The 112936-nt window shown below is 55.4% G+C and carries 111 protein-coding genes, 1 tRNA gene and 3 pseudogenes (1 of these 115 cut by a window edge); 54 read left to right on the top strand and 61 right to left on the bottom strand.

Translation table 11 applies throughout. The features are described from left to right. Positions 1–211, top strand: the end of a protein-coding gene (locus ACOTXC_RS16750; RefSeq protein WP_022646540.1) for a putative transporter. It extends 1451 nt beyond the left edge of the window; only the last 211 of its 1662 coding nucleotides appear in the window; its start codon lies off the left edge, out of view; it ends in the stop codon at positions 209–211. Here the strand turns inward: ACOTXC_RS16750 and ACOTXC_RS16745 are convergent. Beyond that, the gene (locus ACOTXC_RS16745) at positions 179–925 is read right to left on the bottom strand and encodes a GntR family transcriptional regulator (protein ID WP_022646541.1); all 747 of its coding nucleotides are present in this window, start codon (positions 923–925) and stop codon (positions 179–181) included. The genes ACOTXC_RS16750 and ACOTXC_RS16745 overlap by 33 nt on opposite strands. A 221-nt stretch (positions 926–1146) precedes the next feature. Between ACOTXC_RS16745 and ACOTXC_RS16740 the strand changes: the two genes are divergently transcribed. The 4 genes from ACOTXC_RS16740 to ACOTXC_RS16725 all read left to right on the top strand — a co-directional run bounded on the left by ACOTXC_RS16740 (position 1147) and on the right by ACOTXC_RS16725 (position 4865). After that, positions 1147–2769 (top strand): alpha-glucoside-specific PTS transporter subunit IIBC, encoded by a 1623-nt coding sequence (locus ACOTXC_RS16740; RefSeq protein ID WP_022646542.1) that lies wholly within the window; start codon positions 1147–1149, stop codon positions 2767–2769. Continuing rightward, positions 2766–4088 (top strand): 6-phospho-alpha-glucosidase, encoded by a 1323-nt coding sequence (locus tag ACOTXC_RS16735; RefSeq protein ID WP_023305140.1) that lies wholly within the window; start codon positions 2766–2768, stop codon positions 4086–4088. Before ACOTXC_RS16740 ends, ACOTXC_RS16735 begins: the two co-directional genes overlap by 4 nt. A 92-nt stretch (positions 4089–4180) precedes the next feature. Then, entirely contained in the window at positions 4181–4528 is a 348-nt protein-coding gene (locus tag ACOTXC_RS16730; RefSeq protein WP_022646544.1) for a YidH family protein, read from the top strand. Further along, entirely contained in the window at positions 4518–4865 is a 348-nt protein-coding gene (locus tag ACOTXC_RS16725; protein ID WP_022646545.1) for a DUF202 domain-containing protein, read from the top strand. Before ACOTXC_RS16730 ends, ACOTXC_RS16725 begins: the two co-directional genes overlap by 11 nt. 32 nt (positions 4866–4897) lie before the next feature. Here ACOTXC_RS16725 and dsdA read toward each other — a convergent pair whose 3' ends face one another. Beyond that, positions 4898–6184 (bottom strand): D-serine ammonia-lyase, encoded by a 1287-nt coding sequence (gene dsdA / locus ACOTXC_RS16720; RefSeq protein WP_421767850.1) that lies wholly within the window; start codon positions 6182–6184, stop codon positions 4898–4900. A 97-nt stretch (positions 6185–6281) separates the two neighbouring features. On the opposite strand from dsdA, the pseudogene ACOTXC_RS16715 reads away from it, so the two are divergent. Continuing rightward, a pseudogene (locus ACOTXC_RS16715) lies at positions 6282–7367 on the top strand (cellulase family glycosylhydrolase); the annotation flags it as partial. Here the strand turns inward: ACOTXC_RS16715 and emrD are convergent. The 4 genes and pseudogenes from emrD to tisB form a co-directional block, all read right to left on the bottom strand. Further along, complete coding sequence (gene emrD, locus ACOTXC_RS16710; RefSeq protein ID WP_023298963.1) at positions 7273–8457, bottom strand: multidrug efflux MFS transporter EmrD; 1185 nt, start codon at positions 8455–8457, stop codon at positions 7273–7275. The pseudogene ACOTXC_RS16715 and the gene emrD overlap by 95 nt on opposite strands. Positions 8458–8632: 175 nt before the next feature. After that, positions 8633–9051, bottom strand: a pseudogene (locus ACOTXC_RS16705) (EamA family transporter). Between the two features lie 62 nt (positions 9052–9113). After that, positions 9114–9560 carry a GNAT family N-acetyltransferase gene (locus ACOTXC_RS16700; RefSeq protein WP_023298965.1) on the bottom strand — a complete coding sequence of 149 codons (447 nt, stop codon included), beginning with the start codon at positions 9558–9560 and terminating at the stop codon, positions 9114–9116. 64 nt (positions 9561–9624) lie between these two features. Then, the gene (tisB, locus tag ACOTXC_RS16695; protein ID WP_022646551.1) at positions 9625–9714 is read right to left on the bottom strand and encodes a type I toxin-antitoxin system toxin TisB; all 90 of its coding nucleotides are present in this window, start codon (positions 9712–9714) and stop codon (positions 9625–9627) included. A gap of 486 nt (positions 9715–10200) precedes the next feature. Between tisB and ACOTXC_RS16690 the strand changes: the two genes are divergently transcribed. From ACOTXC_RS16690 to nepI, 12 genes are all read left to right on the top strand, one after another. After that, complete coding sequence (locus ACOTXC_RS16690; protein WP_022646552.1) at positions 10201–10515, top strand: type II toxin-antitoxin system HigB family toxin; 315 nt, start codon at positions 10201–10203, stop codon at positions 10513–10515. After that, positions 10512–10931 carry a helix-turn-helix domain-containing protein gene (locus tag ACOTXC_RS16685; RefSeq protein ID WP_023305145.1) on the top strand — a complete coding sequence of 140 codons (420 nt, stop codon included), beginning with the start codon at positions 10512–10514 and terminating at the stop codon, positions 10929–10931. Before ACOTXC_RS16690 ends, ACOTXC_RS16685 begins: the two co-directional genes overlap by 4 nt. Before the next feature lie 146 nt (positions 10932–11077). After that, positions 11078–11176 carry an ilvB operon leader peptide IvbL gene (gene ivbL, locus ACOTXC_RS16680; RefSeq protein ID WP_057979964.1) on the top strand — a complete coding sequence of 33 codons (99 nt, stop codon included), beginning with the start codon at positions 11078–11080 and terminating at the stop codon, positions 11174–11176. Positions 11177–11405: 229 nt separating this feature from the next. Then, positions 11406–13094: an acetolactate synthase large subunit gene (ilvB, locus tag ACOTXC_RS16675; protein ID WP_421767849.1), complete on the top strand. Its 1689-nt coding sequence runs from the start codon at positions 11406–11408 to the stop codon at positions 13092–13094. Between the two features lie 3 nt (positions 13095–13097). Next, positions 13098–13385 (top strand): acetolactate synthase small subunit, encoded by a 288-nt coding sequence (gene ilvN, locus ACOTXC_RS16670; protein WP_015570113.1) that lies wholly within the window; start codon positions 13098–13100, stop codon positions 13383–13385. A 125-nt stretch (positions 13386–13510) separates the two neighbouring features. Then, entirely contained in the window at positions 13511–14104 is a 594-nt protein-coding gene (gene uhpA, locus ACOTXC_RS16665; RefSeq protein WP_022646555.1) for a transcriptional regulator UhpA, read from the top strand. Continuing rightward, positions 14101–15606, top strand: a complete 1506-nt coding sequence (gene uhpB / locus ACOTXC_RS16660) for a signal transduction histidine-protein kinase/phosphatase UhpB (protein WP_417647928.1) — start codon at positions 14101–14103, stop codon at positions 15604–15606. Before uhpA ends, uhpB begins: the two co-directional genes overlap by 4 nt. After that, positions 15599–16909 carry an MFS transporter gene (locus tag ACOTXC_RS16655; protein WP_022646557.1) on the top strand — a complete coding sequence of 437 codons (1311 nt, stop codon included), beginning with the start codon at positions 15599–15601 and terminating at the stop codon, positions 16907–16909. Before uhpB ends, ACOTXC_RS16655 begins: the two co-directional genes overlap by 8 nt. Before the next feature lie 132 nt (positions 16910–17041). Continuing rightward, on the top strand, positions 17042–18433 hold the full coding sequence (uhpT, locus tag ACOTXC_RS16650; protein ID WP_023298970.1) for a hexose-6-phosphate:phosphate antiporter: 1392 nt from the start codon (positions 17042–17044) through the stop codon (positions 18431–18433). Between the two features lie 161 nt (positions 18434–18594). Then, positions 18595–19599 (top strand): alpha/beta fold hydrolase, encoded by a 1005-nt coding sequence (locus ACOTXC_RS16645; protein WP_023298971.1) that lies wholly within the window; start codon positions 18595–18597, stop codon positions 19597–19599. Positions 19600–19750: 151 nt separating this feature from the next. After that, a complete protein-coding gene (locus ACOTXC_RS16640; RefSeq protein ID WP_421767848.1) occupies positions 19751–20203 on the top strand; it encodes a DUF1198 domain-containing protein in 453 nt (150 codons plus the stop codon). Positions 20204–20303: 100 nt separating this feature from the next. After that, positions 20304–21494 (top strand): purine ribonucleoside efflux pump NepI, encoded by a 1191-nt coding sequence (nepI, locus tag ACOTXC_RS16635; protein ID WP_336196606.1) that lies wholly within the window; start codon positions 20304–20306, stop codon positions 21492–21494. A 112-nt stretch (positions 21495–21606) separates the two neighbouring features. Here the strand turns inward: nepI and ACOTXC_RS16630 are convergent, their stop codons facing one another. From ACOTXC_RS16630 to ACOTXC_RS16605, 6 genes are all read right to left on the bottom strand, one after another. After that, complete coding sequence (locus ACOTXC_RS16630; RefSeq protein WP_023298973.1) at positions 21607–22512, bottom strand: EamA family transporter; 906 nt, start codon at positions 22510–22512, stop codon at positions 21607–21609. A 147-nt stretch (positions 22513–22659) separates the two neighbouring features. Continuing rightward, positions 22660–24039, bottom strand: coding sequence for a carbohydrate porin (locus tag ACOTXC_RS16625; RefSeq protein ID WP_126314396.1), 1380 nt, complete (start codon positions 24037–24039; stop codon positions 22660–22662). Positions 24040–24177: 138 nt separating this feature from the next. Beyond that, on the bottom strand, positions 24178–24480 hold the full coding sequence (locus ACOTXC_RS16620) for a PTS lactose/cellobiose transporter subunit IIA (RefSeq protein WP_014168006.1): 303 nt from the start codon (positions 24478–24480) through the stop codon (positions 24178–24180). A gap of 5 nt (positions 24481–24485) precedes the next feature. Then, on the bottom strand, positions 24486–25862 hold the full coding sequence (locus ACOTXC_RS16615; RefSeq protein WP_063148195.1) for a glycoside hydrolase family 1 protein: 1377 nt from the start codon (positions 25860–25862) through the stop codon (positions 24486–24488). Between the two features lie 17 nt (positions 25863–25879). Further along, positions 25880–27205 carry a PTS sugar transporter subunit IIC gene (locus ACOTXC_RS16610; RefSeq protein ID WP_063841687.1) on the bottom strand — a complete coding sequence of 442 codons (1326 nt, stop codon included), beginning with the start codon at positions 27203–27205 and terminating at the stop codon, positions 25880–25882. An 11-nt stretch (positions 27206–27216) separates the two neighbouring features. Continuing rightward, positions 27217–27531 (bottom strand): PTS sugar transporter subunit IIB, encoded by a 315-nt coding sequence (locus ACOTXC_RS16605; protein WP_003861034.1) that lies wholly within the window; start codon positions 27529–27531, stop codon positions 27217–27219. Positions 27532–27824: 293 nt separating this feature from the next. On the opposite strand from ACOTXC_RS16605, the gene ACOTXC_RS16600 reads away from it, so the two are divergent. Beyond that, a complete protein-coding gene (locus tag ACOTXC_RS16600) occupies positions 27825–28775 on the top strand; it encodes a LacI family DNA-binding transcriptional regulator (RefSeq protein WP_022646566.1) in 951 nt (316 codons plus the stop codon). Between the two features lie 50 nt (positions 28776–28825). On the opposite strand, the gene ACOTXC_RS16595 is transcribed toward ACOTXC_RS16600, so the two are convergent. From ACOTXC_RS16595 to ACOTXC_RS16575, 5 genes are all read right to left on the bottom strand, one after another. Then, positions 28826–29122, bottom strand: a complete 297-nt coding sequence (locus ACOTXC_RS16595; RefSeq protein WP_126314398.1) for a YicS family protein — start codon at positions 29120–29122, stop codon at positions 28826–28828. Positions 29123–29242: 120 nt separating this feature from the next. Beyond that, entirely contained in the window at positions 29243–30607 is a 1365-nt protein-coding gene (locus ACOTXC_RS16590; RefSeq protein ID WP_046621855.1) for an efflux transporter outer membrane subunit, read from the bottom strand. Then, the gene (locus tag ACOTXC_RS16585; protein ID WP_032626664.1) at positions 30607–33717 is read right to left on the bottom strand and encodes an efflux RND transporter permease subunit; all 3111 of its coding nucleotides are present in this window, start codon (positions 33715–33717) and stop codon (positions 30607–30609) included. Before ACOTXC_RS16585 ends, ACOTXC_RS16590 begins: the two co-directional genes overlap by 1 nt. After that, a complete protein-coding gene (locus tag ACOTXC_RS16580) occupies positions 33717–34838 on the bottom strand; it encodes an efflux RND transporter periplasmic adaptor subunit (protein ID WP_421767847.1) in 1122 nt (373 codons plus the stop codon). Before ACOTXC_RS16580 ends, ACOTXC_RS16585 begins: the two co-directional genes overlap by 1 nt. Before the next feature lie 147 nt (positions 34839–34985). Further along, positions 34986–35555, bottom strand: a complete 570-nt coding sequence (locus tag ACOTXC_RS16575; RefSeq protein WP_022646570.1) for a TetR/AcrR family transcriptional regulator — start codon at positions 35553–35555, stop codon at positions 34986–34988. Between the two features lie 185 nt (positions 35556–35740). Between ACOTXC_RS16575 and ACOTXC_RS16570 the strand changes: the two genes are divergently transcribed. Beyond that, positions 35741–36160: a GNAT family N-acetyltransferase gene (locus ACOTXC_RS16570; protein WP_022646571.1), complete on the top strand. Its 420-nt coding sequence runs from the start codon at positions 35741–35743 to the stop codon at positions 36158–36160. Here ACOTXC_RS16570 and ACOTXC_RS16565 read toward each other — a convergent pair. Next, a complete protein-coding gene (locus ACOTXC_RS16565) occupies positions 36157–36804 on the bottom strand; it encodes a TetR/AcrR family transcriptional regulator (protein WP_032622106.1) in 648 nt (215 codons plus the stop codon). The two genes, ACOTXC_RS16570 and ACOTXC_RS16565, sit on opposite strands and share 4 nt — an antisense overlap. Before the next feature lie 78 nt (positions 36805–36882). On the opposite strand from ACOTXC_RS16565, the gene ACOTXC_RS16560 reads away from it, so the two are divergent. Further along, the gene (locus ACOTXC_RS16560; RefSeq protein ID WP_032626657.1) at positions 36883–38382 is read left to right on the top strand and encodes an MDR family MFS transporter; all 1500 of its coding nucleotides are present in this window, start codon (positions 36883–36885) and stop codon (positions 38380–38382) included. Positions 38383–38611: 229 nt separating this feature from the next. After that, entirely contained in the window at positions 38612–39412 is an 801-nt protein-coding gene (gene nlpA, locus ACOTXC_RS16555; RefSeq protein WP_192970317.1) for a lipoprotein NlpA, read from the top strand. An 18-nt stretch (positions 39413–39430) separates the two neighbouring features. Here the strand turns inward: nlpA and ACOTXC_RS16550 are convergent, their stop codons facing one another. Both ACOTXC_RS16550 and ACOTXC_RS16545 read right to left on the bottom strand, forming a co-directional pair. Beyond that, positions 39431–40111: an EAL domain-containing protein gene (locus ACOTXC_RS16550; protein ID WP_023298982.1), complete on the bottom strand. Its 681-nt coding sequence runs from the start codon at positions 40109–40111 to the stop codon at positions 39431–39433. Between the two features lie 75 nt (positions 40112–40186). Next, positions 40187–40807, bottom strand: a complete 621-nt coding sequence (locus tag ACOTXC_RS16545) for a LuxR C-terminal-related transcriptional regulator (RefSeq protein ID WP_015570093.1) — start codon at positions 40805–40807, stop codon at positions 40187–40189. A gap of 569 nt (positions 40808–41376) precedes the next feature. Here ACOTXC_RS16545 and ACOTXC_RS16540 point away from each other — a divergent pair. Beyond that, positions 41377–42012 (top strand): LuxR C-terminal-related transcriptional regulator, encoded by a 636-nt coding sequence (locus ACOTXC_RS16540; protein WP_032622107.1) that lies wholly within the window; start codon positions 41377–41379, stop codon positions 42010–42012. A 6-nt stretch (positions 42013–42018) separates the two neighbouring features. Here ACOTXC_RS16540 and ACOTXC_RS16535 read toward each other — a convergent pair whose 3' ends face one another. Genes ACOTXC_RS16535 through ACOTXC_RS16520 form a run of 4 tightly spaced genes read right to left on the bottom strand, consistent with a single transcriptional unit; the run spans position 42019 to position 46936 of the window. Continuing rightward, positions 42019–43083 carry a fimbrial protein gene (locus ACOTXC_RS16535; protein ID WP_045308241.1) on the bottom strand — a complete coding sequence of 355 codons (1065 nt, stop codon included), beginning with the start codon at positions 43081–43083 and terminating at the stop codon, positions 42019–42021. A gap of 15 nt (positions 43084–43098) precedes the next feature. Further along, positions 43099–45591, bottom strand: a complete 2493-nt coding sequence (locus ACOTXC_RS16530) for a fimbria/pilus outer membrane usher protein (RefSeq protein ID WP_421767846.1) — start codon at positions 45589–45591, stop codon at positions 43099–43101. Positions 45592–45606: 15 nt separating this feature from the next. Then, on the bottom strand, positions 45607–46299 hold the full coding sequence (locus ACOTXC_RS16525) for a molecular chaperone (RefSeq protein WP_421767845.1): 693 nt from the start codon (positions 46297–46299) through the stop codon (positions 45607–45609). 52 nt (positions 46300–46351) lie between these two features. Beyond that, positions 46352–46936 (bottom strand): fimbrial protein, encoded by a 585-nt coding sequence (locus ACOTXC_RS16520; RefSeq protein WP_022646579.1) that lies wholly within the window; start codon positions 46934–46936, stop codon positions 46352–46354. Between the two features lie 374 nt (positions 46937–47310). On the opposite strand from ACOTXC_RS16520, the gene ACOTXC_RS16515 reads away from it, so the two are divergent. From ACOTXC_RS16515 to ACOTXC_RS16450, 14 genes are all read left to right on the top strand, one after another. After that, positions 47311–48123 carry a winged helix-turn-helix domain-containing protein gene (locus ACOTXC_RS16515; protein WP_022646580.1) on the top strand — a complete coding sequence of 271 codons (813 nt, stop codon included), beginning with the start codon at positions 47311–47313 and terminating at the stop codon, positions 48121–48123. A gap of 18 nt (positions 48124–48141) precedes the next feature. Continuing rightward, on the top strand, positions 48142–48612 hold the full coding sequence (locus ACOTXC_RS16510; protein WP_022646581.1) for a hypothetical protein: 471 nt from the start codon (positions 48142–48144) through the stop codon (positions 48610–48612). A 227-nt stretch (positions 48613–48839) separates the two neighbouring features. Beyond that, the gene (locus tag ACOTXC_RS16505; RefSeq protein WP_003860995.1) at positions 48840–49463 is read left to right on the top strand and encodes a common pilus major fimbrillin subunit EcpA; all 624 of its coding nucleotides are present in this window, start codon (positions 48840–48842) and stop codon (positions 49461–49463) included. A 45-nt stretch (positions 49464–49508) separates the two neighbouring features. Next, the gene (locus ACOTXC_RS16500; protein WP_022646582.1) at positions 49509–50186 is read left to right on the top strand and encodes a fimbria/pilus periplasmic chaperone; all 678 of its coding nucleotides are present in this window, start codon (positions 49509–49511) and stop codon (positions 50184–50186) included. A 6-nt stretch (positions 50187–50192) separates the two neighbouring features. Then, a complete protein-coding gene (locus ACOTXC_RS16495; protein WP_032622041.1) occupies positions 50193–52787 on the top strand; it encodes a CS1-pili formation C-terminal domain-containing protein in 2595 nt (864 codons plus the stop codon). Further along, positions 52765–54363, top strand: coding sequence for a hypothetical protein (locus ACOTXC_RS16490; protein ID WP_058646783.1), 1599 nt, complete (start codon positions 52765–52767; stop codon positions 54361–54363). The genes ACOTXC_RS16495 and ACOTXC_RS16490 overlap by 23 nt, the downstream gene beginning before the upstream one ends. Before the next feature lie 6 nt (positions 54364–54369). Then, positions 54370–55023, top strand: coding sequence for a hypothetical protein (locus ACOTXC_RS16485; RefSeq protein ID WP_006812468.1), 654 nt, complete (start codon positions 54370–54372; stop codon positions 55021–55023). Positions 55024–55096: 73 nt separating this feature from the next. Further along, entirely contained in the window at positions 55097–55291 is a 195-nt protein-coding gene (locus tag ACOTXC_RS16480) for a hypothetical protein (RefSeq protein WP_022646586.1), read from the top strand. A gap of 23 nt (positions 55292–55314) precedes the next feature. After that, positions 55315–55500 carry a hypothetical protein gene (locus tag ACOTXC_RS16475; protein WP_001196016.1) on the top strand — a complete coding sequence of 62 codons (186 nt, stop codon included), beginning with the start codon at positions 55315–55317 and terminating at the stop codon, positions 55498–55500. A 67-nt stretch (positions 55501–55567) separates the two neighbouring features. Beyond that, positions 55568–57664: a peptidase domain-containing ABC transporter gene (locus tag ACOTXC_RS16470; RefSeq protein ID WP_421767844.1), complete on the top strand. Its 2097-nt coding sequence runs from the start codon at positions 55568–55570 to the stop codon at positions 57662–57664. Further along, positions 57661–58410, top strand: coding sequence for a hypothetical protein (locus ACOTXC_RS16465; RefSeq protein ID WP_421767843.1), 750 nt, complete (start codon positions 57661–57663; stop codon positions 58408–58410). Before ACOTXC_RS16470 ends, ACOTXC_RS16465 begins: the two co-directional genes overlap by 4 nt. Positions 58411–58416: 6 nt before the next feature. Further along, positions 58417–59667: an HlyD family secretion protein gene (locus ACOTXC_RS16460; protein WP_023298992.1), complete on the top strand. Its 1251-nt coding sequence runs from the start codon at positions 58417–58419 to the stop codon at positions 59665–59667. A 123-nt stretch (positions 59668–59790) separates the two neighbouring features. Next, positions 59791–60243 carry an STM2901 family protein gene (locus tag ACOTXC_RS16455; RefSeq protein WP_032646726.1) on the top strand — a complete coding sequence of 151 codons (453 nt, stop codon included), beginning with the start codon at positions 59791–59793 and terminating at the stop codon, positions 60241–60243. Beyond that, positions 60243–60560 carry a DUF1493 family protein gene (locus ACOTXC_RS16450; RefSeq protein ID WP_023298994.1) on the top strand — a complete coding sequence of 106 codons (318 nt, stop codon included), beginning with the start codon at positions 60243–60245 and terminating at the stop codon, positions 60558–60560. The genes ACOTXC_RS16455 and ACOTXC_RS16450 overlap by 1 nt, the downstream gene beginning before the upstream one ends. A 24-nt stretch (positions 60561–60584) precedes the next feature. On the opposite strand, the gene ACOTXC_RS16445 is transcribed toward ACOTXC_RS16450, so the two are convergent. From ACOTXC_RS16445 to ACOTXC_RS16425, 5 genes are all read right to left on the bottom strand, one after another. Continuing rightward, complete coding sequence (locus tag ACOTXC_RS16445; RefSeq protein WP_023298995.1) at positions 60585–61067, bottom strand: Hcp family type VI secretion system effector; 483 nt, start codon at positions 61065–61067, stop codon at positions 60585–60587. Between the two features lie 262 nt (positions 61068–61329). Then, complete coding sequence (locus ACOTXC_RS16440) at positions 61330–62418, bottom strand: AAA family ATPase (RefSeq protein WP_032626628.1); 1089 nt, start codon at positions 62416–62418, stop codon at positions 61330–61332. A gap of 145 nt (positions 62419–62563) precedes the next feature. Continuing rightward, positions 62564–63523: a YbgA family protein gene (locus ACOTXC_RS16435; protein ID WP_032626626.1), complete on the bottom strand. Its 960-nt coding sequence runs from the start codon at positions 63521–63523 to the stop codon at positions 62564–62566. A gap of 102 nt (positions 63524–63625) precedes the next feature. Continuing rightward, entirely contained in the window at positions 63626–64036 is a 411-nt protein-coding gene (gene uraH, locus ACOTXC_RS16430; protein ID WP_017383647.1) for a hydroxyisourate hydrolase, read from the bottom strand. 99 nt (positions 64037–64135) lie between these two features. Then, a complete protein-coding gene (locus ACOTXC_RS16425; RefSeq protein ID WP_022646597.1) occupies positions 64136–64861 on the bottom strand; it encodes a MerR family transcriptional regulator in 726 nt (241 codons plus the stop codon). A 117-nt stretch (positions 64862–64978) separates the two neighbouring features. Here ACOTXC_RS16425 and ACOTXC_RS16420 point away from each other — a divergent pair, with 117 nt between their 5' ends. Continuing rightward, positions 64979–65503: a lipocalin family protein gene (locus ACOTXC_RS16420; protein ID WP_022646598.1), complete on the top strand. Its 525-nt coding sequence runs from the start codon at positions 64979–64981 to the stop codon at positions 65501–65503. A 1-nt stretch (position 65504) separates the two neighbouring features. Here ACOTXC_RS16420 and ACOTXC_RS16415 read toward each other — a convergent pair whose 3' ends face one another. The 6 genes from ACOTXC_RS16415 to ACOTXC_RS16390 are packed head-to-tail and all read right to left on the bottom strand — an operon-like array spanning position 65505 to position 71540. Next, entirely contained in the window at positions 65505–66512 is a 1008-nt protein-coding gene (locus ACOTXC_RS16415; RefSeq protein WP_038415005.1) for a fimbrial protein, read from the bottom strand. Then, positions 66512–67030, bottom strand: a complete 519-nt coding sequence (locus ACOTXC_RS16410) for a fimbrial protein (RefSeq protein ID WP_154051768.1) — start codon at positions 67028–67030, stop codon at positions 66512–66514. Before ACOTXC_RS16410 ends, ACOTXC_RS16415 begins: the two co-directional genes overlap by 1 nt. Further along, positions 67021–69546: a fimbria/pilus outer membrane usher protein gene (locus tag ACOTXC_RS16405; protein ID WP_421767842.1), complete on the bottom strand. Its 2526-nt coding sequence runs from the start codon at positions 69544–69546 to the stop codon at positions 67021–67023. The genes ACOTXC_RS16410 and ACOTXC_RS16405 overlap by 10 nt, the downstream gene beginning before the upstream one ends. A gap of 23 nt (positions 69547–69569) precedes the next feature. Further along, positions 69570–70247, bottom strand: a complete 678-nt coding sequence (locus tag ACOTXC_RS16400; protein ID WP_063152609.1) for a fimbrial biogenesis chaperone — start codon at positions 70245–70247, stop codon at positions 69570–69572. Positions 70248–70300: 53 nt separating this feature from the next. Further along, positions 70301–70885, bottom strand: a complete 585-nt coding sequence (locus tag ACOTXC_RS16395) for a fimbrial protein (RefSeq protein WP_022646603.1) — start codon at positions 70883–70885, stop codon at positions 70301–70303. 52 nt (positions 70886–70937) lie between these two features. Next, complete coding sequence (locus tag ACOTXC_RS16390) at positions 70938–71540, bottom strand: helix-turn-helix domain-containing protein (protein WP_022646604.1); 603 nt, start codon at positions 71538–71540, stop codon at positions 70938–70940. An 834-nt stretch (positions 71541–72374) separates the two neighbouring features. Between ACOTXC_RS16390 and ACOTXC_RS16385 the strand changes: the two genes are divergently transcribed. The 4 genes from ACOTXC_RS16385 to ACOTXC_RS16370 all read left to right on the top strand — a co-directional run bounded on the left by ACOTXC_RS16385 (position 72375) and on the right by ACOTXC_RS16370 (position 75272). Next, positions 72375–73163, top strand: coding sequence for a winged helix-turn-helix domain-containing protein (locus ACOTXC_RS16385; protein ID WP_126502771.1), 789 nt, complete (start codon positions 72375–72377; stop codon positions 73161–73163). Position 73164: 1 nt separating this feature from the next. Next, the gene (locus ACOTXC_RS16380) at positions 73165–73644 is read left to right on the top strand and encodes a hypothetical protein (RefSeq protein WP_022646606.1); all 480 of its coding nucleotides are present in this window, start codon (positions 73165–73167) and stop codon (positions 73642–73644) included. A gap of 242 nt (positions 73645–73886) precedes the next feature. Beyond that, a complete protein-coding gene (locus ACOTXC_RS16375; protein ID WP_421767853.1) occupies positions 73887–74768 on the top strand; it encodes a GlxA family transcriptional regulator in 882 nt (293 codons plus the stop codon). 48 nt (positions 74769–74816) lie between these two features. Beyond that, positions 74817–75272: a GNAT family N-acetyltransferase gene (locus tag ACOTXC_RS16370; RefSeq protein ID WP_421767841.1), complete on the top strand. Its 456-nt coding sequence runs from the start codon at positions 74817–74819 to the stop codon at positions 75270–75272. On the opposite strand, the gene ACOTXC_RS16365 is transcribed toward ACOTXC_RS16370, so the two are convergent. Together ACOTXC_RS16365 and ACOTXC_RS16360 are read right to left on the bottom strand one after the other, a co-directional pair. After that, entirely contained in the window at positions 75262–76290 is a 1029-nt protein-coding gene (locus ACOTXC_RS16365) for a virulence RhuM family protein (RefSeq protein WP_421767840.1), read from the bottom strand. The genes ACOTXC_RS16370 and ACOTXC_RS16365 overlap by 11 nt on opposite strands. Positions 76291–76348: 58 nt before the next feature. Next, positions 76349–76690 (bottom strand): SymE family type I addiction module toxin, encoded by a 342-nt coding sequence (locus ACOTXC_RS16360; protein ID WP_023302861.1) that lies wholly within the window; start codon positions 76688–76690, stop codon positions 76349–76351. Positions 76691–76815: 125 nt separating this feature from the next. Here ACOTXC_RS16360 and ACOTXC_RS16355 point away from each other — a divergent pair, with 125 nt between their 5' ends. Further along, positions 76816–77007, top strand: a complete 192-nt coding sequence (locus ACOTXC_RS16355; RefSeq protein WP_049134590.1) for a toxin-antitoxin system HicB family antitoxin — start codon at positions 76816–76818, stop codon at positions 77005–77007. A gap of 13 nt (positions 77008–77020) precedes the next feature. On the opposite strand, the gene ACOTXC_RS16350 is transcribed toward ACOTXC_RS16355, so the two are convergent. From ACOTXC_RS16350 to ACOTXC_RS16340, 3 genes are all read right to left on the bottom strand, one after another. Further along, positions 77021–77500 (bottom strand): hypothetical protein, encoded by a 480-nt coding sequence (locus ACOTXC_RS16350; RefSeq protein WP_049134572.1) that lies wholly within the window; start codon positions 77498–77500, stop codon positions 77021–77023. Between the two features lie 3 nt (positions 77501–77503). Beyond that, positions 77504–77995 carry a hypothetical protein gene (locus ACOTXC_RS16345; protein WP_421767839.1) on the bottom strand — a complete coding sequence of 164 codons (492 nt, stop codon included), beginning with the start codon at positions 77993–77995 and terminating at the stop codon, positions 77504–77506. 139 nt (positions 77996–78134) lie between these two features. Beyond that, a tRNA-Sec gene (locus tag ACOTXC_RS16340) sits at positions 78135–78229 on the bottom strand. Positions 78230–78517: 288 nt separating this feature from the next. Here ACOTXC_RS16340 and ACOTXC_RS16335 point away from each other — a divergent pair. Both ACOTXC_RS16335 and yicI read left to right on the top strand, forming a co-directional pair. Then, a complete protein-coding gene (locus ACOTXC_RS16335; RefSeq protein ID WP_063136741.1) occupies positions 78518–79909 on the top strand; it encodes a glycoside-pentoside-hexuronide family transporter in 1392 nt (463 codons plus the stop codon). A gap of 12 nt (positions 79910–79921) precedes the next feature. Further along, entirely contained in the window at positions 79922–82240 is a 2319-nt protein-coding gene (gene yicI, locus ACOTXC_RS16330; RefSeq protein WP_421767838.1) for an alpha-xylosidase, read from the top strand. 129 nt (positions 82241–82369) lie between these two features. Here yicI and ACOTXC_RS16325 read toward each other — a convergent pair whose 3' ends face one another. Together ACOTXC_RS16325 and xanP are read right to left on the bottom strand one after the other, a co-directional pair. Next, positions 82370–84064, bottom strand: coding sequence for an AsmA family protein (locus ACOTXC_RS16325; protein ID WP_421767837.1), 1695 nt, complete (start codon positions 84062–84064; stop codon positions 82370–82372). A 118-nt stretch (positions 84065–84182) separates the two neighbouring features. Then, on the bottom strand, positions 84183–85574 hold the full coding sequence (gene xanP / locus ACOTXC_RS16320) for a xanthine/proton symporter XanP (protein ID WP_421767836.1): 1392 nt from the start codon (positions 85572–85574) through the stop codon (positions 84183–84185). A gap of 225 nt (positions 85575–85799) precedes the next feature. Here xanP and gltS point away from each other — a divergent pair, with 225 nt between their 5' ends. Further along, positions 85800–87002, top strand: a complete 1203-nt coding sequence (gltS, locus tag ACOTXC_RS16315) for a sodium/glutamate symporter (RefSeq protein ID WP_006812438.1) — start codon at positions 85800–85802, stop codon at positions 87000–87002. 3 nt (positions 87003–87005) lie between these two features. On the opposite strand, the gene recG is transcribed toward gltS, so the two are convergent. From recG to gmk, 5 genes are read right to left on the bottom strand one after another with little or no spacing between them, the layout of a single operon-like run. After that, positions 87006–89087 (bottom strand): ATP-dependent DNA helicase RecG, encoded by a 2082-nt coding sequence (recG, locus tag ACOTXC_RS16310; protein WP_023299014.1) that lies wholly within the window; start codon positions 89085–89087, stop codon positions 87006–87008. 3 nt (positions 89088–89090) lie between these two features. After that, positions 89091–89780 (bottom strand): tRNA (guanosine(18)-2'-O)-methyltransferase TrmH, encoded by a 690-nt coding sequence (trmH, locus tag ACOTXC_RS16305; RefSeq protein ID WP_032622047.1) that lies wholly within the window; start codon positions 89778–89780, stop codon positions 89091–89093. A 4-nt stretch (positions 89781–89784) separates the two neighbouring features. Next, on the bottom strand, positions 89785–91899 hold the full coding sequence (spoT, locus tag ACOTXC_RS16300) for a bifunctional GTP diphosphokinase/guanosine-3',5'-bis pyrophosphate 3'-pyrophosphohydrolase (protein WP_022646616.1): 2115 nt from the start codon (positions 91897–91899) through the stop codon (positions 89785–89787). A gap of 19 nt (positions 91900–91918) precedes the next feature. Beyond that, positions 91919–92194 (bottom strand): DNA-directed RNA polymerase subunit omega, encoded by a 276-nt coding sequence (gene rpoZ / locus ACOTXC_RS16295; protein ID WP_000135058.1) that lies wholly within the window; start codon positions 92192–92194, stop codon positions 91919–91921. Between the two features lie 54 nt (positions 92195–92248). Beyond that, the gene (gmk, locus tag ACOTXC_RS16290) at positions 92249–92872 is read right to left on the bottom strand and encodes a guanylate kinase (RefSeq protein WP_006177710.1); all 624 of its coding nucleotides are present in this window, start codon (positions 92870–92872) and stop codon (positions 92249–92251) included. Positions 92873–93123: 251 nt separating this feature from the next. On the opposite strand from gmk, the gene ligB reads away from it, so the two are divergent. Beyond that, a complete protein-coding gene (gene ligB, locus ACOTXC_RS16285) occupies positions 93124–94794 on the top strand; it encodes an NAD-dependent DNA ligase LigB (RefSeq protein WP_063216089.1) in 1671 nt (556 codons plus the stop codon). 2 nt (positions 94795–94796) lie between these two features. Here the strand turns inward: ligB and ACOTXC_RS16280 are convergent, their stop codons facing one another. Together ACOTXC_RS16280 and ACOTXC_RS16275 are read right to left on the bottom strand one after the other, a co-directional pair. Further along, positions 94797–95414 (bottom strand): trimeric intracellular cation channel family protein, encoded by a 618-nt coding sequence (locus ACOTXC_RS16280; RefSeq protein WP_023299016.1) that lies wholly within the window; start codon positions 95412–95414, stop codon positions 94797–94799. A 205-nt stretch (positions 95415–95619) separates the two neighbouring features. Further along, complete coding sequence (locus ACOTXC_RS16275; RefSeq protein ID WP_063147159.1) at positions 95620–96483, bottom strand: YicC/YloC family endoribonuclease; 864 nt, start codon at positions 96481–96483, stop codon at positions 95620–95622. A 125-nt stretch (positions 96484–96608) separates the two neighbouring features. On the opposite strand from ACOTXC_RS16275, the gene rph reads away from it, so the two are divergent. Beyond that, positions 96609–97325 (top strand): ribonuclease PH, encoded by a 717-nt coding sequence (rph, locus tag ACOTXC_RS16270; RefSeq protein WP_023305205.1) that lies wholly within the window; start codon positions 96609–96611, stop codon positions 97323–97325. A gap of 66 nt (positions 97326–97391) precedes the next feature. Then, the gene (pyrE, locus tag ACOTXC_RS16265; RefSeq protein WP_032622050.1) at positions 97392–98033 is read left to right on the top strand and encodes an orotate phosphoribosyltransferase; all 642 of its coding nucleotides are present in this window, start codon (positions 97392–97394) and stop codon (positions 98031–98033) included. An 82-nt stretch (positions 98034–98115) separates the two neighbouring features. Here the strand turns inward: pyrE and slmA are convergent, their stop codons facing one another. From slmA to coaBC, 3 genes are all read right to left on the bottom strand, one after another. Further along, positions 98116–98712, bottom strand: a complete 597-nt coding sequence (slmA, locus tag ACOTXC_RS16260) for a nucleoid occlusion factor SlmA (RefSeq protein WP_003860901.1) — start codon at positions 98710–98712, stop codon at positions 98116–98118. 121 nt (positions 98713–98833) lie between these two features. Further along, the gene (gene dut, locus ACOTXC_RS16255) at positions 98834–99292 is read right to left on the bottom strand and encodes a dUTP diphosphatase (RefSeq protein WP_015570042.1); all 459 of its coding nucleotides are present in this window, start codon (positions 99290–99292) and stop codon (positions 98834–98836) included. Then, entirely contained in the window at positions 99270–100481 is a 1212-nt protein-coding gene (gene coaBC, locus ACOTXC_RS16250) for a bifunctional phosphopantothenoylcysteine decarboxylase/phosphopantothenate--cysteine ligase CoaBC (protein ID WP_421767852.1), read from the bottom strand. The genes dut and coaBC overlap by 23 nt, the downstream gene beginning before the upstream one ends. A gap of 173 nt (positions 100482–100654) precedes the next feature. Between coaBC and radC the strand changes: the two genes are divergently transcribed. The 4 genes from radC (at position 100655) to mutM (ending at position 102846) form a co-directional block, all read left to right on the top strand. Then, a complete protein-coding gene (radC, locus tag ACOTXC_RS16245) occupies positions 100655–101320 on the top strand; it encodes a RadC family protein (protein WP_022646621.1) in 666 nt (221 codons plus the stop codon). 217 nt (positions 101321–101537) lie between these two features. Further along, positions 101538–101774, top strand: coding sequence for a 50S ribosomal protein L28 (gene rpmB / locus ACOTXC_RS16240; RefSeq protein WP_002436699.1), 237 nt, complete (start codon positions 101538–101540; stop codon positions 101772–101774). 22 nt (positions 101775–101796) lie between these two features. Next, positions 101797–101964: a 50S ribosomal protein L33 gene (rpmG, locus tag ACOTXC_RS16235; protein WP_003024094.1), complete on the top strand. Its 168-nt coding sequence runs from the start codon at positions 101797–101799 to the stop codon at positions 101962–101964. 72 nt (positions 101965–102036) lie between these two features. Then, the gene (gene mutM / locus ACOTXC_RS16230) at positions 102037–102846 is read left to right on the top strand and encodes a bifunctional DNA-formamidopyrimidine glycosylase/DNA-(apurinic or apyrimidinic site) lyase (protein WP_003860879.1); all 810 of its coding nucleotides are present in this window, start codon (positions 102037–102039) and stop codon (positions 102844–102846) included. Between the two features lie 2 nt (positions 102847–102848). On the opposite strand, the gene coaD is transcribed toward mutM, so the two are convergent. From coaD to rfaQ, 7 genes are all read right to left on the bottom strand, one after another. Further along, positions 102849–103328: a pantetheine-phosphate adenylyltransferase gene (coaD, locus tag ACOTXC_RS16225; protein ID WP_022646622.1), complete on the bottom strand. Its 480-nt coding sequence runs from the start codon at positions 103326–103328 to the stop codon at positions 102849–102851. Between the two features lie 3 nt (positions 103329–103331). Beyond that, positions 103332–104102 (bottom strand): glycosyltransferase family 2 protein, encoded by a 771-nt coding sequence (locus ACOTXC_RS16220; RefSeq protein WP_003860875.1) that lies wholly within the window; start codon positions 104100–104102, stop codon positions 103332–103334. Then, the gene (gene waaA, locus ACOTXC_RS16215; protein WP_003860874.1) at positions 104102–105376 is read right to left on the bottom strand and encodes a lipid IV(A) 3-deoxy-D-manno-octulosonic acid transferase; all 1275 of its coding nucleotides are present in this window, start codon (positions 105374–105376) and stop codon (positions 104102–104104) included. Before waaA ends, ACOTXC_RS16220 begins: the two co-directional genes overlap by 1 nt. Positions 105377–105442: 66 nt before the next feature. After that, positions 105443–106432, bottom strand: a complete 990-nt coding sequence (locus ACOTXC_RS16210) for a glycosyltransferase (RefSeq protein ID WP_023299021.1) — start codon at positions 106430–106432, stop codon at positions 105443–105445. Between the two features lie 11 nt (positions 106433–106443). Next, complete coding sequence (locus tag ACOTXC_RS16205) at positions 106444–107544, bottom strand: glycosyltransferase (protein ID WP_023299022.1); 1101 nt, start codon at positions 107542–107544, stop codon at positions 106444–106446. 2 nt (positions 107545–107546) lie between these two features. Further along, positions 107547–108674, bottom strand: a complete 1128-nt coding sequence (locus tag ACOTXC_RS16200; RefSeq protein ID WP_023299023.1) for a glycosyltransferase family 4 protein — start codon at positions 108672–108674, stop codon at positions 107547–107549. After that, positions 108671–109741, bottom strand: coding sequence for a putative lipopolysaccharide heptosyltransferase III (gene rfaQ, locus ACOTXC_RS16195; protein WP_074142833.1), 1071 nt, complete (start codon positions 109739–109741; stop codon positions 108671–108673). The genes ACOTXC_RS16200 and rfaQ overlap by 4 nt, the downstream gene beginning before the upstream one ends. A 150-nt stretch (positions 109742–109891) precedes the next feature. Between rfaQ and ACOTXC_RS16190 the strand changes: the two genes are divergently transcribed. Then, on the top strand, positions 109892–110845 hold the full coding sequence (locus ACOTXC_RS16190; protein ID WP_022646628.1) for a polysaccharide deacetylase family protein: 954 nt from the start codon (positions 109892–109894) through the stop codon (positions 110843–110845). 26 nt (positions 110846–110871) lie between these two features. Here ACOTXC_RS16190 and ACOTXC_RS16185 read toward each other — a convergent pair whose 3' ends face one another. Both ACOTXC_RS16185 and ACOTXC_RS16180 read right to left on the bottom strand, forming a co-directional pair. Next, positions 110872–112083 carry an O-antigen ligase family protein gene (locus tag ACOTXC_RS16185; RefSeq protein ID WP_022646629.1) on the bottom strand — a complete coding sequence of 404 codons (1212 nt, stop codon included), beginning with the start codon at positions 112081–112083 and terminating at the stop codon, positions 110872–110874. Beyond that, positions 112071–112811: pseudogene (locus ACOTXC_RS16180) on the bottom strand (glycosyltransferase); the annotation flags it as partial. The pseudogene ACOTXC_RS16180 and the gene ACOTXC_RS16185, both read right to left, overlap by 13 nt. Positions 112812–112936 lie beyond the last annotated feature (125 nt).

Raw genomic sequence — 112936 nt, 5'->3', positions numbered from 1 at the left:
GGCGCGTATGTTCGCTAAAATGAACTATCTCACGCTGTGCGGCATGCTGGCCGGTTCCATGACCGATCCGCCCGCGCTGGCGTTCGCCAATAACCTGCACGCCACCAGCGGCGCGGCGGCGTTGTCCTACGCCACGGTCTATCCGCTGGTGATGTTTTTGCGCATTATCACCCCGCAACTACTGGCGGTGCTGTTCTGGGGGATGGGCTAATAAGTCTTCCGGGTGGATACGCCGCAGATGGTAGTCCACCTGGTAATCGCTGGTGTTCCGGAACATCACGGAATAGTTGAGGAACTCGCCGCTGTCGCTGTAGGAAAGAGAGGTGATGCGCAGCAGCGGCGTCTGTTCCGGCAGATTCATATAACCGGCCAGCTGTTTATCTGCCAGCACTGGCGTCAGGCTCTCGTAGTTGCCGCTAATGGTGATCCCGCACTCCTTCTCGATGTAATCAAACTTAGACCCTTCGAGATGCGCCAGGGAAAGATTGCGGAACAGCTTCACTGGCATAAAGCTGTCCTCCAGCATCAGCGGTTTTCCGTCCACGTAACGCACCCGCCTTGAAAAATAGATCCGCTCATCAACCTGAATCCGCAGCTGGCTGGCGATGGCGGGCGGCGCGGGCATCACTTCAAACTGCAACACCTTGCTCTGCACTTCTTTCCCCTGCTGGCGCAGTACCTCCACCAGCCCGGTCAGGTTAGTCGTTTCATGATGAACGTCTTTGCGCGCCACGAACGTCCCGCTGCCGTGTCGACGTTCAACCAGCCCCCAGCTTACCAGCAGATCCAATGCCTTGCGGATGGTCATCCGGGCTACGCCAAACTCCTTTGCCAGCGCTTTTTCGCCGGGTAACGGGCTGCCAATGTTGTAGTCCGACGAATTGAGCCGTAGCCGCAATCTGTCGGCAATAGATTTGTAGATCACCTGTAGACCTCTGCTCGCCCGTTATGGCGTGGATTACGTCTTAACTTGTCCATATTTGCTATCAAAAGTAGACCTGATTGGTCAAATTAAAACCATGAATGCGATCACGAATCGCAGCGGCACGCCATGTTCCCGCATCAGTAACTTCTTATGCTCACCTCAGGCCAGTAAAAAATCATAAAGGCCTCTACCCCTACAGGTTGTTTCATGAGGATTTAAAAATGCTCAGTCAAATACAACGTTTTGGCGGCGCCATGTTCACCCCGGTTTTACTGTTTCCCTTTGCCGGGATCGTGGTCGGGATCGCCATCATGCTTCGCAACCCGCTGTTTGTCGGCGAAGCTTTAACGGCCCCCGATCATCTGTTCGCGCAGATTGTTCACATCATCGAAGAGGGCGGCTGGGCGGTGTTCCGCAATATGCCGCTGATTTTTGCTGTCGGCTTACCGATTGGCCTGGCAAAGCAGGCGCAGGGCCGCGCCTGTCTGGCGGTGCTGATTAGCTTTCTGACCTGGAACTACTTTATCAACGCGATGGGGATGACCTGGGGTCACTTCTTTGGCGTCGACTTCTCTGCTGAACCCACTGCTGGCAGCGGGCTGGCGATGATTGCCGGAATCAAAACGCTTGATACCAGCATCATCGGGGCGATTATCATTTCCGGGCTCGTCACCGCCATCCACAACCGATTTTTCGACAAGCCGTTGCCAGTCTTCCTGGGGATTTTCCAGGGCACCTCGTTTGTCGTTATCCTCGCGTTTTTCGTGATGATCCCCTGCGCCTGGCTGACGCTGCTGGGCTGGCCGAAAGTGCAGATGGGCATTGAGTCCCTGCAGGCGTTCCTGCGCTCTGCCGGTGCGCTCGGCGTATGGGTCTATACCTTCCTGGAACGCATTCTGATCCCAACCGGATTGCACCACTTCGTCTACGGTCCGTTTATTTTCGGCCCGGCGGCGGTAGAGGGCGGCATTCAGGTCTACTGGGCGCAGCACCTGCAGGAATTCAGCCAGAGCACTGTGCCGCTGAAAACACTGTTCCCTGAAGGCGGCTTCGCCCTGCACGGCAATTCGAAAGTGTTTGGCTCGGTCGGGATTGCGCTGGCGATCTGGTACACCGCGTCGCCGGAGAACCGCGTCAAGGTTGCGGGGCTGCTGGTTCCGGCCACGCTTACCGCCGTGCTGGTGGGTATTACCGAACCGCTGGAGTTCACCTTCCTGTTTATCTCGCCGTTGCTGTTTGCCATCCACGCCGTGCTGGCCGCAACGATGGCGACGGTGATGTATACCTTCGGGGTGGTGGGGAACATGGGGGGCGGTCTGCTGGACCAGTTCCTGCCGCAAAACTGGATCCCGATGTTCCATAACCACGCCTCGACGGTATTCACCCAGATTGGCATCGGCCTCTGCTTCACCGCTCTCTATTTCGTGGTCTTCAGGACGCTTATCGAACGTCTGAATCTGAAAACGCCGGGCCGGGAAGAGAGCGAAATCAAGCTCTACAGCAAGGCCGACTATAAGGCGGCGCGTGGGCAAACCACCGCCCCGGCAGCAGCCAGCCAGCAGGTCGGACAGGCCGCTGGGTTCTTACAGGCGCTCGGCGGCGCAGCAAATATCGAAAGTATCAATAACTGCGCCACCCGCCTGCGTATCGCCCTGGTGGATATGACGAAAACCCAAAGCGACGACGTCTTCAAAGCCCTGGGCGCACACGGTGTGGTGCGACGCGGCAACGGCATTCAGGTGATTGTCGGTCTGCACGTTCCTCAGGTGCGCGACCAGCTGGAATCGCTGATGAAAACCCCTTTAACAAACGAACAAACCACTCTGACAGAGGCTATATCATGAAAAAATTCTCAGTTGTTATTGCAGGCGGCGGCAGTACATTCACGCCTGGTATCGTCCTGATGCTGTTAGCCAACCGTGACCGTTTCCCGCTACGTGCGCTGAAGTTCTATGACAATGATGGAGCACGTCAGGAGGTTATCGCCGAGGCGTGCAAAATCATCCTCAGGGAGCAGGCGCCTGAGATTGAATTTAGTTACACCACCGATCCGAAAGCAGCCTTTACCGATGTGGATTTCGTGATGGCGCATATTCGCGTGGGCAAATACCCGATGCGTGAAAAAGATGAAAAAATCCCGCTGCGCCACGGCGTGCTGGGCCAGGAGACGTGCGGGCCGGGTGGCATCTCCTACGGCATGCGCTCCATCGGCGGCGTGCTTGAGCTGGTAGATTATATGGAGCAGTACTCCCCGAAAGCGTGGATGCTGAACTACTCCAACCCGGCGGCGATTGTCGCGGAAGCCACGCGCCGCCTGCGTCCGAACGCGAAAATCCTCAACATCTGCGACATGCCGATCGGCATTGAAGGCCGTATGGCGCAAATCGTCGGCCTGAAAGACCGCAAAGAGATGCGCGTGCGCTACTACGGTCTGAACCACTTCGGCTGGTGGACGTCGATTGAAGATCTGAACGGAAACGATCTGATGCCGAAACTGCGCGAATACGTGGCGAAAAACGGTTATGTTCCACCTTCGGAAGATGCGCATACTGAAGCGAGCTGGAACGATACCTTCGCCAAGGCCAAAGACGTACAGGCGCTGGATCCGGACACCATGCCGAACACCTACCTGAAGTATTACCTGTTCCCGGACTATGTGGTCGCCCATTCCAACCCGGAGCGTACCCGCGCCAATGAAGTGATGGATCACCGTGAGAAGCATGTATTCAGTTCATGCCGGGCGATTATCGAAGCCGGTCATTCTTCTGCCGGTGAACTGGAAATCGACGAACATGCATCGTACATCGTCGATCTGGCGACCGCGATTGCCTTTAACACCCAGGAACGCATGTTGCTGATTGTGCCTAACAATGGGGCTATCCATAATTTTGACGCCGACGCGATGGTAGAAATTCCGTGTCTGGTCGGCCACAACGGACCGGAGCCGCTGACCGTGGGTGATATTCCGCACTTCCAGAAAGGGCTCATGAGCCAGCAGGTGGCGGTGGAAAAACTGGTGGTGGACGCCTGGGAGCAGCGCTCGTATCAGAAACTCTGGCAGGCGATTACCCTGTCGAAAACCGTACCGAGCGCATCGGTGGCGAAGGCGATTCTGGACGATCTGATTGAAGCTAATAAGGATTACTGGCCAGAGCTTCACTAATCTTTCTGACCGGCATCGCCAGATGCCGGTCTCCTTGTCCTGGCTGAATTACGCTATGCTGAAGCCTGCATGCTGCACGACAAGGAACCTTCATGAACATTTCCCGCCTCGGTGAAGCGCCGGACTACCGCTTCTCACTGGCTAACGAACGCACGTTCTTAGCGTGGATCCGCACCGCCCTGGGCTTTCTGGCCGCAGGCGTCGGCCTTGATCAGCTCGCCCCCGATTTTGCCACTCCGTTGATTCGCGAAGTGCTGGCCCTGCTGCTGTGCCTGATTGCCGGCGTGCTGGCGATTTATGGCTATCTGCGCTGGCTGAGAAATGAAAAGGCGATGCGTCTGAAGCAGGATCTCCCCTACACGCGCGGTTTGATCATCATCAGTACGATTTTGCTGATGGTTGCGGGCGTAGTGATGTTACTGGTGCTGTATGCCGGATAGCCGCAAAGCGCGGCGGGAAGCGGACCCCGGGCTTCAGCCGGAGCGAACCTCGCTGGCCTGGCTGCGCACGCTGCTTGGGTATGGTGCGTTGATCGCGCTTGCCATTAAGCACAACTGGCACCGCACGGGGGCGCCATTCTGGATCTCCATTGTTGTGCTGGCGCTGGTAGCCATCATTTTATGGCGCTACACCCGCAGTCGTAACCTGATGGACGTGGCGCAGAGCGACTTTGTACAGCCGAAGGCGGTGCGGGATAAGTTCCTTATCGCCCTGGCCGTGCTGTCGCTGTCACTGCTGTTTGCGGTCACCCACATTCAACAAATTTTGCACCTGTAGGCCGGGTAAGGCGCAGCCGCCACCCGGCATATTTACTTCCCTTTCGCTAAATATTTCGCCATCTCGTCTTCCGGCACCATGCCGCCGCCGGTCGCCCAGACCAGGTGTGTAGTGTTAGCATTCGCCGTTATGCGTACCGGCCCGGCCATCCCCGCCAGCGCCGACGGCTCCAGACGAATGCCTTCTTCCTGCGCCAGCCAGCCGAGCAGGTCGTACATGCTTTGATCGGAGAGGGTATAGAACCCGTCAAGCAGACGCTCCATCGCGCGGCCCACGAAGCCGGACGCGCGACCTACCGCCAGACCGTCCGCCGCCGTCACGTTATCAATACCCAGATCCTGCACGGCGATTTCATCGTGCAGCCCGGTGTAAACGCCCAGCAGCATGCACGGGGAGTGCGTGGGCTCGGCGAAGAAACAGTGGACGTTATCGCCAAAGGCCAGCTTCAGGCCAAACGCCACGCCGCCGGGGCCGCCGCCGACGCCGCACGGCAGATAAACGTTCAGAGGATGTGCAGCGTCCACCACGTGCCCCTGCGCGGCAAACTGCGCTTTCAGGCGCTCACCTGCAACCGCGTAGCCCAGGAACAGCGTGCGTGAGTTCTCATCGTCAATAAAGAAACAGTTTGGATCGCTTTCCGCCGCTTTGCGCCCTTGCTCCACCGCCACGCCATAATCCTGCTCATATTCCACGACGATCGCGCCGTGGCTGCGCAGTTTGGCTTTCTTCCACTCGCGGGCGTCTGCGGACATATGCACCGTGACCTTAAAGCCGATGCGCGCGCTCATAATGCCGATGGACACCCCCAGGTTGCCGGTTGAACCCACCGCGATGCTGTACTGGCTGAAGAAGGCTTTAAAGCGTGGCTCCAGCATGATGCTGTAGTCATCTTCAACGCTCAGCAACCCGGCTTCTAGCGCCAGTTTTTCCGCATGGGCCAGCACCTCATAGATACCGCCGCGCGCTTTAATGGAGCCGGAAATCGGCAGATGGCTGTCTTTTTTCAGCAGCAGCGTGCCTGGAATGGCCTTGCCGGACTCTTTCTCCAGCCGCTTTTGCATCGCCGGGATAGCGACCAGTTCGGATTCGATAATCCCGCCCGTTGCCGCCGTTTCCGGGAAGGCTTTCGCCAGATACGGCGCGAAGCGTTTCAGGCGCGCATGCGCGTCGTCCACGTCGGCTTTGGTCAGCCCGACATATGGCAACCCTTCCGCCAGCGTCGTGGTGTTCGGATTAAGCCAGGTGATCTCTTTCAGGGCAATCAAATCCGCCAGCAGCGGAAACTGGTCAATGAGGCCGGTCAGGTCAGTCGTTTTCATAATCTGTCTCAGAATTTAGTTCGTTTTGACTCTACACCAATTGTGAAAAAGCATGCTAAATACAGAGTAAAGCATTTGATTATTTGCAAGGGGCGTCGTGTTAAAGCCGTTAATTGTCACCGTGTTAGCGCTCGCTTCCGGCTGGGCCTGTGCCGCTGAGCCACCCCTGACGGCTGCCCGTTACGCGCAGATGTTGGGCGTCGGAATGGATGTCGACTGGGCCCGCACCGAGCGCGGTATACGCGAATTCGACCCGCTGGTGGTCCGTGATTTCCAGGTGAAAGGCATACATCATGTCCGTATTCGGGTGGCGGGCGAACCGACGGAAGCGCGGCTGATTCACCTGCGTAAGCTGGTGGAGGCCTGCGAGCAATACGGCGTCATCCCCATCATCGCCTATCAGGCCGATGAATATAAAAACGATCCGAAAGCGGATACCGAAAAAGCGGTGATCAACTGGTGGATTGCCGTGGCGCACTATTTTGGTCAGCGCTCGCCGTTGCTGGGGTTTGACCTGATCTACGAACCGGCGGACAAGCTCAACCACAACGTTGCTTCGCTCAACCGGGTGTATGAGAAAGCGATCAAAGACATTCACGTCATTGATGCCAGCCGCATGATTTTTATCGCCCCTCGTCTGCGCTCCGCGCCGGAGGATTTATCCAGCCTGAAGCTGCCCGCACACAGCCAGAATTACCTGCTGGCGGAATGGCATATTTTCCCCTGGGGTCCGCTGAAAACGAACGGCAGATACCCGTGGACGTCCGGAACCGCGGCTGAGAAAGCGGCTATCCGTAACCGAATCAATGCCGCGCTGCACTGGCAGCAAAAAACCGGGCACGTTAGCTGGGTCGGGGGCTGGGGCGTGGGGGAGTCAAACCACCTCACGCCAACCGCTTCGCAAATGGCCTTCGCCAACTTTATGGCCTGCGAGCTGCAAAAGGCGAAAATCCCGTATGCGCTTAACGCGGACCTCCAGTTTTACGACGGGGAAGAGGGCGCCTGGCGGCCTGCGCCAGAGCCGTTATTACAGGCGATGATTGCGCCCGTGTGTGAAAAGCCCGGCGAGAAGCCGGGCCATCATGCGGTTAAACCGGCTGTTCGTGATGCGGGACGCGCGACGCCAGCGGCAGCCAGCACAGCAAAATCAGCAGCCCCATCAGGGTCATCAGCAGGCCCAAACTCGCCTGCCCGGTCTGCGGCATCATAGCCGAAAGCCAGGCCAGCGCGCCGGAACCGATATTCTGTAAACCGCCGACCAGGGCACCAGCGGTGCCCGCGAGGAACGGGAACGGCTCCATTGCGCCGCTGGTGGCGAGCGGGAACAGCATGCCCGCGCCGAAGAAGAACAGCGCCGCCGGGATGAGCAACGTCCAGACCGACATCACGTCAAACAGCCCCGGGATCCACATCATCAGCCCGGCCAGCAGACAGCTGATCACCGACTGCCACATCAGCGTAGAGAAGCGTTTGTTCGGACGTCCGGCGAACCATGCGCCGAAGAACGCCGCCGGGATCGGCAGAATAAACAAAATGCTCACCACCATGCTGCTCAGGCCAAGGCCTGCGCCCAGCAGCACGCCGGAACAGGCTTCAAACACCGCAATGCCCGCCAGACCGCCGATTAGCATCAACAGATAACAGGTAAACGACCCATTACCAAACAGCGTTTTGTAGCTGGCGATGAGCTTCGTGCGCGGCGCGTCCTGCGGACGTGTTTCCGGCATCCAGCGCGCCATGCTGAAGGTGACAATAATGCACAGCACCAGCAGGAAGGCGTAACAGGCGCGCCAGGACCAGACGGTGTCCAGCAGACCCCCAATCAGCGGGGCGAGCAGCGGGCTGACCAGAATGCCCATATTTAACAGACTGTTGGCGTGGCGAAGCTGTGTGCCCTGGTACATATCACGCGGCAGGGTACGCGCCATGACCCCGCCGACGCCGGTGCCCACGCCCTGGAGGGCGCTGGCGGCAATCAGGATGGTCAGGCTGTGCGTAGTAATGGCAATCACCGTCGCCACCATGAAAATGCTCATGCCCACCAGAATGACCGGACGACGCCCGACGCGATCGGACAGGGGACCATAAACCAGCTGTGAAACGCCATAGGTCAGCAGGTAGGCTGCCATCACGCTCTGTACCGCACCTTCGCGGACGCTCAGATCTTTTGCCATATCGGCAATCGCCGGAATGTAGATGGTTTGCGCCATCTGCCCGACGGCCACCAGTAACACCAGCATCAACAATAAGTTCACGTTCCGTTGCTTTTTCATGTCGCTGAATACTTTTGCCAAAAGAGATAAATAAAGAATAAGTGACTACGCATTCCCATAAATGCGCGAGGAATCTACCACAGAGAGATGACAATTTAAGCATTACTGTGATGAATGACAGAAGGCGTTAAGGCAGGATTTGTAAACAAGATCGGCAACTAATGTTGCCAGCGAATTACGCCAGGCGCAGCAGGACCGCACCGGCTGCAATACCCAGCGCCGCCGCGATGCGCAGGCCCACAACCTTCTCTTTTAAAAGCACAAATGCGATGAATGCGCCGAAGAGAATTGAGGTTTCACGTAGTGCGGCGACCACCGCCAGCGGCGCCTGGGTCATCGCCCAGAGTGCCAGACCGTAAGATCCCATCGTCCCGACGCCGCCGAGCAGTGTAACGCACAGGAGACGAACAAATATGGCCAGCTTGCGGCAGTCGGCTGGGGCGAGAAGGGGAGTAAAATCAGCGCAATAAGCGCGGCTGAACCGCTGACCCCGATCGCCGAGTAGAGCTTGTCCGTTCCGGCTTTAACGATGGCGTTCCAGCTGGCATGCAGCAGTGCGGCGAACAGTAAAATGCAGAAAACGGTGATGGACATGGCGGATCGGTTGGTGAAATGTCATCCAACTGTAACATTCCCCCGTCGAGGCTGCCAGCCGCTTACACTGCGCAAAAAAGGCGGTGCGTCACCCGGGGCTCGTCTGACACCAGCCTGAAGCCCGCCCGATGATAAAATCCGTACGCGGTTTCCGGCGCATGGGTATTAAGAAAATCAAACCAGATGCTGGCATCCGCCATCACCACGGTCAAAAGTTGTTTTCCAATCCCCAGCCCACGGCACTTTTCGCTGACGTAGAGATGACGAATACGTCCGGCGCGCGGCTGCTGGCTGAATGGATCGCGATTTAGACCGCACACGCCCACCAGCCTGCCGTTAAGAAACGCCCCCAGCAGCTTTTCACCCGGCGCGTTAAAGCGATTCTCACCGCGCTGCCAGTTCTCTTCCAGCCTGCGCAGCATATTGAAATTTAACGCGATACTCTCGGCCTTCAGGGCGATATAGCCCGGTTCATCAGGCGTAACAGGCTCAATTAACAGACGCGACATAGCATTCCCTCGTTATTAAAGAGGGGCGGTTGCCCGCCCCTCTCAGGTGCGACTTGAACCTGAATCACTTAACGTATTTCAGGACAGCATCAAGCAGTTGCAATACAGCAACAATGAGTTTGAGGACAAGTATGACCATATCCACGACGCTCATACGCGTCTCCTTTTGGTTAAAAGGAGCACGATGCTGGCGTACCTTTCCGCCGCCTGTGGCCAGCACCTGGATTGACGTAACACAGTGTGCTCACTTCAGGGGTTAAGGCACTGACGGCACCACCCGTTTCAGCCAGGACTTCGTTGCGCCGGTAAACTGCGGCCCCCTCGCTCACTGCGAACACCCTCAGTATAGATAAATACTGTATGCATGAACAGTATTTTATGGACAAATTTTGGAAGGCGATCCATACTCAAAAACGTCAAAATCCGTGCCGGAATTGCGCGTTCGTCTTCGATCGCGTATACTTTTTGCGTTGACGTAACACAGTGTGTTCTGCGGCAACCAACCGCAAAACCCTGATAAAAACCTCGCTTAGGCGGGGTTTTTTGTTTTCTGACGAAGTGAAAATAGTATCCTCCGTTGACTTATTGGCAATAGGTGTTATCGTTGCCATAATGGCAACGGACGCGGCAGGCAAGCAGGATGCATTTAATCTCAATGAAGGCAATTTTGGATGCGGTAAGCCAGTTCCCGCAATACAGAGAAGAGCTTCTCTTTTTAGGACGAGTTATTGAAAAGAGCCACTGCCCGACGCCCGCTGCACTGAGAAAACTTTTCCCAACGCTGGATAACTTCAAGTATCTTGATAAGCATTATGTTATTGATATTGCAAATAACAATCTCAGAGTAGTGGCTCTCATATTCTTTGAAAGCCAAAAGTTTTATGTGCGCCATGTTTTTACTCATAAGGAATATGACCGTTTTACGGAGAAACATCGCACTAAGGGGAAGAAATGATGATCGTCGCTGATGCAATGAAAGCTACGCACGCCCTTGTTGCGGCCGTTCCTTTACTGGGTGAACAGCCGAGCGAGAAAGATTATAAGGATGCGCTTGAGCTGGTTGAGTATCTCCTTATGAACGAGCCCAATAGCCCCTTGCTGGATATTGTTTGCGCCAGAATTAGCCATTACGAAGCTAATCGGCCAGAGATAGTCGCATTACGCAAGGAGATGGAGTCCGTTCCCGTCGGAATTGCAGTTTTGAGAACCTTGATGGATCAATACAATCTGACGATATCGGATTTTAAGGATGAAATTGGTAGTAAATCGATGGTTTCACGGGTTCTGAATGGTCAGAGACAGCTTACTCTGAACCATATTAAAAAGCTGGCGGTCAGATTTGGGGTATCACCTGCGCTATTTATTGAGTGAGTAAAAACCCTTTATTGAGTGTCATCACCCAACAAACGAAACGTGATCCCTGACGCATTTTTGCGCAGTTGAAAATATTTCCATTGTCACATCCGAAAACCTGTGTTTGTATAAATTCTATCAATGATTCCAAACACAGGTCCCCAATGACTTCATCCATCTTCACCTCGACCCTACTAAAAACTGCGCAACCTGCCGCAGTGGTCGTCGTGCGTGTGGTGGTGGTCGTCGGCAATGCGCCGTAGGGACTGGATCAACACACGAATCCAAAACCCCGCCGGCGCAAACCGGGCGGGGTTTTTCGTTTAGGACCCCTCCCGGATACGCTAAGTAGTTCGGGTTGCAGGAAGGCGGCAAGTGAGCGAATCCCCAGGAGCGTACATAGGTACGTGACTGGGGTGAGGGAACGCAGCCAACGCATCTGCAACCTGAACTACGACGCGTAAAGCTGGCTCAGAAGAAAAGGACTGGAGCATGGCAAGTTCGGGCACAACATCCACAAAAACGCGTTTTACCGGCGCGCAGCTGATTGTTCATCTGCTGGAGCGACAGGGCATCACCACGGTTGCGGGCATCCCCGGCGGCACGGTGCTGCCGCTGTACGATGCGTTGAGCCAAAGCACGCAGATCCGCCATGTGCTGGCGCGCCACGAGCAGGGGGCAGGCTTTATCGCTCAGGGCATGGCGCGTACCCAGGGTAAACCGGCGGTCTGTATGGCCTGCAGCGGCCCGGGCGCAACCAACCTGGTCACCGCCATCGCCGACGCGCGTCTCGACTCCATTCCGCTGATCTGCATTACCGGCCAGGTGCCGTCCTCGATGATCGGTACCGATGCGTTCCAGGAAGTGGATACCTACGGCATCTCTATCCCCATCACCAAACATAACTATTTAGTTCGCGACATCGCAGAGCTTCCTCAGGTTATCAGCGATGCGTTCCGCATTGCCCAGTCTGGCCGCCCGGGTCCGGTGTGGATAGACATTCCTAAGGATGTCCAGACCGCAGAAATTGAGATCGACGTGCTGCCGGAGCCGGGCGAGCGTGCCCCGGCGCCGGAATTCAACGCTGAGAGCGTGCGCGATGCCGCCGCCATGATTAACGCGGCGAAACGCCCGGTGCTCTATCTGGGCGGCGGGGCGATCAACGCCGCGGATGAAATCCGTCAGTTCGCTGAAAAATCCAGCCTGCCTACCACCATGACCCTGATGGCGCTCGGCATGCTGCCAAAAGCGCACCCATTGTCTTTAGGGATGCTGGGCATGCACGGCGCGCGCAGCACCAACTACATCCTGCAAGAGGCGGATTTGCTGATTGTTATGGGGGCGCGTTTTGATGACCGTGCGATTGGCAAAACCGAGGAGTTCTGCCCGAACGCCAAAATCATTCACGTGGATATCGACCGCGCCGAGCTGGGTAAAATCAAGCAGCCGCACGTGGCGATTCAGGGCGACGTGACCGAGGTGCTGGCACAGCTGATCCCACAGACGGAGGCAAACGACCGCGCCGACTGGCGCCAGCTGGTAGCCGATCTGCAACGCGAGTTCCCGGGCGCTATCCCAACCGAGGGCGACCCGCTGAGCCACTATGGTCTTATCAACGCCGTTGCGGCCTGCGTGGATGACAGCGCGATTATCACTACCGACGTCGGCCAGCATCAGATGTGGACCGCCCAGGCGTATCCGCTTAACCGCCCGCGCCAGTGGCTGACCTCCGGCGGCCTTGGCACCATGGGCTTCGGCCTGCCAGCAGCGGTTGGCGCGGCGCTCGCCAACCCGGACCGTAAGGTGATCTGCTTCTCCGGTGACGGCAGCCTGATGATGAACATTCAGGAGATGGCGACGGCAGCCGAAAACCAGTTAGACGTCAAAATCATTCTGATGAACAACGAGGCGCTGGGCCTGGTACACCAGCAGCAGAGCCTGTTCTATAAGCAGGGCGTGTTTGCGGCGACCTATCCGGGGATGATCAACTTCATGCAGATTGCCGCTGGTTTTGGCCTGCACACCTGCGATCTGAACGCCGAAGAAGATGCCCACGCGGCGTTGCAGGATGCGATTTCTCGCCCTGGCCCGGCGCTGATCCACGTGCGTATCGACCCTGAACAAAAAGTGTATCCGATGGTGCCGCCGGGTGCGGCCAATACTGAGATGGTGGGGGAATAAGCCATGCAGAAACAATGTGATAATGTCATTCTGGAACTCACCGTCCGCAACCACCCTGGCGTCATGACCCACGTCTGCGGGCTGTTTGCCCGACGTGCGTTTAACGTGGAAGGCATTCTGTGCCTGCCGATTCAGGGCAGCGAGCACAGCCGCATCTGGCTACTGGTGAACGACGACCAGCGTCTGGAGCAGATGATGGCGCAGATCGACAAGCTGGAAGATGTCACCAAAGTGGCACGCAACCAGTCCGATCCCACCATGTTTAACAAAATTGCGGTGTTTTTCGAGTAAATCACTTAAGGTAAAAGGCTTTTGCCGGATGGCGCTGCGCCTATCCAGCCTGCAAGGACGTTACACGTAGGCCGGATAAGGCGTTTACGCCGCCATCCGGCGTGTTCACGCATCAGGATCAAACCATGACCACCATCGCCCTTATCGACGACCACCTTATCGTCCGCTCCGGCTTTGCCCAGCTTTTAAACCTCGAACCGGATTTTCAGGTCGTGGCCGAGTTTGGCTCCGGTCGCGAGGCGCTGGCGGGCCTGCCGGGACGCGGGGTGCAGGTCTGTATCTGCGACATCTCAATGCCGGATCTCTCCGGGCTGGAGCTGTTAAGCCAGCTGCCGAAAGGGATGGCGACCATTATGCTCTCCGTCCACGACAGCCCGGCGCTGGTCGAGCAGGCGCTCAACGCGGGCGCGCGCGGCTTCCTCTCTAAACGCTGTAGCCCCGACGAGCTGATTGCCGCCGTGCGCACCGTCTCCACCGGCGGCTGCTACCTGACGCCGGATATCGCCATCAAGCTGGCGGCGGGACGGCAGGATCCGCTCACCAGACGCGAGCGTCAGGTGGCAGAGAAACTTGCCCAGGGCATGTCGGTGAAAGAGATTGCCGCGGAGCTGGATCTGTCCCCGAAAACCGTGCATGTTCATCGCGCCAACCTGATGGAAAAACTCAACGTCAGTAACGATGTCGAGCTGGCGCGCCGTATGTTTGACAGCTGGCAATGAGTCCCGTTTTTTCACGGCTGATCGCCGTCGTCGCCAGCTTTTTTATCTTCTCCGCCGCATGGTTCTGCCTGTGGAGCATCAGCCTGCATCTGGTGGAACGCCCGGAGCTGGCGGTGCTGCTGTTCCCCTTTGGCCTGCGTCTGGGACTGATGCTTCAGTGCCCGCGCGGATACTGGCCCGTTTTGCTCGGTGCAGAGTGGCTGATGCTGATCTGGCTGGCGCAGGAAGTGGCGCTGGCGCATCTGCCTTTATTGATGACCGGAAGCCTGCTCACGCTTATCCCGGTCGCCCTGATTTCCCGCTACCGTCACCAGCGCGACTGGCGCACGCTGCTGCGTCAGGGGGCGGCGCTGATTGCCGCCGCGCTGTTGCAGTCCCTGCCGTGGGTGGGCGAAAAGGAGGTGCTCAACGCCCTGCTGCTGACCCTCACCGGCGGCCTGACGCTGGCCCCGACCTGCCTGGTTTTCTGGCATTACCTTACCAGCACCGTCTGGCAGCCGCTCGGCCCGGCGCTGGTCTCCCAGCCGGTGAACTGGCGCGCCCGGCACCTGATCTGGTATCTGCTGCTGTTTGTGGTGAGCCTGTGGCTCCAGCTTGGTCTCCCCGCTGAATTATCACGCTTTACGCCGTTTTGTCTGGCGCTGCCGATCATCGCCCTCGCCTGGCACTACGGCTGGCAGGGGGCGCTGATCGCGACCCTAATGAACGCCATCGCGCTGATCGCCAGCCAGACCTGGCACGATCATCCGGTAGATCTGCTGCTTTCCCTGCTGGCCCAGAGCCTGACCGGGCTGCTGCTGGGGGCGGGCATCCAGCGCCTGCGCGAGCTGAACCAGTCTCTGCAAGCCGAGCTGGCGCGCAATCGCCGTCTGGCGGAGCGTCTGCTGGAGACGGAAGAGAGCGTGCGCCAGGAGGTTGCCCGCGAGCTGCACGATGACATCGGCCAGACCATCACTGCCATCCGCACCCAGGCGGGCATTGTCCAGCGCCTGGCGGCAGAAAACGCGGGCGTGAAGCAGGGCGGGGCGCATATCGAACAGCTTTCGCTGGGTGTCTATGACTCTGTTCGCCGCCTGTTAGGGCGGCTGCGCCCGCGCCAGCTTGACGATCTCTCCCTCGAGCAGGCGATACGCTCCCTGATGCGCGAGATGGAGCTGGAAAGCCGCGGGATAGTCAGCCATCTCGACTGGCGCATCAATGAAGCTACCCTGAGCGAAGGTCAGCGCGTGACGCTGTTCCGCGTCTGTCAGGAGGGGCTGAACAACATCGTCAAACACGCCAGTGCCAGCGCGGTCACGATCCAGGGCTGGCAGCAGGACGAGCGCCTGATGCTGGTGATTGAAGACGACGGCTGCGGCCTGCCGCCGGGCTCCGGCCAGCAGGGCTTTGGCCTGGCGGGGATGCGCGAGCGCGTGAAGGCGCTGGGCGGCACGCTGACGATCTCCTGCACCCACGGGACGCGCGTCAGCGTCAGTTTGCCGTTAAGGACGCACCATGTTTAAAACCCCGGCCAGCGCCGCCCCGCTAGGCAACAAAGCGGAAATCGACGCCCGCTATCGCTACTGGCGACGTCATATCCTGGTCACTATCTGGCTCGGCTACGCGCTGTTCTACTTCACCCGCAAAAGCTTCAACGCCGCCGCGCCGGAGATCCTCGCCAGCGGCGTGATGGCGCGCACCGATATCGGCCTGCTGGCGACGCTGTTTTACATCACCTACGGTCTGTCGAAGTTCTTCTCCGGCATCGTCAGCGACCGCTCCAATGCGCGCTATTTCATGGGCGTTGGGCTGATCGCCACCGGCGTGGTGAACATCCTGTTTGGCTTCTCCACCTCGCTCTGGGCCTTCGCCCTGCTGTGGGCGCTGAACGCCTTCTTCCAGGGCTGGGGCGCGCCGGTCTGCGCCCGCCTGCTGACCGCCTGGTACTCACGCAACGAGCGCGGCGGCTGGTGGGCGATATGGAATACCGCGCATAACGTCGGCGGGGCGCTGATCCCGATGGTGGTGGGGGCTGCCGCGCTGCACTACGGCTGGCGTGCGGGGATGATGATTGCCGGTAGCCTCGCGATTGTCGCCGGGCTGTTCCTCTGCTGGCGCCTGCGCGACAGGCCGCAAACCGTCGGCCTTCCACCGGTGGGCGACTGGCGGCACGACGAGATGGAGATCGCCCAGCAGCAGGAGGGGGCCGGGCTGTCCCGCCAGCAGATCCTCACCAAATACGTGCTGAAAAACCCCTACATTTGGCTGCTGTCGCTCTGCTACGTGCTGGTCTACGTGGTGCGTGCGGCCATCAACGACTGGGGCAACCTGTACATGTCCGAGACGCTCGGTGTGGATCTGGTGACCGCCAACTCGGCGGTGACCATGTTTGAACTGGGCGGGTTTATCGGCGCGCTGGTGGCGGGCTGGGGCTCGGACAAGCTTTTCAACGGCAACCGCGGGCCGATGAACCTGATTTTCGCCGCCGGAATTTTGCTCTCCGTCGGCTCGCTGTGGCTGATGCCGTTCGCCAGCTACGTGATGCAGGCGGCGTGCTTCTTCACCATCGGTTTTTTCGTCTTTGGCCCGCAGATGCTGATCGGCATGGCGGCGGCAGAGTGCTCCCACAAAGAGGCGGCAGGCGCGGCGACGGGCTTTGTCGGGCTGTTTGCCTACCTCGGCGCATCGCTCTCCGGCTGGCCGCTGGCGCGGGTGATCGACATCTGGCACTGGAGCGGGTTCTTCGCGGTGATCGCCATCGCGGCGGGCATCTCCGCCCTGCTGTTGCTGCCGTTTTTGCACGCGCAGGCACCGCGCGAAGCGTGACGCGCCTCACCTTTTGCTGTCGAGTCGCGTAAAACTAAGAAATTTTCCCGGTTTCACCTGGACGCTGTCTCAGGCATCTCTCCTGGCTGGTTTTTACAATGCTGCAAAAATCAGCTTAGGAGTAACTCAGTCATGCTGGCCTTCTTAAATCAGGTGCGCAAGCCGACCCTGGATCTGCCGCTCGACGTGCGGCGCAAAATGTGGTTCAAACCGTTCATGCAGTCCTATCTGGTGGTCTTCATCGGCTACCTGACTATGTACCTGATCCGCAAAAACTTTAACATCGCGCAGAACGACATGATCTCCACCTACGGGCTGAGCATGACGCAGTTGGGGATGATTGGCCTGGGCTTCTCCATCACCTATGGCGTGGGGAAAACCGTTGTTTCCTACTATGCGGACGGCAAAAACACCAAGCAGTTCCTGCCGTTTATGCTGATCCTCTCTGCCATCTGTATGCTCGGCTTCAGCGCCAGCATGGGCGCGGGCTCCGTCAGCCTGTTCCTGATGATCGCCTTTTACGCCCTGAGCGGTTTCTTCCAGAGCACCGGCGGGTCGTGCAGCTACTCCACCATCACCAAATGGACGCCGCGCCGCAAGCGGGGGTCGTACCTCGGCATGTGGAACATCTCCCACAACCTCGGCGGAGCGGGTGCGGCAGGCGTGGCGCTGTTCGGCGCGAACTACCTGTTCGACGGTCACGTCATCGGCATGTTTATCTTCCCGTCGATTATTGCCCTGATTGTTGGCTTTATCGGCCTGCGCTACGGCAGCGATTCCCCGGAATCGTACGGCCTCGGCAAAGCCGAAGAGCTGTTCGGGGAAGAGATCAGCGAAGAGGACAAAGAGACCGAAGAAAACGAGATGTCCAAATGGCAGATCTTTGTTGAGTACGTGCTGAAAAACAAAGTGATTTGGCTGCTCTGTTTCTCGAACATCTTCCTGTACGTGGTGCGCATTGGTATCGACCAGTGGTCCACCGTGTATGCCTTCCAGGAGCTGAAGCTTTCTAAAGAAGTGGCGATTCAGGGCTTCACCCTGTTTGAAGTGGGCGCGCTGGTCGGCACGCTGCTGTGGGGATGGCTCTCCGACCTCGCCAATGGCCGCCGCGCGCTGGTGGCCTGCGTCGCGCTGGCGCTGATTATCGCCACCCTTGGCGTTTACCAGCACGCCAGCAACCAGTACATTTACCTGGCGTCCCTGTTCGCGCTCGGCTTCCTGGTGTTTGGTCCGCAATTACTGATCGGTGTGGCGGCAGTGGGCTTCGTCCCGAAAAAAGCGATCGGCGCCGCCGATGGGATTAAGGGCACCTTCGCCTACCTGATCGGCGACAGCTTCGCCAAGCTGGGTCTGGGGATGATCGCCGACGGCACGCCGATTTTCGGCCTTACCGGCTGGGCGGGCACCTTCGCCGCGCTGGATGCCGCCGCGATTGGCTGTATCGTCCTGATGGCGATGGTTGCGGTGCTGGAAGAGCGTAAGATCCGCCGTGAGAATCGTGCGCAGAAATTAAAAGTAGCCTGAGTGTGCAGGTAACTTCTTTGCCCGGTGTGTGATGCCGGGCTTTTTTATTTTGCACGGCCTACCTTTACTCCGCTTTACACACTCGCTCCTCTCTATGCTCTACAGTGTTTTTGCTGCCGCCTTTCGTGCAGCCTTAGCCCTTTTGCTAACGGAGAGCTTGCATGTTAACCCGACGATTGTCCTGCCTGGCGCTGCTGATGGCGCTGGCGTCCCCCGCAATGGCCGCGGATGCCCCCACCTACGGCGAGAAGCTGGAAGGTTTTGACTACGGCTGGCCGGTAAAACACTTTACCTTTACCTCGCAGAACCAGCCTCTGGATATGGCTTACCTGGACGTGAAACCGGAAAAACCCAACGGCCGCACCGTGGTGCTGATGCACGGCAAAAACTTCTGCGCTGGCACCTGGGACGGCACTATCCGCGCGCTGTCGGCCGGTGGTTATCGCGTGATCGCCCCTGACCAGATTGGTTTTTGTAAATCCACCAAGCCGGAACATTACCAGTACACCTTCCAGCAGCTGGCGGATAACACCCACGCGCTGCTGAAAACGCTGGGCGTCGAGCGCGTGACGGTTATAGGACATTCGACCGGCGGCATGCTGGCAACCCGCTATGCGTTGATGTGGCCGCAGCAGGTGGAGCAGCTGGTGATGGTGAACCCGATTGGTCTGGAAGACTGGAAAGCGCGCGGCGTGCCGCATATTACGGTCGACCAGTGGTACCAGCGCGAGCTGAAAGTCAGCGCCGACGGTATTCGTCAGTACGAGAAAAACACCTACTACGCCGGGGAGTGGAAGCCGGAGTACGAGCGCTGGGTCACCATGCTCGCCGGGCTGAACAACGGGCCGGGTAAAGCGCGCGTGGCGTGGAACTCGGCGCTGCTCTACGACATGATTTATACCCAGCCGGTTGTCTATGAATTTAGCGAGCTGAAGATGCCGGTATTATTGATGATCGGCACGAAGGACAACACTGCCATCGGGAAAGATCTCGCCCCACCGGAGATCCGCAAGACGCTCGGCAATTACGCGGTGCTGGGCAAAGAGACGGCGAAGCGCATTCCGCACGCGACGCTGGTCGAGTTTAACGACATGGGCCACGCGCCGCAGATGCAGGATCCTGAACGTTTCCACGACGCGCTGCTGAAAGGGCTTCAGGCGCGCTGACGGGTCTCCAGCAACAGCCCGCGCAGCCACGCCTGCGCGGGATTGCTTTCATCGCAATTATCCAGCTTTTTTCGGTTCACTATTCTGGCCGTTCCCGCTGTTGACGCGCTGCGTTTCCCGCTATGATGGGCGGCTAGTCTAAGGAGAACGCATGGTCTGGATAATGCTGGCAACGCTTGCCGTGGTATTTGTGGTTGGATTTCGTGTCCTGACCTCAGACTCCCGCTGCGCCATCAAACGTTTAAGCGAGCGGCTGGGCATCACCCCGATGCCAGTCGAGTCGATGATCGATCAGTTCGGTAAAACGCCGGGCAATGAGTTTATCCGCTACCTTGAGCGCCCCGACGAGGCACATCTGCAAAATGCGGCGCAGGTGCTGCTCATCTGGCAGGTCTGCATTGTCGACGGCAGCGAAGAAAACCTGCATACCTGGCACCGCATGCTGCGCAAAGCCCGCCTTGCCGCACCCATTACCGATGCGCAAATTCGACTGGCACTTGGCTTTATGCGCGAAATGGAGCCCGATCCGCAGGAGCTGAACGCCTTCCAGCTGCGCTATAACCAGCTATTTCTGCCGGAAGAAGGTGTGTTTTATCTGCACTGATCCCCTCTAAAACCACAAAAGTTGTCAAATCGTTAAATCCGTCACACTTTTGATGATAAACTGCGCGACTTTTCCGCACGTTTTTATCTCAGGTGATGCCATGACAGAATATATCCAGCCCACGACTCCGCCGCAGGCCAAAGAGGTGTCTCGCCCCAACTGGTCGGCGGTTTTCTCCGTGGCGTTCTGCGTCGCCTGCCTGATCACCGTTGAGTTTCTGCCGGTCAGCCTGCTGACGCCGATGGCGCAGGATCTGGGCATTTCCGAAGGCGTGGCGGGGCAGTCCGTTACCGTCACCGCCTTTGTGGCGATGTTCGCCAGCCTGTTTATCACCCAGGCGATTGGCACCATTGACCGTCGTAAAGTGGTCATCCTGTTCAGCGTGCTGCTGACGCTCTCCTGCCTGCTGGTCTCTTTCGCTGAAAGCTTCACCCTGCTGCTGCTGGGTCGCGCCTGCCTGGGGCTGGGGTTAGGCGGCTTCTGGGCGATGTCGGCCTCGCTGACCATGCGCCTGGTGCCCGCGCGCACCGTGCCAAAAGCGCTGTCCGTTATCTTCGGCGCGGTCTCTATTGCGCTGGTGATTGCCGCGCCGCTGGGCAGCTTCCTTGGTGGGATTATCGGCTGGCGTAACGTCTTTAACGCGGCGGCAGTGATGGGCGTGCTGTGCATTATCTGGGTGTGGAAAGCGCTACCGTCTCTGCCGGGTGAAGCGGCGCACCACAAACAGAACATGTTCGCGCTGCTCAAGCGTCCGGGCGTGCTGGCGGGGATGACCGCCATCTTCATGGCCTTTGCCGGGCAGTTTGCCTTCTTTACCTATATTCGCCCGGTGTATATGACCATGGCGGGCTTTGACGTGGATGGCCTGACGCTGGTGCTGCTGAGCTTCGGTATCGCCAGCTTCGTCGGCACCTCACTGTCGTCTCAGTTCCTGAAGCGCTCCCTGAAGGTGGCGCTGGCGGGTGCGCCGCTGGTGCTGGCGATCAGTGCCGCGGTGCTGGTGCTGTGGGGCAGCGACAAGTGGGTCGCATCGGCGATTGCGATTGTCTGGGGCTTTGCCTTTGCGCTGGTGCCGGTGGGCTGGTCGACGTGGATCACCCGCTCGCTTGCCGATCAGGCGGAAAAAGCCGGGTCGATTCAGGTGGCGGTGATCCAGCTGGCGAACACCTGCGGCGCGGCGGTGGGCGGCGTAGCGCTCGACCATCTGGGGCTGACGTCACCGCTGGTGATCTCCGGTACGCTGATGCTGCTGACCGCGCTGCTGGTGGCGGGGAAGGTTAAGGCGAAGTAGTCAATTTTCCCCCTCACCCTAACCCTCTCCCCATAGGGGAGAGGGGACTGCTCGGTGCTGTCTTTTCACCCTCGCCCCTTTGGGTAGAGGGCCGGGGTGAGGGGACATTCGCTTACGCCGATGCCTTAACCCTTCTGCGTGAATCCATCGAAATCAACACCACCGACGACACAATCAGCAGCGTTCCCAGCCAGTCCGGCAGGGTGAATGCCACCCCCAGCAAAACCACCGACAGCAGCGCGCTGCTCAGGGGTTCGGCGCAGCTCAAAATGCTTGCCTTCGGCCCGCCGATCATCTGCGCGCCCTTCAGATACAGGCTGAACGTCAGCGCGGTGCCAATCACCACCAGGTAGAAAAACGCCAGCAGCAGGCCGCCGTCAATGGCGAAGGTGGTGCCGCGTCCGGCGTAGAACGGCGTCAGCATTAGTCCCGCAATCAACATACTCCAGCCGACAATCGGCAGCGTGCCGTAGCGGGCGATAAGCGTTGATGGATAGGTGGTGTAAAACGCCGCAGCAAACGCCGAGGCGATACCGAAGAACAGTGCGGCAGGCGAGATGGAGAGCGACGTCGGGTCGCCGTGGGTCACCAGCAGGAAGGTACCCACAAGCGATGTCAAAATCGCCGACAGGACAAACATGCCGGGACGCTTCTTCCGCGCCAGGGCGAACCACGCCACGATGATGGTTGGCGACAGGAACTGAAGCACGGTGGCCGTAGCGGCGTTGGATTTTTCAATCGTCAGCAGGAAGGTGAGCTGCACGGTGAGCGCGCCAACCAGTGAGAAAAACAGCAGGCTGAGGGCGTCCTTGCGGTTTTTGATGACCGAGAAAATCTTGTCGCCGTGAACGAAGGAGAGCGTCAGCAGGATCACGCCGGTAAACAGCAGGCGAACCATGGTCAGGTAAGGTGAAGAAATGTGGCTTTTCTCCATGATGTACTGCGCGCAAACCCCGGAACTGCCCCATAAAACGGCGGCGATCAGGACGTTGAGCATCCCTTTGCGTGTGGAACCCATGTTCTCCCCTGTTATGTTGTCGTTAATTGGCCAACAGCATAGCATGGTTGTGTGCGGCCTGATGCCCTCACCCCGGCCCTCTCCCACGGGGAGAGGGGGAAAACCGTAGGCCGGGTAAGCGTAGCGCCACCCGGCATGTTGTTGACCTTAGAACCACGCCTCCCACATCGCGCCGACGTTGAAGTCGTCCAGCGTCTCATCTTTGGTGTTGTTCACGCGCGCGGTGCGTTCGTTGTCCACTTTGCCGCCGGTCACGTAGAAGCGCAGCATCGGACGGAACTCCGGCCCCATGGCGATAGACATGTTCTGCGACAGGGTCAGCTTCCAGCCCTTGTTGTCGCCGCCGTTGTCGTAATCTACGTGCTGCCAGCCCGCTTCCAGCCAGGTGGAGTGAACGTCGTTCCACCAGTGCATCGGGCGCACGATGGCGTTGTAGTTCTTACGGTTGTCGGTGTCATCACGGCTGTTGTCATAGTCGTGGAAGGCGAGGATGTACTCCACCTGCGTGGCCTGGGTGAATTTATACAGCCCTTCGAAGCTGGCGTAGACCGTGGTCAGATCTTCGGTTTTGTTGAACACGCTGTTGTCCGAATTATCGGAGTAGCGGGCGATCACCTTGTTCACGCCGCTATCGTTGGTGTGGCTCAGCACCACGCCGCCCTGCCAGGCGTTCAGACGCTCGTCGCTCTCAACGGCTTTGGAGTCAAAACCGTAGTTGGCGTACAGCTCCAGGTCGATCGGGCCGAGCTTCATGCCGTGGATTTTTGAGGTGGCAGCGTAGTTGCCCTTGTCACCCGTGCCGGAGCCGCCGGTACAGGTGATGCGCGACGGGTTGGCTTCATCTTCCATCACTTCCGGGCTACAGGATTCCACCGCCGCCACGGCAGCCACGTCGAACTGCATGCCGCCGATGTCGAAGTTCTTCACCCCGGCGCCCTGGCCATCGTGGTTCATCCAGAAGTAATCGTTGATGCCCTGCTGCGGACGCTGGTGGAAGTCACGACCGGCCCAGAAGTAGGCGTTCGGGTTGGAGGCCATAATGTTGGTCACCCCGGCGTAAGCTTTTTTGAGGTTAACTTCGTCGCCCCAGTGGTCGATCATCACGTTGATGTCCCAGATGGCGCCGTTATCACCCTTGAAGGCCTTGGAGAGCTGGAATTCCCCGCCGTTGCCTTCGTTACCCAGACGACCAATCGCGGACGCGCCGTTGTAGGAGCCGTCCACCGCCACATACTTCTGGTCAGCGGCCTGGAAGTGCGCGCCGTAGCGGGCGTAGCCGGTAAATTTGATGCCAAACGGAATCGCCATGTCCGGGGATTGCGCTGCGCTCTGCGGCTCGGTGATGACGTCCGCTTTTTTCGCGACCGCCGCATCCATTTTCGCCTGACGCTCGGCCAGGGCTTTATCCACCGCTTTCGCCACAATGGCGTCAATTTGCTCCTGCGTAAATTCTTGCGCGAGCACGGAAATTGGACAAAGCGCGGCGATAACCGCCATGGTTAATGGAAGTTTTTTAATCGTATTCATGGTTATCTCAATATAGTTTAATTTTATTCAGACAATAACCATCCCGCTCCGATCTGACAGAATATGTCGCTATCATCAGAACAAGTGGATTTCTAGTTTTAGGTACAGAGGTATTACATTAATTTATTTCGCCATAGACTATCTCTGATATAAATGAATAATCTCTTCAGATAATTCACGCGCTAATAGCGAATTCATTAAATGATCCTGCGCGTGCACCATAATTAAGGTCATCGGCTGGCGGGCTTCGCCCGCGTCCTGCTCGATCAGTTTGGTCTGCATCTTGTGTGCCTGGCGCGCGTAGCCATCGGCTTCACGCAGCAGGCTTTTGGCTTCGTCAAGGTTGCCCTGGCGCGCCGCATGCAGCGCTTCGAAGCACAGGCTGCGGGACTGACCGGCGTTGACGATAATTTCCATTACGGCTTCTTCTAATGCGATCATCATTTTTACTCTTTATCAAAGCAATTATTTAAGGCGGTAGCGGCAAACCACTCTCCGCTTTTTTTAATGGTGCGCTGCTGCGTCTCCAAATCGAGCTGAATAAAACCGTAGCGGTTTTTATAGGCATTGCACCACGACCAGTTATCAATAAACGTCCACATATGGTAGCCAAGGCAATTGCAGCCTTCGCTAATACCTTTATGCAGCCACGCTAAATGCTCAGAAATAAATTCGATGCGGTACCGATCGTTTATCTGACCGTTTTCAATAAAGCGCTGCTCGTTTTCGACACCCATCCCGTTTTCAGAAATAAAACAGCGGGGGTTGCCGTAATTGTCGCGCAGGTTAACCAGAATATCGTAAATACCCGGCTCGTAAATTTCCCAGCCGCGGTACGGATTCATCTTGCGGCCCGGCATCTCGTAGCTATCAAAGAACCACTCCGGCATAAACGGCGCCTGCGGGTTCACCGCGCTGTCGCGACACTTCACGCGGCGCGGTTGATAGTAGTTAACGCCGAGCAGGTCGATTTTCCCTTCCGCAATCAGGAAACCGTCTTCCGGCTTGCAGGCGGGTAGCTGATCGTAAGATTTCAGCAATGCCACCAGGTCGGCCGGATACTCCCCGCGCAGCACCGGGTCGAGGAAGCTGCGGTTAAACATCAGATCCGCGATATGCGCCGCCTTCACGTCCGCCGGGTTCTGCGAACGCGGGTATGACGGCGTCAGGTTCAGCACGATGCCGATCTCCCCCGCGTAATGCCCGGCGCGGTAAGCCTGAACGGCCTTCGCATGGGCCAGCACCGTGTGATACGCCACGGTCGCCGCCCGACGAAAATCCACCACGTTCGGGTAATGGAAATCGTACAGATAACCGCCTTCCACCGGCACGATCGGCTCGTTGAAGGTAAACCAGTGCAGCACGCGGTCGCCAAACAGCTCGAAGCAGATCTGCGCATAGCGGGCGTAGGCGTCCACTACGTCACGGTTTTCCCAGCCGCCTATCTCCTGCATCGCCATCGGCATGTCGAAATGGAACAGGGTGATAAACGGCGTGATGCCCTGTTCATTCAGCTCATCAATGACCTGATTATAAAAATCGACCGCGTCCGGGTTCACTTCACCGATACCGTCGGGGATCAGGCGCGCCCAGCTAATCGAGGTGCGAAAGCTGTTGTGGTTCAGCTGCTTCAACAGCTGAATGTCCGTTTTCCAGTGCTGATAAAACGTGGAGGTGTGCTGCGGTCCCACGCCGTTGTGAAAACGGTTCGGCTCGCGGGCAAACCAGTAGTCCCACGTGGTTTCACCCTCTCGTGTCCCTTCCGTCTGGAGAGCGGAGCTTGCGCTGCCCCACCAGAAGTTATCGGGAAATGCGTATTTCATGACCCTTCCTCTTTGACTTAATTGCTAACTGTTTCAGCGGAGCCGACGGTTGCCTGGGCTTTCTGCTCTTCATTTTTGATGAGCGTACGCTCATAGGCGCGCAGGAACGGCAGGTACATCAGCGCCGACATCACCATGCAGACCAGGCACATCACCACCGGGCTCAGCGCCCAGTTCGCCGCCCACGAGGCGCCAATCGGCGCGGGCGTGGTCCACGGGGTTAACGAAACCACCTGGGCCAGCCAGCCGAGTTTGGTTGCGCCGTACGCCAGGCAGGCATTGACCAGCGGAACAAACACGAACGGGATAAACAGCATCGGGTTCATGATGATCGGCGCGCCGAACAGAATCGGTTCGTTGATGTTAAAGAAGCTTGGCACAACGCCCATTTTGCCGATGGTGCGCAGGTGAGTGGCGCGGCTGCGCAGCAGCAGGAACGCCAGCGGCAGGGTCGAGCCTACGCCGCCAATCAGCAGGTAGTGATCCCAGAAACCTTGCAGATAAACGTGCGGCAGCGCCGCGCCCGCCGCCAGCGCCGCCTGGTTTGCAGAGAGGTTCGCCATCCAGAACGGGTTCATGATGCCGGTGACAATCAGCGACCCGTGGATACCGGCAAACCAGAAGATCTGGCACAGCAGAACGGAGAGCAGAATCGCGGGCAGCGAGTCAGACGCGGACACCAGCGGCTCCAGCAGGTGCATAATCGCCTGCGGGATGATCATCCCGGTCTGCGCTTCAATGAACAGGTTCAGCGGATGCAGGGTACCAATCACCACCATCACCGGGATCAGGATCTCAAACGAACGCGCCACGCCGGTCGGCACCTCTTTCGGCAGGCGGATGGTGACGTTGTTCTGCTTCAGCCACGCGTACACACGGGTGGAGTAGATCGCGGTGATAAGCGCAGTGAAGATGCCCTGACCCGACAGATACTGCGTCGAAATTTTGCCGTCGGCATACGGCGCGGCGACCAGCAGGAAGGCCATAAAGGCCAGCAGACCGGACATCACCGGATCGAGGTTAAACTGACGTCCCAGGCTCGCCCCAATCCCCACCGAGATGAAGAAGGTCATCACGCCCATGCTGAGGTTAAAGGGCAGCATCAGCTGTTCGCGGTAGGTCTCGGAGAAATCCAGCCAGCCGCGGGCGAAGCTGTTGGTGGTATCCGCCGAAAACGGCGGGAAGATAAACACCAGCATAAACGAGCCGATGATCATAAACGGCAGCGCGGCGGTAAAGCCGTCGCGGATGGCAATCACATACTTTTGCTGACCGAGCTTCGCGGCCAGCGGCGTAATTGACTGTTCAATCACCGCGACCATGGATTGATATAACGAACTCATGTGAACACCTTTTAGTGTGCCGCTTCGATGAGCGACAGAGCATAGTCCAGTACTTTATCGCCACGCTGCATGCCGTAATCCATCATGTCGATGGGCTGCACCGGTATGCCTTGCGTCGCTGCCTTGTCTGAGAGTGTCTTTAACATGTATTTCACTTGCGGTCCGAGAAGCACCACCTGATAGTGCGGAAACTGCGTATCAAATTCGGATACGCCATACGCATCTATCTTCACGGGCAAGCCCCGTTCTTTTGCTACATCGATCATTTTGCTGACCAGCAGGCTGGTGGACATCCCGGCAGAGCAGCACAGCATAATCTTGAACATCGACGACCATCCTCAAAATGTAAAAAGTTATTGCGATGATGATTGGACATGATACGGAAACCGGTTTCCATTCATAAAAGACAGAAGTGTGACAACCATCAATATCCACTACTTATGACGCTAATTAACCGGATGTGGGTCACATAATTTGGCTGTTTTGACATCAAATTGAGTGGAAACGGAAAATCGGTTTCCATGGAAAACGGAAACGGATATACTCCGTCCTGGCTATAATGTGAGCCGTAGCGGTGATGGAAATTACAGACGCCAGTTGCGTCTGACAGGGGAGAGAGATGTCTACAATCAACGATGTATCGCGTCTGGCCGGGGTGTCCAAAGCCACGGTATCACGGGTGTTGAGCGGGTCGCGTGGCGTTAAAGAAGCCAGCCGACAGGCTGTTCTGAGAGCGGTGGATGAGCTGAACTATCGTCCGAACGTGATCGCCCAGTCGCTGCTCAGCCAGTCGACGGGCTGCATTGGGGTGATTTGCGCGCAGGAGAACATTAACCAGACCACCGGTTACCTGTACGCGCTGGAAAAACACCTCAGCCAGCATCAAAAACATCTGCTGCTGCGTTTCGCACACACGAAAACAGAAGTGATGAACGCCCTTGAAGAACTCTCCTGCGGCTTATGTGATGACATTCTGGTGATTGGCGCGCGTTTCCCGCTAGACGTGGACATGGACAACGTCATTCTGGTCGACTGTATGGAAGCCGATAACGCCAACAGCATTCAGTTCGATCACGCGTTCGCGGCTGAAACGGCCTGCAACTATCTCACCAGCCAGGGGCGTCGCCAGATAGCACTGATCCACCCGCACGGCAGCGGCTTTGCCGATCAGGTGCTGCTGGGTTACAAACATGCGCTGGAGAAAAACTTCCTGCCCTTTAATCGCAACCTCGTGTTTATGGACGCGACTTCATCGTCCGTTGCGCTTCAGGAATTACTCAACAACGCGTCCACGCTGAACTTCAACGCGCTGCTGGTGGCAGACGAGCAGGAAGCCCAGCGGGTGATCCCGCAGTTACAGGCGTTTAATAAATCGGTACCGGAAGACATCATGGTCTTCAGCCTCGGCGGTTCGCTGCATCTTCCGGGTATTCCGGTGATCCCGGCCATTGAGTATTCCATGGACGCCATGGCGGCGCGCATCGTGAGCTGGCTGACGGCGAAAACGCAGATGCTGGGGTCGTACGTGCTGCGCGGGGATTTGATTATTCCGGATGTGCGGAAGCGTTAAACATGTGATGTAGGCCGGGTAAGGCGCAGCCGCCACCCGGCGCTCAACCCTCAGTAATCTTCCATACAATCCACCTGACTTACTGCATCCCAGTAGGCGTCCAGGTTGTCACGCTTCACGGCGGTGATGGCATTTTTGATCAGCAGCCGATTGGCCTCAGACGACAAAATCATCGCCTGCCAGGCCTTATCGCTCTGCTTTTTCTGCGGGGTACAGGTTTTCTTCACATCTTTCAGGACCTGCTGTTTTATCTGGGCCTCTTTCTCCGGAGCGCTCTTCTCCAGCGCGTGAACAAACGCAGCGAAAATCAGGCAAACGAGCAGGCAAACCAGGTGTGCAGATTTCATTGAGACCTCCGGTAAAGTCACAGGCTTTCTCTGAAATGTATCGTTACATTCAGGCAGGCGATTCCAGCCGAAAGTATGAATTTACTTTTCACCTGGTATGAGAATCGCCCTCTCAGGCCGTTACTGAACCCCTCCACCCAGCGATTGCCACAGCGTGATGCGGTTTTCCAGGTCGGTTTGCTGCAAGGCAATCAGTGATTCCTGTGCTGACCACAGCGATCGCTGCGCGGTGAGCACCGTCAGATAATCGCCCGCGCCAGCCTTGTAACTGCGCGTCGCCACATCCAGCGTTTTTTGCTCCGCCGCCACGTATTCACGCTGGGCATCAAGCTGTTCGCTCAACGTTTCGCGCCGCGCCAGCGCGTCGGCCACGTCCTTAAACGCGCTCTGGATGGTCTTCTCATAGGTCGCAATTAACCCTTTTTTCTCCGCTTCCGCATAGCGCAGCTGCGCCATATTGTTGCCCCCGCTAAACAGCGGCAGGGTGATGGACGGCGCGAACGACCAGACCTTCATGCCGTGGCTGAACAGGGATGACAGCGAATCGCTGCCGACGCCCGCGCTGGCGGTCAGTGAAATGGTCGGGAAGAAGTTGGCGCGTGCCGCGCCGATGTTGGCGTTAGCGCTCAGCAGGTTATGTTCCGCCTCCTGAATGTCCGGGCGACGCAGCAGCGCGCTGGAGCTGACGCCCGCCGGGATCAGCGTGATGGCGTTATCGCTCAGGCTCTCCAGCGTGCCGGGCAGCAGGTTCGCGGGCACCGTATCGCCCGCCAGCAGGTTAAGGGCGTTTTTGTCCTGCATCACCAGCGTCTGGTAGCTCGCCACGCTGGCGCGCGCCTGCTGGTAAACCGCCATCGCTTCACTGACGTCCGTGGCCGCTGCCACACCTACTTCCTGCTGACGTTTAACGATTTTGAGCGAGTTCGCGGCGCTCTCCAGGGTGGATTTCGCCAGCGCCAGATTGCTGTTATCCGCCGCCAGCGTCACCCAGGCCGTGGTCAGCTCGCTGACCATCGTCAGGCGCGTGTTCTGCGCGGTGAACTCGCTGGCAAGCCAGGTTTCACGCGCGGCGCGCGACAGGCTCTGGTTGCGGCCAAATAGATCCAGTTCGAAGCTGGAGACCGTGCCGTTGGCTTCGTCGCTCGTCGCGACGCCGCTCGCCAGCGTGCGGCTGCGGGTGTGGCTCAGTTCCGCGTCCACCGTCGGGAACAGGGACGAGCGCGTTTCGCCATACTGGGCACGGGCGGCGTCGATATCCGCAATCGCTTTTTGCACGTCGCGGTTGCTGTTGAGCGCCATCGTCACCACGCTTTTCAGCCGCGCATCATTCATCACCTGCTGCCACTGGCTCACCACGGCGCTGGCTTCGCCGTGCGCGCCGGGCAGTGTGGCCGGAACGGGTGCGTCCGGGCGCTGATACGTGGGATCTAATGACACACAGCCTGCGCTCAGCAGTGCTAACGCTAAAACAGTTACACGAAACATTATGACCTCCGGTTTGCGTGCTTACCGGAGAACAGACGTTTCACCAGTACAAAGAATAAAGGAACGAAGAAGATCGCCAGCAGCGTCGCGGCCAGCGTCCCGCCGATAATGCCGGTGCCGATCGCCACGCGGCTGTTGGCCCCCGCGCCGGTGGCAATCGCCAGCGGCGTCACGCCTGCGATAAACGCCAGCGAGGTCATGATGATCGGACGCAGACGCGTCTGGGCGGCCCGCAGGGCGGCGCGCGTCAGGGAGTAGCCTTCGGCCACTTTGGCTTCGGCAAACTCGACAATCAGAATGGCGTTCTTCGACGACAGACCGATGGTGGTCAGCAGCGCCACCTGGAAATAGACATCGTTGCTCAGGCCGCGCAGGGAGGCGGCAATGGCCGCGCCCAGCACCCCAAGCGGGATCACGAGGATCACCGAAATGGGCACCGACCAGCTCTCATACAGTGCCGCCAGGCACAGGAACACCACGAGGATGGAGAGGGCATAAAGGCTCATCGCCTGACCGCTCGCCAGTTTTTCCTGCAACGACAAACCGCTCCACGCCCAGGTGCTGCCGGACGGCAGGTTATTCGCCAACTGCTCCATTTTGCTCATCGCCGTACCGGAGCTGGCGCCGCTGGCGTTCTCGCCCTGAATTTCATACGCCGCCGAGCCGTTGTAGCGCACCAGGCTTTCCGGGCCATACTCCCAGCGGGTGGTGGCGAAGGCGGAGAATGGGGTCATAGTGCTGTCGCTGCCGCGCACATACCATTTGTTGAGATCCGACGGTACCGCGCGATAGTCGCTGTCGCCCTGGATGTAGACCTTTTTCACGCGGCCACGGTCAATGAAGTCGTTCACGTAGGTGCCGCCCCAGGCGCTGGACAGGGTGTCGGTGACGTCGCTCAGGGAGAGCCCCAGCGACACGGCTTTGTTGTTATCGATATCCACCTGAAGCTGCGGCATCTGCGGCAGATCGTTGGCGCGCACGGCGTGCAGCGAGCTGTCCTGATTCGCTTCGCCAATCAGCTGGTTACGCAGTTTCAGCAGCGCGTCGCGGTCGGTGCCGCCGCTCGCCATCAGCTCAAAGGTAAAGCCGTTGCTCTGGCCCAGACCGTCCACTGCCGGCGGTGTCATCGCAAAGATGGTGGCATCGCGGATGGCGCTCAGCTCCTGCGTGGCGCGCAGGGCAATGGCCTGCGCGGTGTTTTCCTCGCCTTTACGCTCTGACCAGTTTTTCAGGGAGACGAACGCCATCCCGGCGTTCTGGCCGCTGCCGCTGAAGCTGAAACCTTCGACGGTAAAGATCACGTCGGTATTGGCTTTCTCTTTGGTGAGGAACCACTCGCGTACCTGGCGGCTTACCTCTGCGGTACGCACCGCGGTTGCACCGGCAGGGAGGGTGTACTGCACCATGATTTCACCCTGGTCTTCGGTTGGCAGGAAGCTGCCCGGCAGTTTCAGCATGGCGAACCCCATCGCGCCGCAGAGCAGGGCGAAGATCACCAGCATGCCGCCGGAACGGCGCAGGGCGCGCAGAACCTTATTCTGATAGCCGTGCTCGGTCTTACTGTAGAAGCGGTTAAACGCGCCGAAGAAGCCCTTTTTGTGCGGAGCGGTGTGATTCAGGATCGAGCCGCACAGCGCGGGCGTCAGGGTCAGCGCCACCACCACGGAGAGGAACATCGCTGAAATAATGGTGACCGAGAACTGACGGTAAATGACCCCGGTAGAGCCGCCGAAGAAGGCCATCGGCAGGAATACCGCAGAGAGCACCAGCGCAATGGCGATCAGCGCGCCGGAAATTTCGCCCATCGATTTTTCGGTCGCTTCCCGGGCGGGCAGCCCTTCGTCTCGCATAATACGCTCGACGTTTTCCACCACCACGATGGCGTCATCCACCAAAAGTCCTATCGCCAGCACCATGGCAAACAGCGTCAGGGTGTTGATGGAGTAACCGAACAGCGCCAGTACGCCGAAGGTGCCCAGCAGCACCACCGGCACCGCCAGCGCCGGGATCAGCGTCGCGCGGATGTTTTGCAGAAACAGGTACATCACCACCACCACGAGGATAATGGCTTCGAACAGGGTCTGAATCACGTCCTCAACGGAGATCTTGATGAACTCGGTGCTGTCTTTCGGGTAGGCCACGTCGTAGCCTTCCGGCATCGACTTTTTGAACTCGGCGATCTTGTCTTTTACCGCCGTGGCGGTGTTAAGCGCGTTGGCGCCCGGCGAGAGCATCACCGCCATACCCGCCGCCGGGTGGCCGTTCAGCTTCGCGGTGGCGGTGTAATCTTCGCTGCCCATCTCCACGCGCGCGACGTCGCTGATGCGCACCACCGCACCGTTGGACTGGCTCTTGACGATGATTTTTTTGAACTCATCGACCGTTTGCAGACGCGACTGAGCGCGAACGGTGGCGGTCAGCTGTTGGGCGTTCGACGAGGGCAGCGCGCCGATTTTACCGGCGGAGACCTGCACGTTCTGCGCTTCAATCGCGCTCTGCACGTCGGAGGGCATCAGCGAGTACGACGCCAGCTTCGCCGGGTCGAGCCAGATGCGCATCGCGTATTCTGCACCGAACACCTGCAGGCTGCCGACGCCATCCACGCGCGCCAGCGGATCCTGCATATTACTCACCAGCCAGTCGGCGATATCCGAGCTGCTGGCGGTGTCGGTTTTATCATATACGCCCATGATCAGCAGGAAGTTGCTCTGGGATTTTTCGACGGTGATCCCGGACTGCTGCACCTCGGTCGGCAGGCGTGATTCCGCCTGCTGGACTTTGTTCTGCACCTGTACCTGAGCGGTGTCCGGATCGGTTCCCTGTTCAAACGTGACGTTGATGCTCACCGAACCGTCCGAGCTGCTGGTGGAGGTGAAGTAGAGCAGGTTATCCAGCCCGGTGAGCTGCTGCTCGATCACCTGCGTCACGCTGTTCTCCAGCGTTTGTGCGGAGGCGCCGGTGTAGGTGGCGGATATTTTGATCGACGGCGGGGCAACGTCCGGGTACTGCGCAACGGGCAGCGTGCGGATCGCCAGTATCCCGGCGAGCATGATGAGAATGGCGATAACCCAGGCAAAGACCGGGCGACGCACGAAGAAACGGGAAAACATCAGGCGTTTCCTCCGTTGGTTTTCATCTCTTCAGCTTTCACTTCCTGCCCGGCGGTGACTTTGTCGGTGCCTTCCACAATCAGCTTATCGCCCGCCTTCAGGCCATTCAGCACCAGCCATTTATCGCCGTAGGTGTCGCCCGTCTCCAGCTGACGCTGCTCGACCTTGTTGCTGGCGTTCACCACCAGCGCGGTGGCGGTACCTTTGGCGTCGCGAGTGATGCCCTGCTGCGGCGCGAGGATCGCGTCATTCATGATGCCTTCATCCACTCGGGCGCGGACGAACATGCCCGGCAGAAGCTGATGCTGCGGGTTCGGGAAGACGGCGCGCAGGGTGACTGAGCCGGTAGACTCATCCACCGCCACTTCGGTTAACGCCAGATGGCCTTTTTCGCTGTAGCTGCTGCCGTCTTCGAGGATCAACGACACGTTCAGCGTATCGCTGTTGCTGGCGAGGGTTTGCTTGCGTAATCGCAGCAGATCGGCGCTGGAACGGGTTAAATCGACGTACATACTGTCCAGCCCGCGAATAGTGGCCAGCGCGGTATCCTGCTGGGCGGTCACCAGCGCGCCGGGGGTCACAGAGGAGATGCCGATACGTCCGGCAATCGGCGCGGTGACGGTGGTCCAGTTGAGGTTAATGCGGGCACTTTCCAGCGCGGCTTTCTTTGACTCGACGCTGGCCTTGTCCTGCGCGCAGGTGGACTTCGCGTCTTCCGCATCCTGACGTGATACGCCGTCGTCCTTCACCAGCTGCGCATAGCGCCGGGCTTTCTGGCAGTCGGCCTGCACCAGCGCCTGCGCCTGTTTTAGTGCGGCGGCAGCTTCATCATAAGCGGCGCGGTAGCTGGAAGGATCGATCTGATACAGCGCCTGCCCGGCCTTGACCGTATCGCCTTCGGTGAAGAGCCGTTTCTTAATAATGCCGCCCACCTGAGGGCGCACTTCGGCGCTCATCGCGGCGGCGGTGCGGCCGGTCAGCTCGCTGACCACGGACACCGGCTGGCTCATGAGTGTGACAATCCCCACTTCCGGAAGAGGACGCTGGGGAGCAGATGTTTGCGCATTATCGCACCCTGTCAGGAGGAGTAATGCTGCGATGGAGGTTGTTATGGTTTTCATAATCTTTTTCCAGGGTGAACGAAGCCTGCCCTGTTAATCGCTTAACAGGGAGGAGGGCTAATTAAAAGCACAGCGATCCCGCATCTCTGGCAGAGCCAGAAATGAAAAAAGGGAAATTACTTATTTCCGCTAATTATTCACATGCGATTACTTCGCAGAGAAAAGCATATTTAAAATATTCTGGTATATGGGCTCTAATTGTTCTGACGGTACTTTTAAAGGCGTGAGTCGACGGTAAATCGTGCCTTCGATCATCACGGCGGTAATCTCCACGCAGCAGCGAATATGCTCATCGCTCAGGTGGGGGAACTGCTTTTTCAGGTGCTCACAGGCGTTGGCGAACATGCGGGCTTCGGCTTCGATCAGCATGTTTGCCACCAGCGGATTACGTGTGGCCTCTGCGGACATTTCGAGCATTAGCGCGTCATCATCTTCGTTAAGCGTCTGGCGCCAGGCAAGCGCCTGCGGCATCCCTTCAACCAGGGTTTTGCCCTGCATCTCCTCAATACGTGAGTCGATAATGCGCCGGATCATCTCTTCAATGATCGCGTCTTTGTTACTGAAATAGCGATAGATTTGTCCGACGCTGAGCCTGGCTTCGCTGGCGATCTGCGACATGCTGGCAGCGTGAAATCCACTGGCGCGAAAGCAGCGGCGCGCGGCGGTGATGATTTCGTCCTGCCGTAGTTTTTGTCGTTCTTCCAGCTTTGTGCTCATCGTCGGCTACCGTAAAAAGTGAGAATGATCGTTCTCATTATACGTTTTCGGAGCCTATTGGAAAGGTTTTTTTTATTTACATATTGAATGAATATTTCCTTGTTTAAACAATGGAGGAAATAAGGAGTTTTTATGAAGGTTAAGCTGTGAGATATTCAGATTGCGCTGAAAATAAGGAGAGATTTATGCATCTGAGCATTACAGATAAAGTCACGGCTGAAGAAAAAGAAGAATTATTAACGGGGCTAAGAGCCTATAACGCGCAGTATTTAGATCTGGCGACGTTTAGTGGCGATATTGGCGTATATGTGCGAGACGACAACGGCGTCATGCTGGGCGGGTTAATCGGCGTACGTAAAGGCGACTGGCTGAATATCGACTTTCTGTGGGTCAGCGACAGGGTGCGGGGAACGGGCGTCGGCAGCCAGCTGATCAAAACGGCTGAAGAGGAGGCCCGTCGCAAAGGGTGCCGTCACGCGCTGGTGGATACGGTCAGCTTCCAGGCGCGTCCGTTCTATGAAAAACAGGGTTATCAGGTGCAGATGTCCTTACAGGATTACCCTTATCAGGGAATGCAGAGACACTATCTGACCAGGGATCTTTAACCACCGATCCCGTTGCCGATCACGGCTAACACGTGGCGCACAACGATCTCCGGCGAGAGAGCATTAAGCCTCTCGTCATTGCGCATGCGAGAGAACGGCACCAGCACCAGGCTCAGCAGCGTCGTGAACAGCAGTTCGGGGGCCAGCGCCGGATTCAGCTTTCCTTCCTGCTGCCAGCCTTTGATGGTTGCCAGCGTGGTGTGATATTTCTCATCGCCAAAGCGCTCCTGCAAATGCGTACGCAGTACCGGCATCTCGCCGATCACCTCCTGCATCCACAGCGGGGCAAACCAGCGATACTTTTCCGCCAGTTCGGCCAGCACCCTGACCATTTCCGTCAGGGCATCCACCGGCGAATCCCGGTTGTCGGCGAAAATCGCCCCGATCCGCTCGCGTAACGGCAGGAAGCGCTCCTCAATCATCGCATCCAGCAACTGTTCTCTGGAGTTGAAGTAGTAGTGCAGCATGGCGGGCGTCACGCCGGCTTCGCGGGCAATAGCGTTCAACGACGTATTGGCGATCCCCTGGCGGGAGAAGAGGTTCAGGGCGATGTCCAGCAGCTGTTCGCGGCTGGCGGTAACGCGCTTGCCGCCGCGCGGACGTCCGGGACGGCGGGGTTCAGAATTGTCTTTTAGTGCTGGCACGGTCACGCTGTCTCTTGATCTTATCCATAACTTACCTGAATATTAATTATTCGATTAATTAATTTCAAGCGATCTCTTATGGAGTCTGACGTAATGACTCAACCTGCGAAAAAGGCGCCGTCGATTAAGCTGCTGTTCAGCGCGCTCCTGCTGGTGATGCTGCTCTCGGCGCTGGATCAGACCATTGTCTCCACCGCGCTGCCGACCATCGTCGGTGAGCTGGGCGGGCTGGATAAGCTCTCCTGGGTGGTGACAGCTTATATCCTCAGTTCGACCATCGTGGTGCCGCTGTATGGCAAATTCGGCGATCTGTTTGGCCGTAAAATCGTCCTGCAAATCGCAATAGTGCTTTTCCTGGTGGGCTCTGCGCTGTGTGGCCTGGCGCAGAACATGACCCAGCTGGTGCTGATGCGCGCCCTGCAAGGGCTGGGGGGCGGCGGCCTGATGGTGATCAGCATGGCCGCCGTGGCGGACGTGATCCCGCCTGCCGATCGGGGTCGCTATCAGGGTCTGTTTGGCGGCGTGTTTGGCCTGGCGACGGTGATAGGCCCGCTGATCGGCGGGTTTATCGTTCAGCATGCATCCTGGCGCTGGATTTTCTACATCAACCTGCCGCTGGGGCTGTTTGCGCTGCTGGTGATTGGCGCGGTATTCCACGGCAGCGCGCGGCGCAGCAAGCATGAGATTGATTACCTGGGGGCGATTTACCTCAGCATGGCGCTGCTGTGCATCATTCTGTTTACCACCGAGGGCGGTACGATCCGCCAATGGAACGACCCGCAGCTGTGGTGCATTCTGGCCTTCGGCCTGACGGGGATCGCCGGGTTTATTTACGAAGAGCGGCTGGCGTGGGAGCCGATTATCCCGCTGTCGCTCTTCCGCGACCGCAGCTTTCTGCTCTGTAGCCTGATCGGTTTTATTATCGGCATGTCGCTGTTTGGCTCCGTCACTTTCCTGCCGCTCTATTTACAGGTGGTAAAAGACGCCACGCCGACGCAGGCCGGTTTGCAGCTGATCCCCCTGATGGGCGGGCTGTTGCTCACCTCCATCATCAGCGGGCGCATCATCAGCCGCACCGGGAAATACCGTCTGTTCCCGATCCTCGGCACGCTGCTCGGCGTGGTGGGGATGGCGTTACTGACGCGCATTTCAATCACCTCCCCAACCTGGCAGCTGTACCTGTTTACCGGCGTGCTGGGCATGGGGCTGGGACTGGTGATGCAGGTGCTGGTGCTGGCGGTGCAGAACAGCGTGTCAGCCGATCAATACGGCGTAGCGACCTCTGGGGTGACGCTGTTCCGTTCCATTGGCGGGGCGATTGGCGTTGCGCTGTTTGGCGCGGTGTTCACCCATATTCTGCAATCAGGGCTGATCGACAGGCTGCCGGAAGGGGCGGAACTGCCGCGCGAACTAAATCCCGTTGCCATTCACCATCTGCCTGATGCCCTGCGTCTGGACTATCTGGATGCGTTCGGCTCGGCTATCCATGCGGTGTTTATGCTGGCGGCGGGGATTATGGTGCTGGCGTTTGTGCTGTCGTGGTTTTTGCGCGAAGCGCCGCTGCGTCGGCAGGCGTGAGGGAAGCGGTTCTGCTTGCGCCTGGACTACCGTAGCCTGATGCCCATCGCCCGGTGGCGCTACGCTTACCGGGCCTACACTTCCCCCGTTACGTAGGCCGGGTAAGCGCAGCGCCACCCGGCAACAGGCCGCATATAACTTAACCGTCTTACTGATTCCTTTTCGTTTTTTAGCCTGCCGTCTCGTTGTCGATATAGTCTTCAAAACGTCTATCAAAAGGAACTGTCTCGTGAAACTTCGATTGGGTGCGCTTCTCCTGACTGGCCTGCTGCTCGCGGGCTGTGATCAAGGCGGCAATGATGCCAAACACATTAAAGTCGGCGTGATTAATGGCGCTGAGCAGGACGTGGCGGAAGTCGCCAAAAAGGTGGCAAAAGAGAAATACGGTCTGGATGTTGAGCTGGTGGGCTTTAGTGGCTCGCTGCTACCTAACGATGCCACCAACCAGGGCGAACTGGACGCCAACGTCTTCCAGCATCGCCCGTTCCTTGCACAAGACAACAAGGCGCACAATTACACGCTGGTCGCCGTGGCCAATACCTTCGTCTTCCCGATGGCGGGTTACTCCCGAAAGATTAAATCGGTGTCTGAGCTGAAGGATGGCGCAACCATTGCGATTCCAAACGATCCCACCAACCTCGGCCGCGCGCTGTTGCTGCTGCAAAAAGAGAAGCTGATTACCCTTAAACCGGATGTGGGCCTGCTGCCGACGGCGCTGGATATTACCGCGAACCCGAAAAACTTACAGATTATGGAGCTGGAAGGTGCGCAGCTGCCGCGCGTGCTGGACGATCCGAAAGTGGATGTGGCCATCATCAGTACCACCTATCTTCAGCAAACGGGGCTGTCTCCGGTACATGACAGCGTCTTTATTGAGGACAAAAACTCGCCTTACGTGAATATAGTGGTCACGCGTGAAGACAACAAAGACGCCGAAAACGTGAAGGAATTTATCCAGTCCTATCAGTCGCCGGAAGTGGCGAAAGCGGCAGAGACCCTTTTTAACGGCGGTGCGGTGCCGGGCTGGTAGGCCACGGTAAGCTGGCCCTCACAGCGTTACGCGGGCATCGGTGCGGCTTTCGGGCCACAGAAAACCCTGGCCAGACTGTGCGCCAGACGCGCGGGCGCGCGCCAGATCCCGCGAATTCTCGATGCCTTCGATAAGAATTGATTGCGCGATACCTGCCCTGACCTCCTGCACAAACGGGGCAAGCGGCGCGCGCTCGCGCAGCGCTGAGCGGTCAATTTTTACCCCATCCAGCGGCAGCGCAAGCCGCGCGAACGCCTCAGCCAACTCCCGGGTTAAATCGTCCAGCCAGATTTGCCATCCCGCCTCTTTTAACCGAACAAGCGTGGCATGAAGACGATGTTGCTCAGCCTTACTCAGCCGTGTGATGGTGAGAGGATCCTGAATTTCAATCGTTAACCGCTGCTGATGGCGTAACGCCAGCAACAACCGGATAGCGCGTTCGTCGAGAAGGTGCTCTGCCGGAAGGTTTAGCCAGTAAGCGTCCCGGGCGGGTATCTGTAACAGGGTGTTGGCCTGCCAGAAGAAGATTTGCAGCGCGCTGCGCGAAGGCAGAGAAGCAAACAATATCTCCAGATTGACGTTATGGATCTCCACGAGAACTTCATGCGCGAACATCTGGCCCGAATGAAGATCGACAAGCGGCTGGAATCGCAGCCCTGAGATACGTTGCAACAGGGGAGAGGGAAGAACGGTATACATGGAACAGCCTTCAGGAAATGAAAAAAGGTTCCCGCGGACACGGGAACAAAAGGCAAACGACACACGGTCAAATTCTTAATTCAGGATCCAGCGAATGCTCTGGTAAAACGAGGGGCCACGCACGGCCTTAAGCTTGTTCATGGCGTTGTTTTTATAAAAGTAAACCAGCCTGACGTTACACCCCAGCTGACGGGCGATTTGCTTGGTTTTGAGATTACAGGAATAGCCGCGCAATACGCTGGCCTCCTCGCTGGACAGCCTCGCCGGGGTGCGTAAGCGGGTAGTCATGCCTACGTTGTAACGACCAGACTCTTGCGGCGTCTGGCTCATCAGTATTTGCCACAGCGCTTTGATATCCCCCAGGGAGACTCTTTTGCTGATTACCCCATCAACATGTTTGAATTTCAAATAGCCAGCGGATAACGAATAGATATAGATCTTCGCCGTCACTTGTTTCTGTTTAATACAGAGAATGTCGTCATTCGTCGTCACCCGGAAATGACGCGTATTCAACGGATCATAAATGATGATATCAAAGAGTTGTTCACTCATAGCAAGTTCTTCGATATGGGTAAACCCATGGAAAATAACGTCGTGTTTTTCATCAGGCTCACGCTTTCCGAGCGATTGCAGGCCAATCATCGTGAATTCGCAGCTGTCAACAACGGCAACGTGAATTGTTTTTTTATTTTGCATTGGCATTCTCCTTTCGCTGAGTAAACAGTCCATATAAGAGAAAATGGCGGTTCGCACTCTCTTATTAAAAGAATGGCGAGCACTTTTTAAATAACGCGATGCGATGGCATCAATGTAAGCCAATACAAACCGTCGAGTAAAGCTGATGCCAATTATTAGAGAAAGATAAAATTGAAAAATGGTTTTAATGGTATATGCAATTGTTTTAATCTTCTAATAATATTCATGCCAGATTTTTATTCTGTGAATGGGCGATTAATAAGCATCAGAAGGTTGATTGATGGGGTTTATCCACCGTTTTTTCAGTGGCTTACTGCTATTCCTGAAAGAAAAATTGTGATCGCGGCAGGGTTATCGACAAGGCTTTATCTGCAAGAGGAAACGGCGTGCAGAATAAAATAGAATTTTTTCTATAAATTTAATGTCCTTGTTCAGATTTTTAAGCCTGAGAAGGATAAAATCCTGGCGTGAAGAGGTTGTGAGTGATGAGTACATAAACTATTATCATTTTCCTCCGGTCACGAGAATTTAGAAAAGACATGAATAATACTGAACGTATCGTAAAGGTAATGGTGTTTTACAAAATAAATATATTTAAAGAGATAATATTCCGGGCGCTCCATGATCTTTTACCCGATTACGTACTGAACATTACTCAGGTCGATTCCACTGAACAGGCGCTGGCGGCGGTGGCGGATAATAACGTGGATGTTTTCTTCACTGAATTTAATTATCTGCTTAATCATAAAGAGTGGAGTGCGGAGGTCAGCAGCCGTTTTACATCTTTATGTAAAACCCATCACGTCAGGCGTGTTCTGTTGGTGCCCGAGCTGCCTTACGGGCTGTTAAAAAAAGTTCTGGAGATGAAATTTGAATTAACCATCAGTCAGCAGGATGAATTGACTGAACTGAAAAAGGAATTACCCGCGTTGCTCATGGCAGACGGGCAAACACCGTCGATCTCTTCGTGGCTCAGGCGGGTAATGCGGTCCGGTTCCCGGGCGCGCTCCATCCTCTCGGCCAGAGAGTGGGAGGTGCTCCATCTTATCGTGGAAGGATTTTCAACGACGGAGATTGCCCGTCATCGAAACCGTTCGGTCAGTACCATTGCGACGCAGAAGCACAATGCGATGAAAAAGCTGAATCTTTCCAACCACAGCGAACTGATTAAGTATGTGCAAGCGGTTGGAAAGATGGAGAAATAGCTCACATCAGGGATAGATAATATTCAGCGTAGCCGATGTATTGATCTTACCCTGGCTCACCTGGGCGGGCGCCCACACGTAATAGTACGCCGCCATCGGAAGGGTGAAATGTTCGTCCAGCGCCGCGCCAGCCGCCACGCTGAAAATCATCGTGGCGTTGCCACGGCTGGTGGTTGAGGTAGAGAAGGTCACCGGCGTTTGCGGGGCGTCACGTTTTATCAGGCGTAGCCCCACGCCCTGCGCCGCGCTACTGCCGCTGTCGATCAGCACCGAGCTGTCGGTTGAGAGCAGCTGCGTGCTGGACAGAAACATCTCAATTGCCCGATCGGAATTGCCGTTAACCCCGACGTTCTGACAGCTCATGTTCAGTGAAAAAGGCGTCAGCCCCGGCTGTGAGGATGCACTGAGCTGGGGAATGCCGAGCGTCGGCAGCGCTACGGTCAGCCCCGCATTATCAAAGGAACAGGTAGTCAGTTTTGGCGCGTATTTGATGATCATCGGCTGACCAAACATATCGCGGTTGTCGTAAGGCCACTTGAACCCGCTGAATAACCACTGCGCTATCTTGATGACCTGATTGATTGGCCAGGTGATGATTTCCCAGAAGGATAACCCACTCATGTCGCTGACGAACAGAACGTCGCTCATGTTCGCCGTATCCCCCGTCAGGGTAGTGCCGCTCTGGTTAACGAGGGTGAAGCGAACCGTAAACGGTGTGTTCAGCTCAGACGCCGTATGGCTACCGCTGGCAGTCAGGGTTTTATTGGCCGGGGGATTGGTGATCTCCGCCCGCACCATATACTTGTTATTGCTGAACCCGAGGATGGTCGCGTATTTGCTGTCGGTCGAGAGGATCGGCGTGTAAGAAAATTCACTGTTACCTGTCGTACAGTTGAATGAGCCGCTGTACTGGGTGCTGAAGCTGCCGGTCCATGTGGGCGTGGCCGGGCTCAGCTTATCCGATAAATCAATGGTAATCGGTGTGCCATAAACGATGCTGCTGCCGGAGCAGGTGGCATAGCTCATCCCACTAATACTGGAGAGGAGCAGGAATATGAATGATCGTAACATTTTGATAATCCGTAATTAATGGCAAACCGATGAGGGGCTGTTCAGCCCCCAGGCTGGGGCGGAGATTTCGCACTTCCCGCCGCGGAGATGCACGTTGAGCGCGCGTGGCGGCTGTTCAGCGCGGATATACAGTACGCTGGCCTGGCCGACATACCCGACAGATTCACCGTGTTCATCAAGCACTTCGGTACCAAAGGGCAGCGGTTTGCCGTCGGCACGCGTCGCATGAAGTACCCATGACTGGCGTTTGTCGGTTTCGAAGCGGATGTAGCTCACCGCCCCGTCGTAAGGGGCCACGTTAGCCATGTTGCCGATCACCTCCGCGCCAGCGCTGTTTTCCGTTTGCGATAACGTAATGGCGTTTTTGCGATACGGGGTGGCGTAAGGCACCAGCGCCACGCCATCGCGGTTCGTCATAATGCTTTCATCGCCGTTCACCATCAGTCCCTCCGCTTTTGGCGCATCGACGATAGTCATGGTTGTGCCGGTTTCGTTTGAGGCGAGAACGTGCCACGGGTAGGCCACCAGGCTTCCCCGTCCGCTGAGCCCGGTCTGGCGGTAGTCGGAAGATTCGCTGTAAGAGCCACCGAGTGTCGCGAAGTTCGAACGGTACGCGGCGTTAACGCTTGCCGCATTTTTACCCCCCCGCGCATTACTGCCGGAGAGGGTGTAGCTCAGGCGGTTCGACGCCAGCGCGTTCCCGCTCATGCTGATATTGCTCTGCTCGTAATGCGAATCGCTGGCCGTCAGGCTGGAGGTGATCCAGGCATTATTATCAAACAGCGAGAACGGCAGGCTGAGGGAGAGGTAAAGGCGCGTCTCTTCTTCACTGTCCCTGTTCCGTACCCGGCTGGCCGACAGGGTATAGCTGGCGCGGCCGATGGCGTTGGAATAGCCCATCTGGTATTCGCGCGTGGTTTGCTGTGAGTTCCAGTAATCGCGCTGTGTGCCGGAGACAAATACCGTGCCCCAGTTATTGAGCAGGCGCTGATTAAGGTTAAGCGTAAAGGTATTCTTGGGCTGCGCCGCGCGCAGGGCATCCCAGGTGCTTAGCGACATGTCGGGCGCAACGCCAAACCGATCTTCATAGTCGTCGTACTGCGCTCTCAGGCGCTGATACCCTTCGCGCGAATAGAGCGCGTCGCTGAAGCTGTAATAGCCTTTAGTGGAATAGCGATAGGCCGCCAGGGTGAAGTTGGTGGCGGTGGTATCGATAAATTTGCTGTACGACACGCGATAACTCTGACCGCTGCTGGTGCGATCCTGTAGGGTGGTTTTGGCGTGGGTGACATCAAACGAGACCGCGCCAAAGGGAAGGTTCCACCCGGTACCGACAAGCCCGGCCTGGTAGTTATCGCTAATAATCGTCCCGGTATACCCGGTGATGAGGTTATTAAACCCGTAGCGCAGCGTGGCCTGCATGAATGCGGGTTCGGCATCGAGCGTGTTCTGGTGCACTTTACCCGCCACCACGCTGTACTGACTCACCCCTTCTTTTAGCATCCCGGGCACGGCGGAAAACGGCACCGTGAAGGACTGCTGTGAACCGTCCGCTTCACGCACCACCACCAGCAAATCGCCCGCGGAGCCGGTAGGCTGAATGCTGTCGAGGGTAAACTGGCCCGGCGGTACGTTCTCCTGATAGATCACGTTGCCATTCTGGATAACTTTCACCAGGGCGTTCGTCCGTGCCACGCCGTGAACCACCGGTGAAAAACCCTGCTGTGAATTTGGGCGCATCTTCATGTCCGACGCCAGCGACACGCCGCGCACGCGCAGGGAATCAAATAGATCGCCAGGAATATAAAAGTCACCCAGCGTCAGGTTGGATTTCAGCGAGGCCAGGGGACGGCGCAGGTAGCGGGTATTATTCTGCCAGCTACTCTCTCCGCTGGCCGTTTTCCGCCAGGCGCTGCTGTCGCGAAGCTGCCAGCCGAACAGGTTGGCACCGGAATCCAGCCCGGCATAAAAATCATCATTTGTGTCTTTCGCAGCGCCTTTTGCGCGGGTGTTATACCAGGTCGTGTTCCACGAGAGCATCAGCGCCGGGATCCCCTCATCCCAAAACTGGGGGGCAATGTAACCTTCTTCAGTACGCAGCACGGCCGCCTGCGGAACGGTAAGCGCCAGACTCAGGGTGCTGGTATCGGTTTTGACTTCACCGCCCTGAACCAGATCGCGCAGCTGCACCTGCCCGTGCGCAATGGCGGGCGCAGGCACGGACGTGGTGTTGATGCCAAGCGACCGGGCATCTTTCCAGGCAAGGCGGATGTCGTCACGCTGCTCGCCGTAGATGACGGTATAACGTCCCTTCCAGCTGCCGTTTACGTAGATATCCATCTCCTGACTGCCGGCAGGCATGGCGTTGTTTTCGGAAAAGCGAGACAGATCGGACTCACCGGATGCGCCAGCAAGCAGGGAGGGATCAAACGAGACGGCCCCTGATTTATGCGAAAGCAGAAGCGTGCAGACTGCCAGCAGACAGAGTCTGTTTTGTTTCATTTTCATGGTGAGTCTTTCCGATCACTGACTGGTGAAAGTCCGGGTTTTATACGCGCCAAGATCGTCCACATACATCAGCTGGAAGGTCTGTCCGCGATTAACCGTATTTTTTGCGGCGACCGTCAGCTGCCCAAATGGGGAAACCATCGGGGATTCCTGGAGCAATTTCGTTTTACCCAGCGAAATATTGGCGACCGTAATATGGAACGGACTGTTATTTGTAATGCGAAAGCGATCGCCTTCGGCGGCGAGCGTCAGTTTCGCCACCGCGTCATCCAGCGTGCCTTTCAGCGCAGCGGGCCGGTAAAAAAGTTTGATACGGGATTTAATCGCCAGCTGAACGGTATTCTGATTTTGCAGATTTTCAGGTCTGGGCGGAATGTCGAGGACATTCAGGAAAAAGACGGATTCGCGATCCGCAGGCAAGCTGGACGGCAGCTTTTTAATACGAAGCTGTTGGCCATTATGTTCGTTAACTTTTATCACCGGCGGCGACAGCAGAAACGGCACATTGGCTGTTTCCGGCGTGGAATTAATATCACCGTCATCTATCCAGGATTGCACCAGAGCGGGCGCATCGCCCGTATTCATTAACTGGACGATCGCCTCTTTGTTATTTTCAGGATAAAGGACACGGGTGCCATTAATGACAATATTGGCCCATGAGTGACCGGTGCTTAGCAGTAAGCCTGCCAGCAAAATTGCCTTGCGCATGATTGCAACCTTAAATACAGGCTCTGCGAAAACAGAGCCTGTATAATCATTATTACAGGTAGGAAATGGTATACGTTACGTTGGAGCTTAACTCGCCCACGGTGGCGGCAGCGGCGTTCGTTTTATAGTAATAAACATCCAGCGTCAGCGTCTCGGAATCTGGCGCGGTCGCTGTACCCATAATATCCGTAGTGTAAGGCTGGTTCAGGGTAATTGGCGTAGACGAACCTGGCTCCACTAACGCAAAACCGACATTACGTGCCACACTGGCATCGCTTTCGTTCACGCTGTTATTCAGCAGGTATTTACCGTCAGTGGAAATATTATCCGCGCTGGAGAAATACACTTTCAGCGGGGTACCGGTTGTTCCGGCTGCTGGTGAACAACCTGAGAACGTCAGCGCAATAGATTTTTTATTCTTAGTGATCAGGCCAACCGTGGTGCCTGCATCTTTTACCGAAATAGGGGAAAGCGCAACGGTAAAGTCCGCGCTTTTACCGCCGTTAATGGTACAGGTTGTATCGGTAATAGCGCCGGTAAAGTTAATGATACCACCCGCTGAATTGTCTGCGGCAACTGCACTGGTAGAAGCAATAGCGGCGGCCAGCAGTGATACGGTCATGATCGATTTGAACATGATAAACTCCATGAAGATTTGTGTTATTTAAAATGAATGTTAATCGGCTACACATGTCCCTGATGTACCGGCTAGACGCATGGCGACTCGGGAGAATGCTTTGACGATATTATGTTGCACTAAAAAAGTACATAACAAAACATTATTCCAACAACTTCTAAAGTTTAAGATTATAATCTTGCGAGTTAGTTTTTTTTAATGTTTTAACCTAAATGCGTTAGTTAGAATATTTTTATTAATGATTTAATAATTGTTAATTAATGAAGCTTTATGAATTCATCTCTCAATTAATATCACGCGACTTGACCACACAAACTTTAGACTTATTATTGCCTGGCAAATGCACATAATTTTAACAATGGCGTAATAATAATATGAAGTATCTCATTGATCTTACAATGCTTTATGAAGTCGACACCGGTATGATCATGATTAATGGAGAGGAAGAGTCATCCATTAAGTTATCTAACCAGGCGGGTCGTCTGCTTTATGAACTTATCATCAATAATGGTAAAACTCTCGACAGAGACGACCTGATAAAGAAGGTCTGGGAGGATCATGGTTTCTCTGGTTCTTCGGTGAGTCTGAATGTTGCCATAAGTGAAATCAGAAAAGCATTTCGTACTTTAGGATGCGATCCTTTACTGATAAAAACGATACGTGGCAAGGGATTTAGCCTTGCCGCGCATATTGAACATCACACGGTCAGGCCGCCGGTTGTTTCAACGCTTAGTGAGCAATCTGCCTCTGAAGCATTCGATACGCTAGCGCATAAGAAAGATGCCGATCCGCCTAAACAATTAATATCGCTGCACAGACTCTTTATTTCTCTTTGCACGTTATTACTGATTACCGTTATCGGCACCGCTGTTTTACTGTTGCACCAAAGGGATTCCTATGCCGAGAGCCTGAAAGATTCTGATATGCATCTGCTCGGTAAAGTAGACCGGTGTACGGTATACCTGATCGATAAGAATATGTATCAGCCGCGACAGCACTACTTTAATCACGTAAAAGAGGTCATTGCCAGTCAACATATCGACTGTCAACACCAGGTTGCAGATGCTTACTATTCCAGGTTTAAAAAGTCGCAGATAGAAAATTATTTCCTGGCCATCTGTTATCAGCAGGACAGTATCGACGATTATAAGAACTGCATTTCTTACAGAAGCCTGACCGGGAGTTAAAATATGTCAAGGACTAAAATGAGTGTACTGTTCAGTATCGTACTGGCGCTGTCTGCCATCGCGTTGTTGTGGATCTATTTTACCAGAACGCAGGATGAGGGGTTTGGCTGCCAGTCAGATACCATTTCCTGGAAAACCTATTCCACGGGTGAGTTAACCGATATGTCGCTAACCACGCTTTTCCTGTTTAACAACAAAGATGTTGTGACGGTTATTCATAAAGGCGTACTCAAGAAAGAGGGCAAAAGCTACCTGATTGACAGAAATTACACGCTCAGCGTGGAAAAAGTCGACGGAAGCAATATCTTTTATATTAAGGATAAAAAGCTGAATAAATCTGAAGATGATGCGGCGCCGGATGGCGTTGTAAACGAAATGTTACTTGATAATATCAACTTCTTCTATATTACCCGCGTTAAACCGCACGCCTGGTTAATTAAGGGGCTGGTTTTGCCTGTAATGATGTGTGTGGCTGTTCCGACGTCCTGATATTTCTCTTTATTGAAAAATCGATATTTATCTATTGCTCGGGAAATTGAGTGATTTACTCAATACGTAACAATAAGATACGAGAAATTTATTTATATTTTTATTGTTATTCTCCGGCGAGTGAATTTTTCTGTATTGCCTCGTTATTTTGCGGCTGTCTATACTCCGCCTCGAAAAAGGGGCTCCCCTTTTTATACACGTGGATTCTTTTTTGAAGGACTAAATAAATGAACAAACTGAACGCTATCGTTCTGGGCTCCCTGTTGTCTGTTTCTGCCCTGAGCGCAGTTAATGCAGCAGAAACGACGGCTTCTGCCACCTGGCAGGCAACCGCGACCAAAGACAGCGAATCCGACCTGGTTGTTACGCCAACGCGTGCTTTGAACTTCGTTTACAGCGCCAATACCAAATCTTTCAACACCGATACCGGTCTGTTTGATGTGGCTATCCGTGGCGATCACTCTACGGCGACCAGCTTCAAACTCGAAGCTATCCTCGACGATTCAAACAACACGCTGTTCAGCGTGGGCGGTGAAGCGACCAAGCTGAAAGTGGGTGCGCGTTGGGGCGGTAACGACCTGGGCTCTATCGGTGGCACCGTGGGGGCGAAATCAACCGCATGGACCACGCTGGTTGATTCTTCTTCTAACACCGGCGTCTCTTCTGGCCTGTGGAACCTGACCACCAGCGCAGGCGCGGCGGCAGATACCGAAATTACCGGCCAGGACAAATTCGTCTTCTACGTTGACTCCGCTCAGGACAACGCGGGTACTGCGAAAGAGTTCAAAGACCTGACCAACAGCCTGTGGGAAGGGACCGTATCTGTTGCGTTCCGCGCAACCTGGGGCTAAGGCCTGATCGATCCAGGGGCGCAAGCCCCTGTTTAGGGAAATAGCATGTTTAACCTCAAATCCGCCTTCTTATTTTTATTATTTATCTCTTCCTCCGCGCTGGCCATTAATGTGGGAAAAGTCACCACCATTATTCCTGCGGATGCTGACTCCACCGCCAAGGAAATAAAAAACGAAGCAGACAGCGTGCGTATTGTTTCTGTTCGCGCACAGCGGATCAGCAGCCCAATGGATGAAGGGATAGTCATTAATCCGGAGAAAGTGGACGAGCTGTTGCTGACGCCCACGCGCATGGTAATGCCCGCCGGTACCAGCAATATTGTCAAATTTTACTATCACGGGAACGCCGATAACAAAGAGCGTTACTACCGCATTACCTTCACGGATGAAGGGGTGAGCGAAGAGGTGGACAGCGGTTCACCAAAAAACGGTACCGGGATGACGCGCGCGGTGGTGAGCACCATTCTGGTGGTTCAGCCCCGTGATAAGAAGATCGACTTCGTCTATGTGGCGGGAAAAATAACCAATAAAGGGAACACCGCTTTTCGCGTCAATGCGACCGGAACCTGCCTGAAGCCGAATCCGGAATCACCGACTACGCCGTGTACCAAAAACTTCTACCTGATGCCGGATACCTCGCGCGCTATCGAGGATATCAACGTTACGGATAACCATTTTCATCTCGGAATATGGGACCTGAAACAGTTCATACCTGTTAAGTAAGGATGCATGGTGAAAAATAAATTAGTGTTGCCGGTGATGATGGCTTGCGCATCCGGCACGCTGCCCGCGCTTGCGCATGCAGCCTCAAGCTCCGTGGTTATCGCTAATTACCGTTTTCCCGACTCGCTTTATGCACTGCTGGAGCAGGGGATCAAAATTCCCGTCTATCTGGTGAATACGCGTCCACACTCAGCACAACAAGGGAACCACGAAGGCACGGCGAGCGAATATGTTCGTATCGGTGACGTGACGCTCTTTGCAAAAGATCTGAAGCTGGGGCTGAGGGACGTTCAGGTCCAGGAGTCTGATAACGGCATTCGTCTGTCAAAAGAGATGAGAACGTTATTGCAGAGCATTAACGACAAGCAGTTTGATGACCAGATGCGCATTCCGGTAAGTACGGGGTCCGCGTTCGAGCTGGATCAGAAAAAAATGCGCCTGTTGCTGAATCTGTCGCAGAGCGACTACGGGGTGAATATTCGCCCGCGTGAGGTGGACATTGATGCGCCGGAGTCTGACGACCTGAGCGGCACGTTCTCCTACAACCTCGGGGCGTATCACACCGAGAGCGGCTACGGTGACAGCTGGTCGTCGGGGTATCTGAACGCAAGAAACTGGATCTCAATGGGCGTTGATCATGTGCTGATCGACGGCTCTGGCTACGTCAACGAGAGCAGCAGCGATACCCAGATGAACGCGGTTATGTGGGAGCGCGACTATCAGGGGATGCGCTACGCCGCGGGCATGCTGAACGGCTGGGCGATGCAGTCTCTGGCGAGCGTCAGCGGGATTTCCGGCGGTGAAGTCTACGGCGTTTCCATGGGCAACCAGGCCAACTCCCGTAAGCGCGATAACACGCTCTCTCTGACGCCTGTGGTGGTCTATTTCCCCACGGCGGGCGAGGCCCGTATTCGTCGTGACGGGCAGCTTATCGGGATTCAGCGCTTTGACGTCGGCAACCATGAAATTGACACCAGCAGCCTGCCCTACGGGATCTACAGCATCGAAGTTGAGGTGGTGAGCGGAAGCCGCACCGTGTCGCGTAGCATGTACACCGTGAATAAGCCGTTCTCCAGCAACGTGTCGGAAACACTGCGCTGGCAGATGTGGGGCGGGATGTATAGCCGCGATAAATCCGTCGTCAATTATAAAAAATACGCGAAACACAAAAACGAGCAGGACAACACCTACTACTACGATTACGACACCAAACATAAAGACACCATGTCGCTGGTGGGGGCCTCGTTCAGCAAGCGCAGCGGGATGGTCGACTGGAACGCCTCCACCTACATGATGCGGGAACACATCGTCAGCGAGCTGTGGGCCTCCCTGAACCTGACGGGCTATTTCTCGGTGAATACCCAGACCATGGCCGCCTCCGACGGAACGTACCGCGCCAACTACGGCGCGAATCTCAGCCTGCCGTGGCAGATCGGTTCGGTCTGGTACTCCCATGAACAGCTCTCCAGCGGCAAGTTCCTCGATATCTATGAGAGCAAGGGCAACACCTGGGGCGCCTCCTTTAGCCTGCCGTCGTTCGGCCTGCCCTCAGCGGGCAACCTGAGCCTGATGCGTCAGGAGGACGACCTCTATCGTTATAAACGCTATCAGCTGGACTACTCCCAGGGGTTATACGCCGGTCGCTACGGTACGGCGCGCCTGCGGGTGGGGATGTCGCGCAACAAATACGACGGGTATTACGAAGAGAAAGATCGCTACGTGATGCTCGATTTCGCCATACCGCTCGGCAATACCGTGTCGGTTGGCGTTTCCCACAATCGCGATACCGGCACGGCGCTGAACGTCAGCGCCAGCCGCCAGTTTGAAGGCGATTACCTGAAATCGGCCACCGCCAACGTCTCCAAAGCCTTTAACAGCCGCCAGGATCGCAGCGTAAGCGGCGGCGGCAGCGTGAACTTCGACACGCCGTGGAACAGCAACATCCTCAGCGTCCAGAGCGGCATGAGTAAAGGCTGGAACTCCACGCTGACCAGTGACGGCAGCGTGGGCTGGTCCAAAGAGGCCATCGCCGCCGGGAAAGGCACCGAAAGCGCAGGGGTGATTGTCAGTACCGGTCTCAAATCTGATGAAGCGCTGACCCTGAAGCTTAATGGCCGGGCAGAACGCATCAAAGGGGATAAAACCTGGCTGTCGCTGCCGGCATACCAGGCTTATGACCTGGAAGTGATGAACAGTGAAACCGGTACGGAAAGCTATGAGATTGGCGCGAATGCGCGTCGCCATATCACGGTTTATCCGGGCAATACCGTGGTGATGAAGCCGCAGGTGAAGAAAATCGTCACCCTGTTTGGCCGCCTTGTGGATGCAAACGGCAATCCGATTGGCGCCACGCAGATCAAAAACCACGTTGGGCTGACCCGGACGGAGAACGACGGACGCTTCGTGATCGACGTTGATAAGAACAACCCTGTCCTGAGTATCGCCACGCCGGACGACAGCGTCTGCGAAGTGCGCCTGGACATTGAGTCTAACCGCGGTGCGCTGTGGCTCGGGGACATCTCCTGCGACAAAGGCGATTTCGTCTGGCAGGAAGCAAAAGGAACGCAGGAACGTGACGATGAAAAAGATATTCGCTCTTAATTTGCTGCTGATGAGCGCGGTGGCCCATGCGCAGGAGCTGCCCTATTTCGCCATTAATAATCCGGACAATAACGGTACGGGAAACAGCGCGGGGCTGTTTAGTCTGAACAGCACCTCGACCGCGTTTTTACACGGTTCGCGTGAGTGGCCGACGCTGAGCGCGAAAACGAATAACGGTATCGCCACTTACATCCCGGACAACAGCTACAGCGGTCCGGCAGGCAGCGCGCTGACCATCGACTTTTCGGTGACCGGTTCCAGCGCCTCTCCGTTCTTTAAAGGGACGGCGTGTTCCTCGTCCTGCGGCAACACGGGGTACACCCCGACGACCCGCTATACCGATACGTCGATGGTGGTCAAGCCGCCGGTGATGGAGCCCGGCACGTCATACGGGCGCTGGGTCCTGGGCGATCCGTTCTTTAACTATCTGCTCAACGCCGCGCCAGGGGATGAAGTGACCATCACCTCCACGCCGCAAATCAGCTCCATCAACAAAGTGACCACCACCAATACGCTTCACAAGGTGGGCACGCTGACCATGACCAACGCCAGGGCGCTCAACCTGGGGATTGACCCGATCAGCGGCGAGGTGACGATAGTCGATGGATCAACGGGGGCCACCTGCACCAAATACACCCGCAACACGATCTCTGGCGTGCTGTGCGACCTGCTTGAATACACGTTTGTTGGGGAAGATATCTCCGGTTACAACGGGGGGCTGGCGCTCACCTCTTCCCGCGTCAACAGCGTGCTGCAATCGCACATGAACGGCGGCACCGGGCTTGCCGCCGAGCTGACCTTCGATGAAAACACCTGGTACAGTATCTCCGGCGGTATCCTGAGTGATACGCGTGTCCTGGCAAACACCTTCCTCGCGGCGCCGCAGAAAAACGGCGGCAAAGCGTACCTTAAAATATTTTTGCCGAAAGCGTTAATTCTGAGCGTGGCGCAGGCGGGGGACGGAAGCAGCATTGGCAATATCGTCAGCCTGTGCCTGACGCCCGGCAACAGCTCGCTGGCGGCGGATTTCTGCTTCCAGCCGGGGGGCGGCCTGGTGATTAACCCTATTCAGCCGGGGCTGGAGATTACGCCCGACAACCCGGATTACGCCCTCGATCCTGACGGTCTGGGCGGCTCCGGGAAAGGCGCCATCGGCGAAACGCCCATTGAGATCCCCTACACCATCACCTACAGCGGGGCGCAAAAAGATGCGGCGATTGCGGTCACGGTAAAAGTCACCGGGCCTACTCAAAGCCTGAATGGGGTGGACTACTGCGCCTTCAGCGGCAACGGCTTTACGGTTCCCATTCCTGGCAACGTGCTGGTGGGGAAAAGCCAGACGCGCATGGCGCATAACTGTAAAGGCGAGGTATTGTCGATCCCGGCGCCGGCCACCCATGCGGAAGAGTGGGACAAAATGAGTTCCGGCGTGACCGATATGTGGCTCTGGAAAACACCGCTGATCCTCCAGTTCGTTATGGATAATCCGGTATCGAAGACCACCTATGACGGAAATAGCTGGTTTGGCGAAGTGACCGCGCAGGGAAGAATAGATGTTAGCGCATCCTGGAATTAATCAATCATGACTGGAAAATTCCTGGCTATTTTTGCAATAAATTGCTTCATTTCCACAGGGGCAAATGCTTTAATTATCGAAAGTCTGAATATTGATTTTCTTCCCGAAAGAGAAGTTGTTTTTCAGCCGATAAAAAACGATACCAGCGAACGTCAGAATTATACCGTTTCGCTTATTCAGGTAGACGTTCCTAAAGAGAAGGGAAAAGAAACCGAAATAAAAGACGGCGAAGTCATGTATTCGCCTAAGCAATTAACGCTGGGGAGCGGTGAGCGCGCGGGTTTTAAATTTTACTATACCGGCCCGCATGACAACAAAGAGCGATACTATCGCGTAAAATTCACCGAGACGCCGCTCCAGGCAAAGGTCATCACGCGCAAAGGCCAGCGCATCCAGTCGGATGTGGTGGTCTCGCTTGAGGCTATTTTGATTGTCCGTCCATGGACACGACATTTTGATTATGCGTTTAGCAACGGGGTGGTGAGTAATACCGGGAATACCTATTTTAAATATGTTTCCTCGGTCGGGTGCAGTACGCAATACAATAATTCAAAATATATTCCTCCGGGGCAACGGCTGGAAATAGATAATGCCGGGCAGGCTGCAAGACGAATGATTATTTATGGCAATAAAATCATTCCGCTGACCACCTGCCCGTAGCAACCGCTTTCCTTCATAAAAGGAAATTAGCCTTTAGCATCATGCTAAAGATCCATCACTACAGGAGATAAAAATGAAAGCGATTTCATTCGTAGAAGCGAAAGACATTATTGGCGGCGCGTTAAACCCGTTCGCTGGTCTGGTTAAAGGTGCACAGCTGGGTTACGACACTGGCGCCAGCATCATGGGCATGGTTGGCGGTGTGGTTGGCGGAGTTCTGGGTGGCGCAATGGGCTTCCTGGGCGCGCTGGTTGGTAGCTACAACTAATTCACGTTTACAGGAAAAGTATCATGCAAGTTATCGATTTCAAAAAAGCACAGGCCATCATCGGTGGTTGGGATCCGTTTGCTGCCGCTATTCAGGGCGCAAGCGCGGGCTATAACGCGGGCAGCCAGATGTTAGGCGCGCTGGGCGGCACCATCGGTGGCGTATTCGGCCTGGTGGGCGGCTTCATCGGCGGTTTCTTCAGCGCCTAAGCGAGAAGCACGTTGTACGCATGGCCCGCATTGCCGGGCCATTTTTTTATTTCAGCCACGGATCATTATGTTTTCGCTCTTTCAGTATAAAAAACAGGGTAAGACCCCTGTTATTCGCCAGCATGAATTTACCGAATGTGGACTGGCCTGCCTGGCGATGGTGTTGGGGCACTATGACCACCATGTCTCCGTCAGCCAGCTGCGCCGAGAGATTTCCGTTTCCGCCGATGCGGGAACCTCAATGGCGGAATTGTTGACCCTTGCCAGCGATAAAAATATGTCTGGCCGGGTGCTTAAAGGCGAAATCACTGAAATAGAAACGTCTGAGCTGCCGCTCATCGCCTTCTGGCGCGGCAACCATTTCGTGGTCATCGTGAAGATCGACAGCCGCAGCGTGACCGTTCACGACCCGGCCAGCGGCGTGCGTCGTTACCGCCTGAAAGAGGCGGAAAAACTGTTTTCCGGCTATGTGCTTGAGCTTAAGCCCACGCCGTGTTTCGAAAAGAAATCCCCGGATGAAAAGCTCACGCTTGGCCGGTTAGCCAATAAATCTCCGAGTCTGTTCCAGCGCCAGCTGCTGCTGTTTGTGCTCTGTATTTTTACTCTCATCACCATGCTGGCGAGCCCCACCTACGTGCAGCTGATTATGGATGAGGCCATTTCCCGCAGCGACAGCGATTTGGTGATCCTGCTCACCGCGATCTTCGCTATCGTCTTTATCTTTGAAGTCATCGGTAAATTCCTCAAGCAGCTGCTTGAGATCCTGATGCGTAATATTGCCTATGACGATTTAAGCCAGTCCGTGCGCCACTACATGCTGCGCACCCAGACCAGCTGGTTCCGCTCGCGCCCGCCGGGCATCGTGCTGGCTATTGAAAAATCGCTCCACGCCTGCGCGGAGTTCATCAGCAATGGCTACGTGCAAATTCTCTTTTCCAGCCTGATCGCCGTCACCAGCCTGCTGTTTATGCTGCTGTATAACGTCAAAATTGCGCTGCTGACGATGCTGCTGATGGGCGTGTTTTTCCTGATCCGCTTTTCGCTGATCGGCCCCTATCAACGCGCCGTGGATGACTCCATCGAGCGTACCGCCCAGTATGAATCTCTGCTGGTAGAGACACAGAAAGGGATCATTACGCTCAAGGCGAACAATATGGAGCAGGCCCGGGATGCGGTGATGGACAAATCCCAGCGCGAACACATCGCCGGGCTGATGCGTAAAGAGCGGCTGCTGGCCCGTTTTGACGTGGCTTCGCTGCTGGTGATCAATGCCGAGCAGCTGCTGGTGGTCTGCTTTGGCGCGTGGCTGATCCTGGAAGGGCAGATGAGTATCGGGATGCTGTACGCCTATATCAGCTATAAGCGCTATTTTTCCGATGCCATGGTGCAGGTGGCGCAGAAGCTGCTGGACAAAAATGCCCTTAAGGGGCCGCTGGATCGCGTGGGCGACCTGCTGTTTGCCCCCTCTGAAACCAGCCAGTTTGGGAAGCGGATTGTCACCTCGCCGGTCTGTCTGCAATTTGAGGATGTCTCATTTGCTTATCCAGGCCGGGAGGCCACGCTACAGCATATCAACATGACCCTGAAGCAGGGCGAAGAGGCGGTGATTGTGGGCCAGAGCGGGTCGGGAAAAACCACGCTGCTGCGTCTGATCTCCGGCATGTTGCTGTCATCGTCTGGCACGCTGCGGATCAATAAGATCCCCATTGAAGAGTGCGATCTTTCCTCGCTGCGCCAGCACATCCGCATTGTTCATGCAGACGATATTCTCTTCACCGGCTCGATTCTGGACAACATCGCCTGCTTTGACAGCGCGCCGGATAAAGAGCAGGTCATCGCCGCGTGTCGGCTGGCGGAAGTGGACCACGTCGTCGCCCGTCTGCCGCACGGTTACGAAACGGAGATGCTGCCGGGGAACACCTTTTTCTCGGCCGGGGAGATGCAGCGTCTGGTCCTGGCGCGCGCCCTGTACAGCCAGCCTAAGCTACTGCTCTGCGACGAAGTGACGGCGAACCTGGATAAGATCACCGCGCAAAAGGTGCTGGCGAACCTGCGTAGCCTGGGGATTGGCCTGGTATTTGTTACCCACTCGCCGGACGTGGTGGGCTGCCATGGTCGTCTCTATACCATGGAAAACGGAACCCTACGGGAGAGTGCGCAATGATGTTTCTGCCGCGTCTCTATGCCCTACTCTGCGCGCGCCAGGCCGGACGCACCTTAATGGCAAACCGGATTGCGCAAAACTACAGCCAGTTTATGCCCTGCCCGGAGGCCGATGTGCCGGCTGATTTTCTGCATCAGAACGCCCATGAGCTGAGCGGGTTTAACTTCGTGGAACAGATTTTCCCGCCCGCGCTGTGGGCGCGCAACGTTCGCTTCGATCTGCATGCGTACGTGGCGCAGTGGACGCAGGATCAGGGGTTTTACAGTTCGCCTCGCACCCTGCTTCTGGGCATGCGCTGGGCGGGCTTTGGCCTGATTATGGATGCGCTGCTCGCCACCGCGCCAGATGATGTGCGCTTTCAGTTTATTACCCGTCACCCTGCGCTGCACAAGCTGATGGCCGCACACGACGGACGGCGCGCCGGCTCGTTTTTCGCCCCTCAGCGCCTGGTGACGGTGCTGCTGATGGATGAACGCCTGCCGGATGCGCCACTGTTCCCAATTCAGGCAGGCGATCGCAAGGCGTGGTTAACGGACGTCTCCACGCGGTTTTTATCGCGTTATGGCTACAGCGTCCGAACGCTGCTGCCGGTCTGTTCGCTGCACGCGGTAGAGTTTGGGCTGGAGAGCCAGGCGTATGCGCCAGAGGATTACCGTCTGGCCGCCGCCGACACGCTGAACGCGCTGCGCAAAACCCCCACGCTCTGGAGTGGATGGGACGATCTTTCAGTGATTTATCATGGATGACATATCGTGAAATTAAAAAACCGAAGCCGACAGCGTCGGGCGCTAATCCCGCACCACTTCTCAAAAAGCTATCAAATCAACGCGCCGCGGCTGAAAACCGTGCTGACGCTGTTCATCGCCTTTTTTCTCTGCCTGCTGGTCTTTGCGATTGCTTTCAACTTTTCGGAAACCACGCTGGCACGCGGGGTGCTGATCCCGGCGCAGGGCGATGTGGAGGTGCGCGCCAGAGAATCCGGAACCCTTGTTGATTTTGCCGTCCGGCCCGGCCAGTACGTGAAGGAAAACGATCCGCTGTTCACCGTGTCGCAGGACTATGGCGGCAAGCAGGGCTCGGTGGTGCAGTTTGACCGCCAGCAGATGGAAGCGGAGAAAAAGCGCAGCGAGCAGCGCATTCAGGCCATTGAGGACTCGATTGCGTCGTATCGCAAAAATCTGGCGCAGCAGCTGGCTCTCACTGACAAGCAGATCGCCGTTTCCCGCGATAAGGTGAAGAAGCTGCGCGCGCTGTTAAAAAACAGCACCGACACCTACGAGGCGTGGAAATCCGTCTCCGGGAAGGGCTATGTCTCCAAAGTGGATCTCGATAAAAGCCATAACGATGTGCTCAACGCCCAGCTCAACCTGACGCTGGAGGAGAGCACTATTCTTGAGCTTGAGGCGCGCAAAACCAGCCTGACCGACAGCACCCAGTCGCAAATTGATTCGCTGAGCGAAGAGCAGCTGTACGTGAAAAACCGCATCAGCGAAATCGATCGCAACCTGTCCAGCCGGGGGAGTTCCACCATGGCGATGCTGGCCCCTTCAGATGGCTACGTGGTGGCGATTAACTTCCCGCCAGGCCGGGCCATTACGCAAAACAGCGAGGTGGTGGTGGTGATCCGTAAAAATACCGCGGCGACGATGGAGGGGTACCTGTATGTTCCGGCAACGGGGGTGGGGCGCGTGGCGAAAGGCGATAAGGTTAAGCTGCGCTTCGACTCCTGGCCCGTGGACAAATACGGTTCCGTGGAGGCGACGCTGTCCGATTTCTATGAGGTAAACATTGATGCCCATTCGGCGCTGATCCCGCTCCAGGAAGGGCAGAACTACTACCTGGCTAAAGTGCGCGTTCCCTCCTGGTTTACCGACCCGGACAAGAAAAAGCGCATGCTGATGGGCGGGATGACGGTGAACGCCGATATCGTTATCGATCGTAAGCCGCTTATCAATCTGCTGATTGCTCCGCTGGAAAGGGTGCGCAAGCGGTTTATCGATTGACCCGATTTCATTTTGAAGCATTTATGCAGGCACTTTTCTGAATTTAATCAAAGTGGTATTGCCTTGTTATCCTTAACAAATATAAGGGTTTAACCTTTATCTCTTTGATTAATGGATTATGCTATGGACACAGTAGAGGAATCTGGCGGGACGTATTTCTATCACGGGAATGCGAACGTAACCCCACAGGAGCTATTTTTGCTGATATTCGCTGAGGGTCTGGCGAACCATCTGGGCGTAACTGTGGAGACTGCTGCAACAATCCTGGCGGGGCAGCCTATATTACCCAAGCGTAAGGTGTTGGGTGCGTCCGGTTCGCGTACAAGTATCGCGTCCAAGGTAGCGCGTCGCATTTTAAAGGGGGTCCACTTTCCTGAAGGCATGAGAGTGGAGACTATCATCGGTATGGGTAAAACCAGACAGACAAATAAGGTTGGGGCCGTCGTGGGAAGAGCAGTTCCCTTTGTTGGCTATGCCCAGGCGGTAATTATCTTTGCCCTAGTTGCCAGAGAAACCAGAAACAAGTACAACCTCATTGCCCGACCGAAAGATCGGATTGCCTGGACCTATTTCTAATGTTGTTGCCGGATGAGCAGGAATTTTTAGATTACATTACTGAGAACTACAGTGAGCGCAAGCGTCCTGCCCTGAAGGAATGGACCTTCCAGGAGCATTTTAACCTCGTACCTGAAGATCTGGAGGAGATGCTGCTCGACCTTTTCAACCGGTATGAAATTGAGCACAGCAACTTTGTCATGGATAACTACTTTGAGCCCGAGCTTTTTTGGTTCCAGTTTGGGCTAAGAAAGAAGTTTCGAGATCGTCAGTACAAGCCGCTAACGCTCGAAATGATAATTGAGTCTGCCAAAGCGGGGCGCTGGTTGTATGATTAAGGGGCTAAGCGCCCCTTGTGCGTTCTATGCTGACTGGCGTTCGTTCCATGCATCGCTGAAGATAATGTTCCCGTCGTTATGCTTCCAGGTAATCTTCTCGTAACGCAGTTCGACCGTTTCCATATGGTTTTCGTTAGGGTTATCCCCTGGCGCCATTGCCGGTGAAATCGAAACTATTCGCACGCCTTCAAGCAGCATGTTGAAGTATTCCTCTTCCTGACCAGAGTAGTTGATCCGATACCATTTTATTTCTGCTGACACCAGGCTTTGACCTGTCGCAACTGCTTTATAAAGATATGGGCTAGAGCAGTCGAATTCTTTAATGATCAGCATAGGGGAATGCATACGTGTACCGGTTATTTTGCCGGTTGCGTTATCTGTTGGGATCATGAGATTGTGGTGGAACCCTTTAACCTCAATGCTGCACTCTCTGTGCTGAACATCAACTCCGCCTTTGATTAATGCTCCACCGTCGTCCTTAAGCCATAAGTATGCTGGTATAGACATTTCCCTATTTCCTTATTTTGTTGAATAACGTCATTATTGCGCTTGAAAACCCCATACCTATTTTTTCCATCAAGTATGTCAATACGCTCCAGCGTATGTCCGCTATCCGCATGGAAAGGTGAAACCAGATCATGTTTACACCCAATCGATGTCCTTTTAAGACATTGACCAGGCAGATTTTAACCAAAATAAGGAGTTAACTTATGACGCTTCCAGAAAAGATAAAAAGCGGTTCTCTCAGCACTACCGGTGAGGATGACAATTACCCCAGCCGCTCCATCCGCGTCTCCCCCTCCATCATCGACAGCTGATACAGCGAAAACGATCGGTGCTTCTCAATCAACTGCGCCAGCTCCGGCGAGTGGCTGGTGAGCCAGATCTGCGAGTAGCGGCTGGCCTCGGCAATGAGGCTTGCCAGAGCGGGCAGCATCTGCGGATGCAGGCTGTTTTCCGGTTCGTTGAGGGCGATGAATGCGGGAGGGCGCGGGCTTAACAGCGCCACCGCCAGGCACAGAAAACGCAGCGTGCCGTCGGAGAACTCTGCCGGTTCCAGCGGCCTGCTCAGCCCCTCGCGCTGCATCATCATGCGGAAGCGTCCGCCGGTGTTATCGCTGTAAAACACGCAGCCGGGGAAGGCCTGGTCGAGGATGCGCATCAGCAGCAGCTCGTCGCCAATTTCAACAATGGTCTGAAACGCGGCGGCCAGGTTCGCACCGTCGCTGGCCAGCACCGGGGAACGAAAGCCTACCTGCGGCGCACGGATCGCCGAGCCGGATGAGACGGAAAACTCATGATAAAACCGCCAGTTACGCAGGGACTCGCGCATCTGCGATACTTCGGGGTAGAGGTGCGGTTCACCGAGCTGCCCGAACACCGACTCGTTCTCATACAGCGTACCGCTGTGGGTCACTTTTTCGTGATGCACGTTGTTCAGGAATACGGCCTGGTTCTTACGCTTCATCAGCTGTGACGACGGACGACGGTGCTGGCCGCTCAGCCAGATAGATTCCTCTTTGATCACCGGATCGAGCTGAAACTGTGAGGGGTAGGGCAGCTTTTCCACGAACCCGACCTGAAGCTCATATTCATAGGTTTCCGTTTCCACCGCCAGGTTCATGCGCCGCAGCTGGTCGCTGCGGGTTTTGCCCGCCCAGAACACTTTCAAAATCCCCCCCTCGTTTGCCAGCGCCTGGGAGAATTGCCCCTGCGCCGCGCTGTGCATCAGGTAAATCGCTTTATAAATATTGGATTTTCCGGTGCCGTTGGGGCCGAATACGATGTTGAGCTGTTCCAGCTCAAGCGACATATCGCGAATTGAGCGGTAGTTCTGAATATGCAGATTTTTGATCATCGGGGTACTCCGCTGTGCATGCTTAACCTGTACAGAATTACAGTATTTTACGCTGAGCGCAAAAAAAAGACGACAGTGAGGGTGTCGTCTAAACGGGGTACAGCTTTGGGCCTCTGTGGGTCAATGGGCCTTCGCTTCTTTCTTATCAGGTAACGGCCAGACGCAGACCCAAATCATCAGGATAGGGATCAAAGTAGTTTTGCGTCATCAGATACCGGTCAGGGTATTCAGCCAGATAATGCTTAAGCAGCGTCAGCGGCGCGAGGATCGGCAGCAGCCCGTCCCGGTAATGCAGGATCACATCACGCAGTTCTCCACGCTGGCGGCTGTTCAGCTGGTTACGGAAATAGCCCTGAATGTGCATCAGCACGTTAGTGTGATTCTTCCGCGAAGCAGGTTTTTTCAGGATATTCATCAGTTTGTCGCGATAAGCCACGAAAAACGCGTCCAGATCGTCCCACTCATGCAGTGATGCCACAAACGGACCAATTTCACGGTAGCCTGCCTGATGGTGCGCCAGAAGCTGAAGCTTATAGCGGCTGTGAAAGTCCAGCAGGGCATGGCGCGTCAGGCCATTTTTACGCATTACGTTCAGTTCGTGGAGAGCAAAAACGCGCTCAACAAAGTTTTCCCGCAGTACCGGATCGTGCAGGCGACCGTCTTCTTCGACGGGCAGCCAGGGGAAAGTTTCAAGGAGGGCGGCGGTGAACAGCCCGACACCCTCCTTGCGGCCCCGGTTGCCGTTTTCGTCGTACAGCCGCACGCGCTCCATGCCGCAGCTAGGGGATTTTGCACAGACGATAAACCCTGACAGATCGCCGATTTTCGGCAGATAATCTGCCGTAAATGCGGCCATCTTCTGCGTGACGTCATCGTGCGGCGCTTTGCTGAACCGCATTTCTGTCTCGCCGCCAGTGGTCATCACCAGGCGCAGCGCCGGACGAGGCGTGGGCAGGCCGATAGCCATTTCAGGGCATACCGGGCGGAAAGCGACCCACTGCGCCAGCTCATCCATCACAAAGCCCATACGCTTATGTCCGCCGTCAAAGCGAACGGCGGAACCGGTCAAACATCCGCTAATACCCAGCACAGGTTTTGTTGTCATGATGTGCACCTCCCGATCTCATATCTAAAAGTTACACAACAATGCGTATTTGTCCAAGTATTGACGGGATTATTTTTTAATCGTCTTTAAAATCAAGGGCAATCAGCTGCCCTTGTAGGTTGAGTAACCGTACTGGCTGAGCAGAAGCGGGATGTGCAGTTTTTCATTGGTGCGGGTGACGGTGAACAGCACCGGCACTTCCGGGAAGAAGGAGTCCAGCTTTTTGCCGTGGAAGTAATCTGCGGTTTTGAAGGTCACTTTATAGACGCCTGGCGCCATATCCTGATCCTGCGGATAGAGCGATTTGATGCGCCCGTCGTGGTCAGTTTTACCGCTGGCAATCGGGGTCCACTTGTCCTGCTCCTGCTTTTCCAGCGTGACGGCCACATCCGCTGGCGGCATACCGGTTTGCTGGTCCAGAACGTGGACGCTCAGGGTACCTGCCGGGGCGCTGAACGCGGCAGGGGCGAAAGCCATTGTAGCCAGCATCATCAGAGGGAGTGTCTTTTTCATCGTGTTTTCCTGTTGAGTTGTCGGTGACAGGAAAACGTTAGCACTCGCTGCGCGAAAAAATATTCAACTTTTCGTGAAGTTTGCCACAGCAGAAAATAATCAGAGGATAATTACCTCAAGGGAAACCTGCTGCTGCCACTGCGCAACCTGCTTTTTCCGCGCGGCGGTAAGTTTACCGCTGGTAACCAGCAGCCATTTGCGATCCGGAAAAATTTCCGGGGCCAGCGCGGCAGGGGGAACCGGCAGTATGTCGATGCGGTGGCCCTGGCCGGTGCGCGTCAGGGCTTCAAGCCAGATCTCACACGGGTCGTTCAGATGCCAGCCGCTGATGAGGATGTTATCGCCCGGCGCTTTTTTATCGCCCTCAAGGCAAAACGAGGTGTAGGCGATGAGGATGCCGTCGAGGATCTCACGCAGCGTCATGGCGGCGGCGACGTTGGCCGATATCTGGCTGCGCAACGGACGCAGCACGTTAGTGACCAGCTCTGGCCTTGGGTATTCGCGTCCGGCGTCGTAAATCATCTGACGCAGGGATTCAATTTTCCCCTCCTGCAACTTTTGCAGCATGGCCTGTTGCAGGGTTTGCCAGTTATTGGCGCGGCGCGGCACAGGGCGTTCCAGCAGTGATTTTACCTGGCCGATGGGTACGCCTTTTTTAACCCAGTCGAGGATTTTCAGCGCCTGCTGAACGTCCTCATCGCTGTACAGGCGGTGACCGCCGTCCGTACGCTCGGGTTTGAGTAATCCATAGCGTCGCTGCCACGCCCGCAGCGTGGTGGCGGTGATGCCGCTGAGTCTGGCGAATTCGCCGATGGAGTAAGCCATGTCTGCATCCGAAGAGAAGGAGTAGTCTCAATATACTACGAATATTCCCCGACGGGATGAAGCGCCGCACGGGTGCGCTACACTTAACGTCCAACCGCGTAAATGAAAGGAGTTCTCATGAGGCTATGGCCTGTCGTTACCGGTGTCGCCATTGCGCTGACGCTGGTTGCCTGTAAATCTCCCACGCCGCCGAAAGGCGTGCAGCCCATTACCGGCTTTGATGCCAGCCGCTATCTCGGCAAATGGTATGAAGTCGCCCGACTGGAAAATCGCTTCGAGCGCGGTCTGGAACAGGTGACCGCGACGTACGGTAAGCGCAGCGATGGCGGTATCAGCGTACTGAACCGCGGCTATGATCCGGTGAAGAACAAGTGGAATGAGAGCGAAGGAAAGGCGTACTTTACCGGCGAACCGACTACGGCTGCGCTGAAGGTATCGTTCTTCGGCCCGTTCTACGGCGGCTATAACGTGATCAAGCTGGACGATAAGTACCAGTACGCGCTGGTCAGCGGCCCGAACCGCGACTACCTGTGGATTTTATCGCGCACCCCGACCATTCCGGAGGCGGTAAAACAGGACTACCTGAATACCGCACGCGATCTGGGATTCCGGGTCGATCAGCTGGTGTGGGTTAAACACTGACCTACTGATACGAAAACGTAATGCTCGCCAGGGCGTTAGCCGAGCCGGGGACCAGCTCTCCGGTTCGGATGTACTGCGCCTGGAACGGCAGCGACAGCGTTTGTGCTGCGCTGGTGGTCTGGATGAAAAACTGTCCCGTCGTGCCTGCGGCCGAGCTGTCTGGCCCCATCATCAGCGGCCCGGTACCGTTATAGAAAAACTGCACGCCAATGCCGGAGGCCGTGGAGTCCCCGGTCAGCGTCACGACCGACGAGGTATTTGACGGCGTGGTCTGATCGGTCATTACTGCGTTAACCGCCACGTTCTCATCGCAGGTCAGGCTGACGTTAAACGCCTCCGATGGCGAGGTGCTGCCTACGCTGGGTAGTGTGTGAACATCAATGGTGCCCAGGTCGACGTTGGCGCTTTTCGTGCCTACCGTGCAGCCGCTTGCCGTCACCGTGATGGTGGTCGGGTTGATGATCACCTGTGCGGTTTTCACTTCGTTGTTATAGGCCGTCAGGATCGCCGCATTAATGGTGGGGGTCTGGTATACGCCGGATTTCAGCGGAACGCCGGTCTTGATAAACGTCACTTTTGCCGACCAGCCCAGTGTGGAGGCGTAACCGTTAGTCCCGTCGGCCGGATAACTCTGCGTAATGCCCGTCTGCATCGGGACATAGGTGGTGCCGTTATAATCTTTAAGCCCAAGAATGAAGCCGATGCCGGGCACGCCCGTTTCAAATACCATGTAACTGGCGCCATCAAGAATAACCGTGATGCCGGTGGCCGTTACGCTGCTGCTCGGCTCCAGCGTCCCTTTGGAGCAGGTAAATACCAGGCCGCACCAAAATACTTCCGAGACGCTCGCAGTGGCGCTCCATTCAGAGCCGATCGTCTTTCCGGGCACGATGGAGTCTGCCGGGCCGGACCAGGACATGGGCGTGGGTGAAAGTGTGATATCCGATGTCCAGGAGAGGGCAAGTGCCTGAGACGTCATGAAAAACAGACCTAAAAACAGTAAACGCATTATTGATACTCCGTCGTCCAGGTCGCCACTGCCGAAACGTCTCCGGCATTGACCGGCGCACCCGTGGCGGCCAGTCGCGCATAGAAGGTCATTTTTACGCTGCCATCCCCCGCCGCGCCGTAAGCAGTGGTTTGGGTGTCCAGCGGGATAAGTACGCTGTCTTTATCCAGAATCTGCACCGCCACGCCGGTCGCGCCGCCGTCAGCGACTTTCAGAAGCTGCGGGTTTTCGTCATCCGGTGTACCGCTGAAGCGGATTTTCACGCCAGCAAAGGTAGGGCCGCACGCTTCAAGGGTGAGCGTGAAGGGCGTTTTGATATTGCTGACTGCCCCCGCCTCGCTAAATTGCTTCACGCCGAGGGTGCCCAGCGGCACGTTTTGCTCCTTCGAATCTTCCGAGACAATACAGGTATTGCCGATCACGTTGCCGGTCACGGAAACCAGCACGTCATAGCCGTGTACGGGGACGGTGATGAACATCAGCAGGATCAGGGGGAGAAACCGGACGGTTACTGACATATGACCTCCTGGGAATACAGCCCGGTGCGGGCCTGATAATTTTTCGGGTTCAACGCATAGCGGATCGTGCAGCGCTGGGCGCTGTCGCGTCCCCATACGGCATGCAATGTTCCCTTCGCTGACAGGCCGGTCAGATACACGCTGCCGCCATCGCCGACGATACCGCTGGCGTTGTCATCCTCTGACGAGACCAGCGTGCCGAAGGGGAGCACGTCTTTAGCGTGATGCACGATAAACATCGCTTTTGCCCCCTGACGCGTGGTGAGGATGGCGCGAACCAGTGCCCCGTCGGTGGGGATTTTATTGGCGATGGCGTTCTCAAGCTCCACGTCATTGCCCACGGTGGTGACATCCAGCGCAACCTGATTAACGCGATACGGCGTGGCGTACGGGATCACCGCATAGCCCCGGCTGTCGGTTTTGATGCCCTTGTGGTTGAGCACGGCGACATGGCTGGCGCCCGGGGCTTTCACCAGGATATTGGTGTTCCCGAGTGGCTGGCTCAGCGTCAGGCCATCCTCATGCAGCACCGCACCGCCGCTCATCCCGTAGCTGAGGTTGCGGGAGTCACCGGCGTAGCTGTAGCCCAGGTTATAGTCTCCCCACGCGCCCTCGTATTGCAGCGCGGCATCGCCGCCGTAGTGCTGCTGCGCGCTGTAGCGCTGGTTGACGCTATAGAAAAGATTCTCCTGTCCCGGCAGATAACCACTGACACCGGTACTGGCGGTGGTGCCAGCGGGATCCGCATGGGTAGCGGTAAAACGGAGGCGGGTCGACAGCGCCGGGTTACCCAGCGGCACCGACAGGGACAACGCGAGGATATTGTCTTTCTTGTTGTCGTACAGGCTAGAGCTACGCTGGGCGCTGATGCCAAGCGACAGATTACGAAACGTTGCGTTCCACGCGAACTGCAAACTTTGCGTGGTTTTTGACGTATTCCAGTAGGTTTGTTGATCCCAGGACAGAGACAGCGCGCCGTATTCGCCCATCGGCTGCGACAACAGCAGCTGATTTTTTGCTTTACGCGACATATGCAGGTTGTAAACCGTGTCGTAGCGGGTGGTGACGGTGCCATCGTCTTCCACGGTCTGTTCTGGCGCTCCGCCCGCCATGCCTTTGTAAGTGGTATCGCTGAGGGTATAAAACCCTGCCGTTGAGTAACGCAGCGAGAAGAAATTGACCCGCGTACCGATATCGTTCAGCAGCTTGCTGTACCGCAGGCGTACCGAATCCCCGGTGTAGTGCTGATTATCAGCCAGCTGGCTGCGGGCATGGGTGAGGTCGAGGGAGTAGGCGCCAAAGCGGCCGAGATTCTGCCCGATACCGAAGGCCAGGCCGTTGTAGCGATCGGAAAACTGCGCCCCGCCATAAAACGTGAGACCGTATCGCCAGCCCAGGAACAGCTCGCCCTGCGCGAAGGAGGGCGAGATCTGATTGCCCGCAGGGCGGTATTTCCCGGCCCCCAGAGCATATTTCACCTGACCGTTACGCACCAGATTCGGCACGCTGGCAAAGGGCAGGGTGTATTGCGTCTGGCTGCCGTCGCTCTCCTGAATGGTGACCGCGAGATCGCCGCCGGAAGAGGTCGGATAGAGATCTTTCAGCACAAACGCCCCCGGCGGAACCGAGGTTTGATAGATAACGTTACCGTTCTGGCGAACCGTCACCGTGGCATTGCTGCGCGCAATGCCGCGCACTTCAGGCGCGTAACCGCTCAGGCTGGCGGGCAACATATTGTCATCGGTCTTCAGGGCAATCCCACGCAGGCCAACGGCGTCAAACACCTGCGATGAGGTGAACGTTTCACCGGCATAAACCTGGGCACGCAGGGCGCGGATATCCCGCTGTAGCCAGGTCTGGACGTGGGTGAGCTCGTTACTCTCTTTGGTCCACGTGGTGAAATCACGCAGCCGCCATGCGCCCAGGTTGGCGCCGCTGTTCAGGCTCACAAACAGCTGTTGTTCCCGCGTGCGCGTCTCGCCCCGGTAGTCATTATTCGCGCCATTGACCACATAGTTCAGCCACGCGGCAGGAATGCCGGATTCCCAGCTCTCCGGGCTGACGTACCCGCGCGGCAGAGCGCGCATCGCGCTTTGCGGTACGGTGAAGTTGAGGGTAAGCGTCCTCTGGTCAAAATCAAACCGGGTATCGGCGAACGACCGGGTTAAAAAAATGCAGCGCTGCGCAGGCGACAGCTCACCCCCTTTCGCCTGACGGCTGTCGATGCCAAGTGCGGCGAATTGCGCAGGTGTAAGGCACGGCAGGGCTTCACCGGCGGTGTTTTCAGCGACGCGAAACGTGACGTTACCTGTGAACGCGAACTGGGTGTTGATATACACGTTAAGATTGTACTCGCCCGGCGGCAACGCGCTCCCGGCGTTGACCCAGGCGAGATCGGCACTGTTGGCGCGCTCGCCGTTGAGAAACGCAGGATTAAAGTGCAGCTCGCTTTCGGCAGCCACGGCTTGCCGAATCACCAGGGCGATCGCCGTGGCGCACAGGATTTTAATTTTCATGTGGTCACGCCTTACTGTTTTTATTATTGGGACAATGACGTGCGGGTAACGGGCGTCCAGGCGCCATAATCGTTAATCGTCTGGTAGCTTAAGCTGCTCGCATGGCTGAAGGTGTCTGCCAGCGTCACGCTGGCTTTCGGCGGCACCATGACGGGCGACACCGGCCTGCCATCAATTTTCAGGTTAATGGTGGTGAGGTAATACGGCGTTGGGTTGGTCAGCGTGACCTTGCCCGCGCGGTAGGCGCCTGCAAGGTTTTTCCATGCCTCTCCTGCGCCTTCCCGAAGCGACTCAGGGCGATAAAAGACCTTGATGCGGTTGGCAGAGGCGAATTGCAGCGAATTGCCGGAACCGTTTTTAACCTGCTGTGGGATAGCTTTGACCGTCATCCAGTACAGCGTTTCGCGATCGGCTGGCAGTGCGTTGCCGCTGAACATGATTTTCACCGCGCTTTCGCTGGCGGGCTTCATGACGTACAGCGGCGGCGTGATGACGAAGTCGTTGGTACGGCTCCCTTTCTCGTCTTCCATCCATGACTGGATCAGGAACGTGGCATCAGGGTGGGTATTTCTTACCTGCATCATCGTCTGCGTCGTCGCGCCTGCGTAGACCAGCCGCGTTGCACCCAACCCCACGCCGCCTGCATACACGGCGGATGAACATAACGTGCCAGCCAGACAAATCCATGTGTTTACGCGCATTGTGCGTCTCCTGAAAGCTGAGTCAGACCCGGCCAGCAGACCGGGCCTGAAGATTACGAATAGGTCACGGTGTAGGTTGCGACCGCGCTGGCATCACCCGCCGTGGCGTTGCCCAGTGGGGAGTAATATTTCGCGCTGAAGTTCAGGGTGTTCGCCCCCGCACGCAGGGGGATCGCTGCTGCCGGCTCACCCAGCCTGACGACGTTGCCCTGTTCATCATAAAGACGGATAGCGACATGCTGCGCCGAGCCCGCGCCGCCGTTTACTCCCGCAGCCAGGCTATTCACATCGGTACTGTCCGGCGTACCGGTGAAGGTGATAGCCACGGTCGTTGCGGCAATGGGGTTATCTTCCGTGGACGCGGAGGTATCGGCGATTTCGCAATCCTCCAGCGTGATGGAGAAGGCTTTTGCGGTACTGGCTTCACTGCCTGCGGCAGCCAGCGTGGCGGTACGCACTTCACCCATGTCGACGTCGATATTGGCGCTACCGGCGCTGATGGCACAGGCGGAGGTCACCACTTTACCGCTGAAGTTAACCGTGCCGCCGCTGGTGGTGGCGGCCAGTGCTGAGCCCGCTGGCAGCAGGGCGGCAATGCTTAATGCCAGCAGAGATTGGCAAGTAAGGCGTGCTTTCATTTCATGGTTCCTTGGTTTTTTTATTACGAGATTTGCTCTGAAAGCGGCAGGTCTAACTGGTTAAAAAGACCAGCAAATCTGTCTTATTCCTGAGCCCGAGTTTCCTTATCGCTGAGCTTTTTAAGGCGCTCACGCGGCGATAAGAAAGTTTCTCCAGTTCTGCGATGTAACGTATATCCAGTCCGTTCCTGAGTTCCTTTAATACCCTCCTTTCTCCTGGCGTCAGCGATAACGCCGCTGGCTGCTTTTGGGGCCGATAATGGCTATCGACCATTTTTGCTAGCTTTATCCGCCACTGATAAACCGTGTTCTGTAGCGAGATATAGGCATCAATATCTTCCCTGGCCCATAACAGGGAATGGGCAGAGGTTGAGTACAGGCAGATAATCACCTCTGGATGCGTGGCTTTGATTTTTTTTAAATATTTCAGTGAGCCATACCCTGTATGGTATTTCTCTGCGCCGGATATAAATAAGATATCGATACGAATCGATGAGAGCGCCTTATCCAGTTCCTGATAACCTCCTTCGATGATAATGATGTGTAGGTCATCGCGGATGCTGCGTAATAACGTTTTAATGCCGTTTCTTGCATAATGATCGCCGCCCATCAATGCAACAGTAATATGCTGTGTTATTTGGTTATTGTTCGTCATGTTATTCCTCGATTTATAATAGTAATCAGGCGAATTATTTATAAGGGTATCGCCAGTATTCTCGAAGCAATGACGTATTGCATAGTGTAGGCCTACTATACGTCGGCCAATAAAGAGGTAATCTGAATTAATCTAAAATTGTATTAATTACTAAGATCGAGACCGGTTACGACGCTTCCCTCTGATTGGTCTTATTCCGCTTCGCTTTCTGTAAATTATGATAGCTGCTATTTTTAATGAAAATTTAGCTTTGATAAATGTTTTGTAAGGAGTTTGTCGTCTGGTGTCAGTGCGGGTGTGAAGTTGCTGACGGGGAATAACAATTTACGAATGTTATCATCGATAAAAACTGATAGAGAGGTGGATGAAAAGCATACAAAAACCATGTAACTTATTGATATTTGTCAGGTTGAGAAAACTTAAGGCTTAAGAGTACTGAATATTTCAGACACGCATGTCCGTGGCGTACAATGTTTTTTTATGTAGATATTTGTCAATGTCAAGAGGCGAGGGGTGCGCCAAAAGGAGAGGCTCTGATAAATGAGTTGCTGCCGATAGTCAGATACTTCTGTGGAGCGGAAATTCACTTCACAAAACATCATAATGAGGATGATCGCGGATGAATCGGCTCTGCAAGCCGCATTCTACAAGGGTTGAGTTCTTATGCAGGTTCAGTGAAGCTTAAGGGATGAAATATAAATTAAGATTTTTCGCCAATGGCGAAGATATACAGCATGCCGTTAATCAGTCACATTAATCCCGACGCGAATGTCATCACATACATGCGGTGACTCAGGTTCAACATCTGTTAACCGGAGAATTCATACTGCCCCTATGCATAAGCATTACATTATAAATAATATCGTCGAATTTCATCCTGCGGCCAGCACGTTACGTGATATCAACAATCCTGACCGTGTGGTTGTGTTAAATTCGCCAGCAGGCCGATGCCTGTTGTTATTAATCGACAGAGCGGGGTCGATTGTCACTCAGCAAGAGTTCCTTGATATTGTCTGGCAAAGCCGCGGCATGCTTGTCTCCTCCAATACCTATTACCAGAACATCTCCATCCTGCGCAAAGGGCTCAAAAAGATTGGTTTTGAAACTGACCCTATCGTTACCATTCCCCGTATTGGGCTGACGCTGGCAAGCGACACGCAAATAACCGTCAGAGAGCCTTCGCCTGTCGCGCCTCAACCCGCAGAGGGAGAATGTGTGGAGGCGCCAGCGATCGAGGAGGTCTCTGCATCCTCCGAGCCAGCAGCGCCCGTTGCCAGGAAGCCCACACGCTGGCTGGCTGTCGTCATGGGGCTATTGGTCATCCTGGCCGGGGCAGGCGTGACGGGATATATGAACGCCAGGGAAAACCGTTTTGTTGAGGATTACCGTTTTGCGGCATCCGTCGGGGCCTGTCGCGTTTATCTTGCGAACGACATTCAGACCCACGCTGAACGCGCTTCCGCGCTAACCTATGTGGAACAATTCAAGGCTGAATGCGCGCAATATCCCTGGGTTTACATCAGCTGGTACGCCCTGCTTCCTCGTGCGTCGGTTATTCGCTGCGACCGGCCAATGAAAGAACCGAACCGCTGTATATCTGATTATTTCCTGAAGGATAGCTAGCATGACTCGTTTTCGGCAGATGCTGTATGTCATCGTGACGGGCCTCGTCACGGCAGGCGTGCTGACGGGCTATTACCTGTGGCACCGATCTTACGTTCAGCCTTTTTCATGCCAGGCTAATCTGGTACAGCACCATCCGGATGAGACGCTGACGGTCTGGCTGAATTACACCTTCGACGGGAAATTCGGCACCCTGAGCATGAATGGCCGGGCAAAGAGCGATCCGGGTAAAACCATCGACAGGAAAATTTCCTTTCGGGTGGAGAGAAAAGATCGCCTCTATTTGCTGACGTCAGAAAAAAATATGACGTTCCCGGACGATAATGTTGAAGACAGCTGGCTGGAAAAATATGAACCGCAATTTTTTGTCTATCCGGGCAAGAGTATTTATATGCGTATCAATGAACAACATAATGGTAACTATATCTTTACCTTAGGAACATTACCGACATATGTGTGTCGTGGTTCAAAAAAAGAATGATGTAAACGAGAAAAGCATTATATTTTCCTCCCGTCTCATTTATGCTTGATTTAAAATATCAGGATTATCTTAGAAATATAAAGTGCGACAGATCATGTTGCGATAATGTAATTAATTTTAAATTTGGCAAGTAAATGAAAAGTGTATTTGACTCCTCCGATGGGGGGAAATCAGTACCGGAAAAGTGTCTGCATATTGGGTTGATATTATGGCCCCGTTATTCACTTCTGGCGGTATCTGGATTGCTGGAAGCGCTGCGTTATGCAGCGAAAGCTCAGGATAAATTAGCATTTAAAATCAGCCTGATAAGTGAATTTCCTGATATCCCGATTATCAGCAATGCGGGGATTATCATGAGGCCGGATTCTCCCCATGGGCCGCCGGACAGTTTTAACTACCTTGCTGTTATCGGCGGTGAATTGCAGTATCTGGACTTAGGGTATCAGGGGGATAAAGCGTATCTGGCACATGCCCACCATGCCGGGGTTCCGCTCATTGGCATTGGCACCGGCAGTTTTGTCCTCGCACAGGAAGGATTGCTGAATGAACGACGAGCGTCCATCCATCCTTTCCACCTTGATGCATTTCGGCAGGCTTTCCCGCTGGTTTATGCTGAGCAAGGGTATGATTTCATCGACGATGGCGATGTGCTGACCTGCCCGGGCGGTATTTCCACCCTGACGCTGGCAACTGAGCTTATCCGCGCCCATGCCGGGGATGATATCGCCAGCACCACCTGTCAGCGTTTGTCGCTCGTTCCGCATGAAATTGCCACCCCGCGTCCGGCTAATTTTGCGCTTATCCCTGACTCGCGGTTGCGCCGCGCCGTCATGCTGATTGAACAGTTCCTGACCCGGCCGCTCACCACCGCCGGGCTTGCGCGAGAAGTGGCATTGAGTGAACGCCAGCTCAACCGTCTGTTCCACGCAGAATTCGGCAAAACGGCCCGCGAATTTATCCGCAGCGCCAGACTGCGCTATGCTTGCTGGCTGCTGAAGAACTCGCAGCAAAGCGTGACGGATATTGCGCAGCGGATGGGGTTCAGCGACTGCGCGCACTTTATTCGTCATTTTCAGACGGAGTATGGATGTACGCCTGGGGTGTGGCGCACGTCGCAGAGCTGAATATCATTACATTGCTGCCCTGAAACTCTACTCAACCGGAATATCACCATGAAAATAGAAGCCGCACACCCCTCGCAATTTGAACGCCTCGTCGCAGTGTGGGAGTCGTCAGTTCGCGCCACGCACCGCTTTTTGCAGGAAAGCGATATCGCGGCGCTGCGTCCGTTATTGCTCAACGCATATTTGCCTAATCTCAGGGTTGTGATTGCCCGGGATGACGTGGGTATTATTCACGGTTTTTTGGGCGTGGATAAAAATCGCATTGAAATGCTGTTTGTGGATGATGCGAGCCGGGGGAAGGGTATCGGGAAAATGCTGCTGCAATGTGCCATCGCAGAATTCGGCGTAAATGAAGTGGATGTGAACGAGCAGAATCCGCAGGGGGTGGCGTTTTATCGTCATATGGGGTTTGAGCAGGTCGGACGCTCGGAACTGGACGGGCAGGGAAATCCGTTTCCGCTGTTGCATATGAAGCTGAGCAGAAATACCGGGATTAGCGCTTAGCCTGCTTATCCCATTTTAATAAGCCGACAATATCTTTCTCACCTTCGACCTCTTTCAGCAGGCGCTGCTTTTTTTCATATTCGATGTATTCTGAGCACGCCTTTTCATCAGCCGCTTTCTTGCTGATTTTTCCTGCGCCTTCTAAAACGTCCCGGTCGTTGAATTGCAGAAACTGATCGAGCTTGGTTTGCCAGTCTCGTAAAAATACCTGCTTGCGGCGTTTGGCCTGATCTTCGGCAAAATCGAGCCACATATTAACGACGCGATTAAGCTCGCTCACCTCATCCTGATACAGATAATTTTTTGCGGTGGTGACATCGCTTTTACGGACTTCTTCGCCTTTATAGCTGGTCAGCCCCATATACGGTTGAGTGGCGTCCGCACGTTGGTGAATCAACTCAGCAGCGGTGTGCCCAGTGCAGGCAAAATGCAGTTTATTCTGGATGGTCTGGAAGAATTGCGTGGTTTCTTTGAGCGACGGCTGATAGTCAGCGGCTAATGCGAAAATCTCCCTCACGCGAAGATAGACCCGGCGTTCGCTGGCACGTATATCGCGAATGCGTTCCAGCATTTCATCGAAATAGTCAGGGACGGCGGAAGATCCCACAGGCGGATTTTTCAGGCGCTCGTCGTCCATAACGAAGCCTTTAACCAGGTATTCCTGGAGCGTTTGGGTGGCCCACTGGCGGAACTGCGTACCTCGCGTGGATCGGACGCGATAGCCGATGGCGAGAATGACGGGCAGGCTAAAGTATTGAACGTTATATACTTTACCATCGCTGGCAGTTGTTCGGTAAAACCGAACAACTGAATTTTCGACCAGTTCACCCTCATCAAAAATATTCTTGATATGCCCGCTGATCGTAGCTTTGGCTTTGCCGTATAACTCACAGATCGTGGCCTGTGAGAGCCACAACGTATCGCTTTCGAAGCGGCATTCAATGCGAACTTTTCCATCCTTGCTGGCAAACATGACGAACTCACCGGCTGGAGAATTTATTAATTCCTCATATGTCATGCTGCCTCCGCTTCATAAGGTTGATGCCTGTAAGCTCGTAGTATGCCAGAAACAGCCGCTAAGCCAGGTGGTTTGTATTTGATTTTGCGAGTCGCTTTCCAGCATGCGGAATTTGGATCGCTGCAAGCGCGTCCTCTATCTCAATAAGCTTTGCTTTCGTCCGTTTATAATCATCTTGCAAACGCTGCTCCTGCTCGTTATACGCCACCAGAACGATGCACCCTTTCATAACCTTTACCGTAACCTGCTGTCCGGTATCAAAACCCGCCGCGCGCAGCCATTTGCCGGAAAGGATGATTTTCGGCGTGGATTTGTCGAAAACATTCGGGCGGTATCCCACAATTAACGAACGCTCGGTTCCGGATTGGTCTGTGTCTGGGGTAGAATGCGAATCAGCCATAATCAACTCCTTGATAGTTGGTGAGGTTAGACGCTCCGGTTGTGTTCCCGCACTTCGGAGCGTTGCTAATACAGGAGGATTAGGTGGCCTCCTATGTGTGTCAGAGTAGGTGGATAGGTGGCCTCATGTCAATCATATCGCGCGAAAAAAAACCAAAAGGCGGTGGGCAGTCTCCGCAGTTTAAAATGCGTATTGATCCGGCATTGAAGGAACAGCTGGATGCGGTAGCGGCTGAGGAAGGGGTGAGCCTCGCCAGTTGGTTAAAGGAGTTGGCGAGAGAAGCTCTTCGCACTAAAGGTATTGAACCAAAAGGGTAAGATACTACTAAAATTAAATGCCTGCCTTTCTATTTTTTGTAACTTTCTTATTATTTGGCATCAGGCTTTTTTGCAAATTATCACAGTATTCCTCGATCTCGAGTAGCACGCTATCTACAGCAGTCCACAATAAATCATTATTGCCATTTTTTATGTTAGTTTTAAGATGTCTATTTATCTTTCTTACAAAATTATTAAGCTCTTGTCCATGCTCAAGGGTTTTTTGCATTAACAAATTTTCTAAGGATTCTTTTTCTTTTTTTAACCGAACCAACTCTTGTTTATTAATGTTATCTTGATAAGCTTGGTCTCTTCTCTCCTTTTTTTTGAAAAAATCGTCAGCATAAAATTTATAAACAAAAGTTAATAAAACGCATAAAACATATATTGTAAACTTCCATGATTGTGACACTTCTAGTGTTGGAATGTAGCTACCTGAAGCAGTCATAAATAACGCAGGTACGGCGTAAAGTAAAAATGCTGCTAGATTCACTGATCATTCCTCATCGTCACTATCGACTAAAAAGTCGTGCTTCGCCCCATTTTCAATAAGAATTTTGCTAAATTTCACACTACACTTAGATAATAAGAGGATTCCGGGCTGGATATCTACTGTTTGATTTTTTTCAGCGCGCTCGCTTTCAAGCAATAAGCCACTCGAAAATTCCACAGAAACTTCTTTTTTATCATGATCAATTTCATAAAGTGTTGCCTTTAAACCAAGATTCTTATCATTAAAATAGTTTAAAGCTCTATAGATAGTTAATTCATCTATTGTGATGAATTTTTCAAATGTAAAAACAAACGAGGATTGAAATATAACTAGTGGATCACTATGAACATAAAAAAAATAGTAGTGTATTCCGAAGAAATCAAACTCACCAGAACACATTAACCGATTATTATTATTATCTTCCTTGTCAATGGATATATTTTCAACTTCATCCATTTCATTAAGTTCTTTTACTGCAATATTTACTTTCTTCACTAGTACCCCTTGTTCAACGATAGATAGTCCCATGCATACTAAAATGAATTAATACCAATATTTTTAACAGGATTTAGAACTCGTTATTAGCATTGGTCAAACTACTATCTTAAGCAACTGCTTTCTTAAAAGCCATTTTTGGCGGAAGATCACAGGAGTCGAACCTGCCCGGGAACGCTGGCGCCCCCAACTGGATTTGAAGTCCAGCCACCTCACCGGAGATGACGATCTTCCGCGCCTCGATTGCTACATGGAGGCGGGGCGCATTATAGCTACTTTCAGGCATTTACCACATACCCCACACCACTTTTTTCACCTCTCTTTTGACCTGAATCCCCCTGTTTCAGCTAATTCTTAAGAAAATCCTCAGGTTAGCATTTCGTGCTCATCAACTTTTATCCCGATCACAAAAAACAAGAAACGTAATCTCTTAACCAGAAAACGCAATACCCGCTCCTGAAACAATGGTTTAAAACCAATGCAACCGGTCTCAGCGCCCCCTACAGCGTGAAGGATAAAAATATGAGCGAAGTACTGTCAGTAAAAGAGAAGATTGGCTACGGCATGGGAGACGCCGCCAGCCACATCATTTTTGATAACGTCATGCTTTATATGATGTTTTTCTACACCGATATTTTTGGTATTCCCGCCGGGTTTGTCGGCACCATGTTCCTGCTGGCCCGCGCGCTGGATGCGATCTCCGACCCGTGCATGGGGCTGATTGCCGACCGCACCCGCAGCCGCTGGGGCAAGTTCCGCCCGTGGATTTTGTTCGGCGCCATTCCGTTCGGCATCGTCTGCGTGCTGGCCTACACCACGCCGGACCTCAGCCTCAACGGCAAAATGGTTTACGCCGCTATCACCTACACGCTGCTGACCCTGCTTTATACCGTGGTCAACATCCCGTACTGCGCGCTGGGCGGGGTGATCACCAACGACCCGACGCAGCGTATCTCCCTTCAGTCCTGGCGCTTTGTGCTGGCGACGGCGGGCGGCATGCTCTCCACGGTGCTGATGATGCCGCTGGTGAACCTGATCGGCGGCGACGATAAGGCGTTCGGCTTCCAGGGCGGGATCGCCGTGCTGTCGGTGGTCGCGTTCCTGATGCTGGCGTTCTGCTTCTTCACCACCAAAGAGCGCATCCAGGTGCCGCCGAGTACTACCTCCATGCGTGAAGATCTGCGTGATATCTGGCAAAACGACCAATGGCGTATCGTCGGCGTGCTGACCATCCTCAACATTCTCGCCGTCTGCGTGCGCGGCGGCGCGATGATGTACTACTGCACCTGGATCATGGGCTCGCCGGAGGTGTTCGTCGCGTTCCTGACCACCTACTGCGTCGGCAACCTGATTGGCTCGGCGCTGGCGAAACCGCTCACCGACTGGAAGTGCAAGGTCAGCATCTTCTGGTGGACCAACGCCGCGCTGGCGGTGGTCAGCGTGGCGATGTTCTTCGTGCCGATGCATGCCACCGTGCTGATGTTCGGCTTCATCTTCGTTATCGGCGTGCTGCATCAGCTGGTGACGCCGATTCAGTGGGTAATGATGTCCGATACCGTCGACTACGGCGAATGGACCAACGGCAAACGCCTGACCGGCATCAGCTTTGCGGGCACGCTGTTCGTGCTGAAACTCGGCCTGGCGCTGGGCGGGGCGATGATCGGCTGGATGCTGGCAGGCGGCGGCTACGACGCGGCAGCCAAAACCCAGAACAGCGCGACCATCAGCATCATTATCGGTCTATTTACCCTGGCACCGGCGATCTGTTACGTGCTGAGCGCCATCATCGCCAGACGCTACTACACGCTGAAAACCCCCTTCCTGACCAAAATCCTGCGCGAGCTGGCGCAGGGTGCGCGCCGCAATCAGCAGGAGTTTGAAAACCTGCCGGTCAGTAAAGAATTGCAGAACTAAGAGGACGTAAGCATGAAAATCAGTGATGGAAACTGGCTTATCCAACCGGGCCTTAACGTGACGTATCCGGTACAGGTGTTCGACGTGGAGCAGCAGGGCAATGACCTGGTGGTGTATGTGGCGCCGCGTGACGTGCGCGAACGCACCTGGCAGCTCGACACGTTGATGTTCACGGTGCGCCTGTTTGCTCCGCAGGAAGGGATTATCGGGGTGCGCATTGAGCACTTCCAGGGCGCGCTGAACAACGGCCCGCACTATCCGCTGAACGTTCTGAAGGATGTAAAAGTTGAGATTGAAAACAACGCCGAGTTTGCCGAGCTGAAAAGCGGCAGCGTCAGCGTGCGCGTCACCAAAGGCGAGTTCTGGGCGCTGGATTTCCTGCGCAACGGCCAGCGCATTACCGGCAGCCAGCTGAAAAACAACGGCTACGTGCAGGATACCAACACCGATCGCAACTATGTGTTTGAATGTCTGGATCTGGGCGTGGGGGAAACTGTGTATGGCCTGGGCGAGCGCTTCACCGCCCTGGTGCGCAACGGTCAGACGGTCGAAACCTGGAACCGCGACGGCGGCACCAGCACCGAGCAGTCCTACAAAAACATCCCGTTCTACCTGACCAACCGTGGTTATGGCGTGCTGGTGAATCACCCGGAAAATGTCTCGTTTGAAGTCGGCTCCGAGAAAGTGTCCAAAGTGCAGTTCAGCGTGGAAGGGGAGTATCTGGAGTACTTCGTGATCGACGGCCCGACGCCAAAAGAGGTATTAAACCGCTATACGCAGTTCACCGGGCGTCCGGCGCTGCCGCCGGCGTGGTCGTTCGGCCTGTGGCTGACCACCTCCTTCACCACTAACTACGACGAAGCGACGGTCAACAGCTTTATCGACGGCATGGCCGAGCGCGACCTGCCGCTGCACGTGTTCCACTTCGACTGCTTCTGGATGAAAGCCTTCCAGTGGTGCGATTTTGAGTGGGACCCGGTGACCTTCCCCGACCCGGAAGGGATGATCCGCCGCCTGAAAGAGAAAGGGCTGAAGGTCTGCGTGTGGATCAACCCGTACATCGGCCAGAAATCGCCGATCTTCCGTGAGCTGAAAGAGAAGGGCTACCTGCTCAAGCGCCCGGACGGCTCCCTGTGGCAGTGGGACAAATGGCAGCCGGGGCTGGCGATCTACGACTTCACCAACCCGGACGCGTGCCGGTGGTACGCCGACAAGCTGAAAGGCCTGGTGGAGATCGGCGTCGACTGCTTCAAGACCGACTTCGGCGAGCGTATCCCGACGGACGTCCAGTGGTTTGACGGTTCCGATCCGCAGAAGATGCACAACCATTACGCCTACATCTACAACGAACTGGTGTGGAACGTGCTGAAAGAGACGGTGGGAGAAGAAGAGGCGGTGCTGTTTGCCCGTTCTGCCTCCGTGGGTGCGCAACAGTTCCCGGTGCATTGGGGCGGCGACTGCTACGCCAACTATGAATCGATGGCGGAAAGCCTGCGCGGCGGGCTGTCGATTGGGCTGTCCGGCTTCGGATTCTGGAGCCACGATATCGGCGGGTTTGAAAACACCGCTCCGGCGCACGTCTATAAGCGCTGGTGCGCTTTCGGGCTGTTCTCCAGCCACAGCCGCCTGCACGGCAGCAAATCCTACCGTGTGCCGTGGGCGTACGATGACGAGTCCTGCGACGTGGTGCGCCACTTCACCCAGCTGAAATGCCAGCTGATGCCGTACCTGTATCGTCAGGCTGCGCTGGCCCGCGAGTTCGGCACGCCGATGCTGCGGGCGATGATGCTGGAGTTCCCGGACGACCCGGCGTGCGATTACCTTGACCGCCAGTACATGCTGGGGGATTCAATGATGGTGGCGCCGGTGTTCTCCGAGGTGGGCGACGTGCAGTTCTGGCTGCCGGAAGGGCGCTGGACGCACCTGTGGCACAACGATGAAATCGAGGGCAGCCGCTGGTATAAGCAGCAGCACGATTTCCAGAGCCTGCCGGTCTATGTGCGCGACAACACGCTGCTGGCGCTCGGCAATAATAACCAGAAGCCGGACTATGCGTGGCACGAGGGGACAGCCTTCCAGCTCTTCAACCTGAGCGATGGCGCAACGGCGGTTAGCGAAGTGCCTGCGGCGGACGGTTCTGTGGTGTTTACGCTGAAGGCGTCACGTCAGGGCGACGTCGTGACCTTTACCGGCGCGGGAGATGCGCAAAACTGGTCGGTGTGCTTGCGCAACGTGCAAAAGGTTGGCGGCGTGAAAGGCGGTTCACATGCGGGCAGCGAGTGGGGTGTGGTGGTGAAAGCCGAGGGGGATGAGGTGGTGATCCACCTCTGAGCTGGAAAAATGCCCGGTGGCGCTTTGCTTACCGGGCCTACGGTAATTATGCGGTCTGATGCCCTCACCCACGGGGAGAGGGAACCAAAACCTCGTAGGCCGGGTAAGGCGAAGCCGCCACCCGGCTTTTTACTGTGCCGGAGCCACCGCCGACACCATCCCGCCGGTCATCGTCTGCTGCACCTGCTGTTTATCCATATTTACCGCGCTCAGCTTCCCGTTCACCGTCGGCTTCAGCGGCGCATTCGCCTGCACGCTGCCGCTGGCGGTGAGCTGAATATTGCCGTCGCCCGTAATCGGCAGCGCTGGCCAGCCCCACTGCTGCAAGACGTTGAGTGGTACGCCGCGCCCGTTCAGGCTCACGGTGGTTTGTCGCTGTGGCAGCTGTGACACGGTGGCGGTCGCTTCCAGGATCCCTTTCTCGGTAAAGGCGCTCAGGTCGGTAATGTTTACCGTTGCGGCGTTGGCATTCAGCGCCAGCGACGGGCGTCGCACGTCGACGCGGTTAAAGGTTGCTGCCGCCCCGTTCAGGGTTGCGTTACCGCCCCACACGCCCCACTTGTGGTCTTGCGCCAGCCGCAGATTAGCGCCATAACCGTCGAGGGAGGTGATCTGCCATGGGAACGCCGGATCGATGTCGATCACCAGGTTGCGGCTCAGGCCGAATTTTTTCAGCGTCACGCTGTTCAGCCATGCCGGGAGCGGATCCATCCACAGCGTTTTCCAGTTTTCCGGAAGCGTATATTCCAGCCCGGCAATGGCAACGTCGTCCAGCACCAGCGCGTTCCCGTCGCGCAGCCAGTTGCCGGAGGTGCGCACCATGCCCCCTTCCCAGCGGGAAGTGAACTGACGCAGCGCAATGCCCTGCGGGGAGAATTCCGCGTTCAGGATAGGATCAAAAAGATGCAGCGAGCCGTAGATAAATTCGCTGGCGTTCATGGATAACCGTCCCTCCTGGCTTTGCCAGTCACCTTTACTCAGGGTGAGGTTACGCAGGCTAAGATCGAGGTCGGTTACCGCCCAGTCTGGCCCCTGTAGACGGGCATCGGTCACTTCCAGCCGCCCAATCTGTAACGAAGGCAGGGTGGAGAGAGGGGCGAAGAAATCCAGCAGCGATTTGTCGCTTTGCAGGCGTATCTCATTCAGACGCAGGGTGTCGATAACCCAGCCACCGTCGGCATTACGCAGAGCCGACCCCGTAAGCGAGCCGCGCGCCATATCGGCACCGATGGTATTCAGCACCACCTCTTTGCCGTTGAGTTGTCCCTGAATCAGCACGTTGTTGGCCGGTATGCCGTTGAGCGTGAGCGACCCGGCGCTCATCTGGATTTGCGCATTTTTCCCCAGTACGTTCCCCGCCTCGGGCTGCCACGGGCTGACGCCACCGGTCACCTTTTGCGCACTGAGATCCCACTCCGTATTCGGGCTGTTAAAGGCCATGTTATTCAGTTGCAGACGATCGGCCTGGAACGGCAGCGGCGCCGTCTGTGGAGATAAATTCAGCGTGCCATCGAACAGGGTGATGGCGTCCATATGCAGCGGGTCGGTGATCTGGCGGCTGCTTAAGCCAATATCCACTTTTTTAGCGACCAGCGTGGCCGGTTTGCCATCTCGTCCGAAGGTAACGTTTTCCAGAAGGATGTGAGAAGGGGATGAAAAGCGGTGATCCATCAGGTCAAAGTTGAGCTCGTAATCGGTATTCACCGTGATCCAGCTACTGACCTGCGATGCGCCCCAGCGGGTCTGGAGCAGAAAATAAAAGGCGAGCACTACAATGAGCAGGGCTACCAGAAGATAGATAAGCAGCTTTCCAATAAATTTCATGGTCTTCCTTCCCGCGAAACGCACATAAGGGTGTTATGCACGATTTATGCGCAATGCTCAAGGCGGGAATGGTGTAAAGAGATGTCACGGCAGGCATTGACAGCCTGCCGTGTGGGGATCAGTTCTTTTCAGGCGGGAAAATGAGATTCAGCACGATAGCGGTAATACCGCCCGCGGCGATGCCGGAAGAGAGCAGGTTTTTCACCCAGTCCGGGGCAAACTGCAAAATCATCGGCTGCTGGGAGACGCCAAGTCCTACGGCGAGAGACAGCGCAATAATCATGATTGCGCGGCGGTTCAGCGGCTCGCGGGAGACGATACGCACGCCGGAGGCCGCGATGGTACCGAACATGACCAGCGTCGCGCCGCCCAGGACCGGCTCAGGGATGTGCTGCACAAACCCGCTCACCGCCGGGAACAGGCCGAGGACCACCAGCATCAGCGCCACCACGAAGCCCACGTAGCGGCTGGCCACGCCGGTCAACTGGATCACGCCATTGTTCTGGCCGAAGCAGGAGTTCGGGAATGTGTTGAACACCGCCGAGACAAACGAGTTCAGTCCGTTCGCCAGCACGCCGCCTTTCAGACGTTTCATGTACAGCGGGCCGGAGACCGGCTGCTCGGACACGTCGGAGGTGGCAGTGATATCGCCAATGGTTTCCAGCGAGGTGATCATAAAGACCAGCATCAGCGGCAGGAGCAGACTCCAGTCAATGCCCAGGCCGTAGTAGAGCGGCGTTGGCACGGTAATCAACGCGCTGTTGGTTGGGGTGGTGTTTTCCGGCAGCATGCCCAGCGCCCACGCCAGCAGGTAACCGGCCGCCATGGCGATCACCAGCGAAGCCACGCGCAGGTACGGGTTACGCTGGCGGTTAAGCAGAATAATGATCGCCAGCACCACGCCTGCCAGCAGCAGGTTTTTCGGCGCGCCGAAGGTATGGTTGCTCATTGCCGCGTAGCCGCCCCCGATGGAGGTCAGACCCACCTGAATCAGCGACAGGCCGATAATCATCACCACCACGCCGGAGACCAGCGGGGTGATCACCCGGCGCGCAAGGTGCAGAACGCGGGAGATGATCATCTCTGTGCAGCTTGCCAGCATCAGGGTGCCGAATAGCGCCGCCATCATCGTCGGGACATCTGCGCCGCCGGTTTTCAGTGCCGTACCGCCCATGATCAGCGGCGCCACAAAGTTAAAGCTGGTGCCCTGAATCGACAGCAACCCCGAACCCACCGGACCCCAGGCTTTAATTTGAATGATGGAGGCTACACCGGAAGCGAACAGAGACATACTGATGATGTGTTGCGTATCCTGCGCCGGTAACCCCAGCGCCTGACAAATCAGCAGAGCCGGCGTGATGACCGCAACGAACATCGCCAGCAGATGCTGGCAGGCGGCAAACAGGGTTTGAGGTAGCGGGGGACGATCTTCAAGGCGGTAAATCAGTTCACTGTTTTGCTTCTGCGCAATCGGTTGCGCATCAGCAGACTCCAGAGTGTTAACAGACATCGGCGGCAATCCCACGGTGGAAAAGCGGGCATTTTAGCTGACCACCTGGTAAAAGCAAACGATTGCCAGCAAAAAAAAGAGAGAAAATCTGCCGGTGTGAGCAGGTTTTCTACAACGAACAGGAAAAAAAAATTACACTTTTCGCGCCGGCGGCTCATGACGAGCATCACCCGGCCCAGGATAACGCCGCGTGTGTATGGAACACGCGCATAACAGGAGCCTTTTATGATTCATCTCGATACGTTGTCGACCCTTGTTGCCGCAACGCTGGTTCTTCTGCTTGGTCGCAAGCTGGTACACAGTGTTTCCTTTCTGAAAAAGTACACAATTCCTGAACCTGTCGCCGGTGGATTGCTGGTGGCGCTGGCCCTGCTGGTGCTGAAAAAAAGCATGGGTTGGGAAATTGATTTTGATATGTCCCTGAAAGATCCGTTGATGCTGGCCTTCTTTGCCACTATCGGCCTGAACGCTAACCTCGCAAGCCTGCGTTCGGGTGGCAAGGTGCTGGGCGTGTTTTTGATTGTCGTGGTGGGCCTGCTGCTGATGCAAAACGCCATCGGCATCGGTATGGCGTCGCTGCTGGGGCTGGATCCGCTGATGGGTCTGCTGGCGGGGTCGATTACCCTGTCAGGTGGCCACGGAACGGGCGCGGCGTGGAGCAAGCTGTTCATCGAACGCTATGGCTTTGAAAACGCAACGGAAGTGGCAATGGCCTGCGCGACCTTTGGCCTGGTGCTTGGCGGGCTGATTGGCGGCCCGGTGGCGCGCTATCTGGTGAAACATTCCACTACGCCGGAAGGCAGACCAGACGATGAAATGGTGCCGACCGCGTTCGAAAAACCGGACGTTGGTCGCAGCATCACCTCGTTGGTGATGATTGAAACCATCGCCATGATTGCCATCTGCCTCACCGTGGGCAAAATCGTTGCGCAATGGCTGGCGGGAACGGCTTTCGAACTGCCAACCTTTGTCTGCGTGCTGTTTATCGGGGTGATCCTGAGCAACGGTCTGGCGCAGATGGGCTTCTACCGCGTCTTCGAACGCGCGGTGTCCGTCCTGGGGAACGTCAGCCTGTCGCTGTTCCTGGCGATGGCGCTGATGAGCCTCAAGCTGTGGGAACTGGCCTCGCTGGCGCTGCCGATGGTGGCGATCCTGGCGGTACAGGCCGTGTTTATGGCGCTGTATGCCATCTTTGTTACCTGGCGCATGATGGGCAAAAACTATGATGCGGCGGTACTGGCTGCGGGTCACTGTGGATTTGGTCTGGGAGCGACACCAACGGCCATCGCGAATATGCAGGCGATCACCGAACGGTTCGGCCCGTCGCACATGGCGTTTCTGGTGGTGCCGATGGTGGGCGCATTCTTCATTGATATCGTCAACGCGCTGGTCATTAAGCTCTACCTGATGCTGCCGATGTTTGGCTGACCGTCAGGCGTTGGAATACCGCTCGGTTTCCGGCATCCAGCGTTCAATTAACGCTGCCGCCTGTTCGGGGTAGCGTTCATGAATATGACGCGCAAGGCGTTGTACTTCGGGGATCATGGCCTGATCGCGCAGCAAATCCGCCACTTTAAATTCGGCGTTACCCGTCTGACGCGTGCCCAGCAGTTCGCCCGGGCCGCGGATCTCCAGATCTTTTTGCGCAATGACGAAGCCGTCATTGCTGTCGCGTAATACCTGCAAACGCATCTGCGCGGTTTTCGACAGCGGGGCTTTGTAGAGCAGCACGCAGTGAGAGGCGATCGCACCACGGCCCACGCGGCCTCGTAGCTGGTGGAGCTGCGCCAGGCCCAGACGCTCCGGGTTCTCAATAATCATCAGGCTGGAGTTCGGCACATCCACGCCCACTTCGATAACCGTGGTCGCAACGAGTAAGTGCAGCTCGCCCTGTTTGAACGACTGCATCACCGCCTGCTTCTCGGCAGGCTTCATGCGCCCGTGAACCAGACCGACGTTCAGCTCTGGCAGGGCGAGCTTTAACTCTTCCCATGTGGCTTCGGCAGCCTGCGCTTCCAGCAGCTCAGACTCTTCAATCAGGGTGCAGACCCAGTAAGCCTGACGCCCTTCCTGCGTACAGGCGTTGCGCACGCGGTCAATGATGTCGCTGCGCCGCGTGTCCGGTATGGCAACCGTGGTCACCGGCGTTCGGCCCGGCGGCAACTCGTCGATGGTGGAGGTATCCAGATCGGCATAGGCCGTCATCGCCAGGGTGCGCGGAATCGGCGTGGCGGTCATGATCAGCTGATGCGGGTGGAAGCCCTGTTGCAGACCTTTCTCCCACAGCGCCAGACGCTGATGAACACCAAAGCGGTGCTGTTCGTCGATAATGACCAGCGCCAGGCCGTTAAACTGCACCTGTTCCTGGAAAATGGCGTGCGTGCCGACAATCATCTGCACCTGCCCGCTGGCAATAGCTTCCTGCTGCGCAAGACGTGCTTTGCCCTTCTGCTTCCCGGCCAGCCAGCCCACTTCGATCCCCAGTGGGGCGAACCAGTTACGGAAATTGTTGGCGTGCTGCTCGGCCAGCAGTTCTGTCGGCGCCATCAGCGCCACCTGCTTGCCGTGGGCGATAGCGCGTAAAGCGGCCAATGCGGCAACCAGCGTTTTCCCGGAACCCACGTCGCCCTGCACCAGGCGCATCATCGGCACATTCAGCGCCATATCGCGTTCGATCTCGGCGGTGACCCGCGCCTGGGCGCCGGTGGGTTTAAACGGCAGTGTGGCCAGCAGCTTATCTTTGAGCTCATCATGCGGGCTTAATGGCTGCGCGTGGAAACGCTGCGCACCTGCGCGCAGGGCCAGCATGCTCAGGTTGTGAGCCAGTAATTCCTCAAGGATAAGACGCCGTTGGGCGGGATGTTTACCGCTTTCTAAATCAACAAGCTGAAGCGTTGGCGGTGGACGGTGCAGGGTGCGCAACGCCTCCGGCAGGCTCATCATGCCCTGCGCCAGCTCTGGCGGCAGCAGCTCGTTAATGGCGCAGGTATCAAGCAGCTCCAGCGCCTGGTCGGTGAGCTTGCGCAGCGTGGCCTGCTTAATGCCTTCGGTGGTTGGATAGACCGGCGTGAGCGTCTCCTGTAGCTCAGGTGAGCTGAGATCGCCCTGCACGCGGTATTCCGGGTGGATCATCTCCGCGCCGTATTTGCCCCGTTTGGCTTCACCGTACGCAAGTACGCGTCGTCCAGTGGCAAGGCTGTTTTTCATCGCCGCATTGAAGTTGAAAAAGCGCATGGTGAGAATGCCGGTGCCGTCGCTGATCTGGCAGGTCATCATCCTGCGTCCGCCAAAGGTGATGTTGCAGTTCAGCACTTCCCCTTCAACGGTGGCGTAAATAGCGGGCAGCAGATCGCCAATTTTATAAAGCTGAGTACGGTCTTCGTAACGCAGGGGGAGGTGGAGCAGGAGATCCTGCACGGTGTGCAGGCCAATCTTCGCCAGTTTACTGCTTTGTGCCGCGCCCACGCCCGTCAGGCTGTTGAGCGGTATGGCGTCCAGCAGGCGGCCTTTCATGATTTACCCTGCGTACTGCATGGTGGACCACCACTCGGCATCGGCTTCAATTTCGCCCTGCGCGTTGACGTGGGGGTAAGGCAATTTCTTCTGCTTCGCAACGCGAGCCAGCACCGGATAGCCACCTTCAAACAGCAGGCGCTGCTGCTCCTCTTCCGGCAGCATGCTGTTGCTGCGCTCGTACATTCCGGCATTCTGACGCTGGCGCTGCGCTTCATACAGGATCAGCGCTGAGGCGACCGACACGTTGAGTGACTGGACCATGCCGATCATCGGAATGATGATGTCCCGGTCAGCCAAATCCAGTGCTTCCTGCGTGATCCCCGTTTTCTCCTGGCCCATTAAAATGCAGGTCGGACGGGTGTAGTCGATCTCACGGAAATCCACGGCTTTAGCTGAGAGGTTGGTTGCCAGAACCTGCATGCCACGCCCTTTCAGGTGCGAGACCGCTTCACCAATAGTCTGGTGAGTTTTCACGGATACCCAGCTGTTGCTGCCTGCGGCGGTGGAGGCCATGGTACGCATACGTGCGCCTGGCCAGACGGCGTGGACTTCATGCACGCCGACGGCATCTGCGGTGCGGACGATAGCAGAGACGTTATGAGGTTTATGGACCTGCTCCATGCAGACCGTCAGATCAGGCTGACGCCTGGCGAGCATTTCGCAGATTCGCTCGTAACGTGTTGAATTCATAATGCTAGTTTCGGTTACGGGTGACTTTAATGACATCCGGCATCACGCGGATCTTGCGCATAATATTGGCCAGATGTACGCGGTCACGGGCGGTCAGGCGAATAAAGGCGCTGTAAACGCGGCCATCTTTTTCTTCAGTATTCAGGCTCTGAATGTTTGACGAGGCCGTGTTGATCGCTGCCGTCAGGTTCGCCAGTGCACCCTGGTGGTTAAACATATCCACCTTGATTTCAGTGATAAATTCCTGCGCTGTCTCTTTATCCCATTCGACCGCCATGAACTTCTCAGGCTCTTTCTGATAGCCACGGATGTTACGGCAAGATTCGTGGTGGATCACCAGCCCTTTACCCGGGCTGACGTGCGCAATAATCGGGTCGCCCGGGATAGGGCGGCAGCATTTGGCGAAGGTGATGAGCACCCCGTCAGCGCCTTTGATTGGCAGGTGACCATGATTTTGCGCGTTAGCAGGAACGGCTGTCGTTTCGCCCTGTTGCAGGTTCTTCGCCACGACCACGCTCATGGCGTTTCCGAGGCCAATCTCTGCCAGCAGGTCATCCAGCGAGGCGAGCTTCATACGCTCCAGCTCATGCTGAATGTTTTCTGGTGGGATCTCTGCCAGTTTGCGGCTGCCACCCAGCGCGTGATTGAGCAGACGACGCCCCAGGCTAACGGAGTCGTCGCGCTTGAGATTTTTCAGCAGCTGGCGGATTTTTGCGCGCGCTTTTGAGCTCACGACAAAGTTCAGCCAGGCAGCGTTAGGACGTGCGCCCGGCGCGGTAATAATTTCGACAGTCTGCCCGCTGAAGAGCGGCTGCGACAGCGGATAAGGCTGCCTGTCGACGCGGGCACCCACGCAGGCATGGCCGATATCGGTATGCACGGCGTAAGCGAAGTCGACCGGCGTCGCGCCCGCAGGCAGTTCGACAATGCGCCCTTCCGGCGTGAAAACGTAAATCTCATCCGGGAAGAGATCGGATTTAACGCTCTCGATAAATTCAAACGAGCTACCTGCACTCTGTTGCAGCTCCAGCAGGCTCTGCATCCAGCGCTGGGCGCGGATTTGCGCGGTGGTGCTGCTTTCGCCGCCGTGCTCTTTATAAGCCCAGTGCGCCGCGACACCCATCTCCGCCATCTGATCCATGTCTTCGGTACGAATCTGCACCTCAACCGGAACGCCGTGCGGGCCAATCATGGAGGTGTGCAAAGATTGATATCCGTTCGCTTTTGGAATGGCGATGTAATCTTTGACGCGCCCCGGACGTGGCTTGTACAGGCTATGCATCTGCCCCAGCACGCGGTAGCAGGTGTCAGAGTCGTGGACGATGACGCGGAACGCGTAGATATCCATGATCGAGTGAAAACGCTGCTCTTTGAGCACCATTTTGCAGTAGATAGAGTACAAATGCTTTTCGCGACCGCTGACGCGGCACGGAATACCGGCTTCCTGCAAGCGCCCTTCGATTTCAGAGAGGATCTTTTGAATCATCTCTTTACGGTTGCCTCGTGCGGCTTTCACCACCTCTTTAATCACGCGATAGCGGTTTGGGTATAACGCTTCAAAACCCAGCTCTTCCAGCTCGGTTTTAATGTGATGAATACCTAAACGGTGCGCCAGCGGACTGTAGATTTCGAGGGTTTCACGGGCGATGCGGCGACGTTTATCCGGGCGAAGTGAGCCCAGCGTGCGCATATTGTGGGTGCGGTCAGCAAGTTTGATGAGAATGACGCGGATATCCTGCACCATCGCCATGATCATCTTGCGAAAGTTTTCGGCCTGCGCCTCTTTCTTATCGCGGAATTTCAGCTTATCAAGCTTAGAAACCCCTTCCACCAGCTCGGCAACGCTTTTGCCAAACAGCTGTTCCATGTCCTGGTAGGTGGCAGGGGTATCTTCAATCACGTCATGCAGCAGGGCGGCCATGAGCGTTTCGTAGTCGAGTTTCATCTCGGCCAGAATACAGGCCACCGCTACCGGGTGCGTGATATAGGGTTCACCGCTTGAACGTGTCTGGCCCTCGTGAGCGTCACGTGCAACGAGATACGCCTGCTGAAGACGCTTAATCTGGTCTTCAGGCAGGTAGGTTTGAATCAGTTGATTCAGGCTTTCAAACAGATACAAGGGCGACCCGCAGGTTTAATTAACGACGACCTTCAGCAATGGCGGTTACGGCCTGCAGTTCTGCGGCTTCCTGCTCTTGCTGCTCCTGGCGCTCACGCACGTCGAGGATCTGGTTGTTGATCAGACCTTCTTCGATTTCGCGAAGTGCAATAACGGTGGTTTTATCGTTTTCTTCCGGTACCAGCGGATCTTTACCGCCTACCTGCATCTGACGAGCGCGACGCGCGGCGACCAGTACCAGGTCAAAACGGTTACCAATTTTCTCTACAGCGTCCTGAACAGTTACGCGTGCCATACTTAAAATGCTCCACAGGTGAAGAAATGACTGGGCATGATACTGAAAGTGGGTTCAGTCTGCCAACAGTTTGGTGATTAATGCGTCATGTCGCTGCTTCTGGCGGCTCATACGCAGACGTTCTGCGCGAAGGATAGTTTTGAGATCGCTCAGCGCGGCATCAAAATCATCATTCACAATAAGGTAATCATATTCCGCGTAATGGCTCATTTCTGCAACAGCCTGTGCCATACGCTTCGCGATAACTTCTTCGCTATCCTGGCCGCGACCACGCAGGCGACGATCCAGTTCATCTTTCGATGGCGGTAGAATAAAAATACTGCGCGAATCAGGCATTTTCTTACGAATTTGCTGCGCGCCCTGCCAGTCGATATCCAGGAACACGTTCACGCCGGTCGCCAGAACCTGCTCAATGGTTTCACGCGAAGTACCGTAGTAGTTACCGAATACTTCTGCGTGTTCAAGAAACGCGTCTCTGCCAATCATCGCTCTGAATTCGTCGTGATTCACAAAGAAATAGTGTTCACCGTGCACCTCACCCGGACGCGGTGCTCGCGTGGTGTGAGAAACAGAAACCTGTGTATCGTACAGCGGTTGGGTTTTTAACAGTGCCTGAATAAGGCTGGATTTACCCGCGCCACTAGGGGCAGAAACAATATAAAGCGTGCCTTGAGCCATGAGAGTCTTTTGTATGTGTTAACGAAGAAGTCTTACATACGGGCTTATTATACACGTCGCCGCTGTGTGACGTAGCCTTTGTCACACTTTTTCCCGTGGATGATTAAATTTTGCGTGCTGTTTTCAGGTTTTGTCTGCGGTTTGCAGCAACAAAAAGAAACGCTGGATAACGCCTCGTAAAGCGTAACGTTGCCATTCGCGTCGTTTTCAATACCGGGTTATACCTCCTCCAACGCAAAGGAGGGGTAATAATGTGGCGATGGATAAGCGGGTTTGCGCTGTTGTGGTGTAGCACCGGGTTAGCGGTATGCCCGGTATGGTCGCAGGCAAAAGCAGAAAAGGAAATTGTAGCGCTGAGCGCGCAGATCAAACGCTGGGACGATGCTTACTGGAAGCAGGGAGTCAGTGACGTTGATGACGGGGTTTACGATCAGCTTAACGCGCGGTTGAACCAGTGGCAGCGCTGCTTTGGTCATGTCTCTTCCGAAGAGAGACCGCCACCTCTGACAGGTAGTGTGACACACCCGGTTGCGCATACGGGCGTGCATAAGGTTGCCAGTAAAGCTGAGCTCAGCCAGTGGATGCGAGCCCGGCAACATCTCTGGATGCAGCCCAAAGTGGATGGCGTGGCTGTGACGCTGGTGTACCAGGGCGGGAAGCTTGTCCGGGCCATTAGCCGTGGCAACGGTGTGAAAGGTGAAGACTGGACGGCGCAGGTTCGATCAATCCCCTCTGTTCCGCAAAACCTGTCCGGCCCCCTGGCAAATAGCGTCTTACAGGGTGAACTGTTCTGGATTCATGAAAACCACATCCAGCGTCAGATGGGGGGGATGAACATGCGGGCAAAAGTGGCGGGCGCCATGATGCGTCATAACGATAGCGCACTTCTCAGGCAGCTCGGCGTGTTTATCTGGGCCTGGCCGGATGGACCTAAAGAGATGCAGGTATCTCTGGATGCGTTGTCAAAAGCCGGGTTCACCCTGACGGCGCGTTATACGCTGCCCGCCGCGTCTGTGAATGCGGTCGAAGCGCAGCGTTCAGCGTGGCATACAACAGCATTGCCCTTTGCCACGGACGGCATTGTGGTGCGTTCAGCGGATGAACCCGCGGGCGACGGTTGGTTACCCGGTGAAGGCCGTTGGGTTGTCGCATGGAAATATACGCCTGTCGCTCAGGTTGCTGAAGTGCGAGGGATACAGTTTGGCGTCGGGCGAACGGGCAAGGTGTCCGTTGTAGCCGAACTGGATCCAGTAAAGCTTGATGATAAACAGGTGCGGCGGGTGAGCCTGGGGTCGGTCACACGCTGGCAGCGGCTGGATATTGTTCCCGGCGATCAGGTTCTGATAAGCCTCGCCGGGCAGGGGATCCCCCGATTCGATCGAGTTGTCTGGCGGGGAGCGAACAGGGAAAAACCAGAACCTCCGGCCCTGCAGTACCACTCGCTGACCTGTTTTTATGCCTCACCAGCGTGTATGGAACAGTTCTTTGCCCGGTTGACGTGGCTTAGCTCAAAACAAGGGCTAGGGATCGAGGGGTTAGGCGAGGCGGGCTGGCGAACGCTTCATCAGACGCATCGTTTCGAGCATATTTTTTCGTGGTTAACACTGACGCAGGCGCAGCTACAGTCCACGCCTGGCTTTTCCGCCGGGCGCGGGTTATCGCTCTGGCATCGTTTTAATATGGTGCGCAAACAACCTTTTATTCGCTGGGTCACAGCGATGGGGATCCCGCTGACAAAAGCCACGCTGAATGCGGTTGGGGCGGCGTCGTGGCAGGCGCTGAATCAGCGGAGCGCCGCTGACTGGCAGGCTTTGCCGGGAACAGGTGAAGAGAAGGCGCAGCAGGTCGTTAACTGGCTGCATGCGCCTCCCGTTGATAGGCTGGCAAGGTGGCTGGCTGAGCAGCACATTAACGGGTTCTGACATTAATGCGCGTTGTGCTTGTAATGAAAAACGGGCAGGCCCAGCTTCAGGCGCAATGCCAGCATACGCGCGGTGAAACCAAACAGCAGCGTGGAGATAACCACCACATCGTGGTTGGTGACATAGTGCTGCAAGGCGACATAAAGCACTGCCGCGGCAAAGGAGATGCCGGCATACAGTTCCTTCTGGAAAACCAGCGGGATACGTTTGCAGAACATATCGCGCAGCACCCCGCCAAACACGCCCGTGATCACCGCCGCAATGGTGGCAATAACCGGGCCTTCACCCATATCGAGAGCAATTTGTGCGCCAATGATGGAAAAAACAATCAGCCCAAGCGCATCCAGCACCAGGAACAAGCGGCGCAGATGAGGCATCACCGGGGCCACAATCGTGGTTAGCACGGCTGCCGTTGCCACGATAATGACGTACTCAGGGTTTTTAACCCAGCCGAGCGGATAATGGCCAAGCAGGATATCGCGCACGGACCCGCCGCCGAGCGCAGTGGCCGTGGCAATAATGATCACGCCGAAGGTGTCCATACGGCGACGTCCGGCGGCGAGCGCGCCGGTCATGGCTTCTGCGGTAATGCCAATAAGATAGAGAATGTGAAGCAGCATAAACCCTCCGGAATGAAGAGGAGGAGGTTAGCGATTTGTGCGCAAGATCACGATTGAGATTTTCTAAGGCGAGGGGATTTGCCCTACACAAATTTATCAACGCATGGCAGACGGGCTTGTGATAAGGCGGGAGACAAAGAAAGTAAGGATAAATATGGATTAGAAAAAGTAATGGGTGATGTGCCAGACACCACCCTGAAAGGTATTACTCGATATTCTGGATCTGCTCGCGCATCTGCTCAATCAGGACCTTCAGTTCAATTGCTGAATTGGTCACCTCTGCATTGATAGACTTAGACGCCAGCGTGTTCGACTCGCGGTTGAACTCCTGCATCATAAAGTCGAGACGGCGGCCTACCGCTTCTTTCTTCTTCAGGATGTTATAGGTCTCTTTAACGTGCGCTTCCAGACGATCCAGCTCTTCAGCCACGTCTACACGCTGCGCCATCAGCACCAGCTCTTGTTCCAGACGGTTGTTTTCCAGCTGGACTTCCGCCTCTTCCAGTTTGGCGACAAGACGCTCACGCTGCCATTGCAGCACTTCTGGCATATGAGCGCGCACTTTAGCCACTTCGGCGCTCACGCCTTCAAGGCGTTGCTCAATCATCGCTTTCAGCGCCTGGCCTTCGGTTTCGCGGGCAACGATAAAGTCATCCAGCGTGCCGTCGAGTGCAGCCAGGATTTCAGCGGTAATCGCGTCCAGATCCTGCTCTCCGGCGGCCATCACGCCAGGCCAGCGCAGAATATCAACCGGGTTGATCTCGCCTTCATCGCTTTGCATTTTGACCCAGTTCGCCGCATTAACCAGCTGTTTTGCCAGCTTTTCGTTCAGGATCAGTTCGCCCTGGGCACTGGCATCGGGCTCAAAACGCAAATTACATTCCACTTTCCCGCGGGTCAGACGCGTACGGATACGCTCACGCACCACGGGCTCCAGGCTGCGCAACTGTTCCGGCATACGGAAATATGTTTCCAGATAGCGCTGGTTTACCGAGCGCATTTCCCAGGTAGCGCTACCCCAGCTACCCTTGATTTCACGCCGGGCGTAGGCGGTCATACTGCGGATCATAGACATTCCCGTTTTTAAAGGAGAGATGGGGGGATTATAGCTTTCAGGGGCTTCTCAGGATAGGAATAAGCGTCCTTTATCCGTATAATGCGCAGCCACATTCGTTTCAAGCCGGAGAATCCATCATGCGTCCAGCAGGTCGTAGCACCAACCAGGTGCGTCCCGTCACCCTGACCCGTAACTATACAAAACACGCTGAAGGCTCCGTGCTGGTTGAGTTTGGTGACACCAAAGTGCTTTGCACCGCGTCCATCGAAGAGGGCGTGCCTCGCTTCCTGAAAGGTCAGGGGCAGGGGTGGATCACCGCGGAATACGGTATGTTGCCGCGCGCAACCCATACCCGTAATGCCCGTGAAGCGGCAAAAGGTAAGCAGGGCGGCCGTACTATGGAGATCCAGCGCCTGATCGCACGTGCGCTCCGCGCCGCGGTTGACTTAAAAACGCTGGGTGAGTTCACCATCACGCTGGACTGCGACGTGATCCAGGCCGATGGCGGCACGCGTACGGCCTCCATTACCGGTGCCTGTGTGGCGCTGGCAGATGCGCTGAACAAGCTGGTTGCCGCCGGTAAGCTGAAAACCAACCCAATGAAAGGGATGGTTGCTGCTGTCTCCGTTGGTATTGTTAACGGCGAAGCGCTTTGCGATCTGGAATACGTTGAAGATTCTGCCGCAGAAACCGACATGAACGTGGTGATGACCGAAGATGGTCGCATCATTGAAGTGCAGGGCACGGCAGAAGGCGAGCCATTCACTCACGAAGAACTGCTCACCTTGCTGGCGTTGGCCCGAGGGGGTATTGAATCTATTGTAGCGACGCAGAAAGCGGCGTTAGAAAATTGATTTTAAGGCGACCAATGAGTCGCCTTTTTTTTGCCTGTAAGACTGAAAAGACAAAGGAGCAAATCCATGAAATCGTATCAGCGCCAGTTTATTGAGTTTGCGCTTAACAAGCAGGTACTTAAGTTTGGCGAGTTCACGCTGAAATCCGGGCGTAAAAGCCCGTATTTCTTCAACGCCGGGCTGTTTAATACCGGGCGCGACCTGGCACTGTTAGGCCGCTTCTATGCCGAAGCGCTGGTAGATTCCGGGATTGATTTCGATCTGCTGTTTGGCCCCGCGTACAAAGGCATTCCAATTGCAACCACCACGGCGGTGGCGCTGGCGGAGCACCATGACCGCGACGTACCGTACTGCTTTAACCGTAAAGAGGCCAAAACCCACGGTGAAGGCGGCAATCTGGTCGGCAGTGCGTTGCAGGGCCGCGTGATGCTGGTGGATGACGTGATCACCGCAGGTACCGCGATCCGTGAATCGATGGAGATTATCCAGGCTAACGGTGCAACGCTTGCGGGTGTGCTGATTTCGCTTGATCGTCAGGAACGCGGGCGTGGCGACATCTCTGCTATTCAGGAAGTGGAACGCGATTATGGCTGCAAAGTGATCTCTATCATCACGCTGACAGACCTGATTGCATATCTGGAAGAGAAGCCTGAAATGGCGGATCACCTGGCGGCGGTACGTCAATACCGCGAAGAGTTTGGCGTATAATTCAATTGCCCGGTGGCGCTACGCTTACCGGGCCTACCTGTTCGTAGGCCGGATAAGGCGAAGCCGCCATCCGGCGATGGCGTTACTGTAATTGTGCTGCCACTAACGGCCAGCGGGCGTCAAAATCGTCCGTTGGTCGATATTTAAACTCGCTGCGCACAAACCGGGAGAGCATCCCTTCGCAAAATGCCAGGATCTGGCTTGCCAGCAGCGTCTCATCCGTATTATATCCCTCGCCTTCCCGCATTTTCTTCTCGCGCAGAACCTGACGAAGCTGGGCTTCGATACGCTCAAAAAGCTGGTTTATACGGCCTTGCAGACGATCCTGTTCAAACATCAGCGCGTGGCCGGTAAGAATACGGGTCAGACCCGGGTTACGTTCACCAAAGCCCAGAATCAGCAGCACAATCAGACGCAGACGCGTGCTGGTGTCTTTTTCATCCTTCAGAATCAGGTTGATGCGCGTGATCAGGCTATCTTCGATAAACTCGATCAGGCTGTCGAACATCCGGGTTTTGCTCGGGAAATGACGATACAGCGCCGCCTCTGACACGCCCACAGAGGCCGCCAGCTTGGCGGTGGTGATGCGTTGACTGCCGTCGCTGGATTCAAGCATCAGAGCCAGAGATTGAAGTATTTCTTCGCGACGATTCCTTTTCGCGGTTTGTTTTTCTGCCATGTTACAAAATACCCCTGAAAATAAGCACTTGTCAGGCTGGCAACCACACAGCGACCCGCAAACTGACGTTTGCGGTTTGTTATTGCATTATGGCGCTGTGAGATGCGTGTTTGTCGGGCGGTTATTTGCGCCCGGAATGGCCGAAGCCGCCTTCGCCACGGTCGGTAGCGTCGAAGTCTGCCACCAGGTTAAATTCTGCCTGCACCACCGGTACAAACACCATCTGCGCAATACGCTCGCCCGGTTCAATGGTGAAGCTGTCCTGGCCACGGTTCCAGACGGATACCATCAGCTGACCCTGATAGTCAGAGTCGATCAGGCCGACCAGGTTACCCAGCACGACGCCATGCTTATGGCCCAGGCCAGAGCGCGGCAGGATCACCGCTGCCAGTGACGGGTCAGCAATGTGAATCGCCAGCCCGGTCGGGATCAGGGTCGTTGCACCCGGCGCCAGTTCTACGGCGTCATCGAGACAGGCGCGCAGGTCAAGACCGGCAGAGCCGGAGGTGGCATACGTTGGCAGCGGAAATTGCTCGCCAACGCGCGGGTCCAGAATCTTAACGTCGATTTTTTTCATCATAACGGGTAACGATCTCGTCCAGTAATTGTTGGCCCAGGAGTTCTTTGCGCTCAAGCGGTAAGACTTTATCTCCATCCTGCCAGAAAAGGTGCAATGCGTTGCTGTCGCTGTTAAATCCTTGCGTGGACAGCGATACGTCGTTCGCGCAAATCAAATCGAGGTTTTTGCGGGTACGTTTTTGCCGGGCATATTCTTCCACATTATTCGTTTCTGCGGCAAACCCAACAACGTAAGGACGATGAGTTTTCAATGCGGCGACACCGGCAACGATATCCGGATTCTTCACCATTTTTATTATTAATTCATCACCTTGCTTTTTAATTTTGGCGTCGGCAATGGTTTCGGCGCGGTAATCAGCGACGGCCGCACAGCCGATAAAAATATGCTGCTGTTGAGCATGCGCCTGTACGGCGGCTTCCATTTCCAGCGCGGTAGTTACATCAATACGTCGCACAAACGCAGGGGTGGTAAGCGACACCGGGCCGCTCACCAGCGTCACGTTCGCGCCGCGTTTGGCTGCCGCGGCAGCAATTGCAAAGCCCATTTTGCCGGAACTGTGGTTGGTGATGTATCGCACCGGATCCAGCGGCTCGCGCGTGGGGCCCGCGGTAATCATGATGTTGAGATGTTGCAGATCGTTGACAGGCGAGAAATGGGCGGCGGCCATATCAACAATCGTCAATGGGTCGAGCATACGCCCTGGCCCCACGTCGCCACAGGCCTGGCTGCCGCTGTCCGGTCCCCAAATCAGTAGGCCGCGCGAGGCCAGCGTATCCAGATTATGCTGGGTAGCGGCGTTGCGATACATCTGCTGGTTCATTGCGGGTACAACTGCGACGGGCGCAGGCGTGGCGAGGCAAATGGTCGTTACCAGATCGTTCGCCATCCCGGCCGCCACGCGGGCAATTACATCTGCCGTGGCGGGGGCAAGGATAACCAGATCGGCCCATTTCCCCAGCTCAATATGGCCCATTGCGGCTTCGGCTGCCGGGTCGAGAAGGCTGTCGGATACCGGGTATCCCGAGACGGCTTGCAGGCTCAGCGGGGTGATAAAGGCTTTGCCACCTTCGGTGATCGCGACCCGTACGTCGGCCCCGCGCTCGCGCAAACGGCGCACCAGGTCTGGCGTTTTATAGGCAGCAATACCGCCGCTGACGCCAAGAACGATTTTTTTACCGGCCAGGCTCATCATGATTCTTTCCTGTTGGGTTTCACCAGAGAGCGGGCATTTTATCACAATCCCTAAAACGGGGTGATGATGTCCTCAATTCACTTTGCGAGGCGCTACGCAAGAACGAAACGCCAGCGTCGAGCCCCGAATTTGCCTGTGGCAGCATAATGGCAAACAGAAGGAGGCCGGGCATGGAAGAGACTGAACTGCTGCTACCGCGTGAAAAAATGCTGCGCCATGGCGTCACGTTGTTAAAGGACGACGAGCTGCTGGCGCTCTTTTTACGCACAGGCACGCCGGGGAAAACGGTATTTACGCTGGCGAAAGAGCTCATAGAGCATTTCGGCTCACTGTATGGATTGTTGACCGCCGAGCTGGAGGCGTTTACGCACGTTGAGGGTATTGGCGTGGCGAAATATGCCCAGTTGCGGGGCATTGCGGAGCTGGCCCGGCGATTTTACAACGTGCGTATGGAGGAAGAAGACCCGATCCTCACCCCCGACATGACCCGCGAATTTCTGCAAAGCCAGCTTTCCGATCTGGAGCGGGAGATCTTTATGGTGATCTTTCTCGACAATAAAAACCGGGTACTGAAACATACCCGCCTTTTTTCGGGAACATTGAGCCACGTTGAGGTGCATCCGCGTGAAATTGTGCGGGAAGCGATAAAAGTGAATGCAGCCGGCGTGATCCTCGCGCATAATCACCCCTCTGGCTGTGCAGAACCAAGCAGAGCTGACAAAGCAATTACCGAACGTATTATCAAATGCTGTCAATTCATGGACATTCGTGTGCTGGACCATCTGATAATTGGCCGCGGAGAGTACATTTCTTTTGCCGAACGTGGCTGGATTTAGGCCTTTTCTCGCGATCCATCGGGATCTTTGTCTGTTCGGGACTTGAGCACACCGCCGAGTCAGCGTATACTACGCCACCTTTGAGAATCTCGGGTTTGGCATTTGGGCCTGGCAATCGAGAGTTCAATAGAACTAAGCGATGACCGGGCTGTAAAGCCTGACGAGGCGCCGATACCCCATACGAAGCTCGAGCTAATTTGATTTTTGGAGAATAGACATGTCCCGAGTCTGCCAAGTTACTGGCAAGCGTCCGGTGACCGGTAACAACCGTTCCCACGCACTGAACGCGACTAAACGCCGTTTCCTGCCGAACCTGCACTCTCACCGTTTCTGGGTTGAGAGCGAGAAGCGTTTTGTCACCCTGCGCGTATCTGCTAAAGGTATGCGTGTAATCGATAAGAAAGGCATCGATACAGTTCTGTCCGAACTGCGTGCCCGTGGCGAAAAGTACTAAGTACTTAAAGAGGAAATAAATCATGGCTAAAGGTATTCGCGAGAAAATCAAGCTGGTTTCTTCTGCTGGTACAGGTCACTTCTACACCACCACGAAGAACAAACGTACTAAGCCGGAAAAACTGGAACTGAAAAAATTCGATCCAGTTGTACGCCAGCACGTACTGTACAAAGAAGCTAAAATCAAATAATTTTAGTCTCCTTGTATTGAAAAACCCCGCATCTGCGGGGTTTTTTGCATTCTGCATCGCAACGGAGGAACCATGCCTGAATTACCTGAGGTAGAGACCAGCCGCCGCGGCATTGAGCCCCATCTGGTTGGCGCGACTATTCTTCATGCTGTCGTTCGCAACGGGCGTCTGCGCTGGCCGGTGTCCGATGAGATCCACGCGTTAAGCGATAAACCCGTCCTGAGCGTACAGCGCCGCGCGAAATACCTGCTGCTGGAGCTGCCTGACGGCTGGATCATTATCCATCTGGGCATGTCGGGAAGCCTGCGCATCCTCACCGAAGAGTTGCCTGCGGAAAAGCACGACCACGTTGATCTGGTGATGAGTAACGGCAAGGTGCTGCGTTACACCGACCCGCGTCGCTTTGGCGCATGGCTGTGGACCAAAGAGCTGGAAGGGCACAACGTGCTGGCGCATCTTGGACCTGAGCCGCTCTCAGAGGCGTTTAACGCAGATTATCTCAAAGAGAAGTGCGCGAAAAAGAAAACCCCGATTAAACCCTGGCTGATGGATAACAAGCTGGTCGTGGGCGTGGGGAATATCTATGCCAGCGAATCGTTGTTTGCCGCCGGGATCCATCCCGATCGGCTGGCCTCTTCGCTGTCTGCGCAGGAGTGCGAGCTGCTGGTCAGAGTGATTAAAGCGGTACTGCTGCGCTCAATTGAGCAGGGCGGGACGACGCTGAAGGATTTTCTGCAAAGCGACGGGAAGCCGGGCTATTTTGCGCAGGAGTTGCAGGTTTATGGTCGTAAGGGGGAACCGTGCAGAGCATGCGGGACGCCGATTATTGCCACGAAGCACGCTCAGCGCGCCACGTTTTACTGCCGTCAGTGCCAGAAGTAGGGTTACTTTAACTTTTCCATCAACGCCTGGTGGACATTAACCGGCAGAAAGTGGGTAACGTCCCCGCGATGGCGCGCCACCTCTTTCACCAGCGAAGAAGAGATGAAGGACCACTCTTTGGAGGGCATCAGGAATACGCTCTCCAGCTCCGGCATCAGATGGCGGTTCATGTGCGCCAGCTGCATCTCATATTCGAAGTCTGCTACCGCGCGAAGACCGCGGATCAGGATATTGGCCTGCTGGGCACGGGCAAAGTTTGCCATCAAATCGCTGAATCCGACGACCTCAACATTCGACAAATGCGAAATCGCATCGGTGGCAAGCTGCACGCGTTCGTTCAGGTCAAACATCGGCTTTTTGCTCGGGCTGGCGGCAATGGCCAGAATCACCTTGTCGAACATACACGCCGCACGGGTGATGATATCAAGATGACCGTTAGTGATCGGATCGAAGGTACCCGGATAAATCGCTTTTGTGCTCATGGCTCACGTTTTCTCTGAGTAGCCGCGGTTCAGCGCCCACAGCTCGGTGTATTTGTTGAAAGTATACTGGGCATTCACTACCGCCAGTAACCAGCCCTGTTTGCCGTCCAGCACGCCGCCACGTAGCAGCAGCGTTTTCAGAAACGCGCCCAGCGTGTGGGTGAAGATGCCGGTCAGCGTGGCCTTCTTGCCGCGCGCATGCCGCTCCTGTGCCCAGGCGGTGGCATAGTTCAGCTGTTTCCGCTGGAAGCTGGCGAAATCGCGGCAGGTCAGATGAAGCAGATCGCCCGTCAGGGGGATGACCTGAGCGTTATCGCAGGCCAGAGACTCATGGACCAGGTTGTCGTTGTACTGATAACGCTCGCGGGCATAGAGGCGCATCACGCGGTCGGGGTACCAGCCGCTGTGGCGCATAAAGCGGCCCAGGAAATAGTTACGACGCGCGATACTGTAGACCGCGCCGGGCTGTGGCGCAGCAAGCACCGTTTGAATGGCCTGTCGGAGTTCCGGGGTGACGCGCTCATCGGTATCGATCATCAACACGTAATCGCCTGTGGCGTAACCCTGCGCACGCTGACGCTGAATACCGTAGCCCTGCCAGTCGGTGTCGGTAAAGACTTTTGCCCCAGCTGCACGGGCAACGTCCGCCGTATTGTCCGTACTTCCGGAATCGAGAATGACGATTTCGTCAGCCCAGGCAACAGAGGCCAGGCAATCCGGAAGCAGGTCGGCGGCGTTTTTGGCGATCATCACGACCGACAGACGCGTTGACATTAGTGGCTCCGCTGCGGCAGGTAAGGTTGCAGAAGTTGCAGCAGACGGGTCAGTGCGCCCTGGTTCTGATGCAGGACTTCAACGGCGTGACGACCGTACCACAGGCGGTAATCTTCGTCAGTCAGAAGGGTTGAGACCTCTTTGACCACCGAGTCCGCATCGGTCACGGTGATTAAGCCATCGGCTTGCTGCAATTTCGCGCAGATATCTTTGAAGTTAAACGTGTGTGGACCCATCAGCACGGGAATGGCGTGGGCTGCCGGCTCCAGCGGGTTATGACCACCGCGCTCCACCAGGCTTCCGCCAACGAAAGCAAGATCGGCAATCCCGTACAGCAGCATCAGTTCGCCCATCGTATCGCCAATCACCACCTGCGTGCTGCCAGAGGGGATTTCGCCGCTGCTGCGCAGGGTGAAGCTGAAACCGCCTTTTTGCACCATCTCCCGGGCATCTTTAAAACGCTCAGGATGGCGAGGCACCAGAATCAGCAGTAGATCAGGGAATTTTTCCAGCAGCTGGCGGTGAGCCTGAAGAATAATGGCTTCTTCGCCGTCATGGGTGCTGGTGGCAATCCAGACCTGGCGACGCGGCGCCCACTGACGACGCAGCGTCACCGCACGGGCGGCGAGTTCAGGGGTGACGGAAATATCGAACTTCAGGCTACCCGTGACCGCAAGCTGGTTGCGCTTCAGGCCGAGGGCGATAAAGCGCGCGGCATCTTCTTCGTTCTGCGCGGCGATCAGCGTAATTTTGCTGAGCAGGCGACGCATAAATTTACCCAGCTTGCCGTACCCTTTCGCCGAGCGTTCCGACAGACGCGCGTTGGCGATAACCAAAGGAATTTTACGGGCATGCAGGGCGGAAATCATATTCGGCCACAGTTCAGTTTCCATGACGATCACCAGTTTAGGGCGAACGGTATTCAGGAAACGGTTCATGGCGCAGGGGAGATCGTACGGCAGGTAGACGTGATGCACGTCTTTACCGAAGGCAGACATCACGCGCTCTGAGCCGGTTGGCGTCATCGTGGTGACGGTGATGGGCAGTGACGGATAACGATGGCGTAAGGCACGCACCAGTGGAATGGCGGCCAGCGTTTCCCCGACTGACACGGAATGCAGCAGAATACCGTCCGGCGCCACTTTATTGCGGCAGTAGCCATAGCGTTCGGCCCAGCGTTTACGGTACGCAGGCGCTTTACGGCTACGAAGCAACAGTCGCAGCCACACCAGTGGCTGAATGATGTAGAGCAGGGCGGTATACAACAATTCCAAGCGATTATCCGTTTTTTTAGTTTCGGCCGGGAAATTCTAAGCATTTAAGCGTGCTAAAGCTATCTCTTATGCCAGATACCGTTTTAAACGGAAGTAGCGTCGGCCCAGGCGCCAGCGCAAACGCGGGCTTTTGGCACTTTTCCAGATGAGCTTCCAGATCCCGGTGTCGAAGAACTCTTTGATTATCATTGATTTCTTCGCTTCATCCTTCATGTTGTCGAAGGTATGAATAATTCCCAGACCCTCTTTGGCGATTTGCCAGTGACAGGCCGGGATATTTTTCACTTTATCCGGGTAGCGCTGGTTAATGGCATCTAGCATCTTCAGGATCTTCATGTAATGGCGCGCTGAGCGAATCAGCGTGTCGTCATTATCCGGGGTGTGCGATACCGAGGCGGAGTGAATGTAGTAGTCGTAAAAGCGTTCGCTGGTGTACTGAACGCGTTCTGCAGCAAGCAGCACCTCAGTCGTCCACGGGATATCCTGATGGCGCAGGCCAGGCTCGAAACGAAAGCCGTGCTGACGAATAAAATCGTGACGATAGATATTCAGCCAGGTCACATGCAGGAACTTACGTGAATCCAGCGCCTTTTTTAACCATGCCGCGCCATTCATGACGCTCGTTGAGGCGAGCTTATCTTCAGGGAAGATAGGGCGAGACGGTTTTTTGTTATTTTCCCAGACGTAGTTGCCATTGCAGGTGGCGACATCCAGGTTCTGCGTGACGGCCATATCCAGCAGACGCTGGTACATGCCGGGTTTGAAGACATCATCAATATCCGGGAAAGAGAGATATTGGCCGGTCGCAACGGCCAGGCCGGTATTACGCGCGATGGACACGCCCTGATTAGGTTGTTCAATGACCTGCATCTGTGGCAGCTGTTCGCGCCATTTTTCGACAATCTGCATCGAGCGGTCAGTGGAGCCGTCATTCACGATGATGACTTCCATACTGTCGATGTGTTGATTTACAAGGCAGGTAAAGAACTGATCGAGAAAAGCTTCACCGTTATAAACGGCAACCACCACGCTTAATAAAGGCGCTGAATTTTGCATATGAAACCTGATTATTTTTGGTTGTCGACCAAAGCAATGTATTGCTGGCAAATGGCGTTGATACCGAACGATGCGATCGTTTCGCGATCAACAACCGGCGGAGAGGCATACAGTTCTGCCAGGGTATTCGCCAGTGATTCGTCGGTTAACGCGGTCAGACCGCGCGCCAGGGGGCCAGTAAGGATCTCAGCAGGGCCGCCAGGGCAGTTTGTACTCACCGGTGGGGTCTGACAGATAATGGACTCTACCAGTACATTACCAAAACCTTCGCAGTCGGAACTTAACACTAAAAGGCGTGCACCTTTGATCCACGGATAAGGATTGGTTTCAAACGGGCGGAAGACGATCTTGTTTTCAATTCCCAGCTTAGCGGCAAGCTGTTTGAGCTGGTTAATTTTCACGTCAGAGCCTTTGCCCATCAACACCAGTGATGCGTCAATCTTGCTCATCGCAAACGCCCGCAGCAGCCGGTCGTGACGTTTGTGCTCATGAAAACGGCCAACGTGGATAATGTAATTCTGCCCCTGCATCTCAAAGGGCGCTTCCGCCAGACGCTGAATTTCAGGGATATCAAACGGGTTATGGATAACCGCTTTGCGCCGCAGGGGGATCGCGAGTACTTCAGACAGATCGTGCAGCACGGCGCCGGATACCGCCACCACGTTGCGGTTTTCATAGGTATGACGAATTTTATAATGCTTAAACCAGCGAGAAAGCCCGCTGCGATGGCGCAAATAGGAGAAGGAGAACATCCCGTGTACGCAAAACCAGACCTTATCGCGATCCAGCACGCGGCTGTGCGCCACGATACGGTCGGTTTTATGCAGATGCGAGAAGACGACGTCAAATTTACCGCTGCGTTCTGCCTGCTCAATGGCGCGATCCAGCAAACGGGCGCGACGCGGGATCTCGGTCAGCTTCCGCCAGGGTTTTTTACAGGTATCCTGCACGACCTGAAAATCGATGCCTTCCGGAATGGCGTAGTCGCACACCTTCCGTAAGGAGAAAAGGGTGACCTGATGCCCCAGTTCTGTCAGTCCGCTGGAGAGGGTGAGAACCGTTTTTTCGGCTCCTCCACCGGGTAAACCATCAATAATCATTAGGATGCGCATTATTAATCCAGTAATTTTTGATAAAGCGAAATAAGCTGACTTGATAGTTTTTCAGGGGTTGCTTCTCTGACGCGTTCACGCGCCGCAAGCCCCATATTGTTATTTTTTTCCAGTGAAGGGATGGACATGACGGCCTCCTTCAATGTGTGGATATCAAGTGCATCACAGTAAAACCCGTTCTGGCCTTGCTCAATAAATTCTGAACCACCGCAACTCTCTGACGTAATGACGGGCAATCCACAGGCCATTGCTTCAAGTATGACGTTAGGGAAAGGATCATACAGCGTCGGCAGCAGTAAACCATCAGAAAGCTGATAAAATGGCAGCGTCTCTTTTTGCATCCCCAGGAAACGGATTTGCCCCTCACAGCCTAATGAACGGGCGAGGTCGCGATAGCGGCTTTCCGCTTTATCCTGACCGACCACAACCAGCCACGCCGATGTTCCTGCTATAGCCTGAATAGCGCTTGCCAGCCCCTTGCGTTCAAACCCTGAACCCACGAAGCAGAAAATGACGGCATCAGCGGGTAAGCCAAATTGCTTACGCAGTACAGCGCGCTGTCTCTCTTCTGCCGGAACGAAGCGGCGGGAATCTATTGAATTATAAATCACATGTATCTTTTTTGCGTCAATATCAAAGTCTTCGACGATTTCGCGCTTGATCATCTCCGCATTACAGATAACGGCTTTCAACTCGGGAGCCTGGTACATTTCACGTTCGGCGTTCATCACGTAGCGGTGATAGCGATCGTGCATGAGCAGCTTCGCGCGCCAGGCGGGAAGAATACGCGTACGCTGTAGCAGCCAGCGTCGATGTACACCATCTCCGGCGCGGTAAATATCGCAGCCCGGAATACGTTCGTGGCTCTGTACAATATCAAACTGCTGTTGCTGCCACAGCGCGCGCGCGGCGTGTGCAAAGCCGCGTTCACGGCTGATGCGGCCCCACTTTCGTGGATCGCAGATATGAATATGCCAGTCGTCCTGCTTTTCGCCCTGCCACTCGCGGGTGATGACGTTGAGCTCAAGATTTTGATTGCTCAGCGCGGTGAGTGCCCTGGAGACAAAACGTTCTGCTCCCCCATCCGGCCGATATTTTTGGCGCACAATGGCCAGACGATGAAGCTTCATTGCAGGTATCTCCTTGCGGCGGAGACGACAGCATCAACGGGGATGGCGTCGAGATAACGTTCCGTCGTTTTTGTATCAATGGCATCAGGGTTGGGAAGCGGGCCGTAGTTACCAGCCCAGATGACCTCGCCGTTAACCTGCCATGGCGACCAGAACGTCAATTTTGACGGGCCAAACAGCGCCACGCAGGGCGTCTGAAGGGCGGCGGCCATGTGCATGGGGACGGAGTCAACGCCAATGAACAGGGCTGCGTGATCGATAAGCGAGGCCAGCTGGCGCAGGGTTAACTGCCCTGCCAGCGATACAACACCCGTCTGCGGGGAGGCGGCAAGAATGCGGTCAATCATCGCCAGCTCTTTCTTATCCGGTCCCGCCGTAAGGACGATAGTGTGGCCGTCCTGCTGCAACGCGGCGATAGTTTGCGCCATTTTGCCTTCGTCCCAGCACTTAAAGAACCAGCGTGAAGTGGGTTGAATAACGATATAGCGTTCCCCCACGCCCTTTTGTGTCAGCTTGTGATGAGCATGGTGCCAGTCATCCGCGCTGTAAGCCATGGTGACGGCGGGTCTGGCGGCAACGGGTAATGGTTTCAGTATGGACAGGTTTTGTTCAACGGTGTGCAGCGACTGATGGCTGGCGACTGAGACCAGTTCACTGTGACAAAAACGCCAGAAGGCATTATTGCGCTTGTTAAAAGCGAACCCGAGCCGAACCGGTGCGCCGGTGAAGCGGGTAACAATCGCGCTGCGCCACTGATCGGCAAGATTGATCACCAGATGATAATGCTGAGCGCGTAAAGCACGAAGCAACTGCCACTCTTTTTGCAGGTGCTTCAGCGTCCCCAGCTGCTTCCATTTACGATCGATACCATAGATCGTACCGATTGCCGGATGCGCGGCGAGCATGTCTCGCGTCTCTTCATAGAGAAGCACGTCGATTTGGGCTTCAGGCCATTTCTGGCGCAATGAATTGATGACGGGGGTGGTGAGTAACATGTCACCATGATGGCGAAGTTTAATCAGTAAAATGCGCAAATCAGGCGTGTCAGGTAAGTTATTCATCATCATCTTATCGGCGTTGTACTGTTGGCAATTCTAATAGACCTGGTAACGACTTGCACTCTTTCTCCATAATGTCAGGAATTTCCCTGGAAGGGTTTACTCCTGCTTTCGGGCGTGCGTAACATAGCGCTAACTATTTTGTCTTGCGGACTCATTATGAAAAAACCAGCGTTTATCATCACGATCGATACCGAAGGGGATAATCTCTGGCAGAACCACCGGGTCATCAAAACGGAAAACGCGCGCTACCTGGCGCGGTTTCAGACGCTTTGCGAGCGTTTCGGCTTTAAGCCAGTCTGGCTCACCAACTACGAGATGGCCGTCGAACCGGTGTTCATTGAGTTCGCGAAAGAGGTCATAGCCCGGGGGCAGGGCGAGGTAGGAATGCATCTCCATGCCTGGAACAGCCCTCCGGAGCACGATCTGACCGGTGATGACTGGCGCTGGCAGCCTTATCTGATTGAGTTTTCAGACGAGGTCATGCGTGAGAAAGTGCTGTTCATGACCCGCTTACTGGAAGAGACTTTCCAGACAAAAATGCTCAGCCATCGCGCCGGGCGCTGGGCATTCGACAGCCGTTACGCCCGGTTACTGATTGAGCTGGGGTATCAGGTAGATTGTTCCGTTACGCCGCGCGTGAACTGGCGCAACGCGAAAGGTGCCCCGCAGGGTAATGGCGGAACGAATTACCAGCATTTTCCCGATCGCGCCTACTTTTTGGACGTAGACGACATTTCCCGGCCGGGAAACAGCCTTCTCCTCGAAGTGCCAATGAGCATCCAGTATAAACACCCGGCATGGCTGAATTCCCTGAAGCAGGGTTACGATCGTCTGCGCGGTAAATACCGTTCTCCGTCAGTTAACTGGTTACGCCCGTCCGGCGGTAACGCGCAGGAGATGATTAAGGTGGCGCAGCAGTGCCTGTCTCAGGGAAATGACTACGTAGAGTTCATGCTGCATTCGTCGGAATTTATGCCTGGCGGGAGCCCTACTTTTAAAGACGAGGCGGCGATTGAAGGTTTATATCAGGATTTGGAACAGCTGTTTACATGGCTATCAGATAAAACGGTGGGAATGACGCTGGCGGAGTTTTACCAGTACAAAAAATAGTTATGCCCGCCAGGCGGGCATATTTGCTATTGCTGCTTTGTTTGGGTGAAAGGTGTACTTAATGCAAACAAAACCATAAAGAAGATTAAGGCTTCTGAACTGAGCAGTATGACATCCGTCAGACCATACAAAAGCAAAAGTAGCATCGAGGTTAGCAGCAGTGCGTTTCTGTTTCGTAGGGCATACACAATCATCGAAACGAAGAAAAAGAGCATAACCGCCACGCCGGGGATCCCCTGCAATGAATATTTCTCTATAAATTCATTATGCAGGTGGACTTTGATGTACACGAGCGCGGTAGCAAGATGTGGATGACCGTCTTTTATATACTGCCGTGTCCACGTTTCACGCTCTTCAAGTGATTGCCCCAACGGATGTGCAAGACCATTCTCGATCCCGACAGTCCACATCGAAAAACGTGCGCCCAGTGACGTGCGGTCATAGCCTTGCTGATATTTCTCAACTTCAATTTGGGTTTGCGTTATTTTTGGTGCAATCAACGGTTTGTAGCTTACGACGACAATGCCGGCCACAATGCATAAAAAGATGAGAGTGGATTTGAGATGAATTTTTCTGAAATGATATAGCGTGAGCACTATCGCCAGAAGCAGATATAAACCCATCGCAGCACGGGTACCCGTCAACAGTATGACGAAGTAAGAGATTAATATAGTGAAACCCGCGACAACATACAGCTTCACGTTCTGCTGAAGGTAAAGACTGTATACGAAAGCCAGTGACAGGACAGAATAAACATAGGCTGAAACGGTGGCACGGTTAATTGCCATCTCAACGCGAGTCATACCTTGCGAGGCCTGCCACAAGCCATATCCTGTGGCGAGCACAAACCCTAAGGCCGCTGCGTAGAAGAAAAATTTCCTGAAGTTGTCTTTATCAATGTAAAACTTAAAGCGGTCAATATAGAAAATCAGGATACTCGCTAAAATTAACTTTTTGCTTGCGCCTAGATAGTCGCTGTAAAGATTGAGTCCCTCGTTATGATACTCATAGATTAAGTACCAGCCGAGGTTAAGTAACCCAATCAGCAAAATGGGCAGCGCTATAGTAAAAGGTCGAAGAGTGATTTTTTTATATTCGAAAGCCAGGCCAATAATACTGACGTAAATAGCAATATAGAAAAACTCTCTTTGCTTCCCTGAACTGACTAGTGCCAGCATCAAAGAGATGAGGCTCAAAGCAATCGTCAGTTGATATAGCCGTGGTTTTATTTTTTCCATAACGCCTCAATAACCCTTTTTTTGTAGCTAAAACGAACATCGGTGGACAGGAAAAAAGACAATGTGTACATGGCCTTTACGCGTTGTTTCACGAGTTGTAATTGTTGGTCTGTAAGACAGGACCGATGGTTGCTGTAAATATCAAACCAGTGGCAATTGACAAGATGCCTGTAGCTTGACGGAAATGTTCTTTCCATCTGTAACGTGCATTCGACAAGCGTTGAAATTTTGCTAGCGTCCAGACTGCTCGACAAACTGTCGCGACGCTTGACGTAATAATAATGCCCCTGGCGTTGATAGACTATTTTGCTCGACTGCATCAACATTCCGGGGAAGACAGCGAAATCCTCATAACATAACATTGGAGGAATAGGGTTGCTTTCGTACAGGCTACGATGAATAAACTGGCCAATGAGATGCGCCTGAAAGTCTTTATGGCGTAAGAAACGAGCGACTGCTTCATGTTGTGACAATGGCACAGGATTGAATCCCTGCCAGTCTGAAGTCATTTCCCGGGGATCGCGAATCTCAAGCAAACGTGTCAGTAACATATCCGGACGTTGCGCTTTCAGAAAGGTAATTGCGTCCCTGAGGCTGCCCGGCTTTAAGCAATCGTCACTGTCGAGCATCGTAATATATTCACCGGATGCCAGTGCGATAGCACTGTTTCGTACCCGGCCGACGTTACGAAAGTTCACGGTGCGCGTTATGATCTGAGGAAATTTAGGGAAGGTGCGAATAAGCGGGGAAATTCTTCTCGGCTGACTCAGTCATTTCATTTCTTCATGTTTGAGCCGATTTTTTCTCCCGTAAATGCCTTGAATCAGCCTATTTAGACCGTTTCTTCGCCATT

It is taken from the genome of Enterobacter cloacae complex sp. IR5428, assembly GCF_049238585.1.
Taxonomy (GTDB): domain Bacteria; phylum Pseudomonadota; class Gammaproteobacteria; order Enterobacterales; family Enterobacteriaceae; genus Enterobacter; species Enterobacter intestinihominis.
Note: the sequence above shows the minus strand (reverse complement) of the source record. Positions and strands in the feature narration are given on the sequence as shown.

Excerpts from the sequence above, each read along its gene's own strand:
- ACOTXC_RS16740 (WP_022646542.1), top strand. The coding sequence starts at position 1,147 with ATGCTCAGTCAAATACAACGTTTTGGCGGCGCCATGTTCACCCCGGTT.
- ACOTXC_RS16735 (WP_023305140.1), top strand. The coding sequence starts at position 2,766 with ATGAAAAAATTCTCAGTTGTTATTGCAGGCGGCGGCAGTACATTCACG.
- ACOTXC_RS16730 (WP_022646544.1), top strand. The coding sequence starts at position 4,181 with ATGAACATTTCCCGCCTCGGTGAAGCGCCGGACTACCGCTTCTCACTG.
- ACOTXC_RS16725 (WP_022646545.1), top strand. The coding sequence starts at position 4,518 with ATGCCGGATAGCCGCAAAGCGCGGCGGGAAGCGGACCCCGGGCTTCAG.
- dsdA (WP_421767850.1), bottom strand. The coding sequence starts at position 6,184 with ATGAAAACGACTGACCTGACCGGCCTCATTGACCAGTTTCCGCTGCTG.
- emrD (WP_023298963.1), bottom strand. The coding sequence starts at position 8,457 with ATGAAAAAGCAACGGAACGTGAACTTATTGTTGATGCTGGTGTTACTG.
- ACOTXC_RS16700 (WP_023298965.1), bottom strand. The coding sequence starts at position 9,560 with ATGTCGCGTCTGTTAATTGAGCCTGTTACGCCTGATGAACCGGGCTAT.
- tisB (WP_022646551.1), bottom strand. The coding sequence starts at position 9,714 with ATGAGCGTCGTGGATATGGTCATACTTGTCCTCAAACTCATTGTTGCT.
- ACOTXC_RS16690 (WP_022646552.1), top strand. The coding sequence starts at position 10,201 with ATGCATTTAATCTCAATGAAGGCAATTTTGGATGCGGTAAGCCAGTTC.
- ACOTXC_RS16685 (WP_023305145.1), top strand. The coding sequence starts at position 10,512 with ATGATGATCGTCGCTGATGCAATGAAAGCTACGCACGCCCTTGTTGCG.
- ivbL (WP_057979964.1), top strand. The coding sequence starts at position 11,078 with ATGACTTCATCCATCTTCACCTCGACCCTACTAAAAACTGCGCAACCT.
- ilvB (WP_421767849.1), top strand. The coding sequence starts at position 11,406 with ATGGCAAGTTCGGGCACAACATCCACAAAAACGCGTTTTACCGGCGCG.
- ilvN (WP_015570113.1), top strand. The coding sequence starts at position 13,098 with ATGCAGAAACAATGTGATAATGTCATTCTGGAACTCACCGTCCGCAAC.
- uhpA (WP_022646555.1), top strand. The coding sequence starts at position 13,511 with ATGACCACCATCGCCCTTATCGACGACCACCTTATCGTCCGCTCCGGC.
- uhpB (WP_417647928.1), top strand. The coding sequence starts at position 14,101 with ATGAGTCCCGTTTTTTCACGGCTGATCGCCGTCGTCGCCAGCTTTTTT.
- ACOTXC_RS16655 (WP_022646557.1), top strand. The coding sequence starts at position 15,599 with ATGTTTAAAACCCCGGCCAGCGCCGCCCCGCTAGGCAACAAAGCGGAA.
- uhpT (WP_023298970.1), top strand. The coding sequence starts at position 17,042 with ATGCTGGCCTTCTTAAATCAGGTGCGCAAGCCGACCCTGGATCTGCCG.
- ACOTXC_RS16645 (WP_023298971.1), top strand. The coding sequence starts at position 18,595 with ATGTTAACCCGACGATTGTCCTGCCTGGCGCTGCTGATGGCGCTGGCG.
- ACOTXC_RS16640 (WP_421767848.1), top strand. The coding sequence starts at position 19,751 with ATGGTCTGGATAATGCTGGCAACGCTTGCCGTGGTATTTGTGGTTGGA.
- nepI (WP_336196606.1), top strand. The coding sequence starts at position 20,304 with ATGACAGAATATATCCAGCCCACGACTCCGCCGCAGGCCAAAGAGGTG.
- ACOTXC_RS16630 (WP_023298973.1), bottom strand. The coding sequence starts at position 22,512 with ATGGGTTCCACACGCAAAGGGATGCTCAACGTCCTGATCGCCGCCGTT.
- ACOTXC_RS16625 (WP_126314396.1), bottom strand. The coding sequence starts at position 24,039 with ATGAATACGATTAAAAAACTTCCATTAACCATGGCGGTTATCGCCGCG.
- ACOTXC_RS16620 (WP_014168006.1), bottom strand. The coding sequence starts at position 24,480 with ATGATCGCATTAGAAGAAGCCGTAATGGAAATTATCGTCAACGCCGGT.
- ACOTXC_RS16615 (WP_063148195.1), bottom strand. The coding sequence starts at position 25,862 with ATGAAATACGCATTTCCCGATAACTTCTGGTGGGGCAGCGCAAGCTCC.
- ACOTXC_RS16610 (WP_063841687.1), bottom strand. The coding sequence starts at position 27,205 with ATGAGTTCGTTATATCAATCCATGGTCGCGGTGATTGAACAGTCAATT.
- ACOTXC_RS16605 (WP_003861034.1), bottom strand. The coding sequence starts at position 27,531 with ATGTTCAAGATTATGCTGTGCTGCTCTGCCGGGATGTCCACCAGCCTG.
- ACOTXC_RS16600 (WP_022646566.1), top strand. The coding sequence starts at position 27,825 with ATGTCTACAATCAACGATGTATCGCGTCTGGCCGGGGTGTCCAAAGCC.
- ACOTXC_RS16595 (WP_126314398.1), bottom strand. The coding sequence starts at position 29,122 with ATGAAATCTGCACACCTGGTTTGCCTGCTCGTTTGCCTGATTTTCGCT.
- ACOTXC_RS16590 (WP_046621855.1), bottom strand. The coding sequence starts at position 30,607 with ATGTTTCGTGTAACTGTTTTAGCGTTAGCACTGCTGAGCGCAGGCTGT.
- ACOTXC_RS16585 (WP_032626664.1), bottom strand. The coding sequence starts at position 33,717 with ATGTTTTCCCGTTTCTTCGTGCGTCGCCCGGTCTTTGCCTGGGTTATC.
- ACOTXC_RS16580 (WP_421767847.1), bottom strand. The coding sequence starts at position 34,838 with ATGAAAACCATAACAACCTCCATCGCAGCATTACTCCTCCTGACAGGG.
- ACOTXC_RS16575 (WP_022646570.1), bottom strand. The coding sequence starts at position 35,555 with ATGAGCACAAAGCTGGAAGAACGACAAAAACTACGGCAGGACGAAATC.
- ACOTXC_RS16570 (WP_022646571.1), top strand. The coding sequence starts at position 35,741 with ATGCATCTGAGCATTACAGATAAAGTCACGGCTGAAGAAAAAGAAGAA.
- ACOTXC_RS16560 (WP_032626657.1), top strand. The coding sequence starts at position 36,883 with ATGGAGTCTGACGTAATGACTCAACCTGCGAAAAAGGCGCCGTCGATT.
- ACOTXC_RS16550 (WP_023298982.1), bottom strand. The coding sequence starts at position 40,111 with ATGTATACCGTTCTTCCCTCTCCCCTGTTGCAACGTATCTCAGGGCTG.
- ACOTXC_RS16545 (WP_015570093.1), bottom strand. The coding sequence starts at position 40,807 with ATGCAAAATAAAAAAACAATTCACGTTGCCGTTGTTGACAGCTGCGAA.
- ACOTXC_RS16540 (WP_032622107.1), top strand. The coding sequence starts at position 41,377 with ATGGTGTTTTACAAAATAAATATATTTAAAGAGATAATATTCCGGGCG.
- ACOTXC_RS16535 (WP_045308241.1), bottom strand. The coding sequence starts at position 43,083 with ATGTTACGATCATTCATATTCCTGCTCCTCTCCAGTATTAGTGGGATG.
- ACOTXC_RS16530 (WP_421767846.1), bottom strand. The coding sequence starts at position 45,591 with ATGAAAATGAAACAAAACAGACTCTGTCTGCTGGCAGTCTGCACGCTT.
- ACOTXC_RS16525 (WP_421767845.1), bottom strand. The coding sequence starts at position 46,299 with ATGCGCAAGGCAATTTTGCTGGCAGGCTTACTGCTAAGCACCGGTCAC.
- ACOTXC_RS16520 (WP_022646579.1), bottom strand. The coding sequence starts at position 46,936 with ATGTTCAAATCGATCATGACCGTATCACTGCTGGCCGCCGCTATTGCT.
- ACOTXC_RS16515 (WP_022646580.1), top strand. The coding sequence starts at position 47,311 with ATGAAGTATCTCATTGATCTTACAATGCTTTATGAAGTCGACACCGGT.
- ACOTXC_RS16510 (WP_022646581.1), top strand. The coding sequence starts at position 48,142 with ATGAGTGTACTGTTCAGTATCGTACTGGCGCTGTCTGCCATCGCGTTG.
- ACOTXC_RS16505 (WP_003860995.1), top strand. The coding sequence starts at position 48,840 with ATGAACAAACTGAACGCTATCGTTCTGGGCTCCCTGTTGTCTGTTTCT.
- ACOTXC_RS16500 (WP_022646582.1), top strand. The coding sequence starts at position 49,509 with ATGTTTAACCTCAAATCCGCCTTCTTATTTTTATTATTTATCTCTTCC.
- ACOTXC_RS16495 (WP_032622041.1), top strand. The coding sequence starts at position 50,193 with ATGGTGAAAAATAAATTAGTGTTGCCGGTGATGATGGCTTGCGCATCC.
- ACOTXC_RS16490 (WP_058646783.1), top strand. The coding sequence starts at position 52,765 with ATGAAAAAGATATTCGCTCTTAATTTGCTGCTGATGAGCGCGGTGGCC.
- ACOTXC_RS16485 (WP_006812468.1), top strand. The coding sequence starts at position 54,370 with ATGACTGGAAAATTCCTGGCTATTTTTGCAATAAATTGCTTCATTTCC.
- ACOTXC_RS16480 (WP_022646586.1), top strand. The coding sequence starts at position 55,097 with ATGAAAGCGATTTCATTCGTAGAAGCGAAAGACATTATTGGCGGCGCG.
- ACOTXC_RS16475 (WP_001196016.1), top strand. The coding sequence starts at position 55,315 with ATGCAAGTTATCGATTTCAAAAAAGCACAGGCCATCATCGGTGGTTGG.
- ACOTXC_RS16470 (WP_421767844.1), top strand. The coding sequence starts at position 55,568 with ATGTTTTCGCTCTTTCAGTATAAAAAACAGGGTAAGACCCCTGTTATT.
- ACOTXC_RS16465 (WP_421767843.1), top strand. The coding sequence starts at position 57,661 with ATGATGTTTCTGCCGCGTCTCTATGCCCTACTCTGCGCGCGCCAGGCC.
- ACOTXC_RS16455 (WP_032646726.1), top strand. The coding sequence starts at position 59,791 with ATGGACACAGTAGAGGAATCTGGCGGGACGTATTTCTATCACGGGAAT.
- ACOTXC_RS16450 (WP_023298994.1), top strand. The coding sequence starts at position 60,243 with ATGTTGTTGCCGGATGAGCAGGAATTTTTAGATTACATTACTGAGAAC.
- ACOTXC_RS16445 (WP_023298995.1), bottom strand. The coding sequence starts at position 61,067 with ATGTCTATACCAGCATACTTATGGCTTAAGGACGACGGTGGAGCATTA.
- ACOTXC_RS16440 (WP_032626628.1), bottom strand. The coding sequence starts at position 62,418 with ATGATCAAAAATCTGCATATTCAGAACTACCGCTCAATTCGCGATATG.
- ACOTXC_RS16435 (WP_032626626.1), bottom strand. The coding sequence starts at position 63,523 with ATGACAACAAAACCTGTGCTGGGTATTAGCGGATGTTTGACCGGTTCC.
- uraH (WP_017383647.1), bottom strand. The coding sequence starts at position 64,036 with ATGAAAAAGACACTCCCTCTGATGATGCTGGCTACAATGGCTTTCGCC.
- ACOTXC_RS16425 (WP_022646597.1), bottom strand. The coding sequence starts at position 64,861 with ATGGCTTACTCCATCGGCGAATTCGCCAGACTCAGCGGCATCACCGCC.
- ACOTXC_RS16420 (WP_022646598.1), top strand. The coding sequence starts at position 64,979 with ATGAGGCTATGGCCTGTCGTTACCGGTGTCGCCATTGCGCTGACGCTG.
- ACOTXC_RS16415 (WP_038415005.1), bottom strand. The coding sequence starts at position 66,512 with ATGCGTTTACTGTTTTTAGGTCTGTTTTTCATGACGTCTCAGGCACTT.
- ACOTXC_RS16410 (WP_154051768.1), bottom strand. The coding sequence starts at position 67,030 with ATGTCAGTAACCGTCCGGTTTCTCCCCCTGATCCTGCTGATGTTCATC.
- ACOTXC_RS16405 (WP_421767842.1), bottom strand. The coding sequence starts at position 69,546 with ATGAAAATTAAAATCCTGTGCGCCACGGCGATCGCCCTGGTGATTCGG.
- ACOTXC_RS16400 (WP_063152609.1), bottom strand. The coding sequence starts at position 70,247 with ATGCGCGTAAACACATGGATTTGTCTGGCTGGCACGTTATGTTCATCC.
- ACOTXC_RS16395 (WP_022646603.1), bottom strand. The coding sequence starts at position 70,885 with ATGAAAGCACGCCTTACTTGCCAATCTCTGCTGGCATTAAGCATTGCC.
- ACOTXC_RS16390 (WP_022646604.1), bottom strand. The coding sequence starts at position 71,540 with ATGACGAACAATAACCAAATAACACAGCATATTACTGTTGCATTGATG.
- ACOTXC_RS16385 (WP_126502771.1), top strand. The coding sequence starts at position 72,375 with ATGCATAAGCATTACATTATAAATAATATCGTCGAATTTCATCCTGCG.
- ACOTXC_RS16380 (WP_022646606.1), top strand. The coding sequence starts at position 73,165 with ATGACTCGTTTTCGGCAGATGCTGTATGTCATCGTGACGGGCCTCGTC.
- ACOTXC_RS16370 (WP_421767841.1), top strand. The coding sequence starts at position 74,817 with ATGAAAATAGAAGCCGCACACCCCTCGCAATTTGAACGCCTCGTCGCA.
- ACOTXC_RS16365 (WP_421767840.1), bottom strand. The coding sequence starts at position 76,290 with ATGACATATGAGGAATTAATAAATTCTCCAGCCGGTGAGTTCGTCATG.
- ACOTXC_RS16360 (WP_023302861.1), bottom strand. The coding sequence starts at position 76,690 with ATGGCTGATTCGCATTCTACCCCAGACACAGACCAATCCGGAACCGAG.
- ACOTXC_RS16355 (WP_049134590.1), top strand. The coding sequence starts at position 76,816 with ATGTCAATCATATCGCGCGAAAAAAAACCAAAAGGCGGTGGGCAGTCT.
- ACOTXC_RS16335 (WP_063136741.1), top strand. The coding sequence starts at position 78,518 with ATGAGCGAAGTACTGTCAGTAAAAGAGAAGATTGGCTACGGCATGGGA.
- yicI (WP_421767838.1), top strand. The coding sequence starts at position 79,922 with ATGAAAATCAGTGATGGAAACTGGCTTATCCAACCGGGCCTTAACGTG.
- ACOTXC_RS16325 (WP_421767837.1), bottom strand. The coding sequence starts at position 84,064 with ATGAAATTTATTGGAAAGCTGCTTATCTATCTTCTGGTAGCCCTGCTC.
- xanP (WP_421767836.1), bottom strand. The coding sequence starts at position 85,574 with ATGTCTGTTAACACTCTGGAGTCTGCTGATGCGCAACCGATTGCGCAG.
- gltS (WP_006812438.1), top strand. The coding sequence starts at position 85,800 with ATGATTCATCTCGATACGTTGTCGACCCTTGTTGCCGCAACGCTGGTT.
- recG (WP_023299014.1), bottom strand. The coding sequence starts at position 89,087 with ATGAAAGGCCGCCTGCTGGACGCCATACCGCTCAACAGCCTGACGGGC.
- trmH (WP_032622047.1), bottom strand. The coding sequence starts at position 89,780 with ATGAATTCAACACGTTACGAGCGAATCTGCGAAATGCTCGCCAGGCGT.
- rpoZ (WP_000135058.1), bottom strand. The coding sequence starts at position 92,194 with ATGGCACGCGTAACTGTTCAGGACGCTGTAGAGAAAATTGGTAACCGT.
- gmk (WP_006177710.1), bottom strand. The coding sequence starts at position 92,872 with ATGGCTCAAGGCACGCTTTATATTGTTTCTGCCCCTAGTGGCGCGGGT.
- ligB (WP_063216089.1), top strand. The coding sequence starts at position 93,124 with ATGTGGCGATGGATAAGCGGGTTTGCGCTGTTGTGGTGTAGCACCGGG.
- ACOTXC_RS16280 (WP_023299016.1), bottom strand. The coding sequence starts at position 95,414 with ATGCTGCTTCACATTCTCTATCTTATTGGCATTACCGCAGAAGCCATG.
- ACOTXC_RS16275 (WP_063147159.1), bottom strand. The coding sequence starts at position 96,483 with ATGATCCGCAGTATGACCGCCTACGCCCGGCGTGAAATCAAGGGTAGC.
- rph (WP_023305205.1), top strand. The coding sequence starts at position 96,609 with ATGCGTCCAGCAGGTCGTAGCACCAACCAGGTGCGTCCCGTCACCCTG.
- pyrE (WP_032622050.1), top strand. The coding sequence starts at position 97,392 with ATGAAATCGTATCAGCGCCAGTTTATTGAGTTTGCGCTTAACAAGCAG.
- slmA (WP_003860901.1), bottom strand. The coding sequence starts at position 98,712 with ATGGCAGAAAAACAAACCGCGAAAAGGAATCGTCGCGAAGAAATACTT.
- dut (WP_015570042.1), bottom strand. The coding sequence starts at position 99,292 with ATGATGAAAAAAATCGACGTTAAGATTCTGGACCCGCGCGTTGGCGAG.
- coaBC (WP_421767852.1), bottom strand. The coding sequence starts at position 100,481 with ATGAGCCTGGCCGGTAAAAAAATCGTTCTTGGCGTCAGCGGCGGTATT.
- radC (WP_022646621.1), top strand. The coding sequence starts at position 100,655 with ATGGAAGAGACTGAACTGCTGCTACCGCGTGAAAAAATGCTGCGCCAT.
- rpmB (WP_002436699.1), top strand. The coding sequence starts at position 101,538 with ATGTCCCGAGTCTGCCAAGTTACTGGCAAGCGTCCGGTGACCGGTAAC.
- rpmG (WP_003024094.1), top strand. The coding sequence starts at position 101,797 with ATGGCTAAAGGTATTCGCGAGAAAATCAAGCTGGTTTCTTCTGCTGGT.
- mutM (WP_003860879.1), top strand. The coding sequence starts at position 102,037 with ATGCCTGAATTACCTGAGGTAGAGACCAGCCGCCGCGGCATTGAGCCC.
- coaD (WP_022646622.1), bottom strand. The coding sequence starts at position 103,328 with ATGAGCACAAAAGCGATTTATCCGGGTACCTTCGATCCGATCACTAAC.
- ACOTXC_RS16220 (WP_003860875.1), bottom strand. The coding sequence starts at position 104,102 with ATGTCAACGCGTCTGTCGGTCGTGATGATCGCCAAAAACGCCGCCGAC.
- ACOTXC_RS16210 (WP_023299021.1), bottom strand. The coding sequence starts at position 106,432 with ATGCAAAATTCAGCGCCTTTATTAAGCGTGGTGGTTGCCGTTTATAAC.
- ACOTXC_RS16205 (WP_023299022.1), bottom strand. The coding sequence starts at position 107,544 with ATGCGCATCCTAATGATTATTGATGGTTTACCCGGTGGAGGAGCCGAA.
- ACOTXC_RS16200 (WP_023299023.1), bottom strand. The coding sequence starts at position 108,674 with ATGAAGCTTCATCGTCTGGCCATTGTGCGCCAAAAATATCGGCCGGAT.
- rfaQ (WP_074142833.1), bottom strand. The coding sequence starts at position 109,741 with ATGATGATGAATAACTTACCTGACACGCCTGATTTGCGCATTTTACTG.
- ACOTXC_RS16190 (WP_022646628.1), top strand. The coding sequence starts at position 109,892 with ATGAAAAAACCAGCGTTTATCATCACGATCGATACCGAAGGGGATAAT.
- ACOTXC_RS16185 (WP_022646629.1), bottom strand. The coding sequence starts at position 112,083 with ATGGAAAAAATAAAACCACGGCTATATCAACTGACGATTGCTTTGAGC.